Raw genomic sequence first — 115,343 nt, 5'->3', positions numbered from 1 at the left:
TTTTTTCAAAGCGCTAAAGGATGCTTTCTATAAACCACAAAAAATTAAAGGAAATATATATACACCTTCAACTAATCCAATTTCAGCAAAGTTTGATTTTGTTAAAAAGGAAAAACATTTAGTATTTCAAAAAAAAGGAACTTCAACTAATTTTCCTGGTTCAGAATTACAAACATTTAATTGGAATGTTGGTAATCAAATAAATTCTAATTTAAAATTCTGTGATAGAGAAATTTTAGATAGTTCACTGCACAAAAAAGATACTGGTTGGAGTATAGATCGATATAAGTTAGGATATTATGATTTGTTAAGAGATGCGGTTGATAAAGTTTCAATGAAAGTGGCTTTAAAAATCGCAGAAATCAATGGAGATTATAATGCAAATCTACAATCATTATTAAATGGTTTGAAATCGGATAAGGATGAAGGAATAAAAAAAAATATCCAAAATAATTTAACAGATGTGCGAGTATTAAAAAGTAGTTTCACTTTATTTTCAAATTATATTCTCGAAGATGGACATGCAGATAAAAAAATTAATATTCAAAAAAGAGCAACAATATCAGTAAAAGAATTAAATGATAAAATACAAGCACAAAAAGCTAAACAAGTAATACTAAAAAATATTCAAAGTATTACTGCGGAAAAAACTCATATATGTATTGAATTAAATCAAATTAAAAATAAAGTTGCAAGGATTAAAAAACTAAAAAACAGTCTAGATTTTTCTAAATTAGAACAGTATCAATTGATTTTTGAGCCTAGTAAAAATAATCAAGCATTTATTGAATTATTCAAAAAAATCACAGAAACGGCCTTAGTCTTTGGATACGAAAACTATCCAGAAGAAGTGGATAAATGCTTTTATTGTAACCAAAATTTGCCTGAAACAAACAAATCATTAATTAAGGAGATCCACTCTTTAATTGACAACGAGATAAACTCGGAAATAGATGAATTAGAGAAAGTATTAGAAGCTTTTAGAAAACGTATAAATGCTGTAATAGAAAAAGAAACACCCATTTATGAATACAATTCTATAGGTGATATTTATGAATGTTTAAGCAATGAAAAAATTGAATTGAGTAATTTACACGAGCAAGCTTTCGATTGCACTACTTTATCAATGATTGAAGTTGAAATAAAAGAGTTAAAGAATTCAATTTCATCAATTGACTCCGTTTGGACAAATAATGACTGTTTGTTCGATATAGCACAGTCCGAAGAAAAAATTATTCAAATTCAGATTAATCAATTAGAAAAACAACTCCTTGATATAGAGAAAAATAAAAAGAAGGCTCTTGAAGAATTAAATTCTCTTGAGGATGTAGAATTTTGCGTTAGTCAGAAAGCTTTATTGTTGTCTCTTTTGACATTACTTAGTGAGTCTTCAAAGTATAATCTAGTTAGTAACAATTTTACTAATATTAAATCTAAAATATCTCGAGATAAAGGAAGAGTAGAAACAGAATTAATTAGACAAAATTATCTAGAAACGTTTAACTCTAATTTAGATTTTTTTGAGCTTCCGAGAAGAGAGCGATTTAGTAGACCATTTTCTAATCCAAGTGGACAAAGTAAAGTAGAAGCAAAAATTCAAGTTGATAGCAATACATTTGAAGTTTCTGAAATACTCAGCGAAGGAGAAGCGAAAGTTTATTCCTTTTGTGATTGGCTAACAGAATTAGAGTATGACGATAATAAAATATTAGTTTTTGATGATCCAGTAAATAGCTTGGATCAAGTAAATATTTATAAAGTGGTCGACAAAATTATTACTTTAAGTAAAACTTATCAAGTGATTGTTTTTACTCATCATTTTGAGTTTTATCATAGATTAATACAAAAATCTTTAGGAGGTTCACCTCTTAAAAAAGGGAAATGTGAGTTATGTAAAAATGATACAGAAAGTAACCAATGTACAGGTTTAAATACAACTACAAATGTTACTCATAAGTGCGGAAAATATTATATGATTGAACATATCTTAAGGCCTGGACAAGTTGTTGAAGATGTTATGTTTCTAACTTTAGATTGGGAACAGAGAATAGAAGTTTTAAGAAGAAATTTATTAAACGGAGATATTAGAGAAGCCGATAAACATTTGAGAACTTCTATTAATAATTTCTTTGAGAGATATGTAATGAATGATATAAAAAGGCAAGTATATAAGAATAATGATTTAATAAAAGAATGGAGAGGGTTTAAACAAGTTCATATAGATGACTACGATATATTAATGGATGTACATAATAAGATTTCTGGTGAATCCACAATACACGAGCCTTCGCCAGAAGTTAGAACACCATTAGACGTACAAGGCTTTATTCTTGAATTTAATAAGACTGTAAGAGCAATAAATAACATAAGAAGTTTTGAGAACCCTTCACCACCAAGAAATGTAGCAGAAATAACATTTTAAAAGTAATTGATATGAATAACGAAACCCAAATAAAATGCCCAAACTGCGGTACATCAATAGATGTACAAGATATTTTGGCACATCAATTAGAAGAAGAAATAAAGCAAAAGTATCAATCTCAAATAGCTCAAGAAAAAAAGAAATATGAAGGAGAGCAGGAAAAGTTAAAACAAGAAAAGCTTGATTTTGAACAAAAGAAAAAAAGAGAGAATGTTTTATTTCAAGAGCGTTTAGAAAACCAGCTTAAAGAAGGTAAAAGAGAAATAGAAGCTAAGCTTAAGCTAAAATTAAAAGAAGAACAATCTGAACAATTTGATGCTTTACAAAAGGAGTTAAATGAAAAATCTGAACAAGTAAAAGAATTAAATCGCTCTAAAGCAGAAATTGAAAAATTAAAGCGTGAAAAATCGGAGTTAAAAGAAGCTGCAGAAGCCGAAGCACAGAAAAAACTAAATGAAATTCTAATTTCTGAAAAAGAAAAGATTAAAAAATCTGAAGAAGATAAAAATGAATTGCGTTTTAAAGAAATGCAAAAACAATTAGAAGACCAGAAAAAACTTACTGAAGAAATGAAACGTAAGCAAGAGCAAGGTTCAATGCAACTTCAAGGAGAAGTTCAAGAATTAGCAATAGAGGAGTGGTTAGCCTCAAAATTCCCATTAGACACCATTGAGGAAATAAAAAAAGGAGCTAGAGGTGGCGATTGTATTCAAATTGTACATTCAAGAACTGAACAAAATTGTGGTACTATCTATTACGAAAGTAAGCGTACCAAGGATTTTCAGCCTACTTGGATAGAAAAATTTAAAGCAGATATAAGAGATAGAGGTGCAAATATTGGAGTTTTGGTAACAGAAGTTATGCCCTCTGATATGGATAGAATGGGTTTAAGAGATGGTATTTGGATTTGTAATTACGAAGAATTCAAAGGCCTTTGTTCCGTTTTAAGAGAAGGAATTTTACAAGTAAATAATGCAATTATTACTCAAGAAAATAAAGGCGATAAAATGGATTTGCTTTATGATTACCTTACAAGTAATACCTTCAGAATGCAAATAGAAGCCATTGTAGAAGGATTTACTCAAATGAAATCAGATCTAGATAGTGAAAAACGTTCAATGCAAAGAATTTGGAAACAACGAGAAAAACAGATTGAAAAAGTAGTTACGAATACAATTGATATGTATGGTTCAATTAAAGGAATAGCAGGAAATGCTATACAATCAGTAAAAGCTCTAGAATTACCTGGTTATGAAGAAGAATCTGATTTCTAATAATAATCTTGAAAATGCCTAAAAAACAAAAAACAGCAAACCATCCTTTCGAGCATCGCAACCAACAAATCTTACCGTTTAAAAAGTTTGTGGTTAGAGTTCTTAAGTATCTATTATTTTCATTTGTTTTTATTCTATTCTCTTTAGGGATTGGCACCATAGGTTATCATCATTACGCCAATATATCTTGGGTAGATGCCTTTTACAACGCGTCTTTAATTCTAACAGGCATGGGACCAGTCAATGAAATGCCTACAGATAATGCAAAACTATTCGCATCCTTTTATGCACTCTTTAGTGGTATCGCTTTTTTAAGTACCGTAGCCGTAATTTTTGCGCCCATTGCACACCGTTTATTACATATTTTACACGTTAAAGAAGAGGATTAAATTCATTGAGTTATTGCAACTAGAAAAAACAGCGAACAAATTAGGTACTCTATAAATCCAATCATAATTATAAAAAACAGAGTTTCAATGTTTAGCCTGGCCTCATATTATTTTGGCTAAAACGATAGGTGAGTGCAGCGTCCATGGTTTAGGGGTATACTAATAATCTTTCTTAAGTGTCCAAATTTTTAATAGAACAACAGTGCAATCTTATAATTCCAAATGTTTCCTAAAGCATAGCGGAACGAGCCGTAATCGTTTCCAAAATCATATGCTGCCTTGATTTTTTTGTTTCTTTTTTTATCAAGAAAAAAAGACATAATAAAGTTAGACCTCATCAAATTTCACACAAAACCACTAAAAAAATTAAAAGCATTCTATTAATTTCGCACTTTACAAACGACGCATAAATTTAGAAACTTGCTAGAAAAAAGACCACAAGTACCCCAAGAACAGATTACAGAAACAGAGTACTTTATTTATTGCTTAGAAGGAGTAGATGATGTAGACGCCAATACGGTAACCGAAGCACAAAAAAACTTAGAGCAATTGGCCCTAAACTATGGCATAGCAAGTATATATAAAACCTGCGACACCATTGAAGGCCTAGAAGAGAGCTTAAACGCACTGGTACTAGATGATCATTATTTTAAGGATTATGAAATCATCTATTTGGTAATTAGGGGAGAAGCCAATAACATTTGTTTAAATGACTACTACTATAGTTTACAAGAAATAGCAGAACTTTTTGAAGGCCAATTAAACGGAAAGATTTTACATTTTTCAAATGCCAAAATTCTAGATCTAGACGAAGAAGAAGCACAATATTTTTTAGATATTACTGGGGCAAAAGCAATTTCTGGCTATGGTAATGTATATAATGGTATAGCAAGCACAAAACTAGATGAAGCCTTCTTTAATTTATTTAAAGAAGATGATGATATGTTTGCTGTGGTAGAAGAGTTGCACCAAAGACATTATAACGTCTGCAAAGTATTGGATTTCAGATTGTATTATTAAACACAGTGCTTTACAAAGAATCACCAACTAACAACTAACAACCGCCAACTAAAAACCTCTCTATATTCTATACTCTTGGCTCTTGGCTCTTGATTCTAAAAACCTTCCCACTGAACACTGAACACTTCACACTGAACACCGAACACTGACCACTTCCAACTTCACACTTTACATTGAACACTTTACACCGAACACTGAACACCGAACACTGAACACTTCAAACTTCCCTCAAAGCCCCTCAATAACAGCCTTTAACTTCATAGTAATCTCCTCAGCAATCCCTTTTAAAGCGTCATTTTCCACCGCTTGCATAGAAGCCATAGGATTAACAGCAGCCACTTCAATATCACCAGAATCTAATTCCTGCACAATAACATTACAAGGCAACATGGTCCCAATTTTATTTTCCGCTAATAAAGCTTTATGAGCATAAGGCGGATTACAAGCCCCTAGTATTTTGTAATTATTAAAATTAACATCCAGCTTCTTTTTAAGCGTGTCTTTAATGTCTATTTCCGTTAACACGCCAAACTGTTCTGTTTTAAGTGCAGCGATAACTTTTTCTACGGTATCGTTAAAATTACCTTTTAAAATTTTACTAAAATAATAGTTCATAATACGTTGTTTTTAAGGCTAATAATAAACACAAATCACATACCATAAGGTACAAAAAATCAACCTAAAACACGAAATAGTAATGGTTAAATAATTAATAATTGTGGTTGGGCAATGGCACTCCTATTATCAAACAAATTCAAAAAGCATAAACAACATTGTACATACGATTCAAATGAAATCATCTATTTGTTAATTTCATACATTTGCAGTATGTCACACGATTTACCTAAAATAGCCTATAAATCAAACATTGAATTAGATATTGAAGTAATGACTTTTGCAGAAACTTACAACAAGTTAAGCAAGTCTTCGCACGATCCCTTTTCTTCACATAGAATCTTATTTCATCTTATTCTAATTGTAACCAAAAACTCGTATTCTCATGTTGTCGATTTTAAATCTTATACGCTAGTTGAAGGAAGTTCTATTTTTATTGCTAAAAATCAGATACATCATTTTACCAAAGAATTAAAAAATGCGGATGGCTATTGTATTGTTTTCAATAGTGCTTTTGTAGACAAATCGCATTACTTGTTAAGCAACCTCAATCTAAATCGGTTATTTAATTACCATATTGAAGCACCAGTGATCCATCAAAAAGAAATGGACAATGATAACCTTATTAATATAGCCAATGATTTACGTAATGAATACACGTTTTCTAATGATTTTGGAAAATCAGAGATCTTAAGTAATCTACTACATGTTTTACTTCTCAAAGCAGAGAGAGCTAAAGAAAATCAGTCTGTTAAAAATATCAATTTACAGTGGTTAGAAAAATTTACAGCATTTAAAGATATGCTAGAAATAGATTACCCAAAAACTAGAAGTTCAAGAGATTATGCTTCAAATTTATTTATTTCATATAAGTTTTTAAATGATATTGTAAAAACCTTAACGGGCAAAACTGTAAAAGCTTTTATTGATGATTTTGTAATTATTGAAATTAAACGCTATTTGGTAACAACGTCACTATCTGTTAAAGAAATAAGTTATAAAACAGGATTTGAAGAGCCTGCTAATATGGTGCGGTTTTTTAGAAAAAATACAACATTTACACCACTCAAATTTAGAGAACAAAAATAACACTCGGTTATACTATTACCATTTTTATCATCATTTTGATAATCTTAATACTGAAGCATTACTACACCTTTGCAGTATTAATAATTAACATAAAAAATAAAAATGATGAAGTATTTTAAATTAAAATTTATAGCCATTGTTATGTTGGCTTTCGCAGTGTTCTCTTGTAGTAATGATGATGATTCAAATGCACAACAAGTTATTGATTTTGGAACTGCTCCTTCAAGTACCATTATAACTACGGGTTCTGTAAACGTAATTACAGAAAACACTGTAAGATACCACACTATCAATTTTGATACGGCACCTTACACAGTAACCATTGTAGAGACAGAAAACAATGTTGTTTTGGTAGATTTAGGACCTGCACCTTTTTTCGCAAACGAACTAGAAGCTTATGTAGATGTTATTAATAAGCCAGGTGCAGTTATTATAACCCATAATCATGGAGATCATTATGGTGGTGCTACAAATTTCACAGATTTAGATGTTTATGCAGAAAGCACCGTTGCTGCACAGTTAAACAGTACAACCGATTTTACTAGTATCTATCCCAACAGTGTAATTGGAGTGACTGGTGCTCAAGAAATAGGAGGTTTAACATTTGTTTTTGACAAAGTATCTAACGCCGAAACAGGAGAAAACGGTTATATCTATAATGAAGAACATAAAGTTGTGTTTGCAGGAGATCTTATTTATAACTTATCGCATCCGTATTTAAGAGAATACACACCAAATAATGGAGATGATGAGATTGATAATTGGATCGCTGGTCTAAATGTATTAAAAGCAAACTTTGCGAATTACAATCATCTTTTTGTAGGTCATAATGGTTCTCGCTCTGATGTAAGCACTGTAATCGATGAAAATATTGATTATTTACAAAATGCGCAAGGCATTATAAAAGGTACTCAAACCATTACTGGTGGTGGTACAGCTACAACACAGCAAGAAGTTATAGATGAACTAGAAGTGTTATATCCAACCTATTTAGACGGTGGACTATATTTATCATTACCAGACGCCTTTTTCCCAGGAGATCCAGGAGCAGATTGGTTCTAAAAAACTTTGTTCTACGATTTGTTTAAAAGACGAATGGAAAAATATGAACATAAGATTTAACTTTTAAAAACAATAGAAATGAAACTGAAACTAATCACTTTTTTTAGCCTTGTAACATTTTGCTTAGGTTTTTCACAAACCAAAACAACCGAGACCAACAAATTTCAATTTGGAGAAGCTGAACACCTTTTAGATGGATATGCATTGAACTTCCAATATCAAGATGGCAAAGCCATACACATGGAATTTCACAATGGTAAAGCAAAATATGAATGGATTGCTGGTCCGGCTAAAGGACGCGGAAACGAAGATATTCCATATCGTTCCACTAAAATGGATGATAATCTTTATCTAATCAATTGGCATGAAACAGGCATCAAAGATTATTTAACCATTGTCTTCGATTTTGATAAAATGATAGTACACAGTTCTATTATTATTGGTTACGAAAACAAACCTGAAAGACCATTAAAAACCGTGTTTAAGAGCGGAATTATTGATCATTTAAAAATAGCTGAATAGTTTATGATTATGCAATCCGTTTAGATTTGAAAAATAGACGAATAGTAGAACATTGGGATGTGATTACACCAATGTAACCAGAGTCTGAACGGAAAAATACAAACAGAAAATTTTGAATAAATAGTGATTAATAGCATGAAGGAATATCAATATTATTTTGATGTTCCTTCTTTTATAGAATAGAAAATATGATAACCTCACAACAAAAACAAATACACACTACCATAAGCGAACTCTTTGAAGACTCAAAATACGATAAGCTAAAAATAATGAAAAGTGCAGCAAAAAGTGTTTTCAGAGCCATGCAGCCTTTAGATTTTAAAAATGCATATCTGTCTATTTCAAAAGAACAAGGAGAAGATTTAGTAAAACTAATTACAGACAATAAACTCAAAAATAGTGTTGAATTTGGAACCTCTTTCGGTATTTCAACACTGTTTTTAGCGCAAGGTGTCATTGAAACTGGTGGACATATAATTACTACAGAATTAATTGAATCAAAAGCCCAAAAAGCAATAGAAAACTTTGAAAGGGCAGGAGTGAGTGAGCTTATTGAAGTAAGAGTAGGAGACGCTATGGAAACCTTAAAAAATCATGATAAACCAATAGATTTATTGTTACTAGATGGTTGGAAAGATTTATACTTACCATTATTTCAAATGCTTGAACCTAATTTTCATTCTCACACAATAATTTATGTAGACAATGCAGATATGAAGGAAACAAAAACATTTTTAGAAACCATTGGTGAAAATAGTACCTATCAATTACAACCAAAATTTAATGGTAAGGTTGTGTTAATTACAATTAAAAAATAATATTAAGATGAAATATATCAAAAAGAATTATGGCTGGATGATTATTACTATACTGGCGATACTACCTATGATTCCATTATTGAACATGGTATTAGAAGGAGGTAAAGAAAATTTAGATATGTTATACCATATTTCAGGAGAGTTTGCCATTCGATGGATGACAGCTGTACTAACATGCACACCGTTCTTTATTCTCTTTGGCATCAATAATCTTTTTGTAAGACAAGCAATGGGTATTGCAACTGCTGTTTGGAGTTTTTTGCACTTCATTATTTTTATTGTAGCAGAAGGATTTATGGAAACATTTACACAAGTCAACTATATTGCAGGATTTATAGCCGTTTTAATCTTAATTCCTTTATTTTTCACTTCCAATAGAAAATCCATGAAACGTCTTAAAGTCAAATGGAAGAAATTACAAAGCTTTGCTTATGCAGCTATATTTTTAAGCTTGTTGCATGTCGCTATATTAGAAAAAACGTGGCTCATTTATGCTATAATTGTTGGAGTTGGTTTTATCATAAGGTTACCTATAATTAAAGATCAATTTATATCTCGTCGTCAAAATAGAAAAAGCACTAATTAAATAATTATGAAATTTATAGAACTCATTCAAAATCAAGACTATAACAGTATCCTTTCACATCTCACTGAAGATGTAGAATTCAATTTACAAACCGTTGGTGAAGCAAAAGGGAAAACGTCGGGTATTGCATTATTAAAAAAGCAAGCTGAATATTTAAAAGAAGAAATAAAGGACGTAAAGGTTTTTAGGAAGTTTGAAGATGAAAAACATCTCGTAATTGAGTATGATATCCTATTAAATAATACGTTCGATTTACCTTTAGTGGTTATCCTTGTTAAAGCTGGAAATAAATACAGCGCATTACGAACTTACCATTCAGTTTATCCGATTACAGAAGGCCATGTATTTAGGGCATCACTATTTACAGAACTTATTGAGTTAACAGAACCTACAGAAGTCGTTAACTATTTTGAAGGCATCACCATAGGTTCAACCGAAGACACTATGAAAACGCTTTCTTTTGAAGATAATGTTTATTTTAGAGAACCTGCAGGATGGCGCTGGAATCATAAAACCGAAAAAGGTTTAAAAGAACATTTCAATCATTTCTTTGCGGATGGAGGTGTACCGCTAAAGTTTCATAACTATATTCTAGATAAAGATCAAGGCACTTTTGCAGGCGAATACACTTGTGATGTTTGGGGAAGCGCAACTTTTAAACCACAAGCTGGTATATCCATTTACGACATTAACAAAGAAACAGGAAAAATAACAGGTATTCGTGTTTATGATAATGTGGATCCTAGTTATACTTAAGTTATAACATAATACCAACAACGAATCTAAAATAGAATAACTAATGCAATCGATCATGGCACGGCTCACAAATAGACACTAACCATTTTATAGGTTCTTTACCAATATTTTTCTTGGCATAACGCTTATGATGCACTTGCGTAGCATAGGCACCACAACGCACACAACTCCAATTATCTCTTTTTAAAACGACATAGCGTTTACGTTTCCAAGCATCCGATTTTAAATAAACATTTCTGTAGTAAAGTTGGCGTCTAGATAATATTTTAGAGGATATATATCTATAGACAACACCTATTATAATAACACAAACAACGAGTAGTATGAGTCGGTAAGCCTCAACATTAAGATTAAATAGTTGCTCCATGATTATGGTCTTAGATCTATAGATTTAACAATCAACAAGTTAACAGACAACTTTCTAAACAAAAAAATCAAATACCGTCTTAATTCTTGCCTCTAGGTTCTTGTATCTTGTATCTTGTATCTTGATTCTTGATTCTTGATTCTTGATTCTTGGCTCTTGTCTCTAGGCTCTTGACTCTAAGTTCTTGATTCTAAGTTCTTGATTCTAAAAACCTTCTCACTTAACACTTCCCACTTTACACTTCCCACTTCACACTGAACACTGAACACTGAACACTGAACGCTGAACACCGAACACCGAACACTGAATATAGAAATCCAAAAAATTCCGTATTTTACAAGCTCTAACAAGCTCAAAACCAAATGTCCAGACAAAAAGGCATCCTAAAACTCGTAGGCACTTTAAATGGAAAATGCTATTACCAACTCAATGGACAATACATTGTGCGCAAGGCTGTTGGACCATCAAGAGCGCGTATTAATAACGATCCGGCCTTTATAAACGTTAAGAATAATAACCAAGAGTTTGCAGCGGCATCACAGCTATCAAAAGCCATTCGGCTAGGTTTAGCAGATAAAGCCGATCAATTCAAGCAAGACTATATGGCGAGCCGTTTAACAGGCTGTTGTCGTAAAATCATTCAAAAGGGTAGTGGTGCCTTAGGAGAAAGAGAGGCCAACCTTTTCAACAGTCCATCAGAACTCATAGGTTTTCAACTGAATAAAGACCTGGAGTTTCACCAACTATACAACTCAAAAACGAAAGTCACAACCAATACACATCGTAACGAAATTTCAGTACAGATTCCAGAAAGCATAGCAAACGAACATTATAAAATTCCCAAAAAGGCCACACATTATCAGCTCACAGCAGCCATAAGTTGTGTCTCTAAATTACAATGGCAACCTCAAAGACAAGCCTATCAACCAACACATCCCGAACACCATACATTGGATGGTATCATAGAAAGTCAACCATTAGCACTTAATACGATACATCATAATATTAGTCTGCAATGGCAAAAGCCAACACCAAAAGGCATTCCAACAGATGTGGCCATGACGGTATGGTTAGGTATCGCATACCTAAAACAGCAAAACGATTCCTTCCAAACATTCAAAACACCACAAGCCATGCAGTGCATAGCCATAATCTAAAGCGATCAACCAACCAAACACAACCAACCAAACACCAACAACCAAAAGAACATTATGTAAAATAGAATTAAGACACCTAAATCACACCTTAAACCAGTAATAACAGGGCTCAACACGCATCCACAGCCATATCAAATATGAGGTTCACCCGTAGTTACTTCGGGTTTAATCCATATCTAAGCCGTATATGAGCCGTATCTAATTCGGGGCAGCCATAATATATCACCAATTGAAGGCCATATCTTAACAAGAATTCAAAAAAACATCACATTGACTTAAAGCCTTATAATTCGCGTATATCGAAATAATAAGTCTACAGCTCAGGATATAAAAGTTATCAGTAACGGACAAATCAATACATTTAAAACGCACAAAGTATATAACCCACAATGAGCGTTTACATATAATCAGTCACGTTTTAGAACACTAAAAATCATTGAAGAACTGCGATGATATCAAATAACTCCTAAAAACGTAATTACTATAATTATACAGCCCGCAATTAGCTTGTACATAATCATAAACGTTATAGAGCACTGAGTGTCATTAAAACAATGATGATGTCAAATAGATCTCAAAAGCACTATGACGCTAATTATATTTAACCCACAATTAGCTTGTACATAATCACTAACGTTATAGGACACTGCGTGTCACTAGAACTATGATTATGTCAAATAGCGCCCAAAAGCGCTATTACGCTAATTGCTATACGTTGTCCTATAATTTATATTATGTAAAATAGAATTTAAAAGAACACTCTATCTTTAGTTTTGAAGCTAAACAAAAATCACATTAAACTTTTCGGTCTTTACCAACATCAAGCCCCATTACCAATTTCACTAATGCCAAGATTATTAATAAGATTAATGCATAATTCCACATAGATGTTAAATCATAAATCACACCAACCACAAATGGTCCTGCAGCAGCAATAAAATAACCAATAGATTGTACAATACCAGAAAGTTCAGCAGCAGTTTCTGCATCATTAGATCGTAAAACAATAAGTAATAATGCCAAACCAAATGTGCCACCAAGTACTAGGCCTATCAGCCCAACCCAAAGTTCAATCATTCCCAGTCCTGGTAACAATAACCCTATTAACGCTATAAGTTCTACAACAATTAAAGAAACAATAACCAAACGTTGATCTTTTCTAGAACCTGCCCAAATAGGAATAAAAAGCGCTCCTATAATCCCCGTACCTTGGGATAACGAAAGCATCCAACCCGCATATGAAGCATCAAATCCGCGATCAATTAATATCGCTGGTAACCAAGCTAAAATAACATAAAAAGCTGCAGATTGAAGTCCCATATAAAAGGCCATTTTCCAAACCAATACCGAACCACTAAGTTTTTTCATAGCCACTTTAAAACTTCGATTTGGAGGTAAACGCTTAATACGTTTAATATTAGGAATCCAAATGATAATTGCAAATACAGCTAACAATGCCCAAACTCCTAACGACCCTCTCCAACCGAGGTCCATCTCTATCGCTAATGGCACACTTAATCCTGCCGCAAACGCAGCTCCTAAAGACATAATTCCGGAGTACAAACTGGTAACAAACCCGGCTTTATGAGGAAAATTTCGCTTAATCAATGCTGGTATTAACACGTTTCCAAACGCAATAGCTACCCCTAGTAAAATGGTTCCTAAATACAATGCAAAAATGCTGCCCGCAGAACGAATTATAATTCCTGTTGCAAGTAAAATTAAAGCACCTAAAAGGGTATTTCCTATTCCAAAACGTTTGGTAAATAAGGGAGTCATTGTAGAAACTACGCCAAATGCGAGTAATGGCAAAGTGGTGAGTAATCCTAATAAGGTATCAGAAAGCCCAACATCTAAGCGAATCATGTCTATTAACGGTCCAATACTAGATAGTGCTGGTCTCAAATTTATAGATACAAATAAAACTCCTACAAGCAATAGCGTTCGAGAGCCTTTATGTAATCCATTTTCATCTAATTTTGCCATAATATTAAACGCTAGACATTAAAAACGTCCAACTAATGCGAGGTTAATATGTTTTTTTTGAATGACGTAAATACGCCTAAAGAAACAGCAAAAATAATGGTTTGTTTTTAGAAGAGACGCTTTATATACTTTATTTAAAAACGGGCTACTTTATATTTAATGGCGTGTTAGAAATCAAATGACATAAACAAAGTAATGGCATTTTACAGTTAATCCACTTGAGATTTAAATAGTTGACTATTATAGAAAACAGAAACAAAATTCACCAAATAATTGTGAGCTCACCTTACACAACCAACAATAAATAGTTAGTCTAAGAAATATGATCATTCTTCACATATTTATCGGCATAAACCTTTGTAAAATGCGCCCCAAATAATAATATTAAACTCGAATACGACACCCACAACATAATTAAAATAATAGACCCCGCAGCACCATAGGTTGAACCTGGTTCCATGGCATTAAAATACCACGCCAAGAGGTATTTACCTATTAAAAATAATATGGTGGTCAATGCGGCTCCTGAACGCACCGATTTCCACGTAATCTTTGCAGATGGTAAATATTTAAACATCGTAGCAAACAAGACATAGATAAAGGTTAAGGATACCAGAAAATCGATAACAAACAAATAATCGAATAAATTATCTGGCAAAAACCTATTTAATTGTCGACTAAACGTACTTAACAATGAGGTTAATACAAAACTGGTTAACAATAAGAATCCAAGAATTAAAATAAAACCAAAACTCTTCACACGACTCATTAAGGTCGCCACAACATCATTTTTATAAGATGGTTCTTGTTCCCAAATCTTGTCTAATGCCGATTGCAACTGAAAAAATACTCCTGTAGAACCATACAATAAGGTTCCAATACCAATCACGGTAGCAAACACTGAGGTTTCTTGCCCGCTCTGGTTTTCAATCATGGTTCTAATGGCATCTGCGGCATCGCTTCCAATAGCTTGAGAGATTTCACCTAACAATTCACCACGAACAATATCTTCACCCCAAACACTACCAACCACTTTCAGAATAATAATCACCAAAGCAGGTAGCGATAAAACGGCATAATAAGCCACAATAGCACTTCGTTGAAACGGCTCACCAGCAAACCAAGATTTCCCAGAAGACACCAACAAGCGTGGTAAATGTTTAATTTTAAATGTGTTTGAATCACTCATATTATAACTGGATAAAAAAAACGTAAAGCCACTAACGACCTTACGTTTTATATAAAAATTTAGAACTATTAAGCCTCTCCTCTAGCCGGATAATCTTTATCTAGTACAAACTTAATTGCACCAATCACATCATCTAATTCTGGTCTAGCAAATGGCATCGTCTGTATAGACGCACAATACAATTCCTGATCTGGACGGATAATAAATAATCCTGGTTCTATAAAGGTTTCAGGCTCATCCTTAATCCCCTTAGAAATAAATAAGCCCCATTCGCGAGCGTCTTCTATTGGAAACTCGTACCCCAAAGGCACATCAGCAATATCCCATTCCTCATAGGTTTGTTTTGCTTTGGCTTCAGTATCACTACTCACAGCAATAACGTTCACTCCCAAATCGTGAAACTTGGATAATTTAGGCTGTAATTCTTCTAAGTATTTTTTACACACCGGACAGTGAAGTCCTCTATACACAATTAATAAAGTAAAGGCTTCAGGCTTCTGTTTGCTTAAAGTCCATTCCGTACCATTAACTAAATTAATTGCTAAGTCTGGTGTTTTCTGTCTTGGTTTTAACATGTCTTTTATATTTTAAATTATATAAACTTAATTCTTAAGCTTCTCGATGGTTTAAAATTAGAAAGAACACATGGCATCCATTACCGCATTTAATAAGAATTTTAATGGTAATGAAAAGAAAGGCTTAATTATAGAGTATCCCACTACCCTATTTCTATTTACGGCAATATTTATCACATTACCGTTAAGTGAATCCTATAAATGGTTGCAATTTAGTCGTCCACAAATAATCATAAAAAAACAGAAGTCATGGATTTAAAAGATAAAGCTATTATAATAACAGGAGCGTCAAGCGGAATTGGAGAAGCTACAGCAAAAAAACTAGCAAAAGACGGTGCTCTAGTCGTTTTAATGGCAAGACGAGAAGAAAAATTAAATGACATAAAACAAGCCATCGAAAAAGAAGGCGGAACTCCTTTAGTCGTTACTGGCGATGTCACCAAAAAGAAAGATTTTGACCATGTCGTTTCACAAACCATTGAAAACTATGGAAAAGTTGATGCCTTAATTAATAATGCAGGACTCATGCCTTTATCCTTTGTTGAGAAATTAAAAACTGAAGAATGGGATAAAATGGTAGATGTAAATATAAAAGGGGTATTTAACGGTGTTGCCGCAGTACTCCCTAAAATGAAAGAGAATAAAGGAGGTCATATTATTAATATTTCTTCAATGGCTGCACATCGCTATTTTCCTGGAGGTGCCGTTTACTGTGCCACTAAAGCCGCAGTAAAAATGTTCTCGGAAGGCTTAAGACAAGAGCTAGCTCCTAAGTATGGTATTAATGTAACCTCTATTGAGCCAGGTGCCGTAGCCACGGAGTTAACCGATACCATTACAGATGAAGACATAAAGGAAAATATAAAAAAAATGCAAGAGATGACCACGTTAGAAGCTGAGGATATTGCTAATGCTATTCATTATACACTTTTACAACCTAGTCGCGTCAACATTAATGATATCTATTTGGTGCCAAGCGAACAGCAATAAGAACACAATTTAAAGTATAAAAAAAAAGAAATTATGAAAACGAAAATAAAACAAGAGACATTTACGACAACCAATCCTGCCAACGGAAAAGAATTATCCTCATATACTTATATGACCGATGATCAGGTAGAATCAACAGTAACAAAATCGCACGAAGCTTTTCTAAAATGGAAAATGAAATCCTTTGAAGAACGTGGAAAAATCATAAAAGCCATAGGAAAAGAACTTCAAAACCATAAAACCGAATTAGCAGAATTAATGACGGATGAAATGGGAAAACTTCTCAAACAAAGTCATCAGGAGATTGATTTATGTTCTGGTATTTGTGACTACTCAGCAGACAACGCTGCAGAATTCCTAAAGAATGAAGAGCGCCAATTACAAGATGGAGGAAAAGGTATTATTACCTATGCTCCTATTGGTGTGATATACGGTATTCAACCATGGAATTACCCAGCTTATCAAGTGATTCGTTATAGTATCGTCAACTTAATGGCAGGAAATAGCGTGTTATTAAAACATGCTTCTAACGTCACAGGAACCGCGAAATTATTAGAATCGATATACAAAGCCGCAGGTTTACCTGAAGATCTATTTAGTGTAATGGTGATTAATCATGACCAGTCTGATGAACTTATTAAGCATAAATTAATAAGAGGTGTTACCTTAACAGGAAGTCCTGTTGCTGGCGAAGCTATAGGAGCAAAAGCAGGGAAAGCATTAAAAAAATCAGTACTAGAATTGGGTAGTAATGATGCCTATATGGTACTTGAAGATGCCGATTTAGAACTAGCTATAAAAACCTGCGTTATGGGACGCATTTACAATAATGGTGAAACCTGTATCGCGGCAAAACGCTTTATTGTGGTCGAGTCTGTCTATGATGAATTTAGAGACGGCTTTGTAAAAGCAATGAAAGACTTAAAGTTGGGAGATCCTACTGATAAATCTTCCAAATTAGGACCTATAGCTCGAAAAGATTTAAGAGAAACCCTACATGAGCAAGTAGAAAAAAGCATTAAAAACGGAGCTAAACTACTTTGTGGTGGTAAAATACCTGAAGGTGACGGTTATTATTATCCTGCAACCGTTTTAGAAGCGGTAAGCAAAGGACAGCCGGCTTATGACGATGAGCTTTTCGGACCTGTTGCGGCACTGATTAAAGCAAAAGATGAAGAGGATGCGATGCGCATTGCTAACGATAGTCGTTTTGGACTTGGTGGCGGTATTTTCTCTAAAGATATTGATCGCGCTATAGAGTTAGCAGCCAAACACTTTGATACGGGAATGGTATTTATTAATAAATTTGGATTAGCAGAACCTAACATGCCTTTTGGTGGTGTTAAAGATTCAGGATTCGGAAGAGAACACGGAGGATTTGGTATGAAAGAGTTTGTAAACACCAAAGCCATTATGGTCGCTAAATCTTAGTAAGCTACCTTCTGAAATATATAAACAACTAAAAGCCCATCACATTGTGATGGGCTTTCATAACTGAGGTTAAGCGATATATTAGATAACTTTTACGTTTACTGCGTTTAAACCTTTTTTGCCTTCTGTAAGATCAAATTCGACTTGGTCTCCCTCACGAATTTCATCGATTAATCCAGAAATGTGGACAAAATGTTCTTTGTTAGAACCTTCTTCTGTAATAAATCCGAAGCCTTTAGCATCGTTGAAGAATTTTACTGTTCCTGTACTCATAATAATATTATATTTAATTTTAATAATTACTTAGTAGTATTCAAATATGATGCCACAAATTAAATAGCGTTAATTATCGGATTTATAAGCGATTAAAATCATATTACCGATAAAACTACGCTCTATAACAAACATCTTTGAGTACACATAGCTTTGCATATACCTTTGTTTTAGATCTCCCTCTATCTATTAAATCTAAATATTATGGAAACAAAATTCTCATTGTTTAACCAGATTAATAGTTTATGTTACTGGTTATTAGTATCAAGCGATTACAGAACTTCAGTTAAGTTAGATGCAGAAAATGACACCTATAGTGTGTGTATTAAACATTGCGGCGTAGAACTTTATGCCAATAGCATTAAAGGGTTTAGTAAAAGAAATGCCACCTTTTTAGAACATGAATTGGATGGTATGGTTGCAGGCTTATTGCATCTAAAACAAAATGTAGAGCAGAAAACAGCTTAGTATTTAAGTCCTAGTTTAATTTTAAAATAATAACGTCAGTTCGAGTGAATTTGCCTTAGCAAATTTGTATCGAGAACTATTTTATTAAAGAGCTTCTCGATACAAAATTCAAAAAAAAGAATTTCACTCGAAGTGACATCAATGTACTTATTTAAAAAAGGATTAATCTAGCGTGCTAATTTTCTAAGCGCTACCCATTGCTTCAACATTTCTCTAGAATCCACCGCAGGATAACCTAATACGGTTTTTCCAGCAGCAACGTCATTCATAACACCAGAACCTGCACCAACAGTTGCACCTGAATGAATTGTTGTATGATCTTTAATAGAAGCTGAACCTCCAATAATAACTCCATCACCTAAGGTTACAGAACCTGCAAGTCCAGAGCTTCCTGCCATAATACAAGAACGGCCCAAGACGCAGTTATGTGCAATTTGAACCAAATTATCAATCTTACAACCGTCTCCTAATATCGTAGAACTGAATTTGCCACGATCTACACAAGAGTTAGCTCCTATCTCAACAGCATTACCAATTACAACATTTCCAATATGCGGAATCTTCACTAAGCCTCTACCATCATCACTTGGACGGTATCCAAAACCATCAGCTCCGATACTCACGTTATTATGAAAAATACAATGGCTACCAATAACTGAACGTTCTCTTATTATGGTTCCAGACCAAATTGTAGTGTAATCACCAATAGTAGTTTCATCTAAAATCGTCACATTCGGATAAACAGTTACATTTTCTCCTAATACAACATCCTTACCAATATAAGAACCCGCACCCACTCTACTTCCATTACCTATTTTAGCAGATTTATCAATGGTTGCTGTTGGATGAATATCAGTTTCAAAATGCGGAGGTTTAGGAATAAAGGTTTCAAGTAATTTTGCCATAGCTAAATCGGCATTCTTTACTTTTATAAACACACGATTCTCTCCTGGTTCGATATCAATATTATCATTAACAATAGCTAAACTCGCTTTAGAGTTTTTCCATAAACCTGCAAATTTTCGGTTACCAATAAAGGTCGCCTGATTTTCATTTGCTTTCTGAATTTGCTCTAATCCAGTAATTTGATTCGTAGTTTCGCCAAAAACTTCACCATTAATAATGGCATTTATGTCTTCTATTGAGAATGATTTCATGGGTGTAAAATTGTGTGTTAATTAATAAAGACACAAGATAATACTATTATATGAAAGCGCTGTATTATGAATTTGAAGAGTTTCAAGAATTTTTCAATTTAAGCACTGTGGTCACTTCATGCCTTCTTGGGGTATGATTATTCTAGAGAAACTATTAATTAAAATTCTTTCCGCAACCACACACTTGCAATCATTTGGAAGCATAAAAAAAATCGAGAACCTTTTTATTTCAAAAGATTCTCGATAAAATATTGTAAAAATAAAGTGCGATAAATTCTAACTCATTATTAAATCGAAATCTCTTTAAACGTAATACCTAAAGCTTTCTGTATGTCTAATATTTTTTGCATTTCACCAGGGATGATTAATGCAATAGACTGGCCTGTTTTACCTGCTCTTGCTGTTCTTCCACTTCTATGCGTATAATACTCTAAGTGCTCTGGTAATTGGTGATGTAATATAAAAGCTAGATTATTAACATCGATACCTCTGGCTGAAACATCTGTAGAAATTAAAACTTGTAAGCTTTCATTCTTAAAAGCACGCATTACTTTATCGCGTTCCTTTTGTTGCATATCGCCTTCTAAAGCCCCAACGGCAAAACCTTCCTTTTGTAATTGATGTGCCAAAGCTTGTGTCCCTGCTTTTGTTTTACAGAAAATGATACCTCTTTCATCTTGACGTTTGTCTAAGATTCGGATAATCATATTTACTTTGTCTTTAATAGACGTATGAATGAAGTGATGTGAAATATTTTCGTTAACCAATGCATTTTTATTCACTTCTATGCGAACCGCATCTTTAGACATATAATTTTTAACGATATTTTTAATTTCGTCTGGCATTGTTGCCGAAAACAACCATGTATTTCTTTTCTTGGTATTGTATTGCAAGATTTTGGTTAAATCTTCTTTGAAACCCATACTCAACATTTCATCAGCTTCATCTAAAACTAAGATTTTTACGTTTGAAATATCGACAGCTCCACGTTCTACCAAATCGAGTAAACGTCCTGGTGTAGCGACTACAATATGCGTCGTTCTTGTTAGGTTTTTTATCTGACGGTCAATCTTTTCACCACCATAAACCCCTTCAGAGAAAATCTTCTGATCAATATATTTTGTAAATCGGAAGAGCTGCTTTTGTATTTGCTGTACCAATTCACGCGTTGGTGCAATGATTAAAGCTTGCACATCAGAATTATTAGTATCAATGGCATGTAAAACGGGTAAGCCAAAAGCTGCTGTTTTTCCTGTTCCTGTTTGTGCTAATCCTATTAAATCGGTGTTAGATTTCAATAAAATAGGAATAACTATTTCTTGTATCTCTGTTGGATTTACAATATTCAGTTCTTTTAATCCTTTTATGTAATTCTTATGTATTCCTAATTCTGAAAATGATGTCATAGTGATTTTATTATGTTGCAAAGGTAATTTAAAAAGTGTCACACTGAGCGCAATCGAAAGTGCTTACTAAATAAAATAGTTGTAAAAAGGGCTTCGACTGCGCTCAGCCAGACAGCGTAGTTTTTTAAATTCTGTTTCGATGTCACCTACCAACTAATAGGTCGGTAATCCTTCAAGAATTTACCAGACCAATGTTTTCCGGTATTAATACCATCAAAAAGCGGATCCATAACACGAGCAGCTCCATCTACAATATCTAAAGGTGGTTGAAAATCGTGCAGGTCTTGTTTTCGTTTTGCCAGTTCAGCAGGATCTTCGTCAGTTACCCAACCGGTGTCAACAGCATTCATATAAATACCTTCTTTGGCTAAACTACCAGCAGCAGTATGTGTTAACATATTTAAAGCGGCTTTGGCCATGTTAGTATGTGGATGACGATCTTCTTTAAAGAAAGAATGAAACTTTCCTTCCATTGCTGACACATTGATAATGTGCTTCTTACCTGTAGTGTCTTTCTTCATTACTTCAGATAGACGATTACACAAAACAAATGGTGCTACAGAGTTGACGAGTTGTACCTCGATCATTTCTGTGGTTTCAATTTCACCCAATTTAAGTCTCCAACTGTTAGTTTTTCTTAAATCTACTTGTTGTAAATCGGCATCTAATTTCCCTTCAGGAAACACTTCTTGCGATACCAATGTATTATCAAAACTATAAGGAATCTGAGATAATTTAGCTGATGAACGCAAACCAATTCCGGGTTCTGGTCCATGCCATGTTACAGGCATATTTTTATTTGGTGAAGCTCCAGATGTTAATTCTTGTAACTCCACTAAACATTCAGTATGATCGTTTAATAAATCGCGTGCAAACTTAGGCAACTCTTCTATTGGTCGTTCTTCGTTTGGCATTAAGTGACTGTAAAAACCTGCCGGTCGTCTCACCGTTTGTGCCGCATTATTAATAAGAATATCAAGCTTTTCGTAGCGTTGCTCTATAAAATTACAGAAAATCTCTACACTAGGGATATGTCTTAAATCGAGACCGTGAATCTTTAAACGATGTCCCCATTCTGTAAAGTCTTCTTCTTTAGAAAAACGCAATGCAGAATCTACAGGAAAACGTGTGGTTGCAATCACTGTTGCTCCACCACGTAATAACATTAAGGTAATATGGTAACCAATTTTTAAACGCGATCCGGTAATCACAGCAACTTGTCCTTTAACATCTGCGGTTTGAAAACGTTTTGCATAATTAAAGTCCCCACAGTCTTCACACATGGTATCATAAAAATGATGCAGTTTGGTGAATAATGTTTTACAAACGTAGCAGTTTCGAGGAGATTCTAGCTCTAATTGTTCTTTAGCTTTTAAATCGGCTTCAGGCAATAATTTAGGAGCCACAAAAATATGTGCTTCTCTTGCACTACGTATTCCTGTTACTTTTCGAGCATTTTTATCTCTAGCCGCTTTCTTTCGCTTTTCTGCCTTTTTCGCATCCTTTTTTCGACGCGAAAACTCTTCTCTACTCGGGCGTGATAATTGTCCGGAAGCTTTAATTAAAGCAGTTCGCTGAGATTTTGGGATTTCGAAAATCTGATCTGTATCAGTAACTAACCGTTCTAAAATAGAAATGCAGTTTTCAATCTCTTGGATTGAAATCTCTTCTGTCTTTTCTGATGTATCGTTACTCATAACTATATAAGGACTACGTGTTGCGTTATATTAAGCGTCTTGAAGTTCTTTCTTCGACTTTCTGTAAGTATAAGAATTGAAGATACTTCGTCTTGCAAAACGCATTTGTTTATCTGAATTTAAAAACTTGATAAACACACCTTTAGGAACACCGAAATATTCGTATGTTGCTCCGTCTAAAAATGTAATTTCTAATAACAAGCCTTTATGTTGAAAGTCTACAATGCTAGATTCTGTGATCGTTGCGGTGTATTCTTCAAGATTTGCTGCTTTTGTTTCTGGCGCTATACTTACTAAAAAATGATAACCATCAATGATTTCAACACTCTTTAATTCTGCTTCTTCTTGTCCAGCATCTCCATCTTGAAATTTATCAGGATGCCATTCTTTCACTAAGTTTCTATAGGTCTTTTTTAAATCTTTAAGATTAATTGAATCTTCTACAGAAAAAAGCTTTTTGTATTGACTAATGCGTTTCATTTTTAGTATTTTAAAATAAGGCGCAAAATTACGCTATTTTATAATACAAAATCTATTTAATCCCTATTATTATAAACCTTTAATCTTCAGGTGGAAATCCGTGAATTTCCTCGAATTTTTCATCAAAATTAGTTCTTAAGTACGCACTCAATTTCTTCTGATAATCGTCTTTCAACCATTTTAGGAAGTTATAAGTACTTCTACTAATACATTTCGCATAGGTTTCAATACGTTGGTTGATGTCGTCTTTTAATAATTTAGCCAAAGCTAAAGCATCGTAAACATCTTCACTATTCTCTATACAAATTTTAGCATGTTGCTCTATAGAACGCTCTAACACTACTTTTGAAGATTCACCACTATCTACAGCATCCTTATAAGTTTGCTTAATATCGAAATAGGTCTCTTCAGACTTAGAGAATTCTTCTTTAACTTCATCCGATAAATCGTGTTTAAAGTTAGATTCAATAGCATCATCATCTTTAATACGATCCGCGTACCAATTTGGTGACTTAAATATTAATTGCCAATCTAAATCTGCTCCCCAAGGTCCAAATCGGTAAAGGTTATTCCCTAAATCAATAGTTGTAAATTTCGATTTATTATTCAATATACGAGATCCACGACCAATCATTTGGTAATATAATGTTAAGGATTTTGTTGCTCTGTTTAAGATAATAGTGTCAATGGTCGGCTCATCAAAACCTGTAGTTAAGATACTTACCGACGTTAAAATAGCATCTGGAGTGTCATGAAACCACTGTAAAATTTGTTTACGTTGTTTTTTTGTCGCCGTATTATCTAAGTGCATAACTGGCAAATCTGCTTCCTTAAAAGCATAGTATACATTTATAGAAGTATTAATACCGTTATTAAATATTAAGGCCTTCTTTCCTAGTGAATGCTTTTTATAAGCATCTACTAATTTTTGAAGCATTGCAGGACTCGAATATAAATCTTCAGAAGATTTTACGGTATAATCACCGTTAGATCCTACTTCTAAAGAGGTTAATCCCATATCATAAGCATAAGTTTCAGCTCTTGCCAAAAACTCATTTTCTATAAGATTCTCAATCGTTTCACCTGTAATAAGCTCATCGTAGTTATCCTTCATTGGTAACTCCTTATTAGAACTTAAAGGTGTTGCTGTAACTCCAAGAATGAATGACTTTTCAAAAAACTTAAATAATTTTGTAAATGAATTATAATGCGCCTCATCAATAATAACTAAACCAACATCAGAAATATCTAACATGTTGTCATTTAATCGATTGTTCAGAGTCTCAACCATCGCCACAAAACACGAATACTCTGCTTGATCATCTAAATTCGCCTTACTATTTACCACCTTATTTGTAACACCAAAGCCATCCAACATTTTAGACGTTTGGTTACAAAGTTCCACTCGGTGTGTCATTATCAAAACCTTCTTATTATGATTTTTAAGATATTGACGTACCATTTCAGAGAAAATCACCGTTTTACCACCACCAGTAGGTAATTGATATAATAAGTGATAATCGTCGCGTTCTGAATCAAACTTTTCGAAAATCTGGCTTATTGCACCTTGTTGGTAGTCATATAATTCTTTATCGGTTTTTTTTTCTTGAACAGCTGGATTCGTTACAGACATAAATTTCTTTTCGGATTATTTTAGAAGTTGCAAATTTACAACACTTTGGCACACAAAAAAAGTCTCAAGTCAACTGATACGCATCAAACGTCATGAAATCTATCTTTTTTCACTAAAAAAAATCATCGGAAATTTAAAAATTTGACTTTAAAATAATATTTATTATATATTTACGTTTCATCAGCTTATCAGGTTATTTTTTCCCTTTATGAAATACATTTTTTTTAGTATTGCTTTTTTGTGTGGTTCATTATGTATAGTCGCTCAAAATGATTCGTTACCTAATTCATTAAAAATAGAATTACAAACCTATAAACTCAATATAGGACCAGTTATTGAAACCATTGAAATTCCATTGGTCACAAAAAAAGCATCAGAAATTGATATTAAAGCAGATCATTGGGATACAACGTTACATAATCCCTATGTTGATACCGTTCTACAATTTCCTTTAGAATTAAACTTTACAGATAGTACTTATGCTTCACCGGTACCACATACTAAAGTGGTGACATCGCGCTATGGTTGGCGACGAGGACGTGCGCACAATGGTATTGATATTGATTTAGTTACAGGAGATACTGTGGTGTCTATACTAAGTGGTGTTGTACGTTTCGCTAAGTATGCGAATGGTTTTGGTAACACAATTGTAGTCCGTCATTATAATGGTTTAGAATCTACTTATGCTCACTTATCTCATATAGGTGTTAAAGCAAATGACACCATAGCTAGAGGTCAATATATAGGAAAAGGTGGTAACACAGGAAACTCTAGAGGAAGTCATCTTCATTTAGAATTGAGTTATAAAGGTGAGCAGATTCACCCTGAGTATCTTTTCGACTTTTCTTCTAAAAATGCTATTCGATCAGAGCAAGTTTGGGTAACTCAAAAGTGGACACATGCCAGATACCATAACTCTAGAAAAGTGAGTAAGGTTAAGGTTATAAAATCAGCAGACGAAGCGGCATTAGCAAGTTTAGCAAGGCAGCCTAAAATGTATGTCGTGCGAAAAGGAGATACTCTTTATGCGATTTCGAGACGTAATAATATGTCACTATCTAGACTTTGTGAAACCAACGCGATTAAACAATCGTCTCCTTTAAAAATTGGTCAAAAATTAGTTTTAGAACTTTAAAGACCTGTGTACACCTAGAATCAAGACCAAAGACTTGATTCTGACTAGCTGAAAAAAGAATTTATTTTTATCTTGAACGTGACTCGCTCTTTTTCGTCATATTTATTCATAATATAAACGAAATTGCGATAATCAATTCCTTTATTTCTGGTTTAGTATTTTGAAAATTCAGTACTTTGCACCATCAACAATAATCAAGCCAATTTGAAAGTCTGTATTGCCGAAAAACCAAGTGTTGCTAGAGAAATCGCCTCTGTTTTAGGGGCTACCACCAAGCGTGATGGCTACTATGAAGGCAATGGCTATGCTGTAACTTACACGTTTGGACATCTCTGTACACTATTCGAACCCGTTGATTATAAACCCTATTGGAAAAGTTGGGATTTAAACAACTTACCTATGCTTCCTGAAAAATTTGAAGTTAAGGTGGCTAATAACGATGGGATTAAAAAGCAGTTTCGGATTGTAAAGAGTTTATTTGATAAAGCAGATGTTGTCATTAATTGTGGTGATGCTGGCCAAGAAGGAGAATTGATTCAGCGTTGGGTGATTAACAAAGCCAATTATAAAGGAAAAGTACAACGTTTATGGATTTCGTCATTAACAACAGAAGCCATAAAAGAAGGCTTTAATAATCTAAAACCTTCTGAAAATTACGACAACCTTTATTATGCTGGTTTTTCGCGCTCCATTGGTGATTGGCTTTTAGGGATTAATGCCACACGATTATATACGGTTAAACATGGTGGTTATAAACAAGTTTTATCTGTAGGACGTGTTCAGACTCCTACCCTTGCGATGCTTGTAAATCGTTTTAAAGAAATTGAAAACTTTGTACCACAGCCATATTGGGAATTACAAACATTATACAGAGATACACTTTTTAGTTATGAAGAAGGGCGTTTCTTAAAAATGGAAGATGGCGAAATTTTAGCCACCAAAGTCAAGGAACACGAATTTGAAATCGTATCGATCACCAAAAAGAAAGGAACTGAATACGCACCAAAGTTATTCGACTTAACAGGTCTACAAGTTTATTGTAATACGAAGTTTGGATTTTCAGCAGATGATACGCTTAAAATTGCTCAAAAATTATATGAGAAAAAAGCGGTAACATACCCAAGAGTTGATACTACATTTTTACCAAATGATGTGTATCCTAAAGTTAATGGTATTTTATCTAAATTAACTGATTATGCAACGCTTACCGCTCCCATTCTAAATAAAAAGATTAAGAAGTCATCACGCGTCTTTAATGATAAGAAAGTAACCGATCACCATGCCATCATTCCAACCGGAATGCAAACACATCTGCAATATAATGAGCAGCAAGTTTATGATATTATCGTAAAACGTTTTATTGCTGTTTTTTATGATGATTGTAAAGTATCGAATACGACCGTTATAGGAAAAGCGGCAGATGTTAACTTTAAAACTACAGGAAAAGAAATTTTATCTAAAGGTTGGCGGGTTGTTTTTGAGAAGAAAGACACTTCCACTGCGCCCAATGTAACAAAAGACAACCTATTGCCATCTTTTGTCAAGGGTGAAAAAGGTCCACACGAACCATCGTTTTTAGAGAAACAGACCAAAGCTCCAAATTATTATACGGAAGCGACATTATTACGTGCTATGGAAACAGCAGGTAAGCAAGTTGAAGATGAAGAACTAAGGGATTTAATGAAAGAGAATGGTATTGGTCGTCCATCTACACGTGCCAATATTATTGAAACGTTGTTTAGACGTAAATACATTAAACGAAATAAGAAACAAATCTTACCTACTATTACAGGTATTCAATTGATTGATACGATTCAAAATGAACTTTTAAAATCTGCTGAACTCACAGGAACTTGGGAAAAGCAATTAAAGGATATTGAAAAAGGGGAATATACTGCAAGTGCATTTATAAAAGGCATGAAGCGTATGGTAGATGCTTTAGTTTATGAGGTACGAAGTGAAAAGGTACAAACCCGAATTTCAGCAGTAAACAACAAACCTGCTGGAAAACCAAAAGCGAAAGCAAAACCGAAATCCAAGACTCAATCTTTAGTGGGTAGTTCTTGTCCAAAATGTAAGGCTGGTTCACTTTTAAAAGGAAAAACGGCTTATGGTTGTAGTTTTTATGGTAAATCTTGTGATTTTACCCTGCCGTTTAGTTTAGGGGAAAAGAAAATATCTGAAAAACAATATATTCGCTTAATAACAAAAGGCTCTACAGTAAACTTAAAAGGCTTTAAAGTTAAAGGGAATTCACAAGAAGGTTTACTGCGTTTTAATGACAACTTTAAACTAAAATTTGAACCTAAACAAACCATTAAAAAGCCAATTATGAAAGCTGGAGACGTTTGTCCTAAGTGCAAAACAGGCAAAGTATTACAAGGCAAAACTGCTTTTGGCTGTAGTAACTACAAGAGTGGTTGTGATTTTAGGGTTAATTTTTAATTAATCTTATAGGTACATAAAAATCTTCCTCAGAATCTGGACTTCCATTTTTATAGGTTTGTCCCATCACTTGAAAATGCGGTCTATCATCTATTACGTACCCAGAATTTGGTAACCATTCCGTCATAATGTTTTGATAAGTTAGACTTGCATTCATTCCCCTATGCAGAAACACAGCATATTTGCCACTAGGTATTATAAAGCTTTTCAGGTTTTGTGGCATTGTATTAAAATCTTCGACTTCAGCACATGCCCAAATGTCAAAATCTTCATCTGGTTCACCGTTTTTCTGCAAGTTAAAAATTTGCATTGCTATTAATTCTTCAGAAACCAATGTTTTTAATTCATGCTTTCTTGGCATAAACTGTTTCCATAGCGCAACGATTTTATGGTGTTCATGCATTTTAATTGTTGTGGATAATCCTATTACTTTTATTTCAGAAACTTCTAATATTTTTGGATTCATACAATGTCTATAACGTGCGACTTAAATATATAAAAAAAGCACAAGTGTTTAAACTTGTGCTTCAAAGAATTAGTATTAACACCAACCAATCATTCTAAACTAATTCTTTATCCAACCAAAACTATTTTTTACATACCTGGCAATACTACGGTATCAATAACATGGATAACACCATTAGATTGGTTAACATCTGCGATTGTAACCATTGTTGTATTTCCTGCGGTATCTTTTAACACTAAGGCTTTACCATCCATCATAGCAGTTATCATAGCTCCATTTACCGTTTTAAATGTTGCTTTTCCACCTCCTTTTTTAATGGCTTTCATTATATCTTTCCCACTAAAATTACCGGCAAGTACATGATAGGTTAATATCGATTGAAGTTTTCCTTTATTCTCAGGCTTTAGTAATGTTGCAACTGTGCCTTCTGGCAACTTATCAAATGCGGCGTTGGTTGGGGCAAACACTGTAAAAGGACCATCGCCTTGTAAGGTCTCTACTAAGTCTGCGGCTTTTACAGCAGCGACTAATGTTGTATGATCTTTAGAATTTACAGCATTACTAATGATGTCTTTAGAAGGATACATCTCGGCACCTCCAACCATCTTTGTGTCTTTTTTCATTTTGGCCTGAGCCATTGCTGTAGTTCCAAATAATAATGCGACAGCTAATGATACTGTTGAAATAATTGTTTTCGTTTTCATAGTTTAAGTTTTAAATGAATTGTTTCTCTACCTACGAAGTTTTCAGTAGGTCGGTTTTTAAAACTTAAATGTTAGTATAGAAAGAAGAGATTTTTCAAACAAAAAAAAGCCACTATAGTAAACTATAATGGCTTTTTATATTTTTAATTAAAAATTATTCTGCTTGCTTTACTCTAACAGCATTCATTCCACGTTGTCCTTTCTCTAATTCGAAAGTAACCTTGTCGTTTTCTGCTATTTCGTCAATAATACCACTGACGTGTGTAAAATGCTTCTCGTTAGTTTCTGTATCGATAATAAAACCAAAACCTTTGGAGTTATCATAAAAAGAAACTTTTCCGTTTCTAATTGGATCAAACGGTTCTTCGTCTGATTCTTCTTTTGTAGGAATACCAAGAACTATATTCTCAGCTTTTACCTTCACCTTCATCGTTGGATCTGGAGGAGTATCCGTAAGATTACCATTATGATCTACATAAGCAATCGGGATTCCTTCTGAACCATTCTCATCTCTGTTGAGTTTACGCGCTTCCATTTTCTTGCGCTTGTCTTCTCGTTTTTTTAATCGTTTTTTTTCTTTTTCACTTTTACTAAAAGTCTGTTGTGATTTAGCCATTCGTAGTTTTAAAAATTAATATAGGTGTGTGCTTTTGAAAATATTTATAATGCAAACAAGTTAATCAACTTAACAATGAATAGTATTAAAATCTAGTAAAATAACTTAAAGAATAATGTTATTTGTGTAGTATATCTCCAATGAACCGATGACAAAGATACAATATCTATACCAAATATTTAAATTGTTATTCATTATTCTATTCTAGAACACACAATTTACTTGCTAAATAAGCATATAAAAGCCAACTAATTTTAAATTTCAAGCAATTTGCCAACGTATTTTACGTTGGTAATATCGTTTCCTGTTAATGTTAAAAAAGCTTTTCCATTTGGTTTTACTTCAATACTTATAGTATAAGCCTGCATTTTTACAGTAATTGAAATTTGTTGCTTTTCATCATGGAACACTGTACTGATGTCACTACTGTTATCTTTTAAAGTATAAATTGCTTTATTCTTTGAAAAACCATGTAACTGACCAGTCACCTCTAATTTGTTAATACGTATTTGATTGGTATCACCATCGAGCATTTCCCTTTGTTCACTATCATGGATAGCATTTGCTACAAATTGATAGTGCTGAGATTTAACGACACTTTTTGAATTATGATATGTTGTTGCAAACATTTCTTTTTGACTTTTTTTAGCTTGCGCTGTCACAAAAGTTGAAGCGGAAAGACTAAAAAGCAGGACTAATAAAACTAATTTTTTCATGTGTATAAATTCTTATTTTGGGTCTAATATGTTATTAATGCGTTCAATACCATCTTGATAATGATATTTAGTTTCTGTATTTATATTGGTTTTAGATGCTGAAGTAAGCATACGCTTTAGCATATTTAACTCTCCTCTAACCAAAGCTCTAACATCAGATTGATTAACGTTAAAATACTGTCGGCTACGATTTGGATCTAAATCTTCTGTCATCAACTCAAACATAGCATCTAAATAAACACGTTGCAAATTACGTCTAAAAACTGAAACATTCGCTCCTGAATTTGCTTCAGACCAAATTCCGGTTCTTAAATCGCCTAATAATTCTAATGCTGAATAATTTTTAGCATCTAATGCGTTATGATCTATCAATCGACCTAAACGCTCAAAATCTAATATATTATTTAAGTGTCTCGCTTGTAAACTTCGAATACGATCTGTATAACCAGCGTAATTTATATTCTGAAGAATAGATGTATCTATTAACCAATTTGGTGTTTCAAAAGCATTCTCTTGCAACCAGCTCAACGCTGCTTTCTGATCTGATTTAGAAACCGGATTGAAAACATCTCCTTCTTGAGAAGGATTTTTAGTCTCTTCCACTACTCCACCAATATGAGTCACAACGTGACCGACATAACGACTCCAAACACTTAGCAATTCACCATAAAGCTCTTCTAAATCTTCGTAGTTATCTGTTTGGTCACTCGTCCAGCTTGGTAAATTCTTAGCGACAATTTTTAAATTCTTAAGTCCGTATGTGCTCGCTTTAATACTATTATTCCCAATGTCTTCAGTTTGTGCTGTAGGATCGTAACTACCACGACCTCCAAATTTATAAATAGGATTACCAGCCTTTTCTAAAACCCAACTATTCAAAGTCGATTTTTCATCATCCGCAGATTTGGCGTCGTCAATATATCTGTAACCATAATTAATAGCATAGTCATCGTAAGGTCCTAATTGTCTTACAAATCGAATATTTTCATCACCAGGTTGTGCAATATAATTGTAACGCGCATAATCCATAATGGTTGCTGCAATACCATTTTTTTGTGTAAAGTCGCCATCTCTGTAACTTTCAACATCATAGGCATAACTTGCACTCATATTATGCGGTAAACCAAGTGTATGACCAACTTCGTGTGCAATGACCATTTTCATCATTTCCCCTATTTCGGCATCCGGAGTATTTAAAGTTCTCGCTAACGGATTTGCAGCACCAGTTTCTAATAAGTAACGATTACGGTACGAACGTAAATGGTTATGGTACCAAATAATATCACTTTCAATAATTTCACCACTTCTAGGGTCAGAAACACTTGGCCCTGTTGCATTTCTTGTGGTACTTGCTACATATCTTACTACTGAATATCTTATATCTTCAGGACTAAAATCTGGATCTTCTTCTTTCGTCGGTGGATCTTTTGCGATGATGGCATTTTTAAATCCGGCTGCTTCGAAAGCCTTTTGCCATAGCTCTATACCTTCTTTCATGTACGATCGAAACTTCATTGGTGTCGCAGGGTCCAAATAATAAACGATTGGCTTAATCGGTTCTACCAACTCTCCTCTATTATAAGCTTCAATATCTTTTGGAATTAATTTCCAACGTCTTAAATAGGTTTTTCTATCTGACTTTAATTCTTCACTACTATAATCATACTTGCTCAAAGTAAACCAGCCTACACGCTCGTCAAAAAGACGCGGTTGCATTAGTGTTTTTGGTAACAGAATCATCGATTGATTCATCTGTATACTAATAGTTTCATCTCCTGTATTTACTGGAGGGTTAGATGCATTATAGGTAAAATCTTGAATCACTTCAATATTCTCAGGGAAACTTTTTACCGAATTGATAAAACTTCTAGATTTGTCTAAATTTTTCACTTTATAAGTAGACCGCAATCGCGATCCTAATCCGCTTATAGCTTTGACATCCGTATTATAAAAACTGGTTACATCAATCACAACTGAAGAAGAATCTTTAGAAAATGCTGCGATATCAAAAGCGTATAAAGTAGGTTCGTAATTATTAGATTTTACAGAGACATTAATCGGTAAACTATCGGATGCTACCGCACTTGACGATTTTTCCTTTATGAGAATTTTGTTTTTAAAGCGTTCCCAATTAATCATTCTTGTATTGGTTTTTGTACCTGCATTGACATAACCTCCACCTAAATTTGAAGGGAGTTTTGCAAAACGACTTACCAATAACATATCTGTGTTTAGATGCTCCATTGGAATTTCAAAATAATACTTCTCATCTACGAAGTGCACATCGAACAATCCCTTATCTGAAATAGCATCTTTTGTAATGACTTTATCATAATCCTTAATTTTACTGCTATTCTTTTTAGGAGCTTGCGTTTTTGATTGTACTGTTTGATTATTTGATTTTTTATTACCTGCGGATTGCGCTGTAGCACAAGACAGTAGAACACAGGAACAAAGTGTAAGTGTTAGAATTTTTCTCATAAATTGAAAGCTAATAGATTAAAAATACCGCTAAATATAATTAATAGAAATTTAGTTTTTCAGAAATCTCTTAAAAGCTGTTAAAATCTGCTCTTATTACTTAATTCTAAAGTATTTTTGCACAAAATTTAATGTTATGCCAAAATTATTACCTGTTTTTAGGATTATAGCTTTGTTAGAAGGTGTTTCATATATCCTATTGTTATTTATAGCTACGCCTATAAAATATTTATATGAAGATCCTCAGTATGTCAAATTATTAGGAATGCCGCATGGTATATTATTTATGGCCTATGTTGTTATTGCTGTCCTAATTAGCTCTGACATGAAATGGCCAACACGAACCCTTTGGATTGTCTTATTCGCTTCTGTTATTCCTTTTGGAACCTTTTATATTGACAAAAAATACTTAAATAAAAAACGTGCTTAACATAAGACATACTTTATACGATTTTTTAATAGAAAAGGGCTTATCTGAAGATGCAGCTATGTATCTTAATATGCTTGGACTACTTTTAGCCTTAATACTGATTGCGTTTGTAGTTGACTATATTACGAAACGAGCCCTGTGGAGATTTTCTTCAAGCGTAGCCAAACGGACTAAAACGGATTTCGACAACATCCTTATTACCAACAAATTACCAAGAAATATAGCTCATATTATTCCGTTGCTAATTCTAATAGAGTTTGTACCTCAGGTCTTTACTGATTTTGAAGTTGCACAGAATATTATTGAAAAAACGCTTAAGGTCATCACGATTGTTTTGACGCTACAAATTATTAGAAGTTTCCTAAGCTCTATAAAAGATTACCTAAAAACTTTAGATGCCTACAAAGACAAACCAATTGACAGTTACGTGCAGGTCTTTATGATCTTTGCTTGGCTTCTCGGTTTCTTTTCAATTTTAGCTATTATAACTGGTGTTTCATTTATAAAATTTGCAACAACACTAGGTGCTGCTTCTGCGGTAATAATCTTGATTTTTAAAGATACCATCCTAGGTTTTGTTGCCAGTATCCAAGTCTCCATAAACGATATGGTTAGAATTGGAGATTGGATTACCTTTGAAAAATACGGTGCAGATGGTGATGTTATTGAAATTAACTTAGCGACGGTGAAAGTCCAGAATTGGGATAAAACGATAACTACAATTCCTACTTATGCTTTAATTTCAGATTCATTTAAGAACTGGAGAGGCATGATGGATTCTGGCGGACGACGTATAAAACGTTCCGTTATTATTAAGACATCTACTATTAATTTCCTTAGTGATGACGATATTCTACGTTTTGGGAAAATTCAATTAATTTCTGAATACTTAAAAACACGTGCTACCGAAATTGAAACATTTAATGCACAGCACAATATAGATAAGTCTGTTTTAATCAACGGTAGAAACCTTACCAATTTTGGTGTGTTTAGAAAATACCTTCAAACGTATATTGAAAACCATTCTGCCATCAATAAGGACATGACCTTAATGGTGCGTCAGCTAGAGCCTACCTCGCAAGGAATTCCTATGGAGATTTATGCATTTAGCAGTGATCAACGTTGGAAAAATTACGAATATATATTAGGTGATATTTTTGACCACGTGCTAGCTTCTGTAAAATATTTTGATTTAGAAGTTTACGAGCTATCTTTAGGTAACAAGATTAACGATTAAACTATTAATCTGTCTTTAACAAACTCTATTTTAGTTTTTCCGTGTGGTGCAGGTTTACCGTCCGCCCCTAAATTAACCATAACGATATTATCTACAGTTAATATGGTTTCTCTGGTCATTTTATTTCTGGCTTCACATTTTAAGGTTAGTGATGATTTACCAAACTTAATAACCTCTATTCCTAATTCAACAATATCTCCTTGTACAGCAGAGCTCATAAAGTTGATTTCGGATATAAACTTGGTTACAATTTTAGAATTTTCGAACTGAATTATGGTATATAATGCAGCTTCTTCATCTATCCAAGCCAAAAGCTGACCTCCAAATAAAGAACCGTTAGGATTTAAATCTTCGGGTTTCACCCATTTTCTTGTGTGAAATCTCATATTTTTATTGTTGTTATTAACCATATTGATATGTTTTTATAAAAGTTTTTGTTGTATATCTGAATCGTCGTTTGGGATTTTTAAATTCGTACCCAATTCGGCATTTAATTGTTTTATAAAATAAGCAGACAGTAAAGGTGATTCTTTTTCAATATTCTGATGCACAAAAAAGTCTATTTCTTCAATACCGTTAGCTTTCCACAATTTTAAGCGTTCTACCCAATCATCTAATCTTGCGTAGTCACTTTGATGATTAGCACCTACATAACGCACAAAAGCTCTAGAATTAGTTAAGCGCATATGCATAACATCGCGTCTACCAGCGCTATCTACTATAATATTAGAAATATTATTTTCTTCTAAAAGCTGATACAAATCTTCGGCTACAGCTTTATCGTTATACCAACTTGTGTGTCTAAACTCAATAGCCAAAGGTATTTCTTTTGGCCAACTTTCTGCAAAATTCACAACACGATCAAAGTCTTTTGGCGCAAAATTATTGTGCATTTGAAGAAATACACAGCCTAATTTTTCTTTTAAGTTTACAGCGCTGTACAGATAATTATCAACGATAGGTGTAATGTCTTCATTTAAACGCTTCCAATGACTTATCTCTTGATTAAGTTTTGGAAAGAATTTAAAATCTGGAGGTGTTTTATCGTACCATTTTGAAAATTGTTCTGGTGGAAATATTCTATAAAACGTGGCGTTTAACTCAATTGAATTAAACTGACGTGAGTAATATTCTAATTCGTCTTTAGTGCCCCTAGGATAAAAACCTTTTAAATCTGCTCTATTCCATTTAGCACAACCTACAAAAACATTGAAACGTTCTGGTGGTTTTTTCTGCAACACTTTTAAAGTCTCTGAATGGTCTGCTGGTAAAGTAAAATCAATATCGCCTGGGTTATCTACACTCCCGAATTTCATAACTCAATATTTTACTCAAAGATAAAGTTTAGAACGCAGTATTCGATTGTAGATCCATTAGATTTAGCAATATTAGAATACGAAATGTTAATAAGAACGTTAACAAGATAATATCCATACAAAACGACATGCGCGCTATTTGATTAATTTTAATTCAGAATTAATCCTTAAATCATTTAATCATGACGACACGTTTTAATAGCCTACTATCCATTAGACCCGAAATTTCATCTGCTAAAATACATGATGAAACAAGTGCGGAAGAAGCATTTCAGAATAAAACCTTACGACCTATAATTAAGTTACAACACAATTTATTAATTGCAGTTTTTAAAAATTATATCGTCAAACATAAAAATGTTTTCTCTAATTTATCGTTGGAAAAACAAATCAACTACATTTCAAATGCAATACAGAAAGACATTAAATTTCGAAACGCTTTAAAGGGAATGATCATTGGCCAATTTACAGTTGAAGAATATGAACTTTATATTCAAAATTCATCAGCTTTAAATAAACGTATGATGACTATTGTAAAAGAGCGTTTGATTCAAAGTATTCAATTATTTACACCAACTGAAATTCTTCAGAAAGTTTAGCCACAGTCTTAATGAACATAAAATCGCAATTATTAGAGCTTTGTACAAAATATGCAGACAAACGCGTGTTAGGTTACAAAAATGAGATAGAATTAATTAAGGAATCTATTGAAAACAATGATAAAGTAAGCAATGAAGAAGATGATTCAGGAAATTCTAAATTATTAGATGATTTAGAGAAAAACATGAATTATCTTAATGACGCCAACAAAATGCGTGAGCAATTAAAACTGGTTCGTCCTAATTTGGTTTCCGACAACGTTGTTTTAGGCAGCTTGGTAAAAACGGATAGCATCACTTTTTATATTGCTTTAAGTTTAGGTAAAGTTGAAGTAGAAGGTTCTGAATATTACATTATTTCTTTAGCATCACCATTGGGTCAACTCCTTAAAAATCGTAAGAAAGAAGACCAGTTTAACTTTAACGACAAAAGCTACGTTATAAAAGACGTACTATAATATAGACTCACCGTTTAAATTTGTGGTGAGCACATCACTCATATAATTAAAAAAGGGTCTTACATTTTTAAAAGCATGATTGACTTCAACAAGAAAATCATCAGCTAAGACTTCTTTATCTGTATATTTTTTAACGAAGATAAATTGCTTTCTTCTAATTAAATCTATGGCAGCATGTTCTTTATCAAAACCTTTGGGTGCGGTTTTTAACTCATCACCTGTAAAATCGCCCCAAATATTTTTAAATGTTTTATCTTTTAAAATGGCACGCATTTCACTGTCGTCCATTTCGAATTCTTTTCTAATTCGCAATAAATCTTCTTTGCTTGGATCCCAAAAACCTGTGGCTATAAAAGATTCATTGTTTGGTTGAATATGTACGTAATACCCTCCTCTTAACTCAGGTTTCTTTCTAGCAAACGAGCCACCAAAGTGTGTTTTGTACGGCAGTTTGTTTTTAGAAAACCGTACATCTCTATAAATTCTGAAAATTTTTAACTTTTCAATTTGGTCGTGAACATTCATTAATTCTCCCAAATAGTTAAATGCGGCTTTTACCTCCGTTTCTATAGCTTTAAATTCTGGTTTATGTTCATTAAACCAATCACGATCGTTATTCTTTTCGAGTTTATTAAAAAAGGTAAAGGTTTCTTTAGGGATAGAATGGCTCATGGTAATTTAAATTTTTATAAAAATATAAAAAGCCATCTAAACGATGGCTTTTTACTTTAATATTTAGAATGCTAATTATTAATTATCATCTACTGCATCTTCAACATCATCTGCAGCATCCTCAATTGCATCTCCTGTATCATCAATTGCATCTTCTATTTTGTCTCCTGTATCTTTTTGTTCTCTACAGCTCGTTGTCATTAAACTTAAGCTAAATAGGGCTATAAATAAATAACTGAATTTTTTCATTGTTTTTGGTTTTAATGGTTAAAAGTATACTACAAATATCTACAATCAAATACGATGTGATTGGCTCTTATCCTAAGAGTTTTGACTCAATTGAAAAGGGCGATTAGCTTGAAATACTAATTAGTTATTAGGCTCTGAAGGGTTTTGTCTTTCAGATGTAACATCTAATTTATTACCAAATTGCAACGTTCTAATTGGAAAAGGAATATTAATACCTTCTGCATCATAGGCTTTTTTAACTTCTATGATGGCTTTTGTTTTTGCTCTTAATTTTTCGAGCATACTATCGGCATCAATCCAAAATCGGCATAAGTAATTAATGGAACTATCCCCAAATTCTGTATAATAAAACTCAACTTCATCAGGTGATTTTACGTGATCAAACGAATTTGCAATAACTTCTTTAGTGAGTTGTTGTACTTTTTCTAAATCAGATTCATAACCCACACCACACTCTAGAAAAATTCTCATTTTAGTAGTAAGCGAATAATTTTTCATAGGATTCTCTAAAATTGTTTTATTAGGAATAATGACAATATTATTATCCGCCTCTTTTAATGTAAAATCTTTAAGGTTAATATCAATAACTTCTCCTGAAAACCCTGTAGTCTCAACCCAATTACCAATTTGGATTTTCTTTCTAAATGACAAAACAAGTCCAGCAAAGGTATTAGCAATAGTGCCTTGTAATGCTAAACCGATGGCCAAACCTACGACACCTGCACCTGCTAGTAACGATGTAAGAGCTTTTCCTAAATTTAAAACTCCTAAAGCTATAAATAGACCTAGCATAACAACTAATACAGCTACTACTCTAGCCAAAGCATTTTTTATAGAATCTTGTTCAATACGATTAGAAACGACCTTTTTAACGAGTCGACTTACATATTTGGCTGCAAAATAGGAAGCGACCATTACTAAAATTGCTAAAATAAAATTTGGAATATTCTCTATTATGGCATTAAACCAACCAATTAATTTATCTATTAAATTCCCTAGTGCTGTATTGAATTGTTCTCTCATAATATGAATTAGACTTTTAGATTTTCTAACTTGTATGCAAATATCTACATGATTACAGGATAAAACTTGCTCTTACCCTATGAGTTTTAACGCTAATCAGTATGAATAAACTTAATAATACAGTCTTTGGGTTAATGAAAATGGACTATTTACGTTACCATACGAACCCCATAATTATATTAATTAAAATTGTGGGGATATTGGATTTTAAAGTCATTCGGACCGCAAGTATAGATGCCATAAATTATAAAACTTAGCGTGGTTGATAATTGTTTGCGAATAAACTTGCGAGTTATTATAATATTTACTATTATGCACAACTTTTAAAACAGACAATATATTTATGGGTAGACCAGCAACAAGACCAACAGCACTAAAGGACGGTTTCTATATTGAGATTAGAAACAAAGGCTCAAAATCAGGTGTAAAACTTTATAGTGGTACTAAATTACAGATGCATCGTGCTATAAAAATGTACGAACGCTCTAAAGAAGTTATCATTTTAGGTGAATCTGTCAATGGAAAATTTGTAGACAAAGAACCTAAAGTGCACGTAGCAGATTAAATATTAGAGTTTGTTTTTCGTTGATTTTTTATACAAATTAACACTCTTCGTTATTAATTATTATATTGAACAGTAGTAAATCATTATTGTGCTTTATTCTATGTAATAAAATAGAAGGTAAAACTCTTTATTTAAAAATGCTTAGACTTTTGAATTTAAATAACATTGTGTTATTTATTCATCATAAGAAAGTATAACCAACCAATTATAAAAAGGTATTAGTTCTTTGAATTAATACCTTTTTTATTCAAAATTTACAGAATGTAAAATTAAACCTGAAGCTGGTGCAATATAATCCATCACTTCTGTGCTTTCTAGCCTCAAAGTATCTTCGATATAATCTAAAGTGACATCTCCCCTACCTAATTTTATTAAGCAGCCCATCATTAATCGAATTTGGTTTCGCATAAAGCCTTTGCCTACAACTTTAAACACATAAGACTTCTCAGGAAAAAAATTGGCTGTATAAATAGCGTTGTCCAAAATTTCTGATGATTCAATGGTCCTTATATATTGTCCTTTATCGGTAGCACGATAGCAATAGGTTTTAAAATTATGATGCCCTTCAAATAACTTAGCTCCTTGCTTCATTAAATCAACATTAAGCGGCTCAAGAATTGTAGTTAGAATCGGCGCGCAAAACGGATGATTTTTTTGACCTTCAGAAAACACATAATGATATTCTTTTAATTTAGAATCTTGAATAATATTAAATTCCTTATCCACTTCCTCAATAGATAAAGCCCTAATATCTTGAGGTAAATTAAGGTTGAATACATCTAAAAACGCATCAAAATCTTGAAGCGGTTCATTATATATAAATAATTCTAGAGCGGCTTCATTAGCAGACACCATGGCATCTGTTCTCCCAGCGCCTAAAGTTTTAAATCGCGTATCTTGAAAAATAAATTTTAATGTACGATCTATCATTAGGTGTACCGTTTTAACATCGGGTTGTTTTTGCCAACCATGAAAACGATAGCCTAAATATTGAATTTTTATAAGATAATAGTAGCGTTTATCAAACATAATGGCAAGAACGTAATTTTATTGACGATTCCAAAAGCAATGCTTATATTTATGAATATTATAATCATATGAGGTGTAATTTAATCGTATTATTCATTTTCTTTAGCCTAGTGAATTGCGAAAAGGAAAAGGTTAAAATTAAAAAAGGTCAAATTGAAATTGAAGAGTTGTATATTAAATATAAACCTGAAGAGTTCAACTTTAATCGAAGTTATATCATAGAATCCATTGACGACTCCGAAATTTATAATTATAAACGACTGTTAGATTCTAATTTTAAACTTCCTTTTGGACCATACAAATTGGTTTATTCTACCTTCTATAAGCAAGAAAACAAAGTTGACTTTACAGTAGACAGTAAAAATAATAAAGTTGTTTTTTATTCTGATTCATTAGATTATTCTCAAATAAAAGACACCAAATGCTGTTTGCTTGTAGATGCATTAAAAGAAAATGAAATACTTAATCTTTATCTCAATAATTCAGGTTGCTACCTTTCTTTCAATACAAAACTTGAATTATATAAAAAAGATTCCGCTTATTACATCAATACAAATTTTTACCAAAATAAAAAACTGAATACTAATCAAGTCAGGAGCTTACGCGAGTTTGAATTTGAAGTTGACAACCTAGATTTAAGCGACTATTATTGTACTACTACTGAAAATTATTTATTTTTAAATTCAACTAATAATGAGTTTGTAAGTGCCACAAATAGTTCTTGTTGGTATTATGGCTATAGTTATTTTATAAAAAGTTTAGAAGAATAAAACCTATGAAATACCCGTTTGACCCTAAACTTAAACATCACATAATCATTGGTTTACTGTTAGCCGTTTGGATATTCATCTTTCTTTATTTTACTGAACCTTTAGATGTTAATCAGTTTAATAATAATGAAAAACTTCTTTATTTACCTGGTTATGGTCTGTTGGGAGGTTTATGCTACGTAACATTTCTGCCTTTACAATATTATTTATATAAGTCTTTTAAAACATCATGGACAATATTGAATGAAGTGATTTTTTTATTGATTTTTTCAGTGATTTCTATAACTGTAACTTGGTTCTACTATTTAGAAATTATAATGATGTACGAACAAAACCCTAATACTTTCGGTTATATGTTAACGTCAATATACATGCCAGCTATAGCAACGATACTGCCAATATTGATTATAGGCCGTTTTGGTTTTGGAAAATATTATGAAAAGCAAATAGACGATCAAAAAATTGAAATTAAAGGTGAAGGTAATTACGAGGGTTTACGTTTGCAATTAAATGATGTGATTAGCATTCAATCTTCAGATAATTATATTGAAGTTTTTTATCTCTCTGGAAACAACTTAAAAAAAACATTAATTAGAAATAAACTTTCGGTCATTGCAGATGAATTTCCAGAATTACTTCGCGCTCATCGTTCTTATCTTATTAATCCGTTTCATTTTCAACGCTGGAAAACAGAAAACGGGAAGCTTTTAGTAATTCTTAATCACCAAGTAGAAGTCCCCATTTCTAAAACGTATAAAAATGATATAAAAGCGATGATTAATTCTACCACAAACTAAGGTCATTTCACCCCAAACACCTATTATTAGTGTATTTATAACATTTTCAAATGTAAGTTTGCTTCAAGAAAGTTTAACACTAAAACACATTAATTATGAGAATGCTATTCACTTTTATTATCATTTTATTTAGTTCAACATCAATTGGAAACGCTCAAGAAGCTAAAAAAGAAATCCTAATTGTAGGAACCATGCATACCGTTCCTAATATTATAAAGAACAGCTACAAACCCATGTTAAGACGTGCTAAAAAATACAATCCTACGGCAATTTATGTTGAAAGTCCACGAGGTAACGATACGTTGAGTTGGGAATATTTAAAAGAGGGTTGGTCTAAAAATTACAAAGCCTTTTATTATTTATCCGATTCTATTCAAACCGTTTTTACACCAAATCCTGAAAAATATAATTCTATTCTTGACAAGTCATTTTCAAGCATGACGACTGATGATTTAGATTTTATGATTACAACGTTTGCTTATAATAGAGATAATGCTAATCACGAATTTTACACTTACATAAAAAAACATGGCATTGAGGGCTCAAAAAAACCAACACAACATGAAGATGGAGATCTTACTTTTAAATTGGCATTGCATCAAAACACAAAGTTATTAATGTCTATGGACGACCAACGTACTAATAAAGAATATCATAATGCTTGGAGTAAATGTAGTAAAGAAGGCCAATCTAATGGAAATAATGCTATTAATAATAAACTGAATAAAAAGGCTTACAATTCGGCGATCTTACCTGCTCTTTTTAGAGGACTAGGCAAACACACCAATAAATTAAAATCATTAGAGCAACTACACAAATCGAGTTCTTTTACATATGTTGCTGTAAAAACAGAAGGCTGTACGGAAGGTGAACGTTATTGGAATGAACGCAATATGAGAATGGCAAAAAACATAGGAGAACAAGTTATGACTTCAGACTCAGATCGAAATATTGTTATTGTAGGAGCGTCTCATGTTATTGGTTTAAAAAAAGAATTACAGGCTAATTATCCTGAATTAAAAATTGTGCTTGCTGGTGACTAAACTTTCTTAAAATTACCGCAAAAACAAAACAGCCATAATTATAAAATTATGGCTGTTTCTAATTAAAGTATTGTTTTTGAAGATATAAAAATTATCTGATTATTAATTTTTCAGTACGTCTTTCATTTGTAGTATTGTCTAATTCTAAAATATACACACCAGAACTTATTTGACTCACATCAATAGATTGAGTTGTGTTATTTGTATTTAAAACATTAGTTAAAACTAGGCGACCATTAGTATCAAATAATTTTGCTACTGTATTATTTTGCAATTGACCATTAATAGTAATTGTCTTAGCAGCATTATTAGCATAAATTTTTACAGACTCAACATCTACATCTACTGTACTTAATGTTGACGTTTCAAATCTAAGAAAAAATCGTCCTGTTCCGCTTAAGTCAGTAGCTGGAGTAAAGATATAATCGGATGTATTTAATAATGTCACGGTATTGTTAACGGCATCTTCTAAATACATGTTTGTAGTGTCTGACATATCACTTTCGATTATACTAAACACCAATTCTTGTCCTTGACTAGCATTTACTCCTAATGGAACAACAACGTTAGTCATATCGGTATTACTTAAAGCCTGAATAGCTAATGGAATTTCAACATTATCTACAACTAAGCTTGAGTAAATTGAAAATGCAGGTGGACTTACACCAAATATACTAGCATCGTAACCTGGATCTAATCCTTCAGAAGCATTACTATTAAAATAGAAATCTGTATTATAGTTAGAGCTACCTGAACTTAAATTCAATTTGATATGCCCATAGTGTGGTGATGTTGAAGATCTCCCCACGACAAAATCATCTGAAGTCCCCGTACGACGCATTGTTGCTTTAAAATCAACTGATCCTCCCCCTGATATTGATTTAACAAAGAAACCTTGACCAGGTGCAATTAATTCTGTTCCAGCTAAAGCTGCCATTGATGCTGAATTCCAAATCGTCCAACCATCAGAAGCATCACCGTCATAACCATATATTCCGATATAGCCAGGGTCTAATTCTGAAGCGTTTTCCGAAAGAAATGATGCAGCATCAATATAACTAGGATATGGATTACCAATAAGGTTCCATGCGCAACCTGCTGCAGCATCAGAAAGCGCAATACCGTTAACATCTCCTGTTTCTACTGTGCCAGTAAATCTTAAGAAACCTCCTCCTGATATTTTGGTCGCTGCTCTATATCCTTTACCCAATGTAATCGGTGTTGAAAGATTAAGGTTTACATTGTAATTCTCATAAGCACCATTCATCGTATTGTAAGGAGCAAAAGCTCTCACAAAACCATTATCAGCTAATGTAAGTGTATTAACAACAGCAAAATCTACAAATATTTCAGTAGAAGTCACCGGTGATGAGATTAAATCGTTTGTGCCTAATTCTTCAGTAAAACGATCATAAGACACAACAGGACTACCTAGAATTGTTCCGTTTGAGATAAAACTAGAGAATGAAATAGACGTGGAACTCATTAAGATCACAGATACTTCCAAACTCACCCCTGTATTTACAGTTAGTGATGCGCCGGCATCTATTCTAACTTCTGCACATATTGTATTTGCTGTTATTACTAAGTCTCCACTTTGAACGATAATAATATCAAGACTCGTGATCGTACCTATTGGGTCAATTCCTCCGAGCCAACCATCATCATAAATATATGTAGTAAAGGGTGCTGCATATTTTGCAGTAGACAGACCATCAGTGCTTGTCTGCGTGTGCGGTTCTAGTGTTGTATGTAGTTTTTCATGTGCTATTAATGTATTAAAGACACACAAAACTAATAAAACAACTAAAGTAGGTTTAGTTTTTTTCATAAGATTTGGGTTATAGTTTGTTAATGATGGTTCAAAACTACGTCTTAATCGAAAAAAAAGACGTCGAAACAATCATTTATTCGACGAAATACCAAAACCCTAATCTTTATCCTACTTATAGGTTCTTTTTATCGGATTTATCATTTGTTTCGTCTATTGAGCACTTTGACTACATCGTTCATTTTGAAGCCTTTTGCTTGTAAAAGCATCAAATAATGGAACAATAAATCGGCACTTTCATCTAAAAACAACGTATCGTTGTCATCTTTTGCTTCAATAACAACCTCAATAGCTTCTTCTCCAACTTTTTGTGCGATCTTATTAATGCCTTTTGCAAATAATGAAGCAACATACGATTTTTCTGAATCGGCTTCTTTTATACGCGATTCAATTGTGTCTTCCAATGTAGAAATAAAACCATAAGTCGTTACGTTGTTTTCATTCCAACAGGTATCTGTTCCTTTATGACATGTTGGTCCCTTAGGATCTACTTTTATTAATAAGGAATCACTATCGCAATCTAATTTTATATCTACTAAATTTAAAACATTCCCGCTTTCTTCACCTTTAGTCCAAAGACGTTGTTTGGTTCTACTAAAAAAAGTAACTAACTGTGAGTCAATAGTTTTTTTAAGTGCTTCGGCATTCATGTAGCCTAACATCAATACCTTATTGGTTGTATTATCTTGTATTATTGCTGGAACAAGTCCATCTGGGTTTTTATTAAAATCTACGTTCATAGTTGTTATTATGTCATCCACCTGAGTGTTTTATACTTAAATTCACTCGAGTGGACGTTATTATTTATAATCTTACGGGTATACCTTTATTTTGTAAGGCTGCTTTTAATTCTAAAATGGGGATTTCACCAAAATGAAATACACTTGCCGCTAATGCCGCATCTGCTTTCCCTTCTTTAAAAGTATCGACGAAGTGCTGAATCGTTCCTGCTCCTCCAGAAGCGATTATTGGAATATTCACTAAATCTGACAATTTCGCTAAGGCTTTATTTGCGAATCCAGCCTTGGTTCCATCATGGTTCATCGATGTAAATAATATTTCACCAGCCCCACGTTGCTCAACTTCTTTTGCCCAATCAAATAGATTTAGTTCTGTTGGGATTGTGCCTCCTGCCAAATGAACTAACCATTCGCCATCAACTTCTTTAGCATCAATAGCAACCACTACACATTGACTTCCAAATTTATCTGAAAGTTCATTTATGAGCTCTGGTCGTTTTACAGCCGAAGAATTAATAGAGACCTTATCTGCACCACAATGCAACAAATCATCCACATCTTCAACAGATGAAATTCCTCCACCTACTGTAAATGGTATATTAACTTGTTCTGCAACTTTTAAAACCATATCGTGCATGGTTTTACGGTTTTCTAACGTGGCTGCAATATCTAAAAACACCAACTCATCGGCACCTAAATCAGCATATTGCTTCGCTAATACCACAGGATCACCAGCATCTCTTAAATCTACAAAGTTGACACCTTTTACGGTTCTTCCGTTTTTAATGTCCAAACAAGGGACTATTCGTTTTGTCAGCATATTTTAGCTTTTAGGAATTAGCCTTTAGATATTAGCTAAAAGCTAACACGACTAATCGCTATTTTATAAAAATCGTTCAAATTCTTTTAAACTGATTCTGTTCTCGTAAATAGCTTTACCAATAATGACACCTTCACAACCGATGTCTTTTAATAATTCTAAATCATTAACACCAGAGACTCCTCCAGATGCTATAAGACTTATAGACTGGGCACCACTATTGTTACTACAAGATTCAATAATGTTTTTATAGAGTTCAATTGACGGGCCTTCAAGCATCCCATCTTTTGAAATATCTGTACAAATCACGTATTTAATTCGCTTTCTCTGGTAATCCTTAATAAAAGAAATGACTTCCTCTTTACTATTATCTTGCCAACCGTTAATTGCAATTTTTCCGTCATTACTATCAGCACCTAAAATAATTTTCTGTGGTCCGTATTTAGACAACCAACCTTCATAGGTTTCTCTATCACTAACCGCAATACTTCCTCCTGTAATTTGTCTTGCACCACAATTAAAGGCCACATTTAAATCTTCATTAGATTTTAATCCACCACCGAAATCAATTTTTAAATTCGTCTTAGAAGCAATTAATTCTAAAACTTTATAGTTAACAATGTGCTTCGCTTTCGCTCCATCTAAATCAACCAAATGCAAGTATTCAATACCTGAATCTTCAAAAGCCTTGGCAACTTCTAATGGATTTTCGTTATATATTTTTTTGGTGTCGTAATCGCCCTTAGTTAAACGCACACATTTTCCTTCTATAATATCTATGGCTGGTATAATTCTCATGCTTACTTCCCACGAAAGTGGGAATCTCTTTTTTAATTAATACTCTATTTCTATCGAGACCTTTCGACTGCGCTCAAGGTGACATTTGTTATTGTTTTAAAACCTTATAATTTTAAAAAATTCTTTAGTAACTGTTCTCCTGCTTTGCTACTCTTTTCTGGGTGAAATTGTACTCCAAAAAAATTGTCGTTTTCTAATGCTGAAGCATATTCTAATTCGTAATCAGATGTGGCAACAGATTTTTTACACTGTTCCGCGTAATAACTATGCACAAGATACATGTATTCTTTTTCTTTTATCCCTTTAAATAAATCGGATTTTAGATTAGAAATCGTGTTCCATCCCATTTGCGGGACTTTAACGTTATTAGAAAACCGTTTTACATTGACATCAAAAATACCTAATCCAGTGGTATCACCTTCCTCACTATGACTACACATTAATTGCATACCTAAGCAAATACCTAGAACCGGTTGTTTTAAGGTTGGAATTAATTGATCTAATCCACTTTGTTTTAATTTCACCATGGCAGAACTCGCTTCTCCTACTCCAGGAAAAATCACTTTATCTGATGTTATAATTTCTTCAGGATTATCCGTTAAAATAGCGTCGTATCCTAAACGTTGAAATGCGAATTGGATGCTTTTAATGTTTCCGGCTCCGTAATCTATAATTACAAGTTTCAAATTTGTTCGTTTTTATAATTTATATATTAGGTATTTGAAACTTATTAATTACAAATACCAAATTTCAAAATCTAAATCCCAAAGGCTTATTCTTAGCTATTGAAATTTAGTTTTTGTTTTTTGAGATTTACAAAAGGGGTTTTATAAAACCCCTTTTGTAGATGGTAAAATCATTTTTTCAACATCTTGTTTAACGGCCATTTTAATCGCTTTTGCAAACGCTTTAAATATGGCTTCAATTTTATGATGTTCGTTGGTGCCTTCTACTTTAATATTCAAATTACATTTAGCTCCATCCGTAAACGATTTAAAGAAGTGATAAAACATTTCTGTTGGCATTTTTCCAATCATTTCACGTTTAAATTCTGCTTCCCAAACCAGCCAATTTCTACCTCCGAAATCAATACCTACTTGCGCTAAACAATCGTCCATTGGTAATGAAAATCCATAACGCTCAATGCCTAATTTATTTCCTAAAGTCGTCGCAAACACTTCACCTAAAGCGATGGCTGTATCTTCTATAGTGTGGTGTTCATCAACTTCTAAATCACCATCTACCTTAATATTTAAATCGAGTTGCCCATGACGCGCAATCTGATCTAACATATGATCGAAAAATGCAATTCCGGTAGCGATGTTGCTTTTTCCTGTACCATCTAAATTTAAATCAATTTTAATTTTAGTTTCATTGGTATTTCTTTCGATACTTCCAACGCGTTCCGTGGTTTTAAGAAACTTATAAATCGCTTCCCAATCGTTAGTTTCTAAAGCAATAAATTCTTCCAATTCCGTGTTACTCACGGTAACTTCATCCGTTCCTAAGTTGGTATTATCATTGATGAAAATACCTTTTGCACCTAAATTCTTAGCCAATTCAATATCTGTAAGTCGATCGCCAATAACAAATGAATTCTTTAAGTCATAAGGTTCCAAAAAATACTTAGTCAACAAACCTGTATTTGGCTTACGTGTTGGAGCATTATCTTTAGCAAATGTTCTATCGATAAACTGCTCTTTAAAAGAAACTCCCTCGGCTTCAAATGCTTTAAGCACAAAATTATGAACAGGCCAAAACGTGTCTTCCGGATACACGTCCGTCCCTAAACCATCTTGATTGGTAATCATTACAATTTCGAAATTCAATTCTTTTGCAATTTTGCTTAAATATTGAAAAACTTTCGGATAGAACTCTAATTTTTCAAATGAATCAATTTGTTCGTCTGCTGGTTCTTTTATTAAAGTTCCATCTCTGTCTATGAATAATACTGGTTTTTTCATAATACTTTCCCACGAAAGTGGGAATCTGTTTTTATTAAACTTCTTTTAATACCTACAAGGTTTTGAAAACCTTGCAGGATTTTAACCTAAAGGTTAGTTAATGTTTGAATTAATTTCTCATTCTCTACTTCCGTACCTACTGAAAATCGCAAACAGTTGTCGCACAATGGCTGATTCGTTCTATTTCTCACCACAATGCCTTGCTCCACCAATTGCTGATAGCGTTGATTGGCATCATCGACTTTAGCTAGGATGAAATTGGCATCAGAAGGATACACTTTTTCTATAAAACGAATAGACTTTAATGCTTTTCTCAGTTTTTTTCTTTCCGTGATTATCGTTTTTACCTCATTACCAACAGCATCCATAGCGTTTAAACGTTCTAAAGCTTTATCTTGAGTCAATTGATTAATATTATACGGTGGTTTAATTTTATTTAATACTGAAATAATTTCTTGTGACGCGTAACAGATTCCTAAACGAATTCCTGCTAAACCATACGCTTTAGATAGGGTTTGTGTGATTATTAAATTCGGAAATTCATCTAAGCGACTTAACCAACTTTCTTTTTTTGAAAAATCAATATAAGCTTCATCAATCACCACAATACCTTGAAATTCATTAATTAATTCCTCAATTCTTTTTGCTTTAAAACTATTGGCTGTTGGGTTGTTTGGTGAACATAAAAATAAGAGTTTCGTATGTGTATGCGCTGCTGCAAGGATTTCTTCAATATTCGGTTGGAAATCCGGTTCTAATTCAATTTCAATATTTTCAACAGCATTGAGATTTGCCAGCACATCATACATTCCATAAGTTGGTGGTAATGTGATGATATTCTCACGATACGGCTCACAGAAGACTCTAAAAATTAAATCCAGTACTTCGTCGCTTCCATTACCTAGAAGGATTTGGTTAGTCGGAATTCCTTTTAATTCAGACAAACGCTTTTTAACCTGTGTTTGCTGAGGATCTGGATACCGATTGACATCCGTATTAAATGGGTTTTCATTCGCATCGATAAAAACCATACCATCTGTGATGTCCTTATATTCATCTCGTGCTGAGGAATACGGTTTAATGGTTTTAATATTATCTCTTATGAGATTATTTAAGTTGAAATTTATCATGTTATAGACACTTCGACTGCGCTCAGTGTGACATTTGAAATTACATTTATTACTTTTTTAAATCATTAAGCCTTAAGGTTACTGCATTTTTATGCGCCTGTAACCCTTCTGCTTCTGCCATTAATTCTATAGCGTTTCCAATATTTTGAATGCCTTCTTTTGATAGTTTCTGAAACGTCATACTTTTTTGAAAGCTATCTAAATTGACTCCAGAATACGCTTTTGAAAACCCGTTAGTTGGTAAGGTATGATTGGTGCCGGAAGCATAATCACCTGCACTTTCGGGTGTGTAATTCCCGATAAACACAGAACCTGCATTGCTAATGTTATCGACAAAAAACTCATTGTCCGTTGTTGCCACAATAAAATGTTCCGGACCGTATTCATTAATAAGCTCCAATGCTGTTTCATTGGAATCTACAATAATAGATTTAGAATTCGCAATCGCTTTTTCTGCCATAGCTTTTCTTGGTAAAACAGCCAATTGCTTTTCCAATTCCGATGAAACACTATCCGCAAATGGTTGAGATGTTGTAACTAAAATCACTTGACTATCACTACCGTGTTCCGCTTGACTTAATAAATCTGAAGCCACATAAGCTGCATTTGCAGATTCATCAGCCATAACTAATAATTCACTCGGGCCAGCTGGCATATCGATGGCAACACCATACTTTGTTGCTAATTGTTTTGCTACGGTTACAAACTGGTTACCAGGACCAAAAATCTTGTAAACTTGTGGAATGGTTTCTGTACCGAAAGTCATTCCTGCAATAGCTTGTATGCCACCAACTTTTATGATTTTAGTAACGCCACAAAGATTGGCTGCATATAAAATTTCATTCGCTATTTTTCCTTCTTTATTAGGAGGTGAGCATAAAACAATCTCCTTACAGCCTGCAATTTGCGCAGGAACAACCAACATTAAAACAGTAGAAAACAAAGGAGCTGTTCCGCCTGGAATGTATAAACCCACTTTCTGTATTGGTCGTTTTTCTTGCCAGCACTCTACTCCAGCCATGGTTTCTACAAAAACTTTATCCGTTTTTTGAGCGCTGTGAAACTTCTCGATATTAGATTTTGCTAGTTGAATAGCCGCTTTTAAATCGTCATTTACGAGTTTTGAAGCTTCTTCGATTTCTGATTTTGAAACTATATTATTCTCAAGCGCTACTCCATCGAACTTCGTCGTGTATTTTTTTATAGCAGTATCACCATTGTCTTTTACTTCTTTGAATATCTGATTGACAGTTTCCTCAATGGCTTCAACCGATTTTGTTGGCCGTTGTAATAGTGAAAGCCACTCGGCTTTAGATGGATTTATAAATAATTTCATTACGTCTAAATTCAGATTAATTATAATACCATGTTTTCTATAGGGCAAACTAAAATACCTTCTGCTCCATTCGCTTTTAATTCGTCAATAATATTCCAAAAATCATTTTTGTCAATTACAGAGTGCATTGAACTCCAGCCTTCTCTAGCTAGAGGTAAGATCGATGGACTGTTCATTCCTGGAAGAATTCTTATAATCTCATCAAGTTTATTATTTGGTGCATTTAAGAGTATGTATTTGCTCTCTCTTCCTTTTAAAACTGATTTTAATCGGAATTGAAGTTTATCTATCAACGCTTGATTTTCTTCAGAAATCATAGGTGAAGTCGCTAATACTGCTTCAGATTTCAGTAAGACTTCAATCTCTTTTAAACCGTTTTTAAATAAAGTGCTTCCACTGGAAACAATATCACAGATACCATCTGCTAATCCTATGTTTGGCGCAATCTCAACAGAACCATTAATGATGTGTAAATTCGCTTTTAGTCCTGCTTTTTCTAAAAATTGATTCACCGTATTTGGATACGATGTTGCTATTCGTTTTCCGTCCAAGTCTTTTAAACTTTTTGCTTTCGATGATTTTGGAACTGCAATAGAAACTTTACATTTTGAAAATCCTAAACGTTCTACAATCTTAAGATCATTTCCTTTTTCTATCAATACATTCTCGCCAATAATAGCAGCATCAACCACACCATCTCTAAGGTATTGCGGGATATCACCATTTCTTAGGTAAAAAACTTCTAAAGGGAAATTTCGTGCTGATGCTTTTAATTGATCTTTTCCGTTATCGACAGAAATACCAATCTCCTTTAAGATTTTCATTGAATCTTCGTTAAGACGACCCGATTTTTGTACTGCAATTTTTAATTTACTCATAACCAAGTTTTGTAATGTCTAAGACTTCAATTGCGTTTAAAAAACAAAAAACCCGCTTGAAGTTCTCAAACGGGTTTTTAAAATATATTTTGAATTTATTCAATACACTTTCACCTCGCTTGAGCGATTATATGAAAATGATGATGTAATTGAATAAGTGTCATGTTCTTTATGTTGCTACAAATATTGTTAATTTAATTTTATTAATCCTAATTTTAACTCAAAGAATCTCAATTTTTAACAAATTAATAATATTTGTTTCTTTAATTATTGATTTCCTAAGATAATTGGCAAACCACTATCTCCCGAACCAATAATAATCGTTTTACTATTTGGTGATTCAGAAAGTTTCACTGTAGCTTCAATACCTTTATCCTGAAGAATCTTATCTGTTAAAGATGCACTTAAAATACGGTTAGCATCTGCTTTACCTTGTGCATCAATAATAACTTTTTCAGCTTCTTTTCTTGCGCTTTCAAGTCTGAATTCATATTCTAATGATTCTTGCTCTTGTCTTAATTTACGTTCAATTGCTTCTTTAATTGTAGAAGGCAATGTAACATCTCTAATTAAAATATCATTTAATTGAATAAATTGTGGCTCTACAAGCTTTTTAGTCTCCTCAAAAATCTCTTCTTGTATTGCATCTCTTTTACTAGAGTATAATTGTTCTGGCGTATAACGACCAACAACACTTCTTGCAGCACTTCTAATCGCTGGCTGAAGCACACGACTTAAATAATCTTCACCTTTTTGGTTGTGTAATTTTCCTAAACTTTTAACATCGGGTTGATATAGAATAGAGGCATCTAATTTAATGTCCAAACCATTAGAAGATAGTACTGCCATTTTTTCTGCAACTTCTTGTTGACGCGTTTCATAATCGATTACGCGATTCCATGGCGCAATAACATGAAACCCTGGACCTAATGGTGCTTTTTCTGGATCTACACCATCACTAAGTGTTTCGTATAAAACACCAGCATGACCTGAATCTAGCGTAACAGCAGATTTTGCTAAAATTATTATTAAAAGTACAACTCCGATTAAAATCGGCAATCCAATCTTTGGTAATTTTTCCATTCTATTCTTTTTAAATTAATCCGTTATATTTTCTAATAAACCACTCAATAAAAAGGCTTAAAGCGATTAAACCAAGTAGATATTTCCAATCTATCAAAGGTACGATATTTTTAGTGCTTTTTTGTATGGTTTTGAACCGATTATCACTAATTAAAGTACTAATCATTTCATCGATTTGAGTCGAAAAAAATGCAGTACCATTACTAGTTTCAGCAATAGATTTTAATTTGATAATATCTGCATTTAAAAATTGCTGTTCTACATTGTATTCTAAAATTTGAAAGCTTCCTGAAGCCGTCACAGATTCTGAATTATGCTTAATCGTAAAATCGTATAATCCGGCATTAACTCCACTTAAATCTACGGTATAATTCCCATTATTTAATAACAATGGTATTTCTCTAACACTGTCGTCATCTTTATTTTTTAAGACAATGCTTAATGACGCAGACGTATCAAACTCAAAGTTTTTATTGAAATATTGTGCTGAGATTATTACATCGTCATTACCATTATAAAATGACTTGTAATCTATATTAATACGTTTTCTCTTTTTGTTTGAACTTAGGTATTGTACAAGCTTATTAATGAATTCATCAAAACCATTAAAACTGTTCGTATTTAGAAATGATTGCGCTCTCCAACGCCAAATATCTTCTCCATTTAGAATAGCATGTTTTGTAGCGTCGGCTTCAAAGGTTGCTAGCAATATATCTTCTGTTGTAATTCCGTTAACGTTTTTATACAATAGCGTTTCATGCGGCACTGTAATTTGAAGTGCACCAAATTCAGATTTTAAAGGTGGAAAACTATTGAAGTCAAGATTTTCTACGATGAACGTTCCATAATTTCTATTAAGACTTGGCTGATAGCTTTCAGTTTGATTGGTGATGGTTTGTCTGAAATACTCCTGAGTCTGGTTCAGTAAATTCCAATTGGTCGTAGCACCCGAAATGATGAACGTATTAATTTTTTGTTCCTTAATTTCTTTTAAAAGGGAATTAAAGTCATTATTCGGCTGATACAATATAACTAATTGAAAATCATTAATTTTAGTTATTAAGTCTTTTGGCTTTATAATTGAAACACTGCGTTGCTCGTTACTTTCAATGGCTTTTTTTAAGGCTCCTAAATCTGGATGTAAACGATCATAAACCAAAGCAATATTTGTTTTCTGATCGATAACTTCTACTCCAAAATTCTTAACGTTATTGACTTTATTTTTCTCATTGTCTAAAGCCACCAACTCTACACGATACGTTTTGACACCAACACTATTCGCCATTAAAGCAGTTGAAATAATTTCGGATGATTTTAATGCATTAAACTGAAGTGTTTTTCTAAACACCACAGAATTTCCAGACCATATTTTAAGTTCTGTATTGATAGTCTCATTGCCACTATAATTAGCGATAATCTCAACAGGAAACTTATTCTTAAGATACACATAACGATTAACGTTCAGTTGCTTAATGCTTAAATCAGAATACACCGTGGAATCCCCAAGAATAATAGGATAAATAGATTGCTTAATTCCTTTGGCTATATAACTATAATCTGAACCATAAGTTTGATTCCCATCGCTTAATATAACAATTGGCGCTGTTTGATTGGCATACACCTCTCCAAATTGTTTTAAGGCCAAGGCCAAATTAGATTGACGTTCCTTAAAATTTAAAGTATCTAAGGTATTAACGGATTTTCCAAAACTATAGGTCTGAATATCAAAACGTTCTTTTAACTCTGGATTGTTATTTAAAGCATCGACCACGTCCCTAGCCTTTTCCTCTTGTTTTAAATAAGAAACGGACTCCGAATTATCAACAGCAACAACCAAAGTTGGTTTCTCATCAAAATACCTATAGGATTCAAACTTTGGATTGATTAGTAATAGTAAAATTCCGAAGATTGAAATCGTTCTTAATGCTGTAAGCACGTATTTAAGATTCGACTTTAATTTAGATTTATACAAATACTGAAACAGCGCTAATAAAAGCGCTGTTATTGCAGCAATTGTTATGTATATAATTGTTAGTTTACCCATTCAAATTTCGACAAATATCATAAGATTCCTGCCTTCGCAGAAACAATAGCTTAGGTCAACATACCACCATCTACATTTAGCGTCTGTCCTGTAATATAAGCACTTAAATCACTTGCTAAAAACACACACGCATTAGCAATATCTTCAGGTGTTCCTCCTCTTTTAAGTGGAATACCAGCTCTCCAACCTTTTACAGTGGCTTCATCTAGTTTTGCTGTCATTTCAGTTTCAATAAAACCTGGAGCGATGACGTTACTTCTAATATTACGTGATCCTAGCTCTAATGCCACTGACTTAGAAAAACCAATAATTCCGGCTTTAGAAGCCGCGTAGTTTGTTTGTCCGGCATTACCCTTTACACCAACAACAGAACTCATATTTATAATTGAACCTTTACGTTGTTTCAACATGGTACGTTGAACGGCTTTAGTCATGTTAAAAACCGATTTTAAGTTTACTTCAATTACTTTATCAAAATCATCCTCTCCCATTCGCATTAAGAGATTATCTTTTGTGATACCAGCATTATTAACCAAAATATCAATAGCACCAAATTCGGCTAAAACATCTTCTGCTAATTTTTGAGATTCATCAAAATTTGCAGCATTACTTTGGTAGCCTTTAGCCTTTATGCCTTTAGAATTTAATTCTTTTTCTAATTCGTTAGCCGCTTCAACCGATGAGCTATAAGTAAATGCTACGTTTGCTCCATGATCTGCAAAAACCTCTGCAATTCCTTTTCCTATACCTCTACTTGCACCAGTAATTATGGCTGTTTTTCCCTCTAAAAGTTTCATGATAAATTTATAATTAGTTTGTGTTACAATACTTTATTAAAAAAAAGGCTTCAAATAATTTAGAGTTTGAAACCGCAATCCAAAGATAGCAATTACAATTTGCACGAAATAAAAAAACCTCACAAGATTTTGTAAGGTTTTTAACAGTTTTATGTGAGAAAGATTAGCCTAAAACTTCAGCTACTTTCTTTCCTATTTCAGCAGGAGAATCTACAACGTGAATTCCACATTCTCTCATGATTTTCTTTTTAGCTTGAGCAGTATCATCACTACCACCTACAATAGCGCCAGCATGTCCCATTGTACGACCAGCAGGAGCAGTTTCACCAGCAATAAAACCAATAACTGGTTTTTTACTTCCGCTTTCTTTATACCAATGTGCAGCATCTGCTTCCAATTGACCTCCAATTTCACCAATCATAACCACAGCTTCAGTTTCTGGGTCATTAATTAATAACTCAACAGCTTCTTTAGTTGTCGTTCCAATAATTGGATCTCCACCAATACCGATAGCTGTTGTAATACCTAATCCTTGTTTTACAACCTGATCAGCAGCTTCGTAAGTTAAAGTACCTGATTTAGACACAATACCTACAGTCCCTTTTTTGAAAACAAAACCTGGCATAATACCAACTTTAGCTTCCCCTGGGGTAATTACACCAGGACAGTTAGGACCTATTAAACGACACGCTTTATCTTTGATATAGTTAGACGCTTTAATCATATCTGCAACAGGAATACCTTCAGTAATTGTGATAATTACCTTAATACCAGCATCAGCAGCTTCCATAATAGCATCAGCAGCAAAAGCTGGTGGTACGAAAATAATTGTAGTATCTGCACCAGCTTTCTCTACAGCTTCAGAAACTGTATTAAAAACAGGTCTGTCTAAATGTGTTTGACCACCTTTACCAGGAGTTACACCTCCAACGACATTTGTACCATATTCAATCATTTGTTCAGCGTGAAATGTACCTTCACTACCTGTAAAACCTTGAACTATAATCTTAGAATTCTTATTAACTAAAACGCTCATTTGTTATTGTTGATTTTAAGTTTTATGTATTTTGTTATGCAAAAATAAGAGATTTTAAACGCAAAAGCGACCTCTTTTATAATTTTATTTCTCGATATGATTTGATGCTTTTTTTATCAGTTTCATCAGCTTGTTGACTGATTTCAAAACCACGATATAATTTGTCATCTTTCACTTCCCAAATTGTAGAAAAATGTGCAATTGTTGTTTCTATATATGGATTTTCAATAGTAAAACCAAATAATGTATGTCTTGTTGTTACAAAAACACCTGACGCTATAAAATGAGTAAACTCAAATCGCAAACTATTGTAAGATTGTCTCGTTCCTTCAAAAAATGTTTCAATATCATCATAATTCAGTAATGTAAAACCTTGGCTACTCGTCCAATGTAATTCACAATCTTTATGAAAATGCTTAGAAACCATTGTAGCATCATTCGCTAGGTCTGATTCATAAAACGACTTGACAACTTTCTTTGATGACATTATAAGTTTTTTAGTTTTTGAAGTATTTCTGGGATTCTCTTAACGTAAGCCATTTCTTTAAACATTGTTCTAGCGTCTTGAGCAGGACTACCAAAATAGGTCTTCCCCTCTTCCGTAGTATGTCCTAATCCAGATTGTGCATATAACACTGTGCCTTTTGCAATCGTTATTCCACTTTTTACACCCACTTGGCCCCAAATAGTAACATTATCTTCAACAACAACACAACCCGCAATTCCGGTTTGTGAAGCTATTAAACATTTTTTTCCAATAATGGTATCATGACCAATTTGAATTTGATTATCTAATTTTGAACCTTCACCAATTGTTGTATCTCCTGTAACACCTCTATCAATAGTACAAAGTGCTCCAATATCTACGTTGCTTTTAATAATAACACGGCCACCAGATTTTAACTGGTCGTAGCCCTCAGGTCTATTTTTATAGTAAAATGCACTTGCTCCTAAAACTGTACCTGAATGAATAGTGACATTATCGCCAATAATAGCATCATCATAAATACTCACGTTAGAATGAATGACACAATTTTTACCAATTTTTACATTATTACCAATAAAACAATTGGGTTGTATCACTGTACCTTCTCCGATTACGGCATCAGTAGCGATAGCATTATTTGAAGCTTTAAATGGCTTAAAATGAGAAGTTATTTTATTGAAATCCCGAAATGGATCATCTGAAATTAAGAGTGCTTTTCCTTCAGGACAAGCAACATCTTTATTAATTAAAACGATTGTTGCTGCTGACTCTAAAGCTTTATCGTAATACTTAGGATGATCTACAAAAACAATATCACCAGGTTCTACAACATGAATCTCATTAATACCTAAGATTTCAAAATCTTCATAACCTCTGTATTCACAATCAATTAAGGTTGCAATTTGCTTTAAAGTATGTGGTTTTGGGAATTTCATTTGTCAGTATTCAGTAGTCAGTATGCAGTCGTCAGTATGCAGTTTTTAGTAATTTACTGCAAACTGAGGACTGTATGTACTGTCAACTTATTTATTCTTTAATACGCTCCTTATAAGTTCCCTTCTCGGTTTCAACTTTAATCTTGTCCCCTTCATTTATAAATAACGGAACATTAACCTCCGCACCAGATTCAACCGTTGCTGGTTTAGTAGCATTGGTAGCTGTGTTTCCTTTTATTCCTGGTTCAGTAGCTGTAACTTCTAATATAACAGAAGCTGGTAAATCTACAGAAAGCGGCATATTATCTTCGGTATTAATTTGAATGGTAACCACTTCTCCTTCTTTCATTAAATCAGTTCTATCAATAGCAGACTCTAATAATCGGATTTGTGTGTAGTCTGCTTCATTCATAAAATGATAAAATTCACCGTCATTATATAAATACTGAAATTTATGAGTTTCAACACGAACATCTTCGATCTTATGTCCCGCAGAAAATGTATTATCCAAAACCTTACCGTTAGTAACGCTTTTCATTTTTGTTCTTACAAAAGCCGGTCCTTTTCCTGGTTTTACATGAAGAAATTCTACTATTTTATAGATATCGTTGTTGTATCTTATGCATAATCCGTTTCTAATATCTGAAGTACTTGCCATAATATTGCCCACGAAAGTGGGTATCTTTTAATTGTTTATAAATTGAATGTTGATTATTTAATCATAACACCCCTAAAGTCCCCTCAAGGGGACAACACTCAGTTCTGATTATTCAAAACCTTAAATTATTTAATGCTTTAGTAATTTTCATGAAAATCTAGTTAGATTTAAAGTAACCTTTCATAATTCCACGATGCGAATTCTTAATAAATTGAAGAATCTCATCACGTTCTGGAGTGGCTTCCATTTCTGCTTCAATTAAATCTGCAGCTTGTGTGTTATTGTAATTTTTTTGATATAATATTCTGTAAATATTCTGAATCTCTCTAATTTTTTCAGAAGTGTACCCTCTACGTCTTAAACCTACAGAATTAATTCCTACATAAGATAGTGGCTCTCTACCTGCTTTAACAAAAGGAGGCACATCTTTACGCACTAAAGAACCACCAGTTACAAAAGCATGGTTTCCTATAGAGCAAAACTGGTGAACAGCTGTCATACCCGCTAAAATCACATAATCACCCACTGTAATATGTCCGGCAAGTGTGCTATTATTTGAAAAAATACAGTTATTACCAACAATACAATCGTGAGCTATATGACAATACGCCATAATAAGACAATTGTTACCAATTACAGTTTTCATTTTATCGGTTGTACCACGATTAATCGTGACGCACTCTCTAATGGTAACATTATCACCGATTTCGACGGTGGTATCTTCATCGTTGTATTTTAAATCTTGTGGAACCGCTGAAATAACAGCTCCGGGGAAAATACTACAATTTTTACCTATTCGAGCACCTTCCATAATGGTTACATTACTTCCAATCCAAGTCCCTTCTCCAATTTTTACATTATTATGTATGGTTGTAAAAGGCTCTATAACGACATTTTTGGCGATTTTTGCACCAGGATGTACGTATGCTAACGGTTGGTTCATTTTTCTAGTTTTTAATTTAATAAAGCGGTAAAAATGTGTTCGCTATTAAACTTTGTAAACTCCTATTTAACTTTTGGAGTCTGCTCGGTTCATTTTTCTAATTTTTAATTTAATAAAGCGGTAAAAATGTGTTCGCTATTAAACTTTGCAAATTCCTATTAACTTTTGAAATCTGCTCGGTTCATTTTTCTGATTTTATTTAACTTTTGATATTTGCGCCATCAATTCTGCTTCTGCACATAATTTACCGTTAGCATAAGCATAACCTTGCATGTGGCAAATTCCTCTTCGTATTGGCGTAATTAAAGAACATTTGAAAATTAAAGTATCTCCAGGTACTACTTTTTGCTTGAATTTTACTTTATCCATTTTCATGAAAAACGTTAAGTAGTTCTCTGGATCTGGAACCGTACTTAATACCAAAATTCCTCCTGTTTGTGCCATCGCCTCAACAATTAAGACTCCTGGCATTACTGGTGCGCCTGGAAAATGACCTCTAAAGAACTCTTCGTTCATTGTTACGTTCTTCATTCCAATAACATGATTGTCAGACAACTCATAAACCTTATCTATTAATAAGAAAGGTTGTCTGTGTGGCAACATATCCATAATTTGATTCACATCCATTAAAGGTTCTGAATTCAAATCGACTTGAGGAACATTATTTCTTCTTTCGTTCTTTATAAGTTTAGACATCTTTTTTGCAAACTGTGTATTCACAAAATGACCTGGCTTATTAGCAATAACTTTACCTCTAATACGTGTACCTATTAATGCTAAGTCTCCTAATACATCTAATAATTTATGACGAGCTGCTTCATTTGGATGATGCAAAGTAAGATTATCTAAAATACCGTTAGGCTTTACTGCAATATTATCTTTATTAAAAGCGACTCTTAATTTATCCATAGTTTTATCAGACAACTCTTTATCTACATAAACTATAGCATTATTTAAATCTCCACCTTTAATTAAGCCGTGTTCTAAAAGCATTTCAATTTCATGCAAAAAGCTAAAAGTTCTGGCATCAGCTATTTCGGTTTTAAAATCTGAAACCTTATTAAGTGTTGCATTTTGAGTGCCTAAAACTTTAGTGCCAAAATCTACCATTGTAGTAATTTGGTACGTACTTGCTGGCATTAAAATTATTTCGCTTCCAGACTCTTCATCTGTATAAGATACAACTTGAGTTACTTCATATTCTTCTCTAAAAGCTTCTTGCTCAATAATACCAGCTTTTTCTAGTGCTTCTACAAAGAATTTAGAAGAACCATCCATTATTGGTGGCTCTGATGAATTTAATTCAATTATAGCATTATCTATATCTAAACCAACTAGAGCTGCTAAGACATGCTCACACGTTTGAATAGTTACCCCATTTTTCTCCATACAAGTTCCACGCTGGGTACTTGTTACGTAATTAGCATCAGCTTCTATTTTTGGAGACCCTTCTAAGTCTATGCGTTGAAACACAAATCCAGAATTTTCTGCACCTGGCTTAAATACCAATTTTACATCTGCACCAGTATGAAGTCCAACACCAGTAAGCGTTACTTCTTTTTCAATGGTTTTTTGCTTCGTTTCCGTTTTAATTATTGCCATCTACTTTTTTTTCTAATTCATTAATAGTTTTTGCCAACTTCGGTAAATTTTTAAAATAAACATAGGATTTATTAAAATCCCCATAGCCAAAAGCAGGAGATCCTTGTAAAACTTCATTATCTTTTACATTACGCCCAATACCAGATTGCGCTTGTATCTTTACATTGTTTCCAATAGTTAGATGTCCAACAATACCAACCTGTCCGCCAATTTGGCAATGTTCACCAATCTTGGTAGAACCAGCAACACCAGATTGCGCTGCAATCACTGTGTTTTTTCCGACCTCTACATTGTGGGCAATCTGTATTTGATTGTCTAATTTTACACCAGACCTTATAATCGTAGACCCCATCGTTGCTCTATCTATTGTTGTACCTGCACCAACATCTACATAATCTTCTAATATAACATTTCCAATCTGTGGAATTTTAGAATAACCTCCGTCTTTATTAGGTGCAAAACCAAAACCATCAGCACCAATTATAGCACCAGAATTAACAACGCAGTTTTCACCGATAATACAATCAGAATAAACCTTTCCACCTGGAAAAATAGTTGTATTAGCACCTATTTTTACATTATCTCCTACATATGCGTTTGGGTAAATTTTTACATTATCTCCCAATTCTACATTACTACCAATATAAGCAAAAGCACCGACGTATATATTATCTGATATCTTAGTACTTTCTGAAATAAAACTTGGCTGCTCTATTCCTGATTTATTCGCCTTTATCCTATCATAATACTCCAGTAACTTAGAAAACCCCTCATAAGCATCTTCAACTTTAATTAAGGTTGTTGATATCGGTTTCTCTGGTACAAATTTATCATTAACAATAGTTATTGATGCTTCTGTAGTGTAAATATAGGGTGTGTATTTTAAATTGGAAAGAAAGGTTAATGACCCTAGAGTTCCTTCTTCTATTTTAGAAAGTTTAAAAACTTCAATTTTAGGGTCGCCAACAACGGTTCCTTCTAAAATACCTGCTATTTGTTCTGCTGTAAATTTCAATGATTAGATTTTAAAGTCATATTGCTTTCCGCAAAAATAGAAAAAAAGGATCACATTTTCTTTTTAGGATAGCACATATAATATTTTGTGATGGGTTTACTAAGTGCTTTTAGGTTTAATTGATGTGAGGCTTTTACGATGTCTCTTATTTTTCCCGACTTAAATAAGATGTTGATCTTTTGAGCTTTATTCTCATATGCCTGGTTGCTTAACTCACCCTGAAACACAAAATATTCTGCTTCAGATTTAGAAATATTATACCGCTCTACCAAAGCTTCAAAATGACTTTTTAGTTCTGATTCCTTAAACACTTTGCTTTTAATCTTAATTTTCAGCAAACGTCTTTCAAGTATCATTTGGCAAAGGTTGCTCAATACGAAGTCATCATGATTTTGCCAATCTTTCATTGCAGCTACAATATCGTAATCATCTAATTGTGAAAAAATAACAAGCGTATCATCATTAAAACTTTCAGCGTTTATTTCTGAATTCAAGAAATAAAATAAAGCATCACTACACTTTAATTTTACATTCTGATGTACTAATTCTTTTGCACGTTTTAAAACCCGCATTAATAATTCTTCTGCAACTACACCTGTTTTGTGCAAATACACTTGCCAGTACATAAAACGTCTTGCTACTAAGAATTTTTCGACACTTAAAACACCTTTCTCTTCAACCACCAATTGGTCATTAACCACATTTAGCATCGTAATTAATCGTTCACTATTTACATTACCTTCCGCAACTCCTGTGTAAAAACTATCGCGTTTTAAATAATCGGCTCTGTCCATATCTAATTGACTTGAAATAAGCTCGCACATAAACTGTCGCGGATATTCCTTCTTAAAGATAGAAATCGCTAACGTTAAACTTCCGTTAAACTCTATATTGAGTTCTTCCATAAAACGCAATGAAATTTCCTCGTGAGAGACGTTGTTTACAATACTGTGCTCCATGGCATGCGAAAAAGGACCATGACCAATATCGTGTAAAAGAATCGCTATTAGCAATCCATTTTCTTCATCATTAGAAACTATAACTCCCTTAAAGCGAAGTACATTAATGGCTTTCTGCATTAAATGCATACAACCCAAAGCATGATGAAAACGTGTATGATGTGCACCTGGATATACCAAATATGATAACCCCATTTGACTTATACGTCGTAATCTTTGAAAATATTTATGTTGAATTATATCAAATATTAACGAATTCGGAATAGTAATAAATCCGTAAATTGGGTCGTTAAAGATTTTAAGCTTATTTTTTGTAGGCAAAATTTTAGAATTCAATAATTAATAAACAAATATACCACAACATGATAAATATTCTCTGGGTTGACGACGAAATCGATTTACTAAAGCCACATATTATTTTTTTAGAACAAAAAGGATATCAAGTTACAAAATGCCAAAGTGGTACGGAAGCTTTAGAAATTATAGACGACACTAATTTTGATATTGTCTTTTTAGATGAAAATATGCCAGGACTTACAGGGCTAGAAACCTTGAATGAAATTAAGGAACGACGTGCCAATTTACCTGTTGTAATGATTACCAAAAGTGAAGAAGAATACATTATGGAGGAAGCAATTGGTAATAAAATTGCGGATTATTTAATAAAACCCGTAAATCCGCATCAGATTTTACTAAGCTTGAAAAAGAATTTGGATCATTCGCGTTTAGTATCAGAAAAAACGACTTCTAACTATCAGCAAGAATTCAGAAAAATTGCTATGGATCTATCTATGGTAAACTCTTATGAAGAATGGGTAGATTTATATCAGAAATTAATTTATTGGGAACTTCAGCTTGAAGGCATTGAAGATGTTGGAATGACCGATATTTTAGAATCTCAAAAAACCGAAGCTAATATGCAATTCGGTAAGTTTATTGAGAAAAATTACGAAGATTGGTTTCAACCAAAAACAGATGCTCCCGTAATGTCACATACGCTGTTTAAAGATAAGATTGTGCCAGAATTGAGCGATAAACAACCAACCTTATTGGTAGTTATAGATAATTTACGATACGACCAGTGGAAAGCCTTTGAACCTTTTGTAAACAATTATTACAAAAAAACATCTGAACTTGCTTTTTATAGCATCTTACCAACAGCAACTCAATATGCACGTAATGCCATTTTCTCTGGTTTAATGCCTGCTGATATGGAAAGTTTATTTCCTCAATATTGGAAAAATGACACTGATGAAGGAGGCAAAAACATGCATGAAGGTGATTTTTTGAGAGAGCAATTAAAACGTTTAGGTTTAGGACACTTAAAACATGAATATCATAAAATCACAAATCTTAAAGCCGGAAAAAAATTAGTTGAAAACTTTAGATCCTTAAAAGACAACGACCTAAGCGTCATTGTTTATAATTTTGTTGATATGCTTTCGCATTCTAAAACGGAAATGGAGGTTGTAAAAGAATTAGCCTCTAATGATAAAGCTTATCGTTCTCTTACTGTTAGTTGGTTTAAAAATTCTCCATTATTAGAAATGATTCAGTTATCACAACAACTCGGCTTTAAATTAATATTAACAACCGACCATGGAACGATAAATGTAAAAGCACCAACTAAGGTAATTGGAGACAGAGAAACAAGTTTAAATTTACGTTATAAAACGGGAAGAAGTTTAACATATCAAGATAAAGATGTATTAGCAATTAAAAATCCTAAATCTATTCATTTACCAGCTTTAACCATGAGTAGCTCGTTTATCTTTGCTAAGGGTGATTTATTTTTAGCTTACCCTAATAACTTTAATCACTATGTCAGTTATTATAGAAATACTTATCAGCATGGCGGTGTGTCATTAGAAGAAATGATTATACCGTTTGTTGTAATGAATCCCAAATAAGAGGTTTTTATTCTAAACAAAAATGAAGTTGAATTTAATTTGGCTTCATTTTTTTTATCTACATGAGCCACAATTCTAGAGTATTAGCATAAAAAACACCTTAAAAGGTAAAAAAATCCGACGAAATGCATTTTATTTTAGGTTATCTAAAATATTATTCCTACTATTGTATCCCTAACTTGTATAAAATAACATAGTGAAAACTCTCGAATTCACATACCACTTAAATGATATAGATGCTATTGCCTCCAAGGTTTTAGAGCATTTAGACTCTAAAATTATAATATTTAATGGTGAAATGGGAGCTGGCAAAACAACGTTTATAAATGCACTTTTACAGGCCATGGGAAGTAATGATGCTGCTACTAGTCCAACATTCTCAATTGTAAACGAATACGATTTATCTAATGACAAAGTTTATCATTTTGACTTCTATAGAATTGAATCTATTGAAGAAGCTTATAATTTTGGAATAGAAGATTATTTAAGTAGTAATCATTGGCTATTTATGGAATGGGCAGAACGTATAGAAGAGCTTCTACCCGAAAACACACAAACCATTACTATTACTGACATACAAGACAATAAGAGATTTCTAGAGTTAACTTTAAACACCAAAATTCAACCGACAAAACAGCTATAAAAATACAGAAATTTTAGATAAAAATATAATATTTTTCCTACAGAATTAAACTAGTATTACGGAAAAACCGTAATTATAAACTCATATTTTTTGGATTTTAACATTTTCGAATTTGTAAGGATTTAACAATGCTCATACATTTGAAGTAATTAATTAATTAAATCCCTTAAATTATGAAAACTAAAAAAAATCTGTTATTAGCAATCGCTATATTCGGAGGAGTATTGTTCACTGTAGAAGCAACTAACCTTATCGACTTAGATGGACAAACAACCACAAAAATTGAAAAAAAGAAAAGAAAACTCGTTAAGTGGGGATAATAATAAATTAAGTAGAAGTGCTATTGCAGGATCTATTATAGCCACAATAATAGCCTCTACACCACTATTGTTTTTAGTACATGAAAGTGTTCCAGATGAATTAGTTTGGAACACTTTTTTTGGTACTTATGAGAGTGGATTTTGGGAGTCAGCACAATATGCCATGTGGGTTTACACAGGTAAACTTGTGCCCCTAATATTAATTATAATTTGGTTTTTTACATGTCGCCATTGGTGGTATCATGTACTATTAGTACCTATTGTAATGTATTCTTTTCAAATTATAACTAGCTTTAATGCAGAATTAAAAAATACTGACGAAAATCAATTATTATTTTTATTACCTGTATTGGTATTAGTTGTGCCTTCAATTTATCTTATTAGAGCTAAAATGTTTAATCAAATAAATACTGCAGATAAAACGCTTGAAGAACTTGAAGAAGAATTTATGATTAAGCCAAAAGGAGTTTGGAGTAAGATTAAACAGTATTTTTAGAACTACAATTCAATTTCAAAATTTAAGTTATTCTAATACTCCATTTATTTTAGTGTTATTCGCTATATTGCAATAGCAATACTAAAGTAATTGACTTAATGAGTATATCACCATTTACCAAAGCCCAGTTATTACCTCAAGAAGAAACCTTAGAAATTCTTAAACAAAAGGGCGAACTCTTTATTGGGATTCCTAAAGAAGCACATTTTCAAGAACGTCGTGTTTGTTTAACACCAGATGCAGTTTCTGCGTTAACAGCCAACGGTCATCGTGTATTATTTGAATCTGGCGCTGGAGAAGGTGCTAATTTTAAAGATAAAAATTACAGTGAAGCTGGTGCTGAAGTCACAAAAGACACAGCAAAGGTTTACTCCTGCCCTATTATTCTTAAAGTAGAACCACCTTCCTTAGATGAGATTAAGCTTATTAATCCGCAGACTATCTTAATATCTGCGCTTCAAATTAAAACTCAAAGCAAATCCTATTTTGAAGCTTTAGCAAAAAAACGAATTACCGCATTGGCTTTTGAATATATAAAAGATGATGACGGTCAATACCCTGCGGTTAGTTCTTTAAGTGAAATAGCAGGAACAGCTTCTATTTTAATTGCATCAGAACTTCTCTCTAATATAAATGGAGGGAATGGTTTAATGATGGGTAATATTAACGGCGTACCACCAACGGAAGTCGTTATTTTAGGCGCAGGTACTGTGGGCGAATTTGCGGCACGTTCTGCCATGGGCCTAGGAGCAAATGTTAAAGTCTTTGATAGCTCTATTACTAGATTACGCCGTCTTCAAAATAATTTAGGTCGTACGCTTTATACCTCAACAATGCAACCCAAAAACCTTTTAAAAGCCTTAAAACGTTGCGATGTTGCCATTGGAGCAGTCAGAGGCACCAATCGTGCTCCAGTCATAGTTACTGAAAGTATGGTTGCTAATATGAAATCTGGCTCAGTGGTTATAGATGTGAGTATTGACATGGGAGGTTGTTTTGAAACAAGTGAAGTTACTACTCACGATCGTCCTACTTTTGAGCATAATGGAGTGGTTCATTACTGTGTCCCTAATATTCCTGCACGTTATTCCAGAACTGCTTCAGTTTCTATAAGTAATATCTTTACTCCTTACCTTTTAGAAATTGGTGAATATGGTGGTATAGAAAATGCCCTTCGATTTGATCGCGGTTTAAAAAATGGGTTGTATTTTTACCACGGCATTTTAACTAACAAATCCGTTGCAGAATGGTTTGGTTTAGAATATAGTGATGCCAATTTATTAATTTTTTAATCTGTACTTAACGATTATTCGTTTGACAGAATTATTTCACAACTATGAAATTTATACATCGTTTGGCCTATTATTTAGGTGGTTTTGCTATTGGTTTAATGCTTCTTATGTTTTTTTTAAACGGAAAAGATGCCTCCTGTGATTATGGTCCAAATGCTAGAACAATTAAAAACATTAGCTCTAAACCTTTTATATATACTAATGAAACCTCCAATTTCATAGCAGAACAATCATTAGATTCTACTATAGTAAACAACTTGGTGAAATTTGGAAGTGTTGATTTTTCTAAAAGTAAAACCGAAATTGATTCATGTAAAATCTATCTTATAGAAAATAGTTATAAAGAACGTGATTTAGAATTAATGATAAAGAATTGTGATTCAATAGCTACAATCCTCGATATTAAGTATACAAACAACTAATAAATTGAAATTGTTTCCTTTAAAATTTAGAGGATTCCATCTAAATTTATAATATTTGAAATTCGATTAAAAAACGATTATAATATGAAAGTATTAGTAACAGGAGCTGCAGGTTTTATAGGTTTTTATACGGCTAAAATCCTTCTATCTAAAGGTCATCATGTTGTTGGACTAGACAATATAAATGATTATTACGATGTTAACTTAAAATATTCTAGGCTTAATGAATTAGGCATCGATAACAACGAAGCTGCAGAATTTAATAAACTTTGTAAGGGTGCGTCTGAGGAATTCTCTTTTATAAGAATGAACCTTGAAGACAGAGAGGAATTACCAAAATTATTCAAAACAGAAAAATTTGATATTGTTTGTAATCTTGCGGCTCAAGCAGGAGTAAGATACAGTATTGAGAATCCTGAAACTTATGTAGATTCTAATCTTGTTGGTTTTTTAAATATTCTTGAATGTTGCAGAAACAATGCAATTAAACACTTAGTATATGCCAGTAGTTCTAGTGTATATGGGATGAATAAAAAAATACCATTTTCTACGGATGATAATGTAGATCATCCGATTAGTTTATACGCTGCTACAAAAAAGAGTAATGAACTTATGGCACATACGTATAGTCATTTGTTTAAAATTCCTACTACAGGTTTACGTTTCTTTACTGTATATGGACCTTGGGGAAGGCCAGATATGGCGATGTTCTTGTTTACAGATGCCATTATAAACGACAGACCTATTAAAGTGTTTAATCATGGTAATATGGAGCGCGATTTTACTTATATCGATGACATTGTAGAAGGTGTTGTTCGGGTTATTGAGAAGTCACCAACTAAACGAATAGAATCCAATGAATTCTACAAAATTTATAATATTGGAAACAACAACTCAGTTAAATTATTAGATTTTATAAAGGAAATAGAATTAAACTTAGATAAAATTGCAAAGAAAGACATGATGGAAATGCAGCCAGGTGATGTAGAACGCACTTGGGCAGATGTCGATGAATTAATTAAAGACTACGATTATAGACCTAACACCTCAATAAAACACGGTGTAAAATCTTTCATAGATTGGTTTAAAGAATATTACAATTAATCTCTTAAATTTGAACAAAATTTCTCTTTACTATAATTCTATAAGAATCTTATCGTAAAAAGAAGTTGTTTATATATTAAATTATTTGAATTAAATAAAAAAAAGTCAAATTTACACACAATTTAAAATTTAGACTCAAATCAAAATAAACTTAAAAGCATGAAAATCACAAAGATTTGCTGTATTGGAGCTGGTTATGTTGGTGGGCCAACTATGGCAGTAATAGCAAAAAAGAATCCTAACATTAAAGTTACTATTGTTGATATTAATGAAGAGCGTATTGCTGCTTGGAATGATGAAGACTTATCAAAACTACCTATTTACGAACCAGGATTAGCTGAAATTGTTGCAGAAACAAGAGGAAAGAATTTATTTTTCTCTACTGCAATAGATGAAACAATTAAGGAATCAGAAATGATTTTTATCTCAGTAAATACTCCAACTAAAACTTATGGTAAAGGAAAAGGTATGGCCGCTGATTTAAAGTACGTAGAACTTTGTGCTAGAAATATTGCAGAAGTTTCAACAACAGATAAAATTGTTGTAGAAAAATCGACTTTACCAGTAAGAACAGCTCAAGCTATAAAAAGTATTTTACACAATACAGGTAAAGATGTGAAATTTGAAATTTTATCTAATCCTGAATTTTTAGCTGAAGGAACAGCAATCCAAGATTTATTAAATCCTGATCGTGTTTTAATTGGTGGAGAGTCTGGAGATGCTATTGAAAGCTTAGCCAATGTATATGGAAGTTGGGTGCCACAAGAAAGAATACTAAGAACCAATGTTTGGTCTTCTGAGTTATCTAAATTAACTGCTAATGCATTTTTAGCACAGCGAATTTCTTCAATTAATGCTATTTCAGAATTATGTGAGCATACTGAAGCTAATGTGGATGAAGTTGCAAAAGCTATTGGAATGGATTCTAGAATTGGACCTAAATTTTTAAATGCTTCAATTGGTTTTGGAGGTTCTTGTTTTCAAAAAGATATTTTAAACCTTGTGTATATTGCTAGAAGTTATAATCTTAATGCTGTTGCCGATTATTGGGAACAAGTTATTATTTTAAATGACCACCAAAAGCGACGTTTTTCAGATAACTTAATTAGCACATTATACAATACGGTTTCTGGTAAAAAAATAGCGATGCTTGGTTGGGCTTTTAAGAAAGACACTAACGACACAAGAGAATCAGCTGCCATATACGTTGCTGACCACTTACTAAATGAACAAGCAAACATAGCTGTTTATGATCCTAAAGTAAACAATAAAAAAGTACAAGCAGACCTTAATTATTTAAATACAAGATCTGAGGAAGAAAACAACGATTTAGTTAAATCGTATAGTGATCCATACGAAACATCAAAAGATGCGCATGCGATTGCTATTATGACAGAATGGGATGAGTTTAAGACCTACGATTGGGAAAAGATATATAACCAAATGAAAAAACCAGCTTTCATTTTTGATGGTAGAAATATTCTGAACAAAGAAGAAATGACTAAAATTGGTTTTGAATATTCTTCTATAGGTAAGTAATATTTTAAAAATAATACTATATAAAAAGCACAAAATTCAGAAGAATTTTGTGCTTTTTATTTTACTGAATATGAATACCCATTTACTTTACAATTAATTTTTTGGTAATATTTCTATCTTTATTATTAAGTTTTATAAAATAAACTCCTGCTTGGAGTGAACTGATATCAACTTGTGTGGTCGTGCTAGGATTTAAGTTTTCATTAGTTATTTTAATGTATTGAACTAATTTACCAGTAACATCAAAAATATTTATATCTGATACAATCAACGATCCTGATATTTTTACGTTAACAATTCCTGAGGCAGGATTAGGATACACATCAAAAGCAAATTCGGTCTCTTCTTCAACTGGATTAGTTGAATCTATCCCACAATTTACATCCACCTCCACTCTAACTGTGGCCTCATCAAAATCTAAGGCATTAAATACCGTAACAGTATAATCGGTTGTTTCTGTCGGTGATACCTCAATCGTTTGTGTTGTCTCACCTGTACTCCAGATATAGTCATCTCCTCCACTTGCCGTTAAGGTTGATACATCTTCTAAACAAGCAAATACATCTTCACCAGCATCTGCATTAACGCGATTTAGGACATTTACGGTGACTTGCTTTTCATCATAACATTCACCAATAAATCCTTTTATTTCATATGTTGTGGTTATAGAAGGGCTTACTGCTATATTTGGTTGCGATGCACCATTATTCCAACGGTATGTATTAGCACCAGAAGCAGATAACGTTACAAAGTCTCCACTTAATATTTCAACACTTTCTCCATTTGCTATAGTTACTACTGGGCTCGGATCTACATAAACCTTAACATCATCTGTATCCGATTGATCCCCTTGTGTTACCGTAACAGAATAAGTTGAAGTCGATAGTGGATTTACGACTATACTTTGACTTGTCTCACCTGTACTCCACAAATAACTATCTCCTTCATTTGCTGTAAGAACAACTTCATAATTCTGATTATCACAAACCCTTTCATCAGTACCTGCCGATGCTCTAAATAATGGAGTGACTTTAACAGTTACTTCTTTTAGCTCACTGCTACATGAATTAGTCGTTCCTACTACGCTATAAGTTGTAGTTTGACTTGGACTCACTAAAATAGAATTAGATGTATCTCCTGTATTCCATAAGTACGATTCCGCACCGCTCACTAATAAGTTTGTGCTATCTCCTTCTATTATTGTAATACTTTCACTTATTGTTATAGTTGGTAATTCATTTACGATAACTGTTACACTATCTGTATCTGAATTCCCAAAACTATCCGTTACTGTAACAGTGTAAGTTGTAGTCTCTGTAGGGCTTAAAGTCAAGGAAGCACCTGCTTCACCTGTACTCCATGTGTAATTTATTCCACCTGAAGCATTTAATGTAACGCTTTCCCCAAAACAAATAGCAACATCATTACCTGCATCTGCATTAACTTCTGCTATGACTGTTACAGTAACTTCCGCTACACTCTGACATCCATTGGCAGAGAAACCTGTAACACTATAAGTTGTTGTTTCTATAGGACTAACCTCAATAGAATTGGAAGTGTCACCTGTATTCCATAAGTAAGAATCTCCTCCACTCACTAGAAGTGTCGTAGAACTACCGGTTACAATCGTTACATCTTCACTTACAACAACCTCTGGCATGGTAGAAACAAATACAGTAACATCAGCACTATCTGAACAATTGTTAGAGAATGTCTCTACTGTATATATCGTGTCTTCATTAGGATTTACTGTAATATTAGCTGTCGTCTCACCAGTACTCCATAAATAAGTATCCCCACCTTCAGCTGTTAAATTTACAAACTCACCTACACAAATTGTTTGGTTTTCTCCTGCATTTGCTATTGGTAATGGATTGACGGTTACAATAACATCATCTGTATCTGAGTTTCCAAAACCATCAGTAATTGTAACTGTGTAAGCTGTGGTTTCTGTAGGTGTAACTGTTGGTGTTGCACCTGATCCACCCGTATTCCAAATGTAAGTTATGCCACCTGAAGCATTTAACGTTACGCTTTCTCCTAAACAGATTGAAACGTCTTCTCCAGCATTGGCATTTAATTCTTCTACTACAGTTACAGTAACCTCAGCAGTATTTTGACAACCATTTTCTGAAAATCCTGTAACTATATATGTTGTTGTTACATCTGGACTTACTGAAATTTCATCTGTAGTTTCTCCTGTACTCCAAACAAAATTATTTCCTCCATTAGCCGTAAGTGTTGTAGAATCACCTATCATAATGAACACGTCATCACCAACTGTAATATTTGGTGATTCATTTACAAATACAGTAACACTATCATCTTTAGTATAGCCATACTCATCTTCCACAATTACTGTATAGGTTGTTGTAATCGTAGGGTTAATAATAAGTTCAGAACCTGAATCTCCTGTATTCCATAGATATGTTGATCCACCTGAGGCAGATAAAGTGACGAATTCTCCATTGCAAATAGTAATATCTTCACCAGCATCAGCAATGATTTCCGCTATTACAGTTACAGTAACATTAGCACTACTTACACATCCATTCTCACTAACTGAGCTAACTGTATATATTGTTGTTTCTGTTGGGTTTACCTCTATAGATTCTGTAGTTTCACCTGTGCTCCATTCGTAGTTTTCTCCACCAGTTGCTGTAAGCGTAGTTGTCTCACTTTCAATAATTACAATATCTTCAGAAATAGTAATATTTGGAATTTCGGCTACAAAAACAGTAACTTCATCTATGCTCGAACAGTTCTCATTACTTACTTCAACACTATAACTTGTTTCGACTGATGGATTTACCTCAATTGAAGCTGTAGTTTCACCTGTATTCCATAAATAAGAGACTCCTCCGGTAGCGACCAGTGTTGCAGATTGACCTAAGCAAATAGTTTGATCTTCCCCTGCGTTTACTAAAGGTATGCTGTTTACTGTTACAGTAACACTTGCTTCTTCGGATTGACCAAAATCATCTGAAACAGTTACAGTATATGTTATTGTTGCATTAGGAGTTACTTCAATACTTTCAGTAGTTTCACCTGTACTCCAAACATAACTTATTCCTCCACTCGCTGTAAGTGTAACGCTTTCGCCTTGACAAATTTGTTGGTCAGTACCTGCGCTCGCTTGGAGCGCTTCAGGAAAAACCGTTATTTCGGAAGTGTCTGTAAATCCGCCATCATTAGTAATAAATGTAATTGTAACATCACCGAATGAAACCGGAGTCACTAATCCGTTAGAATCTACTGTTGCTATAGATTCATCGCTTGAAGTCCATTCTCCACTCTGATTCGAAGCATTTGATGGTGTTATTGTGACTGTTAACTGTAGTGTTTCTGATATTTGCAATTCTGCAGTGGCAGGAGTTACTGCAATGCTTTCAACTCCTATTGCTGAAGTTTCAGAGTCGGCATCTACACCATTAAGGTATTCTTCTAACCACGTGTAACCGCTTGGTGCTATGTCGTTGTGATTTTGACCTGTTGGGACGTTTGCTTGAAACCAAATTTCAGGGATATGCTCATTAGAAACATAAAAACCTTCTTCTCTAGTGTTTACCGGAGTCGTACTAATAGCAGCCAAAAAATCTAAATAAGGCTGTTCTTCACTAGCAGAATGATAACTCCCTGATTCACCATACCCATAATTATCAAAAAACTCTGGTGTGTCATTAATAACATTATTAACGTATCTTGCATCTTGAGGATCTCTATAAATTCCGACACTACCATCTGCATTTAAAAATTTATAAGCACCAGAATCAAGAGGTACAGCAATCGAAGCTTCTACAGCTGTCATCTCTTCAGGAACAGCACCAATCATCGGAAATTTCACATCAGTAAAAAAAGAAGGATCAACTCTTTCTGTTTGAGAACTATATGCGTGTTCTATCCATAGATACTGATTATCAGCTTCAGGATCCGTAAATAAATCTTGAACTATATTACCTTTAGTATATATGTTAAAAGGAAATTCGGGATGTTCATTTGTTGCTCCATTTACGAACCACATCTTCGGATTACTCTGATATTGATACCATAAACTAACTCTACTACCTAAGAAATAATAATTATTAAAATGATTTATATGAGAATTAACTTTTACAGTAGTTAATCTATTAATCCATTGATATACAACATTATTGTAAACATCCGCTCGACCACTTGAAGTATTAGGTGTTCTTTGCCCTACATTATAAAACATTGTAGTTCTAAATGTATTGTCATAACTAAAATTTGCCGTATCGGTATCCCCAAATAAACTTCCCGTTTTAGACTCTGCTATTATTCCATGTTGAAATGTTATATTCTTAGTCTCTTTTCCCCTCATTGAAAACCCTTGTAATCCAGCATAACTTATAGAAATATGATCAAATATTAAGTTACTAGCTTCATCTCCCTCACTATTTCCTGGAAATATAGATAATGCAGTATCGCCTTGATACTGAGGTCTAACTCTAATGTATCTCATTATGATGTTTTGTGCATCACCATAACTTAGTTTTCCTTCAGCTGGATAAGTTAAAGTTACACCACCCGTTGGCGCTGTTTGACCTGCTATTGTTAGGTCATTACCGTTAATTTGTAAAGGAGTTAATAAATTTATAATACCACTAACATCAAAAACTATTGTTGACGGTCTTGGTTGTGATAAAGCCCATCTAAAAGTACCAACAGTATTATCATCACTTAAGGAGGTAACATGGTAGACATTTCCAACTCTACCTCCACTTGCATAAGCACCCCCACCGTAAGCGGTAGGAAATGCTTTTTGTTGGGATAAAGATAAAAATGGAATAATTAATAAAAAATAGATTATTTTATTCATGTTGTAGGCGGCTTTGATATTAGGGGAATCTTTTTATTCTGTTAAATAAAGCAACAATTTATTAAATATAATTATCATAAAATGACAAAACGTATAAATTTTCGACAAAAAGCATTTATTTGTAAGAATATTATAATATTATTTATTTTTACTCAATTTAAGTACGACGAGGCGTAAGATTTAGATGTTATGAATTATAATTTAACAGGTTGAAGAATTTCCCTATAACAACATAAAAATTATAATCAAACAATTTTATTTTTAAAGCAGATGGTTTTAAAATAAAAATGTGTTTTTTTACAAAAAATATTAAATAATGTGCGGTATATATTTAACCAACATACCTTATGAAGAAGGTATTATAAAAGAAAAACTAGAATCAATTTCATTTAGAGGACCTGATTACACAGGAATTCAAAAAGTAAATGATTTAACTTTTGGACATCTCCGTTTATCAATTTTAGATTTAGACCCAAGATCACATCAACCAATGAGTTACGAAAATTTAACTTTAGTTTTTAATGGAGAAATATATAATTACCAAACTGTAAAAAAGGAACTTAAAAACTTAGGCTATTTATTTAAAACAGAAAGTGATACTGAAGTACTGTTAATTGGCTATAAGCATTGGGGAAAGGGAGTTTTAGATAAAATAAATGGCATGTTTGCATTTAGCATTTATGATACTCTAACCAACAAATTATTTTCTGCGAGAGATAGATTAGGTGTTAAACCCTTTTATTATTACTGGCACAAAGGACAACTAGAGTTGTGTAGTCAAATAAGACCTCTATTAAAAGATAAAAAGATTAATGATGAAGCTATATCCATTTATCTAGACACCGATTTTATACCTAGCCCATATACTATTGCTGAAAATGTTTTTAAACTTCCACCTGGAAATTATATGGAAATTGATTTTACAATCAATAAACTCACAATTGATGAATATTGGAACTTAAAAAAAGTAAAAATACAAGACATATCATATGAGGATGCAAAAAAGGAACTTCATAATTTATTAAAAGATGCTGTAAAAATTCGACTTCAATCGGATGTTCCTATTGGTTCTTTTCTTTCAGGAGGTATCGACTCTTCACTAGTTTCTAGTATTGCTGCAAATGTTTCAACAACTAAAATCAATACTTTCTCAATAGGTTTTGACGACCCCAAATTTGATGAAAGTAAGATTGCAGAGCAATTTGCCAAAATAATTGATTCAAATCATACCACCACAATATGCAGGCCAAATGATATTATGGAATTAATACCAAAACTAACTGAAGTTTATGATGAACCTTTTGGAGATAGTTCTGCACTACCTTCGCTATTACTGAATAAAGTAACTAAACAATATGTTACTGTGGCCCTTTCTGGAGATGGTGGAGACGAGAGTTTTATTGGCTATGGCCATTTCGATTCTCTCGTGCAAAACAGAAAAATAATGGACATACCATATAAACTTAGAAAATTTATAGCTAATTCTGGAATGTTGAAACTGTTTGGTTTAAACACACATCGCATTAACAATGCTTTAAATACAAAAACTAGAAACGATTTTATAGAAAATATTTTTTCAAGAAAAGGATTCTTACTAAAAGAAAAGAGACAGAATTGGATGAAATATTATCAAGGCTATAAAACTTGGTCTGATGTTTTTTTACAAAAAGCTGCAGATTTAAATATAAAATTATGGTTAGAAAATGACAGCAATGTAAAAGTTGATCGTGCAAGCATGGCCTATTCTGTTGAAGTAAGAAGCCCCTTCTTAGACTATAGAGTTATAGAGTATGCTAGAACGCTTCCTATGCATTATAAATATGAGAAAGGGAGGCAGAAAAAAATATTAAGAGATATTCTAAAAGAATATATACCTGAAGACGTTTTTAATCAACCAAAGCGAGGATTTACAGTTCCAATAGGAAATTGGATGCGTAAAGAATTAAGGGAGGAGTTTGACCTTGCTTTGAATGATGATTTTTTAAACCGAGTACCAAATTTAAATGTTAAAAAATTTAAATGCTTATATGATGATCATATGAGTGGAAAAGAAGATCATAGAGTTTATATTTGGAAGCTTTTTGTACTAAGTAAGTGGTACAAAGAATTTCAATTTTAAATTAATTAACCCCCTCAATAAAGATTGTAGTAATTGACTTTAATATATATTTTAACAAGCTTAAATCATAATCCGTGTTATAGCATACAATTGATCCTTAGCAATAACCCTTTTCTAAAGTTTTAGCATAATATTCAAATAGTTATATTGAATACTAAATAAAAGAAACGCTCTATTTTCACCATTATGCTCTTGTTAGTTTTGTTATATTTGATGTTTATCGTTAAAAACAAGTAGTTGATATAATTATTTATAGTATTTAAATTATTTCTCACACATTTGCTGATATAATAACTATTATTTGCCCCAATTGAATCACCTAAATGAAAGAAAGAGATCTAAGTCATCTTAAGGTTTCAAAGTTTACAACAATTACTCCCTCAATAAACTTAGTGTACCAAAGTCACTATTAAATGGAAAACAAAATAAGCGTTATAGTCCCTGTATATAAGGTTGAAACTTATTTACACCGCTGTGTCGATAGTCTAATTAATCAGACACATAAAAATTTAGAGATTATTTTAATCAATGATGGCTCACCTGATTCATCAGGAGAAATATGTGACCGATATGCTACTAAGGACAACAGAATCATAGTAATTCACAAGAAAAATGAAGGGTCTAGTTGTGCTAGAAATGCTGGTTTAGATATCGTTACAGGAGATTACATAGCATTTGTAGATAGTGATGATTATATTAACGAATTAATGTTGGAAACCATGCTTAATAAACTTCTAGAACATAATTTGGATGTTATAGAGATTAAGCCTAAAAGTAAAAACAACCTGTCTAGCGCTGATAATAATTTTGAAATTCAAGGTAAAAATTCTGCCTTAAAGAGAATTATTAAAAACACTACCTTTTCTGTATGGTGTCGCTTGTATAAAAGAGATATAGTTAATGACTTACGTTTTATTCCAAAAATAATTCATCAAGATGTTTTCTACACTATCGATGTTTTAAACAGAATAAATAAAATAGGCTATTTAAACAGTAAACTGTACAACTATAATACGGATAATGTAAGTATTATAAGAAGTAAGTATACTTTAGAAAAAATAACTATTGGTATAAGAGCCACAGAGTATATTATGAATAATATACCTAAACAACCAGACTTGCAACAAGTGGTTAATGATTATATCACTTATTATTATACCGATCATTATTTTTTACTCTCTAGAAACACTGAAGTAGACCCCAATAATGTATTTAGAAAAAAAGTAAAGAGCGCTATTAAAAAATCAATAAGTTTTAAAAATTATGGATTAAGACCACTTATGGTGGTTATTTTACCTTACAAAATCATGGAGTTTATTTCTAAAAGTTATTATACACTAACCTCACGATAAAAAGTTATGTCTAGAGTTGCTTTAACTATAAAAAACGCCTGGATTGCTCTAGTTTTTCAAATACTCTATGTAATTATCCAATTTTTTTCAAGAAATATTTTTCTTGAAAATCTTGGGGATGAATTTATTGGTACTGTTGATACGCTTAAAAGTATTTTACAATTCTTAAACCTGTCGGAATTGGGTATAGGAACCGCTGTTGGCTTTGCATTATACAAACCTATTTATGATAATAATAAAGAATCAATTAACGAAATAATAGGTTATTTAGGCTTTCTTTACAAGAGAATTGGATTTTTTGTACTAGGCGCTTCATTATTACTGTTGCTATTTTTTCCTCTTTTTTTTGAAGATACAAGCATAGATCTTACTTCAATAATATTTTTGTTTATTGCTTTGCTCGTAAGTAACTTACTAAGTTACTTTTTTGCGTATTATACGTTTCTTTTACAAGCAGATCAAAAAGGATATGTAACCATCACAATTGGTCAATCTGTTTTTATACTAAGATTGTTTTTACAATGTATAGTACTTATTTACTTACAAGATGTAATGCTATGGATTTTATTAGAGTTATTAACACCCTTCATTTACATCTATGTGTTAAGAAAGAAGGTAAGACAAACGTACCCTTGGCTTATTTTTAAGTTGAAAATAACTCAGGGTGTACGTAATAACCAAAAGGGATTATTAAAAAAAATAAAACAGATTAGTTTTCATAAACTTGGTGGTTTTGTAAGTAACAGTACTGATAATATTATCATTTTTTCAATGGTTAGTCACTCGATGGTGGCCTACATAGGCAATTATCAAATGATTATGAATAACATAAACCTTCTTGTTAGTAAGCTTTTTGATGGCACCAATGCAAGCGTAGGTAATTTAGTTGCAGAAAATAACTTAAAAAATATGCTAATAGTATTTTGGGAGTTTATGGCTTTAAGGTTTTTTATTGCAGGGTGCTCTACCATTTTACTTTATATAGGTTTTGATAATTTAATTATGCTTTGGCTAGGGGAAAAATATCTACTCTCTAATACAATTCTATTTGTACTAATTATAATTTTCTTTATGCTACAAGTAAGACAACCAATAGATAGTTTTAAACAAGCTTATGGACTTTATGATGATATATGGTCTCCTGTGGTACAAAGCATTATCAATTTGGTTTTATCCATAATCTTCGTTTTAAAATATGGTGTACTAGGTGTGTTTTTAGGGACTATGATTAGTCAATTTATTATAGTTATGTTATGGAGACCCTATTATGTTTTTAAATATGGATTTAAAATAAATCATATGATATACTGGAAAGGGTTCATATTACATTTAATTTATTTTTCTGCAGCATTCACCATTTACTATTTTATATCAAGAAATTTCTCAGTAGATTCTAGCACTAATTATTTCTTGTTGTTTATTGAATTACTTAAATTTGGTTTATTATTCTTTTTAATTTATTTTTTAATATTAGCATTATTTAGTAAAGGCTTTAAAAACTTAATTACACGTTTTTACAAGTTAATAATTAAAAGAATAAAATAATATATATGAAATATATAATAGGCGTTTTACTTGTGCTTTTTGCTTCTTATGCCGATATATTTTTATTTCGGATAGGAATCATTCCGGTTCAACCATCTTCTTTTTTAATTCCATTGTTTTTTGTTTTGTGTCTTGTAAGGTATTCTATTTTAGATTTATGGGATCTTTTTAAATCTCATTCTTTTAAAATATTTGCTGCCATTCTTTTATTTGCAATAGTTTATTCAGCCGTTTCTCCTGTTGGAAGTGAAACTATTATTACTAAAATTTCATTAGATGTAATTACGCTATTGTTATATCTTTTTTCTGTACAATTTTTTAGATCAGAAAAAAGATGGCTCGTATTTTTAGTTATGTTTTTTGCTTTTTTAACACTCGCGGGTAGTGTGTTTTATGATTTTATTATTGGTTTACCTAGACAAAGTAGCAAGTTAGCAGACGCTGTAAGAAAGGGCGGATTTGGTGAAAACCCAAACCAAGCAGCGTCTGGAATAAAATTTTTAGCTCTAGGTGTATTAGTTTTTTTGTACAAGTACAAAACAAAGAAATATCTATTTATTGCTGCAATGGTGATTTCGGTATTTTTAACTTTCTCTAGAAGCGGAATTATTTCTGTAGTGTTAATATTAATTTTTGGAACCGCAAATAATTGGAATACAAAATTCACAATTACAACGCCTATTCTTTTCAAAAGTTTATTTAAAATGGCCTTTTTATTTATAGGCCTGTATCTTGGGCTTGTTTTGTTTGCTGGTGTAATAAAAGATAATTTCCCCGCCTTTACTAGAGGCTCAGCAGGCAAACGTATAGACTTGTTATTGGGTAAAGGAGACAGCGGTCTTATATCAGAAGATGTAGGTGCGAGTAATGGACGTGGAGATTTACTATTAAGATACATTAATAGATTTAAAGATAATCCTCTTGGATATGGAACTAGTTACACCTCAGAAAGAAGGTATAATGGATTAAACACCCACAATTATTATTTATTTCTAGCCGTTAATTATGGATTTCTAGCACTCATTCTATATTTAGTATATATATGGTACGGATACAAACTATCACTTAGAGCAGATCAATTTTACTATTTAATATTTTTGACCCTTTTAGTTTTTGAAGGATTTGTTTCCCACTCTATTTATTACGAAAGAGCTCTATTGGTTAGTTTAGCCTTTTTTGATAGTCTTATTTATAAAAGAAATATTCAAGCCCAAACTGAGATTAGTTAATAAAAACTCAAAACAAATCTAGATGTACCAAAATAACAACAATTCAATATTTATCACCATAAGACAACTAGTGTCTAATGGTTATAGAAAATCGAACATTGGTTATACTATTTTACGGCCGTTTTATAAATTATATGAATTGGTACTTAGATTAATTCCGGATAAAATAATTATCAAAAATAGTTTTAAAAAACACATGGGGTATAATTTAGATCTTGAAAACCCGCAAACTTTAAATGAAAAAATGAATTGGTTAAAACTTTATAATCGGAAAGATCTCCAAACGCTTGTAGCCGATAAATATAAAGTTAGAACCTACGTAGAAGAAAAAATTGGAAGTGAATTTTTAATTCCTCTACTCTACCATACCAAAAACTCAAAAGATCTTATTCCTGAAAATTTACCTGAATCAGATTTTATAATTAAAACAAATCACGATAGTTCTGGTGGTTTAATTGTTAGAGATAAAACTCAATTAGATTGGAATTCGGTACGTAAACGATTTAAGCACTTATTAAAGGAAAATCATTATTACTCAACGAGAGAATGGCAATATAAAAATATAGAACCTAGGATTGTCGTAGAAAAATTATTAACCAATGAGGATGGCAGTATACCTATAGACTATAAACTTCATTGTTTTAATGGGGAATTATCTTTTATAATGATTGACTTTGATCGTCACGGAGATTTAAGAACCAGAAATTTATATGACCGAAATTGGAACCTTATACCGTGTAATTGGGGAAGGCCGTACGGAAAAGAATTAAAAAAACCTGAAAATTTAGATGAAATGATTAGGGTTGCAGAAATATTAGCTAAAGACTTTACCTACGTAAGAGTAGACTTTTACTTAGTTAAAGGGAAAATATTTTTTGGCGAAATTACATTTCATCACGCCTCTGGTTTTCAGGCATTCATTCAAAAAGACTATGATTACAAGTTCGGTAAACAACTAAAAATTAAAACCTTAGAATGAAATCAAAAATAACAACATATTTTATTTTACCTACTCTTTTCGCAGGAGGAGCAGAACGTGTAATTTCATTTGTATCTCAAAATTTAAATAAAGATAAATTTAACGTTAAACTAATCATTATCGGTTTTGAAAAAGATAGCAAATTTGACATTTCTGGTATACCGGTTATATACTTAAATAAAGATAGAGTTCTTAACGCTGTTATTCCAATTATCAGATTATTAAAAAAAGAAAAACCTGACATCGTAATTAGCTCAATATCACACTTAAACTCAATGATGGGTTTGGTGTCTTTATTTTTTAGAAATATCAAATTTATAGGGCGTCATGCTACGATTAATAAAGTGGCTAAAAATTATAGAACACCGAAAAAGCGCTCATTTCTAAGTTTATTTGATAAAGTTTATACTTATGGCACTAAAAGCCTTGATCGTATTATCTGTCAGTCTTCCGATATGAAAAATGATTTTCTAGAAAGCTACAATTATAATCCAAACCATATTCAGATTATTCATAATCCAATAACCAAGGTTGATCTTTTAAAAACGAAAAGTGAAACAAATAATATTCGAAAATTTATAACAGTAGGAAGACTAAGTAAAATAAAAGGACAACTTCGTTTACTCGATATTTTAGCACAATTAACCTTTCCTTTTCAATATACTATTATAGGAGAAGGAACTTATAAGTCTAAAGTATTTACTAAAATAGATGAACTTGGGCTTAAAGATAGTTTTGCTTATATTCCATATACAGACGACGTTTTTCTACATCTAATAAACCACGATATGTTTTTACAAGGTTCATACTCTGAGGGATTTCCAAACGCACTATTAGAAAGCTGTTCGGTAGGCGTGCCTGTTATTGCTTTTAACTCACCTGGAGGAACAAAAGAAATTGTTAGTAATGGAATAAATGGTTATTTAGTAAACAATGAAGATGAATTTTTAGAAAAACTCTATGAGGATAAAGACTGGGATCCAAAATCAATTCGAGAGTTTGTTTATGAAAAATTTAATAAAGAAAAAATAATTAAGCAATATGAAACATTATTTTTCGATATTTTAACACAAAATTAGTCGTGAATAATTCAAAACAAAATATAAGCATCCTCAGTATTACATTAGGAAGTGGCGGTGCAGAAAAAGTAATTAGCTTACTACTTAAAAAACTAGTTATAGATTACAATGTAACTCTCGTCTTATTTTATAATACGATTCATTTTCCTATACCCGAAGGGGTGAATCTCGTTATACTTTCAAAAAAGAGTGCAGATCGATCATTTTTATCAAAAACAATAGATAGTCTAAGATTTATTATAAAATATTACCGTTTTGTAAAAAAGGGGCATATCAATATTTCCATATCATTTTTAGCTTTTCCAAACCTAATAAATGGAATTATATCAAGTCTAAACAAATCAGTAAAAACGATTATTAGCGAACGTGGCTTCCCTTCCGATAATGTAACAAGTAAGTTATCATTATATATTTCTAAAATATTCTATCCTATTTTTTATAATAGATGTGATAAATTATTTTCTAATTCGCTACACATCAATAAAGATTTAAAAGATAACTTTGGTGTTAAAATTCCAATAGAAGTTATTTATAATCCAATCGAAATACCACATTTAGTTATAGATTCTAAAAAACTAAATACTTCTATAGACACGCTAAAAGTAATTACAGCAGGAAGTTTAATAAAAAGGAAGAACCAAATAATGACCATCCATGCAATAATGGTGTCTCAATTAAAATATGAATTTTCTATTTTAGGAGCTGGTGATTTACAAGGCCATTTACAAAGTGAGATTGACAAACATCAGTTAGGTGATAGTATATTACTTAAAGGAAAAGTAAAAAATGTAAATGAGCATTTACTAAACAGCGAATGTTTTGTACTTTCCTCATTCACAGAAGGCTTTCCTAATGCGTTGATAGAAGCTATGGCCATTGGTTTACCAAGCATATCAACAAACTGTTTATCTGGGCCATTAGAATTATTAAATAAAAATAAAGAAGTGACCATTAATGATGGTGAATTTTATATTGCCAAATATGGCCTTCTTGTCAATAATGATGATCATATTGGATTAAGCAAAGCACTAGATTTTTTTCACAATAATCCAGAAGAAAGAGAAAAGTTTAGTAAATTAAGTTTAGAACGCTCCAAAGATTATCAATTAGAAAGTATTTATAAAAAGTTTGACCACTTTATACAGAATTAATAAGAAACAAAATGTGTGGAATTAACGGTATTGTAGCCAAAACTAATAGAAAGAAAGACGACATAACAGCTGTTCTTAATACAATGAATAATTTAATTATTCATAGAGGACCAGATGAAGACGGCTTATTTTCTGAAGAAAATGAGGAATTTACTGTTGGTATGGCAATGCGTAGGTTATCCATTATAGATTTATCTTCGGGTAAACAACCTATTTTTTCAGATGATAAACAAATCGTCATTGTATTTAATGGTGAAATCTATAATTATAAAGTCTTAAAATCTAAATTAGAATCTGAAGGAGTAACGTTTAAAACGTCTAGTGATACAGAGGTTATCTTAAAAGCCTATGAAAAACATGGAGTTGAATCTTTTCAATGGTTAGATGGTATGTTTGGGTTTAGTATTTATGATAAAAACATCAATAAGCTATTTATCGCACGTGATTTCTTTGGCGAAAAACCACTCTATTATACCCATACTGATAACGAATTCATTTGGGCATCAGAATTAAAGTCTATTATAAATACGATTGATTTCACTCCTAATATTTCGAAAAAAGGATTGAACCTCTATTTCAGATTAACCTACATTCCTGCGCCACACACCATATACGAAAACATTTTTAAGCTTGAAGCTAATCATTATATTGAATACGATTTATCATCACATCATACTACAATTCATAAAATAAACACTGAACCAAAACCAAAACCAACAAATATTTCTTTCGAAGATGCAAAAGCAAAAACCAAAGATCTAGTTTATAAAAGTGTAGATAGTAGATCTATTGCAGATGTTGGTTTAGGTACATTTTTATCTGGTGGTGTAGATTCTTCTATCATTTCATTATGTCTAGCACAAACCACCGACAAAAAAATAGATACATTCTCTATTGGATTCAAAAAAGCATCCTACGACGAAACAGATAAGTCTAGAGTGGTTGCTAAACAATTAAATAGTAATCACCATGAGTTTATAATTGATGAAAACGATCTTAAAAATAACATCCACGAAATTTTAATTAATTTCGATGAGCCCTTCTCAGATACCGCTGCACTCCCCACTCACCTATTGTCCGAAAAAACGAGAGAACACGTCACAGTTGCTTTAACAGGAGATGGTGGAGATGAAGTATTTGGAGGATACAATAAGTACTACATTGGTAAAATGAACAAAAAATACACTAGTGTTGTACCAAAAGGGCTTCATAAATCTATTGCTGCTTTAAGCAATAAGTACCTTATAAATAAAGATGACACTCGTGGTCGAAAATTTCAGATTAATAAACTCTTAAATGCTATTGATTATGATGGTGCTTTTTATTGGGATATCATTTCACTTGCCAATACGAGCAATCAATTAGCCGAAATAATGTCACCAGATTATTTTGATGCCAATATTTTTCAAGAGTATAAAACCGTTTTAGGAAAACAAAAGATTGAAAGTTTAACCGATTTTAGACTTGTAGATAAAATTTTGAGTCTAGAAGGAGGCATGTTAGCAAAAGTAGACAGAACCAGTATGCTGACGTCTTTAGAATGCAGAGCCCCTTTCCTAAACAGGGAGTTATGGGAATTTGCAAATACCCTACCTGAAAGCTATTTAATGAAAGGGTGGAACAAAAAGTATATCTTAAAAGAAGCATTTAGAGATCAGTTTCCTGTTGAATTTTTAGAAAAAGGTAAAAGTGGATTTGGATCACCTACTGGCGACTGGTTAAGACAAAGCCTTAGAAAAGAATTAGAATCCTATATAGAACCAGACATGCTTAAATCGCAAGGTATTTTTAATGTAGACGTTATAACGAAATTAGTTAAAGATCATTTAGAAAGTAAAAAAGATAGTACTTTTAGGGTATGGTCTTATTACTGTTTTCAGAAATGGTATACGTTTAATTTTCTAAAACAAAACTAATTAGAGATGGATAAAAAAAGAATATTGCTGATTGCATCTCTATCGGGCTCTTTAATAAATTTTAGAGGCGACTTTATTAAGAGTTTAATAAAAAATGGATTTCAAGTTTTTGCTGCTGCACCAGAGCATCCTGAAGATATACGTGCTAAACTAGAAGCGCTAGGTGCGACTCCATTAGAATTTAGTTTAAATAGAACTGGCCTCAACCCTATTAAAGATCTGCAATCCATAAGTGAATTAAAAGGACTAATTAGAAATAATGATATAGATCTCGTATTCCCTTACACTGTTAAACCCGTTATTTATGGCTCAATTGCGGCTAATCAATGTAAAGTACCTGTAATCTCATTAATTACTGGCTTGGGTTATGCATTTACAGGCTTATCAACTAAAGCGAGGTTGTTACAACGATTTAATGAAATCCTATATAAATTATCTATTCGAAAAAATAAAGTCATCGTTTTTCAAAATAAAGATGATTACCAATTGTTCTTAGATAGAAAAATCATTCTAAAAAATCAAAAAGTAGATTTTGTTAGTGGCTCTGGAGTTAACCTAAACCAATTTAGCTTTAAAGAAAAAAACCCATCAGAACATGCTAGTTTCCTTTTAGTTGCAAGATTGATTAAAGAAAAAGGCATTGATTTATACCTAGAAGCTGCCAAGATATTGAAAGTTAAATATCCTAAGGCTGAATTTCATTTAATTGGCTCTCCCGAAACCTCTCCTTCTGCAATTAGTATAGACGAATTAAATAATCTACACAAAGAGGGAATTATAGTGTTTCATGGTGAACAAAGTAATATTGACCAACATCTACATAAAAGAGATGTATTTGTTTTACCCAGTTACTATAGAGAGGGCTTACCAAGAACAACTCTTGAAGCCTGTGCATGCGGTAATCCAATTATTACGACAGATTCCGTAGGTTGCAGAGAATCTGTAAAGGAAGGCGTTAATGGCTTTTTAATAGAACCTCAAAATTTACAAGCATTAGTTGAAGCCATGGAGTATTTTATAATCCATCCGGATAAAATCAAAGAAATGGGAATTAATAGTAGAAAATATGCCGAAGAACGATTTGATGTTGATATTATAAATAATGATTTAATTCAATTAATAAAGGGCATTCTTAAAGCTTAAGTAAAACATGAAACTATACAGAACATTCATAAAACGTATTTTTGACTTTTTAGCTGCATTTACAGGACTTCTTATCATAGCTCCTTTGTTTTTATTTATTGTTTTCAGTCTATTAATACTTAATAACGGCAAACCTTTTTTCTACCAAGAACGGACTGGCAAAAAAGGCAAGATATTTACTATTATTAAGTTTAAAACCATGACAGATAAAACAGATAGCAATGGCAATTTATTACCTGCAATGGAACGTGTTACAAAGATTGGTGCTATATGCAGAAAATTATCTTTAGACGAGCTACCGCAATTAATCAACATACTTAAAGGAGACATGAGCTTAATTGGTCCACGCCCATTATTACCGATATACTTAGATCGCTACAATAAAAGACAAAATAGACGACACGACGTTTTACCAGGGATCACAGGCTGGGCTCAAGTAAATGGAAGAAACACAATTAGCTGGGAGCAAAAATTTGAATATGATGTTTATTACGTAGAGCAACAATCATTTAAATTAGATTTTAGAATTATTCTAAAAACTATAGACAAAGTAATAAATAGAAAAGACATCAACAATTCTGAGAATCTTGATATGCCCGAATTTATGGGTACGCAATCAGAAATTTAGATAAAAAAATTAGCTTATATTAAAATCGCTGAAATCAATCACAAAGGCTTTTGGTCGATGTTTAGCTTCCATATACATGTGTGATTCAGAATGTATATTCTTGCCATTATCTATTAATGCAACACTTTTCCATCCTAAAGCATTTGGTGCTAAAAAATCTTTTTTCAAATTGTCTGCTATATAATAATATTCTGCCCCTGTTAAAGCATTTTCGATAGCTTCAAAATTGGCTGAACTTGGCTTTTCAGATCCTATTTCTTCAGATATAATAATCTTATCTAAATAATTTAAAATACCTAAACTCTCTAACTTTGCTCTTTGCGTTTTAGATCTACCATCAGTGATGATTCCTATTTTACCGTTTTTTGATTTGATGGCATCAAATACTTCTAAAACACCTTCAAATAATTGAATATCTGGTTGGTGATTTCTGTACATCTCTACAAGATGTCCTATTTCTATTTTATAGGTATTAGCAACAAATTCAAAAACATTAAACTTACATCTATATAATGAGAACATCTTTGAATACAAAGCTTTCCAATCCTTTGGCTCTACAAATATTGCAATAGACTTATAAGCAGACCTCAAGTAATCTAATTCATTATACAAGGTGTCGTCTAAATCAAAGACGACCACGGTAGTTTCGTTAATCTTTATATCCATGTACTAAAACTTCATCATCATAACGAATCATTAATAAATCACTTTCCCAAACATCAAATTTTTCTTCTATTGATTTATCATATAAATATTCCTCAATAAGCCATTTAGTAAAATTAGCACCAGATAAATATGATAAAGGATAACCTCCACCAAAACGAGGATTAATTTCTATGGCATAAATTTTTTCATTATCATATTTATGCAAAAAAAACTGAGCCGTAAGACACCCAACGGCCCCCTCTATTTTATTTAAGTTTTTCTTTATATAAGGAATCAAAACATTACTGACTGTCAATGCCTTATAAACCTCTCCATCTCTAACCTCTATCCGCTTTCTTGGCACCACACATTTTAAGGTATGATCTTTACTAAAATATAAATCACATGTAAATTCATCAAAATCATCATGATCTATATACTCTAAAAACATCAACTTTTCATTATTAAAATGATAGTCTGTTAGCTCTTCTTTTGTTCTAATTAAATACGTATCCACGCTCCTACTTCCATCTAGGGGCTTAATAAAAAGTGGTAAACTGTAATTGTCTTTTTCGTATTCTTTAGCCACACTCACATTCTGTGATTCAAAAAATTGATGTATTACACGTTTGTTTCTACACTTAGAAACAAAATCAACCGACGAAATCACAACTTCTATACCTTCTTGCTTAAATTTTTCTTTAGTCTTTGCCAACTCAAGTAATTCAGTATCTATGGTAGGAATAATTAAAGAAATATTATGTGTTTTACACAAATTCATTAAAACCGAAATATAATCAGGCGCATCTAATCTTGGGACTTTAAAAAAGTCATCAGCAATTTGGCAAGCCGCAGACAAAACAGGGTCAGCATCGGTTGCAAAAACCTTACTGTCTTTATTTATTTTCTTTAATTCTTTTTGAAAGGATCTTATAAGCGAAACTCTTCGTCCTGCTGAAGTAATTAAGATATTCATTTTATCAATTTAGATTACATTTTTCAACGATATTATAATGCTGATAAAGATAACATAGTTAATACTATACTTGTTTAAAAAATATTAAGATATAAAAAATCTAAATTTATATCAATTTATAAATCTAATTATTTTTTAAACAAGCAACTCAAATGTAAGGTTTTTGTCATAATTATCTGATTAAGATTATTCAAAAAATTATCATACATCAAATGGATTATAATATTCACTACTTTTACCAAAATAAAAAACGTAATTATCTGCTTTTAATCGTTTTAATTAGGGTTAACCCGATATAAAAACGCATATTTACCTATTAAATTAGATCGTGTCCCAAATCCCTCTAATGACATGAAATTGAATAGTAATAGCATAATTACTTAACAATTTTTACATATGAAACCTAAAATATGGCTTTCATCACCACATATGAGTGGTAATGAACTATCTTACATCAATGAAGCTTTCGAAACCAATTGGGTCGCACCATTAGGTCCAAACGTCAATGGTTTTGAAAGTGATTTAGAATCTTACCTTAAAGATAATCGACATGTTGCGGCGTTAGCATCTGGGACATCTGCTTTACATTTAAGTCTAATTATGTTAGGCGTTGGCAATGGGGATGAAGTCATTTGCCAAAGCAAAACATTTTCGGCTTCTGCTAATCCCATCGTTTACCAGGGAGCTTCTCCGGTTTTTGTAGATAGCGAAAGAGACACGTGGAATATGTGTCCTGCGCAACTAGAAATCGCGATTAAAGACAGAATATCTAAAGGAGTAAAACCTAAAGCTATTATTGCTGTACATTTATATGGTATGCCTTATAAGGTTGATCAGATTAATGAAGTTGCTTTAAAATATAGCATACCTGTTGTTGAAGACAGTGCAGAATCCTTAGGAAGTTTGTATAAAGGTAAAAATTGTGGTACGCTGGGAGATTTTTCAATATTATCGTTTAATGGAAACAAAATTATAACGACTTCAGGAGGAGGTGCTTTAGTCACTAAAAGCAAGAAACTTAAGCAACAAGCTGTATTTTTAGCAACCCAAGCTAGAGATGATGCGCCACATTATTTACACTCGCAAATTGGATATAATTATAGAATGTCTAATATCGTTGCTGGTATTGGTCGTGGGCAGATGACAATATTAGATAGTCATGTTGCCAAACGCCGTTCTAACCATCAATTTTATTTTGATGCTTTTAAAAAGAATAACAAGATTACTTTTTTACAAGAACCAGAAGGCTATTTTTCTAACCGTTGGTTATCTTGCATTCTCTTAGATTCTAAAGAGACTCGAGAAGGTTTAAGGCTGGCATTAGAGAAAGAAAATATTGAGTCTAGACCGCTGTGGAAGCCAATGCACCAACAACCAGTTTTCGAAAAGTACCCTAGCTACCTTAATGGTGTTTCTGATGAGTTATTTGAGAAAGGTTTATGTCTGCCTAGCGGATCAAATCTTACTGATAATGAATTAGGAAGAATAGTTTCAGCGATAAATTCGTATTTTGTAACATGTTAATTAAACTTCTGAATAAAATATCGGAAAAATATGCCTCAAAATGGCTCGTACTATTATTCGACGTAATAATAGTAATAGCTTCATTTTTCTTGGCCTATTTAATACGATATAATTTTCAGATAGATTTTGATTTCATAAACCTACTAAATCAAGTTCCATATGTAGCAGTTATTGCCGCTATTAGCTTTGTTGCCGTTGGATCCTATAAGGGGGTTGTTAGATTCACAGGATTTAAAGACATTGTAAATATTATTATTGGAGCAAATATCTTAGCTACTATTCTAATATTTTTTACGTTTTTAAGTAGAAAAATGCTAGGTGACAACAGTATTTTTAATTTACCTGGATCTATTATTTATATTAACTTATTATTAAATATCTTATTGCTCATTGGAGCTAAGCTATTTATCAAATCTATTTATAACCATATAACTCAAGATTTTCAATCAGTCTCTAATGTTTTAATTTTTGGAGCAGGAAATTCAGGAATGTTAACCTACGATGCGATTCAAAATGACACCAAAAGTGGATTAGAAGTTGTCGGTTTCATTGATGATGATGAACGTAAAATTGGAAAAAAAATAAACTTATTAAAAGTTTATAGTATTGAATCTATTACAGAAGATTTCATTAAAAACAATGATGTCGAAGACGTTATAATTTCAATTCAAAACATAGACCCTACCCGACTGCTTCAAATTACGGGGAGTTTATTTTCTTTAGGCCTTAAAGTTAAAATTGTACCGCCTGTTCAAAGTTGGATAGATGGAGACTTAAGTGTTGGTCAAATAAAAGAAGTTAAAATTGAAGATTTATTAGGTAGAGACCCAATTAATATAAAAAACCCTGACTTAGAAGACCAATACGACGATAAAGTTATTTTAATAACTGGTGCTGCAGGCTCTATTGGAAGTGAGATTTGTAGAAAGGTAAGTTTATATAACTACAAAAAATTAATATTAGTCGATAATGCAGAGTCTGCGCTCTATGATATACAACAAGAATTTAGACAACAAGGCTTAGAAAATATTGAAGCTATTGTTGCTGATGTTCGTAACAGAACGAGAATAGATCAAATATTCAATCTTTATAAACCTAAAATAATTTTCCATGCAGCAGCTTACAAACATGTGCCGTTAATGGAAAACAACCCATTTGAAGCTGTTAGTGTTAATATTGGAGGTACTAAAAATGTTGCAGATATAGCAGTAAAACATAGTGTAGATAAATTTGTACTGATATCGACGGACAAGGCTGTTAACCCAACAAATGTAATGGGTGCAACAAAGCGTATTGCTGAGCTCTACGTCAGTTGCCTAAAAGGAAAAGGGCATACAAAATTTATAACAACAAGGTTTGGTAACGTTTTAGGTTCTAATGGTTCTGTTATCCCTTTATTTAAAAAGCAAATAGATAAGGGCGGACCTTTAACAGTAACTCACAAAGATATTACGCGATATTTTATGACCATCCCTGAAGCCTGTCAATTAGTTCTAGAAGCTGCAGCTATGGGTAATGGTGGTGAAATTTTTGTATTTGATATGGGGGAGCCAATAAAGATTTTTAGTCTAGCGACAAACATGATTATTTTATCTGGACTAAGATATCCTGAAGATATCGATATTAAAATAACAGGCTTAAGACCTGGTGAAAAGATTTATGAAGAGCTTCTTGCAGATGGGGAGAATACTAAAAAAACGTATCATGATAAAATTATGATTGCAAAATCTAGATATGTGGATATTAGTAATATCGAAAAACAAATTAATAATCTCACAGCAATAAATTCTTTAACACAGCCCTTAGAAATTGTATCTTTGATAAAGCATTTAATACCAGAATACATCTCTAACAACTCAACATATGAAGTGTTAGATATAAAAAAATAAATTAAATTTTTCAATAAAACTATAACAACGTTAAACATGAAAACACGTTTTCTTATCATCTCAATATTAGCAATCTTTTTGGCAACATCATGTGGCTCTCGAAAAGATTTTATTTATTTTCAAGATGAACCTCTTTTAGAAGGACAGCTTTCATCAGAACCAACTGAATTGATTTATAAGCCGGACGATATATTAACTATTAATGTAACTGCATTGGACCCAGCTACCGTTAGTCCCTTTAATTTACCAGTAGTTTCACACAACGCCTCAAACTTATTAAGTGCACAGGGAGGTTTAACCCAACAAACCTATTTAATTGATTATAATGGTAATATTGAGTTTCCTGTTTTTGGAACGTTAAAAATTGAAGGATTAACACGGTCAGAATTAACTACTATGCTAGTTGAACGTATTAGCAAAATGGCAAAGGATCCCATTGTGAATGTTAGATTGGCTAATTTTACAATAACTATAATTGGTGAAGTCAATCGCCCTGGAACTTTTACAATGCAAGACGAAAGAGTAACTCTCTTAGAAGCTTTAGGTTACGCTAGTGATTTAACCATCTTTGGAAAGCGTAAAAATGTAAAATTAATAAGAGAAATCGATGGGAAAAAGAAGTTTGCCAATATTGATTTAACTTCAATTAATTCAGTTAACTCACCGCTTTATTACTTACAACAGAATGACGTCATATATGTTGAACCTAATAATGCTAAAATACGCTCTTCAACCTATAATCAAAACAATGGTGTATTAATCTCTGCTATTGGCACGCTAACGACAGTAATTGCTGTCTTCTTGATTAAATAATGTTGTAATCATAATATAGTTTTACATGGAATCTAAAAACGTTATATCTACAAAAGAAATAAAGAAAGTATTGGATTTATATCTTTCTAGATGGAAATTAATTTCATTTTTTGTCATTATTGCACTGGCTTTAGCATATAGTTACTTGCGCTATTCAACCAATCAATATGAGGCTTCGGCAACAATACGAATTAAAGACGATAAGGAATCTCAAAAATTACCTAGTTTATCAGAACTAAGTGGAGGTAGTCTTTTATCTGGCAAATCAACTGCTATAGCAGATGAGGTTGCTGTAATGACCTCTAGAACACTGCTTTCTAACATTGTCAAGAATTTAAACCTTAATATTACATATTATAAACAAGGTAAAATAAAAGAGCAAGAGATATATGAAAATCCTCCTATAAAATTAAATTTTTTCGCTCACGATTCTATTATACATAAAATAGATACTACGCTTTTTATTAAGATAAAATCCCCATCAGAATTTTTAATGTTTAAAGATGATGGAAAATCGCTAATGAATCGTGATGATGCTCTAGGAAAACACTTTTCTTTTGGTGACCGGATAAAAACAGGATTTGGCGATATCGTAATTGTACCTAATAGTGGAAAATACAGTCCAACAACTGGAAGTAATTTGAGAGTATCAATAAAACGCATATCCTCAATAATAGGACAGTATAAATCCAATCTAATAATATCTACGGGAGCTGAATCTAGCATCGTAAAACTAGGCCTTCAAGACAACATTCCAAAAAGAGCAATAGATGTCTTAAACCAAATAATAAAAGAATACAATAACGATGTTATTATTGATAAAGAAGAGGTTGTTAAAGTAACTTCAGACTTTATTAATAATCGATTAGAATTAGTATTTAAAGAATTAGAAGAAGTTGACTTTTCTGCAGAACAACTTCAAAAACGAAATAACTTAACAGCCCTAGGCTCACAGGCAGATATATACTTGCAAAGTGAAAGACAAAATGAATCTCAAATAAACAGCACTACAAATAATATTCAATTAATTGACTATATGCAAGAAGAATTAAAAGAAAAGAGCAGTAGTTCTGATCTTTTACCTTCTAATATCGGATTATCAGATGGTGGCATAAACCAAGTTACCAAAACTCATAATGAATTAGTCGCCGAACGTGATAAATTATTGAAAAATTCTACTGAAAGCAACCCTGTGGTAATTAATTTGAACAATCAAATTAATACGTTAAAAGAACAATTAGGTAGTTCATTAGAAAACATGAGAAAGTCTAGTGAAATAACACTCAATAATCTTAATAGAGAAGATGCTAGAATTAGAGGGCAATTATATTCTGCACCAACAAAGCAAAGACAACTAAGAGATATTGAGCGTCAACAGAGTATTAAAGAATCACTTTATTTATATTTATTAGAAAAAAGAGAAGAATCAGCAATAAGACTGGGTATGTTTACTCCTAATGCTAAGGTAATAGATAATGCATATTCATCATACACACCTGTGTCACCTAATAAAATGTTTACCTATTTAGCTGCTTTTATTTTAGGTCTCGTATTTCCAATAGCCTTTATTTACCTAAAGGATCTACTAGACACAAAGATTTATGACAAAGATGACCTATTAGAAGTACTTAGTATTCCATACATAGGTGATGTACCATTAACAAGTAAAAAAACAAAGCTAATCTCTAAAGTTGATTATTCGCCGAAAGCTGAAGCTTTTAGAATTATTAGGTCAAACATAGATTTTTTATTAAAAAAGAATAGTTCTAAATCTAAAAAAATATTTATTACATCCACAAGAGCACAAGAAGGTAAATCACACACAAGTACTAACCTAGCAACATCAATTTCATTTTCTGAAAGAACAGTATTACTAATAGAAATGGATATTAGAGTTCCAAAGATTATGCAATATCTTAAAGAGAAACCGTCTACTGAAATTGGTTTATCAGACTACATTGCTGATAAATCAATAAAACTAAATGCAATTATAAATAAATTAAAGAATAACGAATATTTAGATGTTATTTCTTCTGGAACAATTCCTCCTAACCCATCAGAATTACTGATGAGCGACAGAGTAAAGGATTTATTTGAATATTTTGAAGATAAGTACGATTATATTATTGTAGATACTTCTGCAGTAGGCTTGGTAAGTGACACATTACTTGTATCAAAGTTTGCGGATATGTTTATATATGTTGTAAGCGCAAATAACGTTGACAAAAGACAATTAGCCGCAGTGGCAAAACCGCTTTACAATGATAAGCGTCTACCAAATATGAATATACTTCTAAACGGAACTGATTTTGGCAAAAAAGGATATGGCTATGGTTATGGATACGGTAACAATCCTCATAAAAAGAAAAAATGGTACTATTTTTCAAAGAAGTAATTTTTAATTTCAAATATTAAATTCCTATGTCCGTATTAATGTTCCACAGTATCGGTTGTGAAAATGAAAATTGGTATCGGAATTGGCTTTCAGTTTCTTTAGATCATTTTGAAAATTTTTGTAAGTTTTTAGTTAAAGAAAATTACGAAACAGTTTTTCTAGAAGAATGGTATAATAACACCCCTAACTCTAATGACAACTCATCTAAACAAGTTGTTCTAACATTTGATGATGGTTATTTAGATAATTGGGTTTACGCTTATCCTATTTTAAAAAAATATAATTTAAAAGGAACCATATTTATAAATCCTGAGTTTATTGATGGCTCAAATAAGGTTCGAAACAACTTAAATGATGTATGGGACAAAAAGATAAAGAAGAACCAATTATCCCCACTTGGATTTCTTAATTGGGCAGAAATAAAAAAGTTGGATAAATCTGGCGTAATAGATATACAATCCCACAGCATGAGCCATAATTTTTATTTCAAGTCTAATAAAATTAAAGATATATATACAGGTCAACCGCATTACGACTGGATGCCTTGGATCAATAGACCTGACAGAAAACCATATTATAACATTGAGGATCAAGAAAAATATGTTCCAAAAGGGAGTCCTATTTTTGAATTTGATAGAGCCTTAGGATTACGTCGTTACTTTCCCGATGACGAATTAATAAAGTATGCCTCTGAAATTTATTCTGATATTAAGGATAAAAAAGATAAAACTATTTTTATAAATAAATTAAATAAAAAGCTTAGCGCATATTCTGGCACCTACGAATCGGATGAAGACATGGATAAAAGATATCGTTATGAGTTGTTTGAAAGCAAAAATATTTTAGAAGAAAAACTAAACAAAAAAGTTGAATATTTATGTTGGCCAGGTGGTGGTTACAATGAATTGAGTGTAGAACTTTCTATTGCAGCTGGCTATAAAGCTTCTACATTTTCCACTAAAAATAAGGACCTTATTAAAACAGATTATGGAGATTATAAAAATATCAAACGTCATGCAATGACTTCGTTTATTTCGACGTCGACAAAAAATCATTATATAAAAAGCACTAATTTTCTAATTAATTTATTTAAATATCACCAAGGAAAGTCTTTAAATAAAAATCTGTATCGTGCTAATAAATTAGGATTGATGATTTTAGATAAAATAATCAAATAACTACAACTTCCGCCTCCGCTTCTCCGTCTTTAACAAAGTTAACTCACGACTAGTCTGCCCAGAAACAGATGTATTCTCCTCTGCCCTTCTAATTAAATAAGGCATCACATCCTTAACAGGGCCAAAAGGAATATATTTAGCGACATTATAACCTTGAGCCGCCAAATTAAAGCTAATATGATCACTCATACCATATAATTGTCCAAACCAAACGTTATTATCCTGCTTGGCGATCTTATGTGTTTCCATAAGATCCATAGCTAAAAAACAACTGGCTTCATTATGTGTACCAATAAAGACAGAAATATCTTTTAAATTATTGAGAATATAATTCAATGCATCGTTGAAATTATCATCTGTTGCTTTTTTGTTTTCACAAATTGGAGAGTCATATCCTTTTTCTAATGCACGATCGCGTTCCTTTTCCATATAAGCACCACGAACAATCTTCATGCCTATTTTAAACCCATTCTCTTTAGCACGTTGGTGTAAATCTTTTAAATAATCTAATCGATCCCAACGATACAATTGTAACGTATTATATACTATAGTGACATCTTTATTATAACGACGCATCATCTCCTCTACCAAATCATCAGCTGCATCTTGCATCCAACTTTCTTCACCATCAATTAAAACTTCAACGTCTTTTTCTTTAGCGAGTTTACAAACAGTATCAAAACGGTTTACTATTCTACCCCATTCAGCGTCTTCCTCAGTTGTTAATGCTACTCCTTCTGTCTTCTTTTGATACAACAAAAAGCGTCCAAAACCAGAAGGCTTAAATACCACAATCGGCATCGCTTCTCTGTCATCACAAAAACGAATGATTTTTAATATTTTCTCTAAAGCATTATCAAATTGATTTTCCTCGGCTTTACCTTCCACAGAATAATCCAAAACAGAGCTAACTCCTTCTGTATATAATTTATCTATTACAGGCAAACAATCCTCTTCATTAACACCTCCACAAAAATGATCAAACACTGTCGCCCGTATTAATTTTTCTACTGGTAGATGTGCTTTCAATGCAAAATTTGTCACTATAGTACCAATCCGAACCAAAGGTTCAGATGATATCATCTTAAATAAAAAATAGGCACGATCTAATTCTGAATCAGATTTTAAAGTAAATGCTGTGCCTGTGTCCTCAAAGAGTGAACGATTTATCATTAGCTAAAAGAATATAAATGCAAATATATTTATTATAGTCTTACTTTTTTTTCTAAAAAGGAAGTATTTTCACATCCTATTTTGCAGACAATATTAATTATGGAATCTATTTCAACAAAAAACGCCGTAGTACACTTTAATTCTGAAGTTTACACAGAACTTAATAACTACATTAAAACAGCAAAACCGTCTAAGATATTTATTTTGGTAGATACAAACACACACGATTATTGTTTGCCAAAGTTCCAAGAGCGCATAGAATCTGGCGACATAGCTATTGAAGTTATGGAAATGCCAAATGGAGAAGAACACAAATCTATTGATATTTGTACTGGTGTTTGGGAAGCTTTATCAGAGTATAATGCCGATCGCAAAAGTTTATTAATCAATTTAGGTGGCGGTGTCGTAACAGATTTAGGTGGCTTTGTCGCAAGTACCTATATGCGCGGCATAACCTACATAAACATACCAACCTCTTTATTAGCAATGGTAGACGCTTCTGTTGGCGGAAAAACAGGAGTTGATTTAGGATCTTTGAAAAACCAAGTAGGAGTTATAAATGAAGGCGTAATGGTCGGAGTGGATACGTCTTTTTTAGATACACTTCCTCAAAACGAAATGGTTTCTGGTTTTGCCGAAATGCTAAAACATGGATTAATTTATGATGAAGCTTATTGGAATACATTAACACATCTCGAAAATTTAGATCTTTCTGATTTAGACCGCTTAATTTACGATTCAATTGTTATTAAAAATACAGTAGTAACTTCTGATCCTACCGAACAAGGCTTAAGAAAAATCTTAAATTTCGGACATACTTTAGGGCATGCTATAGAAAGTTATTTCATGGAAAATGCAGATAAAACTCCGTTACTTCATGGCGAAGCTATTGCTGTAGGTATGATTTTAGAAACTTATTTATCCACTAAAATTACCGGTTTAAGCAACGATTCTTTAGATACAATTACTAAAGGCATTTTAAAAACGTTTTCTAAAGTTGAAATCACTAAAGCAGATCAACAACATATCATCGAATTATTAAAATACGACAAGAAAAACAGTCATGGTGTGGTAAAATTTGTACTTCTTGAAGCTATTGGAAAACCAAAACTAGATTGCGTAGTTAGTAATGATTTGATTTTAGAAGCGTTTGATTATTACGCGAATTAAAGATAGCGTTCCTTTATAATTTTGAGGTGATGATTTTCATGGCCCATTATAATATAACCAATTGCTCTAACGGATACAGGAAATCCAGAGGCTTCTCCAATAAAAAGTAATGTATCTGTATCATATGAACTAAACAATGTAATTGTTGCTTGCCGTACAGTTCTATATTCCTCTAACAAACTTTCCATAGTACGCTTTTCTGCATTTGCATGCACAACGTAATCGTCTTGTTCAAACCCCGCAAGAGGCGTGCCGTCTTGCCTAGCGATTCGTAAAGCTCTGTACGCAAAAATACGTTCAGTATCTATAATGTGAAGTAATACGTCTTTTATAGTCCATTTCCCTTCGGCATAGGCATAACTATGCTTTTCCTTTGGAATATTAGAATAAAAAGAAACTACATCATCTAAATTTTGCTTTAATCCTTCAACAATACCTAAATCCTTATTTACTGCATCAATATAGGGTTTATAATAAGGGTTGTATTCTGATACTTTTATAGAGTTCATAATAATTCAAATTAAAAAAAGCCCTTAATCATAGTAACTAAGGGCCGTTGTTAAAATATGTTATTTTGATTACAATTCATTAAAAATGGTATGCATCAAACGTTTTTTATCATTAAGACTCTCTTCTAACGAAATCATAGTCTCAGTTCTATAGACACCATCAATATCATCTAACATAAAGATAATATCCTTAGCATGCATTGTATCTTTTGCTCTAATTTTACAGAAAATATTGAATTTCCCTGTGGTGATATGTGCCACCGTTACATAAGGAATATCCGAAATACGCTCTAAAACAAATTTAGTTTGTGATGTATTTTGAAGAAAAACGCCTACATAAGCTATAAATGAATAATCGAGTTTTTGGTAATCTAATGTTAAAGACGACCCCATAATAATACCAGCTTCCTCCATTTTCTTTACACGTACATGAACAGTACCTGCAGAGATTAGTAATTTTTTTGCTATATCTGTGAAAGGAATACGCGTATTATCGATAAGCATATCGAGAATTTGGTGATCAACTTCATCTAATTTAAACTTTGCCATAATTATAATATCTTTAAACTAAACGCAAAAATAGAATATTTACATTAACAATTATGCATTAAAACTGAATATTTTTACGGTTTTAATGAGATTCTTTCATTATTCACTATTACGAAATCGTTTTCGGAGTTTATAATTAGTTCAGAATTTTCTTCTGTCTCTACCAAAAAGCCATTGGCTTCTATTTCTTTATGTCCGTACTTGTTATTTAGCTTAGCGACTTCCACTACCACTGGCACAAATTGCAATTTACAATCTATCAAAACCTCTTTATATTGAATGGCTATATCCACCAAATCATTTAAGTCTTTACGTTTTGCATTTCTTATAATAACATCATAAAAACATTTTGCATTTTCTGGTATATCAAAATAAGCGTCATACTTATCAGCATTAACCCCATTAGCAATAACATCGAGCCCTTTTAAAATAGCAACAAACATTAAACGCCTAACCTCTTCCCTATCATAATCATTTTTATAGTGCCCAGCTTCATACAATAATGTAGGTATGCCAAAATTCTGAAATGTATCTCCAACACAATTAATATTAAAACCATCATCATAGCGCCCTATTCCATCAGGAATTTCAATTTGAAGTAATTGATTTATCTCAGCTATAATAGACATAGCGGCTTTCCTATTAGTTGTGAGCGTCCGCTCTTGGTCTTGCGCCGGAGACAAAAACGAAAGCGTTGCCACATTATTTGTTTCACCGGCACTAAAAATGGTCCGCTGTCCATGAAGGTTAAAACAATACTGTGGCTTAAAATCAGTATAGGATTGCCGAAGTATGTGACTTTCTGGCTGTGATAAATGTTGTGCATCCCTGTTTAAATCAACTTTATTAGCATTTACACGTGTAAATCGCTCAGCTCCATCCGGATTTAAAATAGGAATTACCATTAAAGTACAGCGTTCTAAAATCTGTTTTGAAACACTATGTTCAGCCTCAAACAAATTAAAACAATCAAAAAGCGCTTTAGTCGATGTAGATTCGTTACCGTGCATTTGTGACCATAGCAAAATTTTGATGGGTCCGTTACCAAATTTCAAACTATATATTGGTCGGTTTTCAACAGAATACCCAAGTGTAGAAATAATAGGTTTTGATAATTTATCTAAACAATTTTCTATGTGAGAATTGGTGACATAACGACCAAAAAGTTCGGGCGTTTTTACTTCTAAAAATATCTGCTTTAAAGACTTTAAATTCATAGGACTAAATTAATGGTTACAAATGTAATCATTTGGTTTTTTACAATTGTAAACAATTAAAATCAATAAATTTGTTACATTCGTAAACAATGTTTCATCCAAATCTCAATACCAAAAACCAAATACTAATACTAAATTCTGTTAAATACATTTTAAACCATCAATATACTTGTTTTCAGGTAAATAATACGCAAAATCAAACCTATTATTTAATATTAATAAAATAATTATACCACATTTAGCACAAATACAGATACTATTGTTTACATTTGTATCGTTATAATCACAAACCTTAAGTTTACAATGATAAACTCCAAAGAATTTACTGGACGCCTACAAAAAGTCATTGATTTTTACAGCGAATCTGCTTCTAGTTTCGCAGAGAAAATCGGAGTACAACGCTCTAGTATCTCTCATATCTTAAGCGGCAGAAACAAGCCTAGTTTAGATTTTGTAATGAAAGTTCTACACTCCTATCCCGAAGTAGAATTGTATTGGCTAATGAATGGAAAAGGAAAGTTCCCCAACCAACCTAACACTTCAGAATCACCACCCCCGCAAACCACTGAAGCAAAAATAAAACCACAAACTCCAGAGCCGAATCCTACTCCTCAAATTGAATCTCAATCTAAAGCTGGATCTAAATCTGATTCTGAAATTGACAAAATTGTAATATTTTACAAAGACGGAACTTTTAAAAGTTACAAGCCATAATATTGCACTATTCATTATCTTTGCTCAAAAGATTTATATGAGATTTTTTCTTTCATTATTAGTATTAATATTACTAACTAGCTGCTACTCAATAGAACGCGATTGCACAGATTTCAAAACAGGTACTTTTGAGTTCACCTACAACCTCGATGGCATTGAGCACACCTCACGCTTTATGCGCACCGAAGATTTCAATATTGATTACCACGAGGAAAAAGCAGACTCATCTTCTATTAGATGGATTAATGATTGCGAATTCATATTAAAAAAATTACACCCCACCACTAATTCCGAAAAAGAAGCTATTCACATGAAGATTCTATCCACAACGGATGATTCCTATACTTTTGAATATAAACTCGCGGTAAAAAGACCTAATAGACCTTCACGAGTTGAAAAAGGTGTCGCAATAAAAATAAAATAACATTATGCTCGATTTCCTATTGACTTCCGATGCTATAATAGCATTGCTGACTTTAACATTTCTGGAGATCATACTCGGTATAGATAACATTGTATTTATATCTATTGCAGCAAACAAACTCCCCGAACACCAACGAAGTAAAGCCACTAAAATAGGACTATTGCTCGCTCTGGTTCAGCGAATCATATTACTATTTTTTGTTTCTTTTTTAGTCGGACTCAGTAAACCTTTTTATAGTATAGAAACCAATTGGCTGTCCGTAGGAATTAGTTGGCAAGCTATCATTCTATTTGCTGGAGGCTTATTTTTAATCTATAAAAGCACTTCTGAAATCAGAGAAAAAGTAGAAGATCCATCACACGATGTAGACCAGATAAAATCTAAACCCATAAAATCACTTAGCAGCGCTATAGTTCAGATTGTTATAATTGATTTTATATTCTCTATAGATTCAATACTAACCGCTGTCGGAATGACCAACGGTCTACACCCTAACCACAATTACACATTAGTATTAATGATTATTGCAGTGATGATCTCAATTGGAATAATGATTGGCTTCGCTAATCCGATTCGGAAGTTTATTGACAAACACCCGAGTGTACAGATTTTAGGACTCGCCTTCCTAATCCTTATAGGTTTTATGCTAATAACAGAAGCTGCACATTTATCGCATACTGAATTTTTCGGACAAACAGTCGGCGCAATACCTAAAGGCTATTTGTATTTTGCTATAGCATTTTCTTTATTTGTAGAATTCTTAAACTTTAAAGCTGCAAAAAAGAAAAAACCTTAAAATTTCGACACAAAGCACCAGTATTTAACGCTAAAATAATGTCACCTGCCCTTTATCATCCGTATCTAAATCGTCCTCATCATCTGTAGAAGAACTATCAGAGTGAGGTTTATTTACAGCTTCAGTAGCATTATCACCCCCCTTCTCAACAGTCTCCTCATCAACAACCTCTATTTCATCGGCATGTACTTCTTCCGGAGCCTCATAAGGTAATGGATCTAGTAAATTAATTTGATTTATTTTATCTTTAGTCAACTGATTTCCTAAAGCAGTAATCCCCTTTACCGAAATGAATTCTTCAAGATTCACTTCCATGTTTGGTTTACGTTCTTTACCGCGCTCTTTAGTGAATTCTACATCCGCTATGGGTCTCCAATCCGTTGAAACAATCTCTAATTGAGAATCTGGATGATCTGAAATAAAATCTTCTTCTTTGCCTTCTTGCTCAATAATAAAACGCTTTACATAATAGCGTTCTTTTTCTCCATCGTAATAAATAGCAGAAATTGGTTTTTTAGGAACCCACTTTTCCATAATAATCATGTCACTATCAAAATGTGTAGTTAACTCAGGGATGATCGTTTTCACTATTCCCGATTGATTGACAATAAGAAGCCTATCTTCACCTCTAAATTCACCTATCAACTCACCTCTATCATCAACATTTAAACGCTGCACCGTATCGTCAAACCAAATTTTTCGAGGCTTTAATGTCGACACACCTCTTTCCTTTAGTTCTACGCGTTTAATTGCATATTTAGTAACACGATTACCTTTAGACGCTCTACCTTTTATTAAAACTTCAGCAAAATCTAAATCCCACTTTAACTTCTTAATACTACCTACTTGGCGTAACATAATAGTCACAACTTCAGCTTCACCATTAGGGTTCGCAGAAAAGTACCACAACGCAGACCCTTTATTTCCATTGGTTAAATCGTATTCACGATCTCGTGTCATACTTGTCACCGCAAATCGTTTCACATAAGAAGGACCACCTTTACCGTCTCTATAAATCATATTATAGATGGTGCGTTTGTCTTTTTTCTTAAACACAGCAACATGAATAATATTCTTACCAATAAAAGTCTTAGCATCTACTTTTGTCACCATCATCACTCCATCGTTTGTAAACACAATGATATCATCAATATCACTACAATCACAAACGTACTCATCTCGCTTTAATGACGTCCCAATAAAACCTTCTTCTCTGTTGACGTAGAGTTTTGTGTTTCGAATAATTACCTTAGTAGCATCTACATCATCAAAGATTCTAATTTCGGTTTTACGCTCTTTCCCTTCACCATAATCTTTTTTCAATCGCTCAAAAAATGCTATGGCATAATCAATTAGGTTCGCTAAGTGATGTTTTACTTCAGCTATTTGATCTTCTAATGCATCAATTTTTTGTTGCGCTTTATCGATGTCAAACTTAGAAATACGCTTAATTCTAATCTCAGTTAGACGCGTAATATCTTCAACAGTAATAGCACGTTTTAAATGTTTAATATGCGGTTGCAACCCTTTATCAATTGCGTCAATTACTCCATCCCAAGTTTCTTCCTCTTCAATATCGCGGTAGATTCTTTTTTCAATAAAAATACGCTCAAGTGATGCAAAATGCCATTGCTCCTGAAACTCACCAAGTCGTATTTCTAATTCACTTTTTAAAAGCTGCACGGTATTATCTGTAGAACGCCGCAACATTTCAGTAACACCAACAAAGTAAGGCTTGTTATCTTCAATAACACATCCTAATGGCGAAATTGAAGTTTCACAACTCGTAAACGCATAAAGCGCATCAATCGTTTTATCTGGAGACAAACCTGCAGGCAAATGAATTAAAATCTCCACTTCTGCAGCCGTATTATCTTCAATCTTTTTAATCTTAATTTTCCCTTTATCATTCGCCTTAAGAATAGAATCAATAAGCGATGATGTGGTTGTACCGAATGGAATTTCGGTAATCATCAATGTATTCTTGTCCCGTTGAGAAATTAGCGCACGCACGCGCACCTTTCCTCCTCGTAAACCATCATTATAATTAGTGAAATCTGCAATACCAGCCGTTGGAAAGTCGGGTAAAATCGTAAAACGCTTACCTTTTAAATGTTTTACAGAAGCGTCGATAAGCTCAATAAAATTGTGCGGTAAAATTTTTGTAGACAAACCAACAGCAATCCCTTCACCACCTTGCGCCAATAACAAAGGAAACATTACTGGCAAATTAACTGGCTCTTTACGCCTACCATCATATGACGCTTGCCATTGCGTAATTTTCGGATTATAAACAACATCCATCGCAAACTTAGAAAGTCTCGCCTCAATATAACGCGAAGCTGCTGCGCGATCTCCTGTTAATATATTTCCCCAGTTTCCCTGAGTATCAATCAATAAATCTTTCTGACCAATCTGCACCATCGCATCTGCAATACTTGCATCACCATGCGGATGGTATTGCATCGTATGACCAACAATGTTCGCTACCTTATTATAACGGCCATCATCCAAGTCTTTCATAGAATGCATTATACGACGCTGTACTGGCTTAAAACCATCTTCGATCGCAGGTACAGCACGCTCTAAAATTACATAAGAGGCATAGTCCAAAAACCATTCCTTATACATACCAGTAACCTTAGTAATAGTCTCTTGGCTACCATTGTCTTCATTTAACAACTCCTCATGTTCGTCTATCATCTATCCAACTTTATGCTTTTATTTTCTTTTATAATCTTACGCAGAGATTGCCTAACATACTTTACCTTTTTGTATTTCAAAAGCGTAATATTAAAGTGCTCCTTCTCTATTTTCCCATTACTATGTGATACATAAATAACCAAACTTTTATAAAAGTAATAGTTGCGAATTTTATAACCTGATAATTTCTCTCTAGAAATTTCAATCTTATTTTCTCTATAATTTAAATAATCCGTAAGTATCAATCCACTGTTTGTGATTATAACTTGAGCACCATCACTGTCATACTCAAAGAATCGCGCAACAAAATGCACCACAACTACAGCAACTAACAAACCTATTAGCACGTAGAGCGAGCTTCCCTCAACTAAATGATAAGACTTAAATACCGTAGCCAGTAAAATCGCTGCGATTATTAATATAAAATAAATAGAAATTATGGTGTTTTTTATTTCCCTGTTATCTGTTCTCATAGTGTATCTTCAACAACATCAAGTTCAACCTTAAGATTATCAATAATAAATTCTTGACGCGTAGGTGTGTTTTTTCCCATGTAGAAAGACAGCAACTCCTCAATAGACATGTCCTTATCTAACATTACAGGGTCTAAACGAATATCTTCACCTATAAAATGCACAAATTCATCTGGCGAAATCTCCCCTAAACCTTTAAATCGCGTAATTTCTGGTTTTGGTTTTAATTTCTCCATGGCGTCGCGTCGTTCCTCTTCAGAATAACAATAAATCGTTTCCTTTTTATTTCGAACCCTAAACAATGGGGTTTGCAAAATATACAAATGACCATCCTTAATGACTTCTGGAAAGAACTGCAAGAAAAACGTAATTAACAATAAGCGAATATGCATACCATCGACATCGGCATCAGTTGCTATCACCACATTGTTATAACGCAAATCCTCAAGAGACTCTTCAATGTTTAACGCAGCTTGTAAAAGGTTAAACTCTTCATTCTCATAAACGATCTTTTTACTTAAGCCATAGCAGTTTAGTGGTTTCCCTTTTAAACTAAACACAGCTTGCGTATTTACATCGCGTGACTTGGTAATACTACCTGATGCCGAATCTCCCTCTGTTATAAATAAAGTGGATTCTAAATTCCGATCGTGTTTAATATCTCCAAAATGCACACGGCAATCGCGTAATTTCTTATTGTGAAGACTTGCTTTTTTAGCTCTGTCTTTCGCTAATTTTCTAATACCAGATAATTCCTTACGCTCACGTTCAGCCTGAAGAATTTTACGTTGCAATTTTTCGGCAGAATCAGGATTCTTATGCAAAAAGTTATCTAAATATGTTTTTACAAAATCATTGATATAGGTTCTCACTGTTGGCAATTCGCCTCCCATGTCCGTAGAACCTAATTTTGTTTTGGTCTGACTCTCAAAAACAGGCTCCATTACTTTAATCGCAATAGCAGTTACTACTGACTTCCTAATATCTGAAGCCTCATAACTTTTACCATAAAATTCTCGAATGGTTTTTACGATAGCTTCTCGGTAAGCTGCTAAATGCGTTCCACCTTGCGTTGTGTTTTGTCCGTTAACAAAAGAATGATATTCTTCGCTATATTGTGTTTTACTATGTGTTATAGCGACTTCGATATCATCACCTTTAATGTGAATGATTGGATATAACATATCTGATTCGTTAATATTCTCAGATAATAAATCTTTCAATCCGTTTTCACTGTAAAACTTTTCACCATTAAAAACAATGGTTAGCCCAGGATTTAGATACACGTAGTTTTTAAGCATCTTAACCACATACTCACTACGATACTTATAATTTTTAAATATAATTTCATCCGGAATAAAAGACACTTTCGTTCCTTTTCTTCGAGAGGTATCATCTAACAACTCCTGATTAGTAAGATTTCCCTGTTCAAATTCTGCTGATGCCGATTTACTATCCCTTGTAGATTCGACTCTAAAATAAGAAGACAGTGCATTTACAGCCTTTGTACCTACACCATTTAAACCTACAGATTTCTTAAAAGCTTTTGAATCATACTTTCCACCAGTATTCATCTTAGATACAACATCTACGACTTTCCCTAAAGGAATACCACGACCATAATCGCGAACAATAACACGTTCGCCTTGAATCGAAATCTCAATCGTCTTACCTGCTCCCATCACATACTCATCAATGGAATTATCTAATACTTCTTTTAAAAGTATATAAATACCATCATCTGGAGAGGAACCATCACCCAATTTACCGATATACATACCAGGTCGCATTCGGATGTGTTCTTTCCAATCGAGTGAGCGTATGTTATCTTCAGTATAAGTGGACTCTTCTGACATAAAGTTAAGCGGATATTTAGATGAAAGGCTAATATAAGATTATACCTTAAAACATGAAATAAAGAGCGCTTAAAGTAATTAACAAAAAGGCATTAATGTGTTGAGAACATTGGAGTTTTCAAAAATCAACACCCAAAATTGCAGTATTTTGAATTTTAAGCGTTTTTACAACCTACTTTTTCACACAAAAACAACTCAACTACTCTCTTTTATACAAAGACATAAAAACCCCCAATTGAGAATAATGTTGAACCAATTTCCAATTAGTCATGATTTCATTTAGCTCGTCGTCTTTAGTCTGATTATCTATATTTGAAAGCAATATAAATTGATTTGTATTGATGTTAAAATCAGCATAGCGATCGGCTTCTGAGATATCTTTAAATTCTGAAAATTCACGCGCATTCAACAGAATTCTAGTCCCTATTTCAGTAGGCTCGATGCCTGAAGAATCAATAAAGCGCTCCATTTTAGCCTCAACGGTATAACTATTTAAATACGCTAAGGAACTATCCCAAGATTGCGATAATGTCGCAGGATAAATCCAAAAATGCCCCGTTATAAACATAACAACCATTACAGCATACACTACTGTTTTTTTAGCAACATCATAATGCGCCATTAAATTAACAAGCAATACGATTGCTAACAGATAACAAACCATAAAATAACGATCACCAAATGGGTTAGAAAACGGAACCATTCCTATAAAAAAGATAAAAGCAAGCACAAAAAAAGCAATAGCTACCCGATCGATTTTAACATCTCTATTTGTTTTGTCTTTTATATATTTTACTAAAAGAGGCAAAAGAATTATCGCAATTATAAAGCGTCCATATTCCAGAAAACTTTTTACATACACAATACTATTTATCAGTACTTGTTTTACCCCTACAGATTGCCTGTGGGCGTTGTAGTTTTCATTCTGACTGATTAAGAACCAACCTAATTTTTCGTATTGAAAATAACAAAACACCGCAAAGCTAAAAACCGCTATTAGGTAGCTTATATAAATTAATTTTCTACTCTCAATTAATTTCAGCCTAACATAAATAACATGAATTAAAGCTATAGATACAACTATATAAACCCCTCTAAGATTGACAAGTAACAAACCTACTAATGCTAAGGTGAAAAATATTGTTCTCGATTTAATAAGTGAATTCAAACCCAAAAACGTAAAAAACAACAAGAGCATGTCGTTATTTAAATTTGTCGTTTGTGCTATAAATGTAGGCTCTAAACACACTATAAAAACAGCAAACGCGGATACCGTTTTTAAGAAATTAGTTTTACAAAACAGTACTATTTGCCAAGCGACACCAACATTAACAATCAGCAATAATAATCTTGAAGACCAGAGGGCTTTTTCAAAAATTGTCCAAAAGATCGCTAGTAAAGAAATCCACAAAGGCGGATGACCAGAATTGTATTCCGTTGGCACAATAAATTCGGTTAGACCATTAGCATAAATCCAACTAGCACGAGACGATTTAGTAATAGCATCCCAAAAAAAAGGTGTGTGTTTTAATAATAGAAACTCTACTACTAATACACACACCAAAAAAAATAAAATCTGTTTAAAGCTTATCTTTTTTAAAAAATTTATCATTTACGCAAGTTACACATTAAACAAGAAATGCATTACATCGCCATCCTTAACCACATAGTTCTTTCCTTCTACACGCATTTTACCAGCTTCTTTCACTTTAGCTTCACTTCCAAATTCTACAAAATCGTTGTAAGCAATAACTTCTGCTCTAATAAATCCTTTTTCGAAATCGGTATGAATAACTCCTGCTGCTTGCGGTCCTGTTGCACCAATATTTACAGTCCACGCTCTTACTTCTTTTACACCTGCAGTAAAATACGTTTGCTGCTTTAACAATTTATAAGCAGAACGAATTAATTTAGCAGAACCTGGCTCCTCTAACCCAATATCAGCTAGGAACATTTGGCGCTCTTCGTAATCATCTAATTCGTTAATATCTGCTTCTGTACCTACAGCCAACACTAAAACTTCAGCGTTTTCGTCTTTAACAGCTTCTTTTACTTTATCTACATAAGCGTTTCCTGTATTTGCTGCCGCTTCATCAACGTTACAAACATACATTACAGGCTTATCTGTAATAAATTGAGAAGGCACAACGTAGTCTTCGTAATCTTCTTCAGAAAATTCTAAAGCTCTAATTGAAATACCAGCTTCTAAGTTTTCCTTTATTTTTAAAAGTACCGCTTCTTCTTTCTGTGCCTCTTTGTTACCCGTTTTGGCAGCACGCTTTACTTTTTCCAACTTCTTATCAGCAGTTTCTAAATCCTTAAGCTGCAATTCCATATCAATAGTCTCCTTATCTCTAATAGGATCTACAGAACCATCAACATGAATAATATTTGGATCATCAAAACAACGTAATACATGTAAAATAGCATCCGTTTCTCTAATATTAGCTAAGAATTGATTTCCTAAACCCTCACCTTTAGAAGCCCCTTTTACTAAACCTGCGATATCAACAATCTCTACAGTTGCCGGCAACACACGCTCAGGATTCACTAGTGCTTCTAATTTCTGTAATCTTGGATCTGGTACATTTACCACACCAATATTAGGCTCTATTGTACAAAACGGAAAGTTAGCACTTTGCGCCTTGGCATTAGATAAACAGTTAAATAAGGTTGACTTTCCTACGTTTGGTAATCCTACGATTCCTGCTTTCATCGAATAAATTTATTTAGTAGTCTCCGTAAAACCGGAAATCTCTTTTTTGCGAGTGCAAATGTAAGTAATTAGTAGAATAGTTAGATTATAAATTTTTGAAATGATTGCTGTTAGAATTTACAGCTTAATTATTCCGCTATACAAACTACCCCTTTTAATGATCCGCGTCTAATGAAATGAAAAATTAACAATATTAAAAACGGAATCAACACCCACAGAATCGCGCATGGTTAGAGTAAAAAAAAATCCCAAGCCAAAGACTCAGGACACTTATACTTATATACTTATAAGAACAAAGATGTTAACCAAAAACTACATTTTTAAAAGTGGGTGAACTTTCGGTAATACTACCAATACCTTTCTTATTCACCTTAAAAACAACATCTTTCTCTGTTGTAAACAATAGAACAGACAAAAAGAAACTTTTCAAATGAGATTGTAAGATTACAAAGGCTTCCTCTAAAGTGAGCTCTTCTTCTATATCTTCCGTCTCCCTTGGCCTAAAACTGTATTTAAGCATTACTTTAAAATCATCATCCGAAAGAATAGGCCTAATGAATATATTTTTTAATTCGGGCTTACCTATGGTTTTGGCCATTGTTAATTTTGCGAAAGTGCCAGCTTCGATACTTTCCTTTACTTGTTCCCAAAAAACATTAAATTCATCTTGGTAGGTCATAAACTTAAAATATAATAATATTCAATTAGACATTTATTTAACAGATCGTTACTCGCGCTCTAACAACTTCT

At 32.7% G+C, this 115,343-nt stretch carries 108 protein-coding genes (2 of these 108 running past the window's edge); 52 read left to right on the top strand and 56 right to left on the bottom strand.

Translation table 11 applies throughout. The features are described from left to right. The 4 genes from DFQ09_RS06520 to DFQ09_RS06505 form a co-directional block, all read left to right on the top strand. Positions 1–2,422 carry the 3' portion of an AAA family ATPase gene (locus DFQ09_RS06520; protein WP_115808840.1) on the top strand. The gene continues 317 nt to the left of window position 1, outside the view, so the window shows 2,422 of its 2,739 coding nt (coding positions 318–2,739); its start codon lies beyond the left edge, outside the window; it ends in the stop codon at positions 2,420–2,422. Positions 2,423–2,433: 11 nt separating this feature from the next. Next, on the top strand, positions 2,434–3,696 hold the full coding sequence (locus tag DFQ09_RS06515) for a DUF2130 domain-containing protein (protein WP_115808839.1): 1,263 nt from the start codon (positions 2,434–2,436) through the stop codon (positions 3,694–3,696). A gap of 14 nt (positions 3,697–3,710) precedes the next feature. Continuing rightward, on the top strand, positions 3,711–4,085 hold the full coding sequence (locus DFQ09_RS06510) for a hypothetical protein (RefSeq protein WP_115808838.1): 375 nt from the start codon (positions 3,711–3,713) through the stop codon (positions 4,083–4,085). Between the two features lie 420 nt (positions 4,086–4,505). Then, a complete protein-coding gene (locus DFQ09_RS06505) occupies positions 4,506–5,105 on the top strand; it encodes a DUF6642 family protein (RefSeq protein ID WP_115808837.1) in 600 nt (199 codons plus the stop codon). Between the two features lie 228 nt (positions 5,106–5,333). Here DFQ09_RS06505 and DFQ09_RS06500 read toward each other — a convergent pair whose 3' ends face one another. Next, on the bottom strand, positions 5,334–5,720 hold the full coding sequence (locus DFQ09_RS06500) for a DUF302 domain-containing protein (protein WP_115808836.1): 387 nt from the start codon (positions 5,718–5,720) through the stop codon (positions 5,334–5,336). Between the two features lie 213 nt (positions 5,721–5,933). Between DFQ09_RS06500 and DFQ09_RS06495 the strand changes: the two genes are divergently transcribed. The 6 genes from DFQ09_RS06495 to DFQ09_RS06470 all read left to right on the top strand — a co-directional run bounded on the left by DFQ09_RS06495 (position 5,934) and on the right by DFQ09_RS06470 (position 10,553). After that, positions 5,934–6,809: an AraC family transcriptional regulator gene (locus DFQ09_RS06495; protein WP_115808835.1), complete on the top strand. Its 876-nt coding sequence runs from the start codon at positions 5,934–5,936 to the stop codon at positions 6,807–6,809. A 102-nt stretch (positions 6,810–6,911) separates the two neighbouring features. Beyond that, the gene (locus DFQ09_RS06490; RefSeq protein ID WP_115808834.1) at positions 6,912–7,871 is read left to right on the top strand and encodes an MBL fold metallo-hydrolase; all 960 of its coding nucleotides are present in this window, start codon (positions 6,912–6,914) and stop codon (positions 7,869–7,871) included. A 78-nt stretch (positions 7,872–7,949) separates the two neighbouring features. Beyond that, the gene (locus DFQ09_RS06485) at positions 7,950–8,393 is read left to right on the top strand and encodes a MoaF-related domain-containing protein (protein ID WP_115808833.1); all 444 of its coding nucleotides are present in this window, start codon (positions 7,950–7,952) and stop codon (positions 8,391–8,393) included. Between the two features lie 188 nt (positions 8,394–8,581). After that, positions 8,582–9,211, top strand: a complete 630-nt coding sequence (locus tag DFQ09_RS06480) for an O-methyltransferase (protein WP_115808832.1) — start codon at positions 8,582–8,584, stop codon at positions 9,209–9,211. A 7-nt stretch (positions 9,212–9,218) separates the two neighbouring features. Next, positions 9,219–9,797, top strand: coding sequence for a ferric reductase (locus DFQ09_RS06475; protein ID WP_115808831.1), 579 nt, complete (start codon positions 9,219–9,221; stop codon positions 9,795–9,797). Positions 9,798–9,803: 6 nt separating this feature from the next. Further along, on the top strand, positions 9,804–10,553 hold the full coding sequence (locus DFQ09_RS06470) for a hypothetical protein (protein ID WP_115808830.1): 750 nt from the start codon (positions 9,804–9,806) through the stop codon (positions 10,551–10,553). A 40-nt stretch (positions 10,554–10,593) separates the two neighbouring features. Here the strand turns inward: DFQ09_RS06470 and DFQ09_RS06465 are convergent, their stop codons facing one another. Continuing rightward, a complete protein-coding gene (locus tag DFQ09_RS06465) occupies positions 10,594–10,920 on the bottom strand; it encodes an HNH endonuclease (protein WP_115808829.1) in 327 nt (108 codons plus the stop codon). A gap of 362 nt (positions 10,921–11,282) precedes the next feature. Between DFQ09_RS06465 and DFQ09_RS06460 the strand changes: the two genes are divergently transcribed. Further along, positions 11,283–12,077 (top strand): hypothetical protein, encoded by a 795-nt coding sequence (locus DFQ09_RS06460; RefSeq protein ID WP_115808828.1) that lies wholly within the window; start codon positions 11,283–11,285, stop codon positions 12,075–12,077. A 795-nt stretch (positions 12,078–12,872) separates the two neighbouring features. Here the strand turns inward: DFQ09_RS06460 and DFQ09_RS06455 are convergent. The 3 genes from DFQ09_RS06455 to DFQ09_RS06445 form a co-directional block, all read right to left on the bottom strand. After that, positions 12,873–14,063 (bottom strand): CynX/NimT family MFS transporter, encoded by a 1,191-nt coding sequence (locus DFQ09_RS06455; RefSeq protein ID WP_115808827.1) that lies wholly within the window; start codon positions 14,061–14,063, stop codon positions 12,873–12,875. A gap of 313 nt (positions 14,064–14,376) precedes the next feature. Beyond that, positions 14,377–15,252, bottom strand: a complete 876-nt coding sequence (locus tag DFQ09_RS06450; RefSeq protein WP_115808826.1) for a YihY/virulence factor BrkB family protein — start codon at positions 15,250–15,252, stop codon at positions 14,377–14,379. A gap of 68 nt (positions 15,253–15,320) precedes the next feature. Continuing rightward, positions 15,321–15,827 (bottom strand): redoxin domain-containing protein, encoded by a 507-nt coding sequence (locus DFQ09_RS06445; protein WP_115808825.1) that lies wholly within the window; start codon positions 15,825–15,827, stop codon positions 15,321–15,323. Positions 15,828–15,897: 70 nt separating this feature from the next. Between DFQ09_RS06445 and DFQ09_RS06440 the strand changes: the two genes are divergently transcribed. From DFQ09_RS06440 to DFQ09_RS06430, 3 genes are read left to right on the top strand one after another with little or no spacing between them, the layout of a single operon-like run. Then, positions 15,898–16,086, top strand: a complete 189-nt coding sequence (locus DFQ09_RS06440; RefSeq protein WP_115808824.1) for a hypothetical protein — start codon at positions 15,898–15,900, stop codon at positions 16,084–16,086. Continuing rightward, on the top strand, positions 16,077–16,817 hold the full coding sequence (locus DFQ09_RS06435; protein ID WP_115808823.1) for an SDR family oxidoreductase: 741 nt from the start codon (positions 16,077–16,079) through the stop codon (positions 16,815–16,817). Before DFQ09_RS06440 ends, DFQ09_RS06435 begins: the two co-directional genes overlap by 10 nt. Positions 16,818–16,850: 33 nt before the next feature. Continuing rightward, positions 16,851–18,248 (top strand): NAD-dependent succinate-semialdehyde dehydrogenase, encoded by a 1,398-nt coding sequence (locus DFQ09_RS06430; RefSeq protein ID WP_115808822.1) that lies wholly within the window; start codon positions 16,851–16,853, stop codon positions 18,246–18,248. 81 nt (positions 18,249–18,329) lie between these two features. Here the strand turns inward: DFQ09_RS06430 and DFQ09_RS06425 are convergent, their stop codons facing one another. Continuing rightward, positions 18,330–18,521 carry a cold-shock protein gene (locus DFQ09_RS06425; protein ID WP_020897145.1) on the bottom strand — a complete coding sequence of 64 codons (192 nt, stop codon included), beginning with the start codon at positions 18,519–18,521 and terminating at the stop codon, positions 18,330–18,332. Positions 18,522–18,725: 204 nt separating this feature from the next. Here DFQ09_RS06425 and DFQ09_RS06420 point away from each other — a divergent pair, with 204 nt between their 5' ends. Then, positions 18,726–18,989 carry a hypothetical protein gene (locus tag DFQ09_RS06420; protein ID WP_115808821.1) on the top strand — a complete coding sequence of 88 codons (264 nt, stop codon included), beginning with the start codon at positions 18,726–18,728 and terminating at the stop codon, positions 18,987–18,989. A gap of 167 nt (positions 18,990–19,156) precedes the next feature. Here the strand turns inward: DFQ09_RS06420 and lpxD (DFQ09_RS06415) are convergent, their stop codons facing one another. The 5 genes from lpxD (DFQ09_RS06415) to DFQ09_RS06395 all read right to left on the bottom strand — a co-directional run bounded on the left by lpxD (DFQ09_RS06415) (position 19,157) and on the right by DFQ09_RS06395 (position 25,362). Next, positions 19,157–20,146, bottom strand: coding sequence for a UDP-3-O-(3-hydroxymyristoyl)glucosamine N-acyltransferase (gene lpxD, locus DFQ09_RS06415; RefSeq protein ID WP_115808820.1), 990 nt, complete (start codon positions 20,144–20,146; stop codon positions 19,157–19,159). A 287-nt stretch (positions 20,147–20,433) separates the two neighbouring features. Further along, positions 20,434–21,552: a DEAD/DEAH box helicase gene (locus DFQ09_RS06410; RefSeq protein ID WP_115808819.1), complete on the bottom strand. Its 1,119-nt coding sequence runs from the start codon at positions 21,550–21,552 to the stop codon at positions 20,434–20,436. Between the two features lie 146 nt (positions 21,553–21,698). Beyond that, a complete protein-coding gene (locus tag DFQ09_RS06405; RefSeq protein ID WP_115808818.1) occupies positions 21,699–23,249 on the bottom strand; it encodes an SDR family NAD(P)-dependent oxidoreductase in 1,551 nt (516 codons plus the stop codon). Positions 23,250–23,279: 30 nt separating this feature from the next. Then, entirely contained in the window at positions 23,280–23,729 is a 450-nt protein-coding gene (locus DFQ09_RS06400; protein WP_115808817.1) for a KTSC domain-containing protein, read from the bottom strand. Between the two features lie 79 nt (positions 23,730–23,808). Beyond that, positions 23,809–25,362, bottom strand: a complete 1,554-nt coding sequence (locus DFQ09_RS06395; protein WP_115808816.1) for a DEAD/DEAH box helicase — start codon at positions 25,360–25,362, stop codon at positions 23,809–23,811. A gap of 208 nt (positions 25,363–25,570) precedes the next feature. Here DFQ09_RS06395 and DFQ09_RS06390 point away from each other — a divergent pair, with 208 nt between their 5' ends. Together DFQ09_RS06390 and DFQ09_RS06385 are read left to right on the top strand one after the other, a co-directional pair. After that, positions 25,571–26,497, top strand: a complete 927-nt coding sequence (locus tag DFQ09_RS06390; RefSeq protein WP_115808815.1) for a peptidoglycan DD-metalloendopeptidase family protein — start codon at positions 25,571–25,573, stop codon at positions 26,495–26,497. 204 nt (positions 26,498–26,701) lie between these two features. After that, positions 26,702–28,942 (top strand): type IA DNA topoisomerase, encoded by a 2,241-nt coding sequence (locus DFQ09_RS06385; protein ID WP_115808814.1) that lies wholly within the window; start codon positions 26,702–26,704, stop codon positions 28,940–28,942. Here the strand turns inward: DFQ09_RS06385 and DFQ09_RS06380 are convergent. From DFQ09_RS06380 to DFQ09_RS06360, 5 genes are all read right to left on the bottom strand, one after another. After that, positions 28,932–29,408 (bottom strand): GyrI-like domain-containing protein, encoded by a 477-nt coding sequence (locus DFQ09_RS06380; RefSeq protein WP_115808813.1) that lies wholly within the window; start codon positions 29,406–29,408, stop codon positions 28,932–28,934. The two genes, DFQ09_RS06385 and DFQ09_RS06380, sit on opposite strands and share 11 nt — an antisense overlap. 128 nt (positions 29,409–29,536) lie before the next feature. Continuing rightward, a complete protein-coding gene (locus tag DFQ09_RS06375; protein ID WP_115808812.1) occupies positions 29,537–30,112 on the bottom strand; it encodes a fasciclin domain-containing protein in 576 nt (191 codons plus the stop codon). A 154-nt stretch (positions 30,113–30,266) separates the two neighbouring features. Next, on the bottom strand, positions 30,267–30,728 hold the full coding sequence (locus DFQ09_RS19080; protein WP_115808811.1) for a cold-shock protein: 462 nt from the start codon (positions 30,726–30,728) through the stop codon (positions 30,267–30,269). A 254-nt stretch (positions 30,729–30,982) separates the two neighbouring features. Then, a complete protein-coding gene (locus tag DFQ09_RS06365) occupies positions 30,983–31,444 on the bottom strand; it encodes a DUF4251 domain-containing protein (protein WP_115808810.1) in 462 nt (153 codons plus the stop codon). Positions 31,445–31,456: 12 nt separating this feature from the next. Then, a complete protein-coding gene (locus DFQ09_RS06360) occupies positions 31,457–33,925 on the bottom strand; it encodes a zinc-dependent metalloprotease (protein WP_115808809.1) in 2,469 nt (822 codons plus the stop codon). A gap of 136 nt (positions 33,926–34,061) precedes the next feature. Between DFQ09_RS06360 and DFQ09_RS06355 the strand changes: the two genes are divergently transcribed. Both DFQ09_RS06355 and DFQ09_RS06350 read left to right on the top strand, forming a co-directional pair. Continuing rightward, positions 34,062–34,355 (top strand): DUF3817 domain-containing protein, encoded by a 294-nt coding sequence (locus DFQ09_RS06355; RefSeq protein ID WP_115808808.1) that lies wholly within the window; start codon positions 34,062–34,064, stop codon positions 34,353–34,355. Next, entirely contained in the window at positions 34,348–35,592 is a 1,245-nt protein-coding gene (locus tag DFQ09_RS06350) for a mechanosensitive ion channel family protein (RefSeq protein WP_115808807.1), read from the top strand. The genes DFQ09_RS06355 and DFQ09_RS06350 overlap by 8 nt, the downstream gene beginning before the upstream one ends. Here the strand turns inward: DFQ09_RS06350 and DFQ09_RS06345 are convergent. Further along, positions 35,589–35,978: an acyl-CoA thioesterase gene (locus DFQ09_RS06345; RefSeq protein WP_115808985.1), complete on the bottom strand. Its 390-nt coding sequence runs from the start codon at positions 35,976–35,978 to the stop codon at positions 35,589–35,591. The two genes, DFQ09_RS06350 and DFQ09_RS06345, sit on opposite strands and share 4 nt — an antisense overlap. 36 nt (positions 35,979–36,014) lie before the next feature. Continuing rightward, positions 36,015–36,908 carry a DUF72 domain-containing protein gene (locus DFQ09_RS06340; protein WP_115808806.1) on the bottom strand — a complete coding sequence of 298 codons (894 nt, stop codon included), beginning with the start codon at positions 36,906–36,908 and terminating at the stop codon, positions 36,015–36,017. 182 nt (positions 36,909–37,090) lie between these two features. Between DFQ09_RS06340 and DFQ09_RS06335 the strand changes: the two genes are divergently transcribed. Further along, the gene (locus DFQ09_RS06335; protein WP_115808805.1) at positions 37,091–37,507 is read left to right on the top strand and encodes a glyoxalase; all 417 of its coding nucleotides are present in this window, start codon (positions 37,091–37,093) and stop codon (positions 37,505–37,507) included. Positions 37,508–37,518: 11 nt separating this feature from the next. After that, the gene (locus DFQ09_RS06330; protein ID WP_115808804.1) at positions 37,519–37,965 is read left to right on the top strand and encodes a hypothetical protein; all 447 of its coding nucleotides are present in this window, start codon (positions 37,519–37,521) and stop codon (positions 37,963–37,965) included. On the opposite strand, the gene DFQ09_RS06325 is transcribed toward DFQ09_RS06330, so the two are convergent. From DFQ09_RS06325 to DFQ09_RS06320, 3 genes are all read right to left on the bottom strand, one after another. Then, a complete protein-coding gene (locus tag DFQ09_RS06325; RefSeq protein ID WP_115808803.1) occupies positions 37,960–38,637 on the bottom strand; it encodes a DUF2461 domain-containing protein in 678 nt (225 codons plus the stop codon). The genes DFQ09_RS06330 and DFQ09_RS06325 overlap by 6 nt on opposite strands. A gap of 78 nt (positions 38,638–38,715) precedes the next feature. Beyond that, positions 38,716–38,886 (bottom strand): hypothetical protein, encoded by a 171-nt coding sequence (locus DFQ09_RS18870; RefSeq protein WP_020897124.1) that lies wholly within the window; start codon positions 38,884–38,886, stop codon positions 38,716–38,718. Between the two features lie 120 nt (positions 38,887–39,006). Continuing rightward, the gene (locus tag DFQ09_RS06320) at positions 39,007–39,909 is read right to left on the bottom strand and encodes a mechanosensitive ion channel family protein (protein WP_115808802.1); all 903 of its coding nucleotides are present in this window, start codon (positions 39,907–39,909) and stop codon (positions 39,007–39,009) included. A 343-nt stretch (positions 39,910–40,252) separates the two neighbouring features. Between DFQ09_RS06320 and DFQ09_RS06315 the strand changes: the two genes are divergently transcribed. Further along, positions 40,253–40,474, top strand: a complete 222-nt coding sequence (locus DFQ09_RS06315; RefSeq protein WP_115808801.1) for a hypothetical protein — start codon at positions 40,253–40,255, stop codon at positions 40,472–40,474. 243 nt (positions 40,475–40,717) lie between these two features. Here the strand turns inward: DFQ09_RS06315 and truA are convergent, their stop codons facing one another. Further along, the gene (truA, locus tag DFQ09_RS06310; protein ID WP_115808800.1) at positions 40,718–41,503 is read right to left on the bottom strand and encodes a tRNA pseudouridine(38-40) synthase TruA; all 786 of its coding nucleotides are present in this window, start codon (positions 41,501–41,503) and stop codon (positions 40,718–40,720) included. Positions 41,504–41,613: 110 nt separating this feature from the next. Here truA and DFQ09_RS06305 point away from each other — a divergent pair, with 110 nt between their 5' ends. The 3 genes from DFQ09_RS06305 to DFQ09_RS06295 all read left to right on the top strand — a co-directional run bounded on the left by DFQ09_RS06305 (position 41,614) and on the right by DFQ09_RS06295 (position 44,113). Then, a complete protein-coding gene (locus DFQ09_RS06305; RefSeq protein ID WP_115808799.1) occupies positions 41,614–42,273 on the top strand; it encodes a hypothetical protein in 660 nt (219 codons plus the stop codon). A gap of 5 nt (positions 42,274–42,278) precedes the next feature. After that, complete coding sequence (locus DFQ09_RS06300) at positions 42,279–43,070, top strand: LytTR family DNA-binding domain-containing protein (protein WP_181897151.1); 792 nt, start codon at positions 42,279–42,281, stop codon at positions 43,068–43,070. A 95-nt stretch (positions 43,071–43,165) separates the two neighbouring features. Further along, positions 43,166–44,113 (top strand): DUF5694 domain-containing protein, encoded by a 948-nt coding sequence (locus DFQ09_RS06295; RefSeq protein ID WP_115808797.1) that lies wholly within the window; start codon positions 43,166–43,168, stop codon positions 44,111–44,113. Between the two features lie 91 nt (positions 44,114–44,204). Here DFQ09_RS06295 and DFQ09_RS06290 read toward each other — a convergent pair whose 3' ends face one another. The 20 genes from DFQ09_RS06290 to DFQ09_RS06195 form a co-directional block, all read right to left on the bottom strand. Then, a complete protein-coding gene (locus tag DFQ09_RS06290) occupies positions 44,205–45,944 on the bottom strand; it encodes a T9SS type A sorting domain-containing protein (RefSeq protein ID WP_115808796.1) in 1,740 nt (579 codons plus the stop codon). Positions 45,945–46,084: 140 nt separating this feature from the next. Next, entirely contained in the window at positions 46,085–46,684 is a 600-nt protein-coding gene (gene hisIE, locus DFQ09_RS06285; protein WP_115808795.1) for a bifunctional phosphoribosyl-AMP cyclohydrolase/phosphoribosyl-ATP diphosphatase HisIE, read from the bottom strand. 64 nt (positions 46,685–46,748) lie between these two features. Further along, the gene (hisF, locus tag DFQ09_RS06280; RefSeq protein ID WP_115808794.1) at positions 46,749–47,504 is read right to left on the bottom strand and encodes an imidazole glycerol phosphate synthase subunit HisF; all 756 of its coding nucleotides are present in this window, start codon (positions 47,502–47,504) and stop codon (positions 46,749–46,751) included. A gap of 63 nt (positions 47,505–47,567) precedes the next feature. Further along, positions 47,568–48,302, bottom strand: coding sequence for a 1-(5-phosphoribosyl)-5-[(5-phosphoribosylamino)methylideneamino]imidazole-4-carboxamide isomerase (gene hisA, locus DFQ09_RS06275; RefSeq protein WP_115808793.1), 735 nt, complete (start codon positions 48,300–48,302; stop codon positions 47,568–47,570). Positions 48,303–48,406: 104 nt separating this feature from the next. Beyond that, positions 48,407–48,988, bottom strand: coding sequence for an imidazole glycerol phosphate synthase subunit HisH (hisH, locus tag DFQ09_RS06270; protein WP_115808792.1), 582 nt, complete (start codon positions 48,986–48,988; stop codon positions 48,407–48,409). 141 nt (positions 48,989–49,129) lie between these two features. Continuing rightward, entirely contained in the window at positions 49,130–50,266 is a 1,137-nt protein-coding gene (gene hisB / locus DFQ09_RS06265; protein ID WP_115808791.1) for a bifunctional histidinol-phosphatase/imidazoleglycerol-phosphate dehydratase HisB, read from the bottom strand. An 86-nt stretch (positions 50,267–50,352) separates the two neighbouring features. Continuing rightward, complete coding sequence (gene hisC, locus DFQ09_RS06260; RefSeq protein ID WP_115808790.1) at positions 50,353–51,396, bottom strand: histidinol-phosphate transaminase; 1,044 nt, start codon at positions 51,394–51,396, stop codon at positions 50,353–50,355. 49 nt (positions 51,397–51,445) lie between these two features. Next, the gene (hisD, locus tag DFQ09_RS06255) at positions 51,446–52,732 is read right to left on the bottom strand and encodes a histidinol dehydrogenase (RefSeq protein WP_115808984.1); all 1,287 of its coding nucleotides are present in this window, start codon (positions 52,730–52,732) and stop codon (positions 51,446–51,448) included. A 20-nt stretch (positions 52,733–52,752) separates the two neighbouring features. Next, entirely contained in the window at positions 52,753–53,610 is an 858-nt protein-coding gene (gene hisG, locus DFQ09_RS06250; RefSeq protein WP_115808789.1) for an ATP phosphoribosyltransferase, read from the bottom strand. Between the two features lie 267 nt (positions 53,611–53,877). Continuing rightward, positions 53,878–54,693 (bottom strand): prohibitin family protein, encoded by an 816-nt coding sequence (locus DFQ09_RS06245; protein ID WP_115808788.1) that lies wholly within the window; start codon positions 54,691–54,693, stop codon positions 53,878–53,880. Positions 54,694–54,703: 10 nt separating this feature from the next. After that, positions 54,704–56,737: a VWA domain-containing protein gene (locus DFQ09_RS06240; protein WP_115808787.1), complete on the bottom strand. Its 2,034-nt coding sequence runs from the start codon at positions 56,735–56,737 to the stop codon at positions 54,704–54,706. 50 nt (positions 56,738–56,787) lie between these two features. Then, positions 56,788–57,534, bottom strand: coding sequence for a 3-oxoacyl-[acyl-carrier-protein] reductase (gene fabG / locus DFQ09_RS06235; RefSeq protein WP_115808786.1), 747 nt, complete (start codon positions 57,532–57,534; stop codon positions 56,788–56,790). Between the two features lie 163 nt (positions 57,535–57,697). After that, positions 57,698–58,570: a succinate--CoA ligase subunit alpha gene (gene sucD, locus DFQ09_RS06230; RefSeq protein ID WP_115808785.1), complete on the bottom strand. Its 873-nt coding sequence runs from the start codon at positions 58,568–58,570 to the stop codon at positions 57,698–57,700. Positions 58,571–58,646: 76 nt separating this feature from the next. Continuing rightward, positions 58,647–59,057: a nuclear transport factor 2 family protein gene (locus DFQ09_RS06225; RefSeq protein WP_115808784.1), complete on the bottom strand. Its 411-nt coding sequence runs from the start codon at positions 59,055–59,057 to the stop codon at positions 58,647–58,649. Continuing rightward, positions 59,057–59,992 carry a UDP-3-O-(3-hydroxymyristoyl)glucosamine N-acyltransferase gene (locus DFQ09_RS06220; protein WP_115808783.1) on the bottom strand — a complete coding sequence of 312 codons (936 nt, stop codon included), beginning with the start codon at positions 59,990–59,992 and terminating at the stop codon, positions 59,057–59,059. The genes DFQ09_RS06225 and DFQ09_RS06220 overlap by 1 nt, the downstream gene beginning before the upstream one ends. Positions 59,993–60,083: 91 nt before the next feature. Beyond that, complete coding sequence (gene efp / locus DFQ09_RS06215; protein ID WP_115808782.1) at positions 60,084–60,650, bottom strand: elongation factor P; 567 nt, start codon at positions 60,648–60,650, stop codon at positions 60,084–60,086. Positions 60,651–60,807: 157 nt separating this feature from the next. Further along, positions 60,808–61,593, bottom strand: coding sequence for an acyl-ACP--UDP-N-acetylglucosamine O-acyltransferase (lpxA, locus tag DFQ09_RS06210; RefSeq protein ID WP_115808781.1), 786 nt, complete (start codon positions 61,591–61,593; stop codon positions 60,808–60,810). A 195-nt stretch (positions 61,594–61,788) separates the two neighbouring features. Then, positions 61,789–63,195: a bifunctional UDP-3-O-[3-hydroxymyristoyl] N-acetylglucosamine deacetylase/3-hydroxyacyl-ACP dehydratase gene (locus DFQ09_RS06205; RefSeq protein ID WP_115808780.1), complete on the bottom strand. Its 1,407-nt coding sequence runs from the start codon at positions 63,193–63,195 to the stop codon at positions 61,789–61,791. Then, complete coding sequence (gene lpxD / locus DFQ09_RS06200; protein ID WP_115808779.1) at positions 63,182–64,210, bottom strand: UDP-3-O-(3-hydroxymyristoyl)glucosamine N-acyltransferase; 1,029 nt, start codon at positions 64,208–64,210, stop codon at positions 63,182–63,184. Before lpxD (DFQ09_RS06200) ends, DFQ09_RS06205 begins: the two co-directional genes overlap by 14 nt. 50 nt (positions 64,211–64,260) lie before the next feature. Further along, positions 64,261–65,490, bottom strand: coding sequence for an HD domain-containing protein (locus DFQ09_RS06195; protein ID WP_115808983.1), 1,230 nt, complete (start codon positions 65,488–65,490; stop codon positions 64,261–64,263). A gap of 41 nt (positions 65,491–65,531) precedes the next feature. Between DFQ09_RS06195 and porX the strand changes: the two genes are divergently transcribed. The 8 genes from porX (at position 65,532) to DFQ09_RS06160 (ending at position 72,895) form a co-directional block, all read left to right on the top strand. Then, a complete protein-coding gene (gene porX, locus DFQ09_RS06190; RefSeq protein WP_115808778.1) occupies positions 65,532–67,079 on the top strand; it encodes a T9SS response regulator signal transducer PorX in 1,548 nt (515 codons plus the stop codon). Positions 67,080–67,275: 196 nt separating this feature from the next. Next, complete coding sequence (gene tsaE / locus DFQ09_RS06185) at positions 67,276–67,722, top strand: tRNA (adenosine(37)-N6)-threonylcarbamoyltransferase complex ATPase subunit type 1 TsaE (protein ID WP_115808777.1); 447 nt, start codon at positions 67,276–67,278, stop codon at positions 67,720–67,722. A gap of 173 nt (positions 67,723–67,895) precedes the next feature. Next, entirely contained in the window at positions 67,896–68,042 is a 147-nt protein-coding gene (locus tag DFQ09_RS18865) for a hypothetical protein (protein WP_181897150.1), read from the top strand. Then, positions 68,005–68,538: a hypothetical protein gene (locus DFQ09_RS06180; protein WP_235047142.1), complete on the top strand. Its 534-nt coding sequence runs from the start codon at positions 68,005–68,007 to the stop codon at positions 68,536–68,538. The genes DFQ09_RS18865 and DFQ09_RS06180 overlap by 38 nt, the downstream gene beginning before the upstream one ends. A 98-nt stretch (positions 68,539–68,636) precedes the next feature. Continuing rightward, a complete protein-coding gene (locus DFQ09_RS06175) occupies positions 68,637–69,830 on the top strand; it encodes an alanine dehydrogenase (protein ID WP_115808776.1) in 1,194 nt (397 codons plus the stop codon). A 44-nt stretch (positions 69,831–69,874) separates the two neighbouring features. Further along, entirely contained in the window at positions 69,875–70,252 is a 378-nt protein-coding gene (locus tag DFQ09_RS06170; RefSeq protein WP_115808775.1) for a hypothetical protein, read from the top strand. A gap of 84 nt (positions 70,253–70,336) precedes the next feature. Continuing rightward, positions 70,337–71,356 carry an NAD-dependent epimerase gene (locus DFQ09_RS06165; RefSeq protein WP_115808774.1) on the top strand — a complete coding sequence of 340 codons (1,020 nt, stop codon included), beginning with the start codon at positions 70,337–70,339 and terminating at the stop codon, positions 71,354–71,356. Between the two features lie 159 nt (positions 71,357–71,515). Beyond that, positions 71,516–72,895 (top strand): nucleotide sugar dehydrogenase, encoded by a 1,380-nt coding sequence (locus DFQ09_RS06160; RefSeq protein ID WP_115808773.1) that lies wholly within the window; start codon positions 71,516–71,518, stop codon positions 72,893–72,895. Between the two features lie 82 nt (positions 72,896–72,977). Here DFQ09_RS06160 and DFQ09_RS06155 read toward each other — a convergent pair whose 3' ends face one another. After that, positions 72,978–77,732 carry an Ig-like domain-containing protein gene (locus DFQ09_RS06155; protein WP_115808772.1) on the bottom strand — a complete coding sequence of 1,585 codons (4,755 nt, stop codon included), beginning with the start codon at positions 77,730–77,732 and terminating at the stop codon, positions 72,978–72,980. Between the two features lie 316 nt (positions 77,733–78,048). Here DFQ09_RS06155 and asnB (DFQ09_RS06150) point away from each other — a divergent pair, with 316 nt between their 5' ends. The 10 genes from asnB (DFQ09_RS06150) (at position 78,049) to DFQ09_RS06105 (ending at position 90,873) form a co-directional block, all read left to right on the top strand. Further along, a complete protein-coding gene (asnB, locus tag DFQ09_RS06150) occupies positions 78,049–79,851 on the top strand; it encodes an asparagine synthase (glutamine-hydrolyzing) (RefSeq protein ID WP_115808771.1) in 1,803 nt (600 codons plus the stop codon). Between the two features lie 413 nt (positions 79,852–80,264). Continuing rightward, positions 80,265–81,203 (top strand): glycosyltransferase, encoded by a 939-nt coding sequence (locus tag DFQ09_RS06145; RefSeq protein WP_115808770.1) that lies wholly within the window; start codon positions 80,265–80,267, stop codon positions 81,201–81,203. Positions 81,204–81,209: 6 nt separating this feature from the next. Next, complete coding sequence (locus DFQ09_RS06140; RefSeq protein WP_115808769.1) at positions 81,210–82,748, top strand: lipopolysaccharide biosynthesis protein; 1,539 nt, start codon at positions 81,210–81,212, stop codon at positions 82,746–82,748. A gap of 5 nt (positions 82,749–82,753) precedes the next feature. After that, positions 82,754–83,977 carry an O-antigen ligase family protein gene (locus DFQ09_RS06135; protein WP_115808768.1) on the top strand — a complete coding sequence of 408 codons (1,224 nt, stop codon included), beginning with the start codon at positions 82,754–82,756 and terminating at the stop codon, positions 83,975–83,977. 22 nt (positions 83,978–83,999) lie between these two features. Continuing rightward, positions 84,000–84,956, top strand: a complete 957-nt coding sequence (locus DFQ09_RS06130; RefSeq protein WP_115808767.1) for an ATP-grasp fold amidoligase family protein — start codon at positions 84,000–84,002, stop codon at positions 84,954–84,956. After that, on the top strand, positions 84,953–86,035 hold the full coding sequence (locus DFQ09_RS06125; RefSeq protein WP_115808766.1) for a glycosyltransferase: 1,083 nt from the start codon (positions 84,953–84,955) through the stop codon (positions 86,033–86,035). The genes DFQ09_RS06130 and DFQ09_RS06125 overlap by 4 nt, the downstream gene beginning before the upstream one ends. A gap of 2 nt (positions 86,036–86,037) precedes the next feature. Continuing rightward, positions 86,038–87,186 carry a glycosyltransferase gene (locus tag DFQ09_RS06120; protein ID WP_245940313.1) on the top strand — a complete coding sequence of 383 codons (1,149 nt, stop codon included), beginning with the start codon at positions 86,038–86,040 and terminating at the stop codon, positions 87,184–87,186. An 11-nt stretch (positions 87,187–87,197) separates the two neighbouring features. Beyond that, entirely contained in the window at positions 87,198–89,102 is a 1,905-nt protein-coding gene (gene asnB, locus DFQ09_RS06115) for an asparagine synthase (glutamine-hydrolyzing) (protein WP_115808765.1), read from the top strand. A 6-nt stretch (positions 89,103–89,108) separates the two neighbouring features. Then, complete coding sequence (locus tag DFQ09_RS06110; protein ID WP_115808764.1) at positions 89,109–90,245, top strand: glycosyltransferase family 4 protein; 1,137 nt, start codon at positions 89,109–89,111, stop codon at positions 90,243–90,245. Between the two features lie 7 nt (positions 90,246–90,252). Beyond that, entirely contained in the window at positions 90,253–90,873 is a 621-nt protein-coding gene (locus tag DFQ09_RS06105; protein WP_115808763.1) for a sugar transferase, read from the top strand. 9 nt (positions 90,874–90,882) lie between these two features. Here the strand turns inward: DFQ09_RS06105 and DFQ09_RS06100 are convergent, their stop codons facing one another. Then, a complete protein-coding gene (locus DFQ09_RS06100) occupies positions 90,883–91,539 on the bottom strand; it encodes an HAD family hydrolase (RefSeq protein ID WP_115808762.1) in 657 nt (218 codons plus the stop codon). Then, on the bottom strand, positions 91,523–92,494 hold the full coding sequence (locus DFQ09_RS06095; RefSeq protein ID WP_115808761.1) for an ATP-grasp domain-containing protein: 972 nt from the start codon (positions 92,492–92,494) through the stop codon (positions 91,523–91,525). The genes DFQ09_RS06100 and DFQ09_RS06095 overlap by 17 nt, the downstream gene beginning before the upstream one ends. A 396-nt stretch (positions 92,495–92,890) precedes the next feature. Between DFQ09_RS06095 and DFQ09_RS06090 the strand changes: the two genes are divergently transcribed. From DFQ09_RS06090 to DFQ09_RS06070, 5 genes are read left to right on the top strand one after another with little or no spacing between them, the layout of a single operon-like run. After that, positions 92,891–94,018, top strand: coding sequence for a DegT/DnrJ/EryC1/StrS family aminotransferase (locus tag DFQ09_RS06090; RefSeq protein WP_115808760.1), 1,128 nt, complete (start codon positions 92,891–92,893; stop codon positions 94,016–94,018). Beyond that, positions 94,012–95,907, top strand: coding sequence for a polysaccharide biosynthesis protein (locus DFQ09_RS06085; protein ID WP_115808759.1), 1,896 nt, complete (start codon positions 94,012–94,014; stop codon positions 95,905–95,907). Before DFQ09_RS06090 ends, DFQ09_RS06085 begins: the two co-directional genes overlap by 7 nt. 36 nt (positions 95,908–95,943) lie before the next feature. Beyond that, a complete protein-coding gene (locus DFQ09_RS06080; RefSeq protein WP_115808758.1) occupies positions 95,944–96,720 on the top strand; it encodes a polysaccharide biosynthesis/export family protein in 777 nt (258 codons plus the stop codon). A gap of 25 nt (positions 96,721–96,745) precedes the next feature. Next, complete coding sequence (locus DFQ09_RS06075; protein ID WP_115808757.1) at positions 96,746–99,115, top strand: GumC family protein; 2,370 nt, start codon at positions 96,746–96,748, stop codon at positions 99,113–99,115. 26 nt (positions 99,116–99,141) lie between these two features. Next, positions 99,142–100,293, top strand: a complete 1,152-nt coding sequence (locus tag DFQ09_RS06070) for a polysaccharide deacetylase family protein (RefSeq protein WP_115808756.1) — start codon at positions 99,142–99,144, stop codon at positions 100,291–100,293. Here the strand turns inward: DFQ09_RS06070 and DFQ09_RS06065 are convergent, their stop codons facing one another. Next, positions 100,294–101,466 (bottom strand): proline dehydrogenase family protein, encoded by a 1,173-nt coding sequence (locus tag DFQ09_RS06065; RefSeq protein ID WP_115808755.1) that lies wholly within the window; start codon positions 101,464–101,466, stop codon positions 100,294–100,296. A gap of 99 nt (positions 101,467–101,565) precedes the next feature. Between DFQ09_RS06065 and aroB the strand changes: the two genes are divergently transcribed. Next, positions 101,566–102,636: a 3-dehydroquinate synthase gene (gene aroB, locus DFQ09_RS06060; RefSeq protein ID WP_115808754.1), complete on the top strand. Its 1,071-nt coding sequence runs from the start codon at positions 101,566–101,568 to the stop codon at positions 102,634–102,636. On the opposite strand, the gene DFQ09_RS06055 is transcribed toward aroB, so the two are convergent. The 3 genes from DFQ09_RS06055 to DFQ09_RS06045 all read right to left on the bottom strand — a co-directional run bounded on the left by DFQ09_RS06055 (position 102,633) and on the right by DFQ09_RS06045 (position 104,911). Beyond that, a complete protein-coding gene (locus tag DFQ09_RS06055) occupies positions 102,633–103,145 on the bottom strand; it encodes a DinB family protein (RefSeq protein WP_115808753.1) in 513 nt (170 codons plus the stop codon). The two genes, aroB and DFQ09_RS06055, sit on opposite strands and share 4 nt — an antisense overlap. 69 nt (positions 103,146–103,214) lie before the next feature. Next, positions 103,215–103,694, bottom strand: a complete 480-nt coding sequence (locus DFQ09_RS06050; RefSeq protein WP_092443151.1) for an Lrp/AsnC family transcriptional regulator — start codon at positions 103,692–103,694, stop codon at positions 103,215–103,217. 74 nt (positions 103,695–103,768) lie between these two features. Next, positions 103,769–104,911 carry a M14 family zinc carboxypeptidase gene (locus DFQ09_RS06045; RefSeq protein ID WP_115808752.1) on the bottom strand — a complete coding sequence of 381 codons (1,143 nt, stop codon included), beginning with the start codon at positions 104,909–104,911 and terminating at the stop codon, positions 103,769–103,771. A gap of 303 nt (positions 104,912–105,214) precedes the next feature. Here DFQ09_RS06045 and DFQ09_RS06035 point away from each other — a divergent pair, with 303 nt between their 5' ends. From DFQ09_RS06035 to DFQ09_RS06025, 3 genes are read left to right on the top strand one after another with little or no spacing between them, the layout of a single operon-like run. Next, positions 105,215–105,625, top strand: a complete 411-nt coding sequence (locus tag DFQ09_RS06035; protein WP_115808751.1) for a helix-turn-helix domain-containing protein — start codon at positions 105,215–105,217, stop codon at positions 105,623–105,625. Between the two features lie 37 nt (positions 105,626–105,662). Next, positions 105,663–106,049 (top strand): hypothetical protein, encoded by a 387-nt coding sequence (locus DFQ09_RS06030; protein WP_115808750.1) that lies wholly within the window; start codon positions 105,663–105,665, stop codon positions 106,047–106,049. 4 nt (positions 106,050–106,053) lie between these two features. Next, the gene (locus tag DFQ09_RS06025; RefSeq protein WP_115808749.1) at positions 106,054–106,845 is read left to right on the top strand and encodes a TerC family protein; all 792 of its coding nucleotides are present in this window, start codon (positions 106,054–106,056) and stop codon (positions 106,843–106,845) included. A 30-nt stretch (positions 106,846–106,875) separates the two neighbouring features. Here DFQ09_RS06025 and DFQ09_RS06020 read toward each other — a convergent pair whose 3' ends face one another. The 7 genes from DFQ09_RS06020 to DFQ09_RS05990 all read right to left on the bottom strand — a co-directional run. Further along, positions 106,876–109,548: a DNA gyrase/topoisomerase IV subunit A gene (locus tag DFQ09_RS06020; RefSeq protein ID WP_115808748.1), complete on the bottom strand. Its 2,673-nt coding sequence runs from the start codon at positions 109,546–109,548 to the stop codon at positions 106,876–106,878. Next, positions 109,545–110,021: a hypothetical protein gene (locus tag DFQ09_RS06015; protein ID WP_115808747.1), complete on the bottom strand. Its 477-nt coding sequence runs from the start codon at positions 110,019–110,021 to the stop codon at positions 109,545–109,547. The genes DFQ09_RS06020 and DFQ09_RS06015 overlap by 4 nt, the downstream gene beginning before the upstream one ends. Beyond that, on the bottom strand, positions 110,018–111,877 hold the full coding sequence (locus DFQ09_RS06010; protein ID WP_115808746.1) for a DNA topoisomerase IV subunit B: 1,860 nt from the start codon (positions 111,875–111,877) through the stop codon (positions 110,018–110,020). Before DFQ09_RS06010 ends, DFQ09_RS06015 begins: the two co-directional genes overlap by 4 nt. Positions 111,878–112,076: 199 nt before the next feature. Continuing rightward, positions 112,077–113,441, bottom strand: coding sequence for a hypothetical protein (locus DFQ09_RS06005; RefSeq protein WP_147298332.1), 1,365 nt, complete (start codon positions 113,439–113,441; stop codon positions 112,077–112,079). A gap of 57 nt (positions 113,442–113,498) precedes the next feature. Beyond that, the gene (gene ychF / locus DFQ09_RS06000) at positions 113,499–114,593 is read right to left on the bottom strand and encodes a redox-regulated ATPase YchF (RefSeq protein ID WP_115808744.1); all 1,095 of its coding nucleotides are present in this window, start codon (positions 114,591–114,593) and stop codon (positions 113,499–113,501) included. A gap of 301 nt (positions 114,594–114,894) precedes the next feature. Continuing rightward, positions 114,895–115,272 (bottom strand): hypothetical protein, encoded by a 378-nt coding sequence (locus DFQ09_RS05995; protein ID WP_115808743.1) that lies wholly within the window; start codon positions 115,270–115,272, stop codon positions 114,895–114,897. 48 nt (positions 115,273–115,320) lie between these two features. Next, positions 115,321–115,343 carry the 3' portion of a hypothetical protein gene (locus DFQ09_RS05990; protein WP_115808742.1) on the bottom strand. Its footprint extends 307 nt past the window's final position, so only the last 23 of its 330 coding nucleotides appear in the window; the start codon falls outside the window, past its right edge — the gene reads right to left on this strand; the stop codon is at positions 115,321–115,323.

Origin of the sequence: Winogradskyella pacifica (assembly GCF_003386275.1) — a bacterium.
Classification (GTDB): domain Bacteria; phylum Bacteroidota; class Bacteroidia; order Flavobacteriales; family Flavobacteriaceae; genus Winogradskyella; species Winogradskyella pacifica.
The sequence above is the reverse complement of the archived record's forward strand: the minus strand, read 5'-3'. Positions and strand labels throughout refer to the sequence as shown.

What these genes read in the sequence shown, in the direction of transcription:
- DFQ09_RS06135 (WP_115808768.1), top strand. Translation starts at nt 82,754, where the DNA reads ATGAAATATATAATAGGCGTTTTACTTGTGCTTTTTGCTTCTTATGCC.
- DFQ09_RS06345 (WP_115808985.1), bottom strand. Translation starts at nt 35,978, where the DNA reads ATGAGATTTCACACAAGAAAATGGGTGAAACCCGAAGATTTAAATCCT.
- DFQ09_RS06075 (WP_115808757.1), top strand. Translation starts at nt 96,746, where the DNA reads ATGGAATCTAAAAACGTTATATCTACAAAAGAAATAAAGAAAGTATTG.
- DFQ09_RS18865 (WP_181897150.1), top strand. Translation starts at nt 67,896, where the DNA reads ATGAAAACTAAAAAAAATCTGTTATTAGCAATCGCTATATTCGGAGGA.
- ychF (WP_115808744.1), bottom strand. Translation starts at nt 114,593, where the DNA reads ATGAAAGCAGGAATCGTAGGATTACCAAACGTAGGAAAGTCAACCTTA.
- DFQ09_RS06325 (WP_115808803.1), bottom strand. Translation starts at nt 38,637, where the DNA reads ATGAGCCATTCTATCCCTAAAGAAACCTTTACCTTTTTTAATAAACTC.
- DFQ09_RS18870 (WP_020897124.1), bottom strand. Translation starts at nt 38,886, where the DNA reads ATGAAAAAATTCAGTTATTTATTTATAGCCCTATTTAGCTTAAGTTTA.
- DFQ09_RS06125 (WP_115808766.1), top strand. Translation starts at nt 84,953, where the DNA reads ATGAAATCAAAAATAACAACATATTTTATTTTACCTACTCTTTTCGCA.
- DFQ09_RS06410 (WP_115808819.1), bottom strand. Translation starts at nt 21,552, where the DNA reads ATGACATCATTTTCAGAATTAGGAATACATAAGAATTACATAAAAGGA.
- DFQ09_RS06400 (WP_115808817.1), bottom strand. Translation starts at nt 23,729, where the DNA reads ATGAAACGCATTAGTCAATACAAAAAGCTTTTTTCTGTAGAAGATTCA.
- DFQ09_RS06220 (WP_115808783.1), bottom strand. Translation starts at nt 59,992, where the DNA reads ATGAAATTCCCAAAACCACATACTTTAAAGCAAATTGCAACCTTAATT.
- hisF (WP_115808794.1), bottom strand. Translation starts at nt 47,504, where the DNA reads ATGCTGACAAAACGAATAGTCCCTTGTTTGGACATTAAAAACGGAAGA.
- DFQ09_RS06155 (WP_115808772.1), bottom strand. Translation starts at nt 77,732, where the DNA reads ATGAATAAAATAATCTATTTTTTATTAATTATTCCATTTTTATCTTTA.
- DFQ09_RS06035 (WP_115808751.1), top strand. Translation starts at nt 105,215, where the DNA reads ATGATAAACTCCAAAGAATTTACTGGACGCCTACAAAAAGTCATTGAT.
- DFQ09_RS06165 (WP_115808774.1), top strand. Translation starts at nt 70,337, where the DNA reads ATGAAAGTATTAGTAACAGGAGCTGCAGGTTTTATAGGTTTTTATACG.
- DFQ09_RS06090 (WP_115808760.1), top strand. Translation starts at nt 92,891, where the DNA reads ATGAAACCTAAAATATGGCTTTCATCACCACATATGAGTGGTAATGAA.
- DFQ09_RS06470 (WP_115808830.1), top strand. Translation starts at nt 9,804, where the DNA reads ATGAAATTTATAGAACTCATTCAAAATCAAGACTATAACAGTATCCTT.
- DFQ09_RS06430 (WP_115808822.1), top strand. Translation starts at nt 16,851, where the DNA reads ATGAAAACGAAAATAAAACAAGAGACATTTACGACAACCAATCCTGCC.
- DFQ09_RS06020 (WP_115808748.1), bottom strand. Translation starts at nt 109,548, where the DNA reads ATGATAGACGAACATGAGGAGTTGTTAAATGAAGACAATGGTAGCCAA.
- hisG (WP_115808789.1), bottom strand. Translation starts at nt 53,610, where the DNA reads ATGAGTAAATTAAAAATTGCAGTACAAAAATCGGGTCGTCTTAACGAA.
- DFQ09_RS06105 (WP_115808763.1), top strand. Translation starts at nt 90,253, where the DNA reads ATGAAACTATACAGAACATTCATAAAACGTATTTTTGACTTTTTAGCT.
- DFQ09_RS06450 (WP_115808826.1), bottom strand. Translation starts at nt 15,252, where the DNA reads ATGAGTGATTCAAACACATTTAAAATTAAACATTTACCACGCTTGTTG.
- DFQ09_RS06145 (WP_115808770.1), top strand. Translation starts at nt 80,265, where the DNA reads ATGGAAAACAAAATAAGCGTTATAGTCCCTGTATATAAGGTTGAAACT.
- hisB (WP_115808791.1), bottom strand. Translation starts at nt 50,266, where the DNA reads ATGAAAAAACCAGTATTATTCATAGACAGAGATGGAACTTTAATAAAA.
- sucD (WP_115808785.1), bottom strand. Translation starts at nt 58,570, where the DNA reads ATGAGCGTTTTAGTTAATAAGAATTCTAAGATTATAGTTCAAGGTTTT.
- asnB (WP_115808765.1), top strand. Translation starts at nt 87,198, where the DNA reads ATGTGTGGAATTAACGGTATTGTAGCCAAAACTAATAGAAAGAAAGAC.
- DFQ09_RS06140 (WP_115808769.1), top strand. Translation starts at nt 81,210, where the DNA reads ATGTCTAGAGTTGCTTTAACTATAAAAAACGCCTGGATTGCTCTAGTT.
- asnB (WP_115808771.1), top strand. Translation starts at nt 78,049, where the DNA reads ATGTGCGGTATATATTTAACCAACATACCTTATGAAGAAGGTATTATA.
- DFQ09_RS06425 (WP_020897145.1), bottom strand. Translation starts at nt 18,521, where the DNA reads ATGAGTACAGGAACAGTAAAATTCTTCAACGATGCTAAAGGCTTCGGA.
- DFQ09_RS06375 (WP_115808812.1), bottom strand. Translation starts at nt 30,112, where the DNA reads ATGAAAACGAAAACAATTATTTCAACAGTATCATTAGCTGTCGCATTA.
- DFQ09_RS06295 (WP_115808797.1), top strand. Translation starts at nt 43,166, where the DNA reads ATGAGAATGCTATTCACTTTTATTATCATTTTATTTAGTTCAACATCA.
- DFQ09_RS06050 (WP_092443151.1), bottom strand. Translation starts at nt 103,694, where the DNA reads ATGGCAAAGTTTAAATTAGATGAAGTTGATCACCAAATTCTCGATATG.
- DFQ09_RS06205 (WP_115808780.1), bottom strand. Translation starts at nt 63,195, where the DNA reads ATGGCAATAATTAAAACGGAAACGAAGCAAAAAACCATTGAAAAAGAA.
- DFQ09_RS06065 (WP_115808755.1), bottom strand. Translation starts at nt 101,466, where the DNA reads ATGATAAATCGTTCACTCTTTGAGGACACAGGCACAGCATTTACTTTA.
- DFQ09_RS06130 (WP_115808767.1), top strand. Translation starts at nt 84,000, where the DNA reads ATGTACCAAAATAACAACAATTCAATATTTATCACCATAAGACAACTA.
- DFQ09_RS06080 (WP_115808758.1), top strand. Translation starts at nt 95,944, where the DNA reads ATGAAAACACGTTTTCTTATCATCTCAATATTAGCAATCTTTTTGGCA.
- lpxA (WP_115808781.1), bottom strand. Translation starts at nt 61,593, where the DNA reads ATGAACCAACCGTTAGCATACGTACATCCTGGTGCAAAAATCGCCAAA.
- DFQ09_RS06160 (WP_115808773.1), top strand. Translation starts at nt 71,516, where the DNA reads ATGAAAATCACAAAGATTTGCTGTATTGGAGCTGGTTATGTTGGTGGG.
- DFQ09_RS06335 (WP_115808805.1), top strand. Translation starts at nt 37,091, where the DNA reads ATGACGACACGTTTTAATAGCCTACTATCCATTAGACCCGAAATTTCA.
- DFQ09_RS06320 (WP_115808802.1), bottom strand. Translation starts at nt 39,909, where the DNA reads ATGAGAGAACAATTCAATACAGCACTAGGGAATTTAATAGATAAATTA.
- DFQ09_RS06225 (WP_115808784.1), bottom strand. Translation starts at nt 59,057, where the DNA reads ATGTCATCAAAGAAAGTTGTCAAGTCGTTTTATGAATCAGACCTAGCG.
- DFQ09_RS06420 (WP_115808821.1), top strand. Translation starts at nt 18,726, where the DNA reads ATGGAAACAAAATTCTCATTGTTTAACCAGATTAATAGTTTATGTTAC.
- lpxD (WP_115808820.1), bottom strand. Translation starts at nt 20,146, where the DNA reads ATGAAATCATTCTCAATAGAAGACATAAATGCCATTATTAATGGTGAA.
- DFQ09_RS06095 (WP_115808761.1), bottom strand. Translation starts at nt 92,494, where the DNA reads ATGAATATCTTAATTACTTCAGCAGGACGAAGAGTTTCGCTTATAAGA.
- DFQ09_RS06045 (WP_115808752.1), bottom strand. Translation starts at nt 104,911, where the DNA reads ATGAATTTAAAGTCTTTAAAGCAGATATTTTTAGAAGTAAAAACGCCC.
- DFQ09_RS06355 (WP_115808808.1), top strand. Translation starts at nt 34,062, where the DNA reads ATGCCAAAATTATTACCTGTTTTTAGGATTATAGCTTTGTTAGAAGGT.
- DFQ09_RS06245 (WP_115808788.1), bottom strand. Translation starts at nt 54,693, where the DNA reads ATGGAAAAATTACCAAAGATTGGATTGCCGATTTTAATCGGAGTTGTA.
- DFQ09_RS06300 (WP_181897151.1), top strand. Translation starts at nt 42,279, where the DNA reads ATGAAATACCCGTTTGACCCTAAACTTAAACATCACATAATCATTGGT.
- DFQ09_RS06365 (WP_115808810.1), bottom strand. Translation starts at nt 31,444, where the DNA reads ATGAAAAAATTAGTTTTATTAGTCCTGCTTTTTAGTCTTTCCGCTTCA.
- DFQ09_RS06440 (WP_115808824.1), top strand. Translation starts at nt 15,898, where the DNA reads ATGGCATCCATTACCGCATTTAATAAGAATTTTAATGGTAATGAAAAG.
- DFQ09_RS06510 (WP_115808838.1), top strand. Translation starts at nt 3,711, where the DNA reads ATGCCTAAAAAACAAAAAACAGCAAACCATCCTTTCGAGCATCGCAAC.
- hisA (WP_115808793.1), bottom strand. Translation starts at nt 48,302, where the DNA reads ATGAGAATTATACCAGCCATAGATATTATAGAAGGAAAATGTGTGCGT.
- aroB (WP_115808754.1), top strand. Translation starts at nt 101,566, where the DNA reads ATGGAATCTATTTCAACAAAAAACGCCGTAGTACACTTTAATTCTGAA.
- DFQ09_RS06380 (WP_115808813.1), bottom strand. Translation starts at nt 29,408, where the DNA reads ATGAATCCAAAAATATTAGAAGTTTCTGAAATAAAAGTAATAGGATTA.
- DFQ09_RS06465 (WP_115808829.1), bottom strand. Translation starts at nt 10,920, where the DNA reads ATGGAGCAACTATTTAATCTTAATGTTGAGGCTTACCGACTCATACTA.
- efp (WP_115808782.1), bottom strand. Translation starts at nt 60,650, where the DNA reads ATGGCAAGTACTTCAGATATTAGAAACGGATTATGCATAAGATACAAC.
- DFQ09_RS06515 (WP_115808839.1), top strand. Translation starts at nt 2,434, where the DNA reads ATGAATAACGAAACCCAAATAAAATGCCCAAACTGCGGTACATCAATA.
- DFQ09_RS06445 (WP_115808825.1), bottom strand. Translation starts at nt 15,827, where the DNA reads ATGTTAAAACCAAGACAGAAAACACCAGACTTAGCAATTAATTTAGTT.
- DFQ09_RS06485 (WP_115808833.1), top strand. Translation starts at nt 7,950, where the DNA reads ATGAAACTGAAACTAATCACTTTTTTTAGCCTTGTAACATTTTGCTTA.
- DFQ09_RS06025 (WP_115808749.1), top strand. Translation starts at nt 106,054, where the DNA reads ATGCTCGATTTCCTATTGACTTCCGATGCTATAATAGCATTGCTGACT.
- DFQ09_RS06475 (WP_115808831.1), top strand. Translation starts at nt 9,219, where the DNA reads ATGAAATATATCAAAAAGAATTATGGCTGGATGATTATTACTATACTG.
- DFQ09_RS06030 (WP_115808750.1), top strand. Translation starts at nt 105,663, where the DNA reads ATGAGATTTTTTCTTTCATTATTAGTATTAATATTACTAACTAGCTGC.
- DFQ09_RS06085 (WP_115808759.1), top strand. Translation starts at nt 94,012, where the DNA reads ATGTTAATTAAACTTCTGAATAAAATATCGGAAAAATATGCCTCAAAA.
- DFQ09_RS06500 (WP_115808836.1), bottom strand. Translation starts at nt 5,720, where the DNA reads ATGAACTATTATTTTAGTAAAATTTTAAAAGGTAATTTTAACGATACC.
- fabG (WP_115808786.1), bottom strand. Translation starts at nt 57,534, where the DNA reads ATGAAACTTTTAGAGGGAAAAACAGCCATAATTACTGGTGCAAGTAGA.
- DFQ09_RS06455 (WP_115808827.1), bottom strand. Translation starts at nt 14,063, where the DNA reads ATGGCAAAATTAGATGAAAATGGATTACATAAAGGCTCTCGAACGCTA.
- truA (WP_115808800.1), bottom strand. Translation starts at nt 41,503, where the DNA reads ATGTTTGATAAACGCTACTATTATCTTATAAAAATTCAATATTTAGGC.
- DFQ09_RS06480 (WP_115808832.1), top strand. Translation starts at nt 8,582, where the DNA reads ATGATAACCTCACAACAAAAACAAATACACACTACCATAAGCGAACTC.
- DFQ09_RS05995 (WP_115808743.1), bottom strand. Translation starts at nt 115,272, where the DNA reads ATGACCTACCAAGATGAATTTAATGTTTTTTGGGAACAAGTAAAGGAA.
- DFQ09_RS06170 (WP_115808775.1), top strand. Translation starts at nt 69,875, where the DNA reads ATGAAATTTATACATCGTTTGGCCTATTATTTAGGTGGTTTTGCTATT.
- DFQ09_RS06395 (WP_115808816.1), bottom strand. Translation starts at nt 25,362, where the DNA reads ATGTCTGTAACGAATCCAGCTGTTCAAGAAAAAAAAACCGATAAAGAA.
- DFQ09_RS06070 (WP_115808756.1), top strand. Translation starts at nt 99,142, where the DNA reads ATGTCCGTATTAATGTTCCACAGTATCGGTTGTGAAAATGAAAATTGG.
- DFQ09_RS06405 (WP_115808818.1), bottom strand. Translation starts at nt 23,249, where the DNA reads ATGAGTAACGATACATCAGAAAAGACAGAAGAGATTTCAATCCAAGAG.
- DFQ09_RS19080 (WP_115808811.1), bottom strand. Translation starts at nt 30,728, where the DNA reads ATGGCTAAATCACAACAGACTTTTAGTAAAAGTGAAAAAGAAAAAAAA.
- DFQ09_RS06435 (WP_115808823.1), top strand. Translation starts at nt 16,077, where the DNA reads ATGGATTTAAAAGATAAAGCTATTATAATAACAGGAGCGTCAAGCGGA.
- porX (WP_115808778.1), top strand. Translation starts at nt 65,532, where the DNA reads ATGATAAATATTCTCTGGGTTGACGACGAAATCGATTTACTAAAGCCA.
- DFQ09_RS06490 (WP_115808834.1), top strand. Translation starts at nt 6,912, where the DNA reads ATGATGAAGTATTTTAAATTAAAATTTATAGCCATTGTTATGTTGGCT.
- DFQ09_RS06110 (WP_115808764.1), top strand. Translation starts at nt 89,109, where the DNA reads ATGGATAAAAAAAGAATATTGCTGATTGCATCTCTATCGGGCTCTTTA.
- DFQ09_RS06015 (WP_115808747.1), bottom strand. Translation starts at nt 110,021, where the DNA reads ATGAGAACAGATAACAGGGAAATAAAAAACACCATAATTTCTATTTAT.
- hisD (WP_115808984.1), bottom strand. Translation starts at nt 52,732, where the DNA reads ATGAAATTATTTATAAATCCATCTAAAGCCGAGTGGCTTTCACTATTA.
- DFQ09_RS06330 (WP_115808804.1), top strand. Translation starts at nt 37,519, where the DNA reads ATGAACATAAAATCGCAATTATTAGAGCTTTGTACAAAATATGCAGAC.
- DFQ09_RS06315 (WP_115808801.1), top strand. Translation starts at nt 40,253, where the DNA reads ATGGGTAGACCAGCAACAAGACCAACAGCACTAAAGGACGGTTTCTAT.
- DFQ09_RS06390 (WP_115808815.1), top strand. Translation starts at nt 25,571, where the DNA reads ATGAAATACATTTTTTTTAGTATTGCTTTTTTGTGTGGTTCATTATGT.
- DFQ09_RS06100 (WP_115808762.1), bottom strand. Translation starts at nt 91,539, where the DNA reads ATGGATATAAAGATTAACGAAACTACCGTGGTCGTCTTTGATTTAGAC.
- DFQ09_RS06360 (WP_115808809.1), bottom strand. Translation starts at nt 33,925, where the DNA reads ATGAGAAAAATTCTAACACTTACACTTTGTTCCTGTGTTCTACTGTCT.
- DFQ09_RS06340 (WP_115808806.1), bottom strand. Translation starts at nt 36,908, where the DNA reads ATGAAATTCGGGAGTGTAGATAACCCAGGCGATATTGATTTTACTTTA.
- DFQ09_RS06055 (WP_115808753.1), bottom strand. Translation starts at nt 103,145, where the DNA reads ATGAACTCTATAAAAGTATCAGAATACAACCCTTATTATAAACCCTAT.
- hisIE (WP_115808795.1), bottom strand. Translation starts at nt 46,684, where the DNA reads ATGAACGTAGATTTTAATAAAAACCCAGATGGACTTGTTCCAGCAATA.
- DFQ09_RS06010 (WP_115808746.1), bottom strand. Translation starts at nt 111,877, where the DNA reads ATGTCAGAAGAGTCCACTTATACTGAAGATAACATACGCTCACTCGAT.
- DFQ09_RS06240 (WP_115808787.1), bottom strand. Translation starts at nt 56,737, where the DNA reads ATGGGTAAACTAACAATTATATACATAACAATTGCTGCAATAACAGCG.
- DFQ09_RS06495 (WP_115808835.1), top strand. Translation starts at nt 5,934, where the DNA reads ATGTCACACGATTTACCTAAAATAGCCTATAAATCAAACATTGAATTA.
- DFQ09_RS06175 (WP_115808776.1), top strand. Translation starts at nt 68,637, where the DNA reads ATGAGTATATCACCATTTACCAAAGCCCAGTTATTACCTCAAGAAGAA.
- DFQ09_RS06290 (WP_115808796.1), bottom strand. Translation starts at nt 45,944, where the DNA reads ATGAAAAAAACTAAACCTACTTTAGTTGTTTTATTAGTTTTGTGTGTC.
- hisC (WP_115808790.1), bottom strand. Translation starts at nt 51,396, where the DNA reads ATGATAAATTTCAACTTAAATAATCTCATAAGAGATAATATTAAAACC.
- DFQ09_RS06460 (WP_115808828.1), top strand. Translation starts at nt 11,283, where the DNA reads ATGTCCAGACAAAAAGGCATCCTAAAACTCGTAGGCACTTTAAATGGA.